Source organism: Limnohabitans sp. JirII-29 (genome assembly GCF_003063395.1).
GTDB lineage: Bacteria > Pseudomonadota > Gammaproteobacteria > Burkholderiales > Burkholderiaceae_C > Limnohabitans.
This window is the reverse complement of the sequence record NZ_NESB01000013.1, coordinates 1-93,092: the sequence shown is the minus strand read 5'-3', so window position 1 is coordinate 93,092 and position 93,092 is coordinate 1. Positions and strand designations below refer to the sequence as shown.

At 58.4% G+C, this 93,092-nt stretch carries 98 protein-coding genes, 1 tRNA gene and 2 pseudogenes; 33 read left to right on the top strand and 68 right to left on the bottom strand.

Annotated features, from left to right (window positions below; genetic code table 11):
• Positions 1-332 precede the first annotated feature (332 nt).
• From B9Z39_RS16195 to B9Z39_RS16125, 15 genes are all read right to left on the bottom strand, one after another.
• The gene (locus B9Z39_RS16195) at positions 333-755 is read right to left on the bottom strand and encodes a hypothetical protein (RefSeq protein ID WP_108302602.1); all 423 of its coding nucleotides are present in this window, start codon (positions 753-755) and stop codon (positions 333-335) included.
• Positions 742-1,245 carry a helix-turn-helix domain-containing protein gene (locus B9Z39_RS16190; RefSeq protein ID WP_158236185.1) on the bottom strand — a complete coding sequence of 168 codons (504 nt, stop codon included), beginning with the start codon at positions 1,243-1,245 and terminating at the stop codon, positions 742-744. Before B9Z39_RS16190 ends, B9Z39_RS16195 begins: the two co-directional genes overlap by 14 nt.
• Complete coding sequence (locus B9Z39_RS17030) at positions 1,202-1,612, bottom strand: hypothetical protein (RefSeq protein ID WP_158236184.1); 411 nt, start codon at positions 1,610-1,612, stop codon at positions 1,202-1,204. Before B9Z39_RS17030 ends, B9Z39_RS16190 begins: the two co-directional genes overlap by 44 nt.
• A 605-nt stretch (positions 1,613-2,217) precedes the next feature.
• Positions 2,218-3,450: a type II toxin-antitoxin system HipA family toxin gene (locus B9Z39_RS16180; RefSeq protein ID WP_100147650.1), complete on the bottom strand. Its 1,233-nt coding sequence runs from the start codon at positions 3,448-3,450 to the stop codon at positions 2,218-2,220.
• Complete coding sequence (locus tag B9Z39_RS16175; protein ID WP_108302600.1) at positions 3,440-3,712, bottom strand: helix-turn-helix domain-containing protein; 273 nt, start codon at positions 3,710-3,712, stop codon at positions 3,440-3,442. Before B9Z39_RS16175 ends, B9Z39_RS16180 begins: the two co-directional genes overlap by 11 nt.
• Positions 3,713-3,954: 242 nt before the next feature.
• Positions 3,955-4,830 (bottom strand): AEC family transporter, encoded by an 876-nt coding sequence (locus tag B9Z39_RS16170; RefSeq protein WP_108302598.1) that lies wholly within the window; start codon positions 4,828-4,830, stop codon positions 3,955-3,957.
• Positions 4,831-4,839: 9 nt separating this feature from the next.
• Positions 4,840-5,715, bottom strand: coding sequence for a 2-hydroxy-3-oxopropionate reductase (locus B9Z39_RS16165; protein ID WP_108302596.1), 876 nt, complete (start codon positions 5,713-5,715; stop codon positions 4,840-4,842).
• 38 nt (positions 5,716-5,753) lie between these two features.
• A complete protein-coding gene (gudD, locus tag B9Z39_RS16160) occupies positions 5,754-7,085 on the bottom strand; it encodes a glucarate dehydratase (RefSeq protein WP_108302594.1) in 1,332 nt (443 codons plus the stop codon).
• 33 nt (positions 7,086-7,118) lie between these two features.
• Positions 7,119-8,087, bottom strand: coding sequence for a Bug family tripartite tricarboxylate transporter substrate binding protein (locus B9Z39_RS16155; RefSeq protein WP_369908147.1), 969 nt, complete (start codon positions 8,085-8,087; stop codon positions 7,119-7,121).
• 19 nt (positions 8,088-8,106) lie between these two features.
• The gene (locus B9Z39_RS16150) at positions 8,107-9,084 is read right to left on the bottom strand and encodes an SMP-30/gluconolactonase/LRE family protein (RefSeq protein ID WP_108302592.1); all 978 of its coding nucleotides are present in this window, start codon (positions 9,082-9,084) and stop codon (positions 8,107-8,109) included.
• 6 nt (positions 9,085-9,090) lie between these two features.
• Positions 9,091-10,374 (bottom strand): TRAP transporter large permease, encoded by a 1,284-nt coding sequence (locus tag B9Z39_RS16145; protein ID WP_108302590.1) that lies wholly within the window; start codon positions 10,372-10,374, stop codon positions 9,091-9,093.
• Positions 10,365-10,859 (bottom strand): TRAP transporter small permease, encoded by a 495-nt coding sequence (locus B9Z39_RS16140; RefSeq protein WP_108302588.1) that lies wholly within the window; start codon positions 10,857-10,859, stop codon positions 10,365-10,367. The genes B9Z39_RS16145 and B9Z39_RS16140 overlap by 10 nt, the downstream gene beginning before the upstream one ends.
• Positions 10,860-11,834, bottom strand: a complete 975-nt coding sequence (locus tag B9Z39_RS16135; protein WP_108302586.1) for a TRAP transporter substrate-binding protein — start codon at positions 11,832-11,834, stop codon at positions 10,860-10,862. It lies immediately after the preceding gene.
• Positions 11,835-11,861: 27 nt separating this feature from the next.
• On the bottom strand, positions 11,862-12,674 hold the full coding sequence (locus B9Z39_RS16130) for an NAD(P)-dependent oxidoreductase (RefSeq protein ID WP_108302584.1): 813 nt from the start codon (positions 12,672-12,674) through the stop codon (positions 11,862-11,864).
• 112 nt (positions 12,675-12,786) lie between these two features.
• Complete coding sequence (locus B9Z39_RS16125) at positions 12,787-13,815, bottom strand: LacI family DNA-binding transcriptional regulator (RefSeq protein WP_108302582.1); 1,029 nt, start codon at positions 13,813-13,815, stop codon at positions 12,787-12,789.
• Positions 13,816-13,899: 84 nt separating this feature from the next.
• Between B9Z39_RS16125 and garD the strand changes: the two genes are divergently transcribed.
• The 5 genes from garD (at position 13,900) to B9Z39_RS16100 (ending at position 17,861) form a co-directional block, all read left to right on the top strand.
• Complete coding sequence (gene garD, locus B9Z39_RS16120) at positions 13,900-15,444, top strand: galactarate dehydratase (protein ID WP_199221234.1); 1,545 nt, start codon at positions 13,900-13,902, stop codon at positions 15,442-15,444.
• A 112-nt stretch (positions 15,445-15,556) separates the two neighbouring features.
• On the top strand, positions 15,557-16,216 hold the full coding sequence (locus B9Z39_RS16115; RefSeq protein ID WP_233249048.1) for an energy transducer TonB: 660 nt from the start codon (positions 15,557-15,559) through the stop codon (positions 16,214-16,216).
• A gap of 72 nt (positions 16,217-16,288) precedes the next feature.
• On the top strand, positions 16,289-16,990 hold the full coding sequence (locus B9Z39_RS16110) for a MotA/TolQ/ExbB proton channel family protein (RefSeq protein WP_233249050.1): 702 nt from the start codon (positions 16,289-16,291) through the stop codon (positions 16,988-16,990).
• A 5-nt stretch (positions 16,991-16,995) separates the two neighbouring features.
• Positions 16,996-17,421, top strand: a complete 426-nt coding sequence (locus tag B9Z39_RS16105) for a biopolymer transporter ExbD (RefSeq protein WP_108302574.1) — start codon at positions 16,996-16,998, stop codon at positions 17,419-17,421.
• Positions 17,418-17,861, top strand: coding sequence for a biopolymer transporter ExbD (locus B9Z39_RS16100; RefSeq protein ID WP_108302572.1), 444 nt, complete (start codon positions 17,418-17,420; stop codon positions 17,859-17,861). Before B9Z39_RS16105 ends, B9Z39_RS16100 begins: the two co-directional genes overlap by 4 nt.
• Before the next feature lie 16 nt (positions 17,862-17,877).
• Here the strand turns inward: B9Z39_RS16100 and B9Z39_RS16095 are convergent, their stop codons facing one another.
• The 6 genes from B9Z39_RS16095 to B9Z39_RS16070 are packed head-to-tail and all read right to left on the bottom strand — an operon-like array spanning position 17,878 to position 22,932.
• A complete protein-coding gene (locus B9Z39_RS16095; RefSeq protein WP_108302570.1) occupies positions 17,878-18,870 on the bottom strand; it encodes a tripartite tricarboxylate transporter substrate binding protein in 993 nt (330 codons plus the stop codon).
• A gap of 53 nt (positions 18,871-18,923) precedes the next feature.
• Entirely contained in the window at positions 18,924-19,283 is a 360-nt protein-coding gene (locus B9Z39_RS16090; RefSeq protein WP_108302568.1) for a cupin domain-containing protein, read from the bottom strand.
• Positions 19,284-19,300: 17 nt separating this feature from the next.
• On the bottom strand, positions 19,301-20,299 hold the full coding sequence (locus B9Z39_RS16085; protein WP_108302566.1) for a zinc-binding alcohol dehydrogenase family protein: 999 nt from the start codon (positions 20,297-20,299) through the stop codon (positions 19,301-19,303).
• An 18-nt stretch (positions 20,300-20,317) separates the two neighbouring features.
• On the bottom strand, positions 20,318-21,202 hold the full coding sequence (locus B9Z39_RS16080; protein ID WP_108302564.1) for a 3-keto-5-aminohexanoate cleavage protein: 885 nt from the start codon (positions 21,200-21,202) through the stop codon (positions 20,318-20,320).
• 14 nt (positions 21,203-21,216) lie between these two features.
• Complete coding sequence (locus B9Z39_RS16075) at positions 21,217-21,984, bottom strand: SDR family NAD(P)-dependent oxidoreductase (protein ID WP_108302562.1); 768 nt, start codon at positions 21,982-21,984, stop codon at positions 21,217-21,219.
• Positions 21,985-22,032: 48 nt separating this feature from the next.
• On the bottom strand, positions 22,033-22,932 hold the full coding sequence (locus B9Z39_RS16070; protein WP_233249047.1) for a dioxygenase: 900 nt from the start codon (positions 22,930-22,932) through the stop codon (positions 22,033-22,035).
• A 120-nt stretch (positions 22,933-23,052) separates the two neighbouring features.
• Between B9Z39_RS16070 and B9Z39_RS16065 the strand changes: the two genes are divergently transcribed.
• Positions 23,053-24,105, top strand: coding sequence for a LacI family DNA-binding transcriptional regulator (locus B9Z39_RS16065; RefSeq protein ID WP_108302560.1), 1,053 nt, complete (start codon positions 23,053-23,055; stop codon positions 24,103-24,105).
• Here the strand turns inward: B9Z39_RS16065 and B9Z39_RS16060 are convergent.
• Entirely contained in the window at positions 24,102-26,570 is a 2,469-nt protein-coding gene (locus B9Z39_RS16060) for an ATP-binding protein (protein ID WP_108302558.1), read from the bottom strand. The genes B9Z39_RS16065 and B9Z39_RS16060 overlap by 4 nt on opposite strands.
• A gap of 36 nt (positions 26,571-26,606) precedes the next feature.
• On the bottom strand, positions 26,607-27,530 hold the full coding sequence (locus B9Z39_RS16055; RefSeq protein ID WP_158269522.1) for a TRAP transporter substrate-binding protein: 924 nt from the start codon (positions 27,528-27,530) through the stop codon (positions 26,607-26,609).
• On the opposite strand from B9Z39_RS16055, the gene B9Z39_RS17025 reads away from it, so the two are divergent.
• Both B9Z39_RS17025 and rpoH read left to right on the top strand, forming a co-directional pair.
• On the top strand, positions 27,508-27,696 hold the full coding sequence (locus B9Z39_RS17025; protein ID WP_158269521.1) for a hypothetical protein: 189 nt from the start codon (positions 27,508-27,510) through the stop codon (positions 27,694-27,696). The genes B9Z39_RS16055 and B9Z39_RS17025 overlap by 23 nt on opposite strands.
• A gap of 234 nt (positions 27,697-27,930) precedes the next feature.
• Complete coding sequence (gene rpoH, locus B9Z39_RS16050) at positions 27,931-28,863, top strand: RNA polymerase sigma factor RpoH (RefSeq protein ID WP_100147626.1); 933 nt, start codon at positions 27,931-27,933, stop codon at positions 28,861-28,863.
• Positions 28,864-28,908: 45 nt separating this feature from the next.
• Here rpoH and B9Z39_RS16045 read toward each other — a convergent pair whose 3' ends face one another.
• From B9Z39_RS16045 to B9Z39_RS16025, 5 genes are read right to left on the bottom strand one after another with little or no spacing between them, the layout of a single operon-like run.
• Positions 28,909-29,505, bottom strand: a complete 597-nt coding sequence (locus tag B9Z39_RS16045) for an SCO family protein (RefSeq protein WP_100147625.1) — start codon at positions 29,503-29,505, stop codon at positions 28,909-28,911.
• On the bottom strand, positions 29,505-30,392 hold the full coding sequence (cyoE, locus tag B9Z39_RS16040) for a heme o synthase (RefSeq protein ID WP_100147624.1): 888 nt from the start codon (positions 30,390-30,392) through the stop codon (positions 29,505-29,507). Before cyoE ends, B9Z39_RS16045 begins: the two co-directional genes overlap by 1 nt.
• Before the next feature lie 19 nt (positions 30,393-30,411).
• Positions 30,412-31,536 carry a heme A synthase gene (locus B9Z39_RS16035; RefSeq protein WP_100147623.1) on the bottom strand — a complete coding sequence of 375 codons (1,125 nt, stop codon included), beginning with the start codon at positions 31,534-31,536 and terminating at the stop codon, positions 30,412-30,414.
• Between the two features lie 2 nt (positions 31,537-31,538).
• Complete coding sequence (locus B9Z39_RS16030; protein ID WP_108302556.1) at positions 31,539-32,231, bottom strand: hypothetical protein; 693 nt, start codon at positions 32,229-32,231, stop codon at positions 31,539-31,541.
• The gene (locus B9Z39_RS16025) at positions 32,209-32,937 is read right to left on the bottom strand and encodes an SURF1 family protein (RefSeq protein WP_233202683.1); all 729 of its coding nucleotides are present in this window, start codon (positions 32,935-32,937) and stop codon (positions 32,209-32,211) included. Before B9Z39_RS16025 ends, B9Z39_RS16030 begins: the two co-directional genes overlap by 23 nt.
• Between B9Z39_RS16025 and B9Z39_RS16020 the strand changes: the two genes are divergently transcribed.
• Entirely contained in the window at positions 32,915-33,193 is a 279-nt protein-coding gene (locus B9Z39_RS16020; protein ID WP_369908146.1) for a twin transmembrane helix small protein, read from the top strand. The genes B9Z39_RS16025 and B9Z39_RS16020 overlap by 23 nt on opposite strands.
• A gap of 56 nt (positions 33,194-33,249) precedes the next feature.
• Here B9Z39_RS16020 and B9Z39_RS16015 read toward each other — a convergent pair whose 3' ends face one another.
• The 7 genes from B9Z39_RS16015 to B9Z39_RS15990 form a co-directional block, all read right to left on the bottom strand.
• Positions 33,250-34,131, bottom strand: a complete 882-nt coding sequence (locus B9Z39_RS16015) for a cytochrome c oxidase subunit 3 (RefSeq protein ID WP_100147671.1) — start codon at positions 34,129-34,131, stop codon at positions 33,250-33,252.
• A gap of 16 nt (positions 34,132-34,147) precedes the next feature.
• A complete protein-coding gene (locus B9Z39_RS16010; protein ID WP_100147619.1) occupies positions 34,148-34,342 on the bottom strand; it encodes a DUF2970 domain-containing protein in 195 nt (64 codons plus the stop codon).
• On the bottom strand, positions 34,339-34,941 hold the full coding sequence (locus tag B9Z39_RS16005) for a cytochrome c oxidase assembly protein (RefSeq protein ID WP_100147618.1): 603 nt from the start codon (positions 34,939-34,941) through the stop codon (positions 34,339-34,341). Before B9Z39_RS16005 ends, B9Z39_RS16010 begins: the two co-directional genes overlap by 4 nt.
• 7 nt (positions 34,942-34,948) lie before the next feature.
• The gene (locus B9Z39_RS17200; RefSeq protein WP_233202682.1) at positions 34,949-35,059 is read right to left on the bottom strand and encodes a cytochrome oxidase small assembly protein; all 111 of its coding nucleotides are present in this window, start codon (positions 35,057-35,059) and stop codon (positions 34,949-34,951) included.
• Positions 35,060-35,062: 3 nt separating this feature from the next.
• Complete coding sequence (gene ctaD, locus B9Z39_RS16000) at positions 35,063-36,694, bottom strand: cytochrome c oxidase subunit I (protein WP_108302554.1); 1,632 nt, start codon at positions 36,692-36,694, stop codon at positions 35,063-35,065.
• A gap of 28 nt (positions 36,695-36,722) precedes the next feature.
• Positions 36,723-37,889 (bottom strand): cytochrome c oxidase subunit II, encoded by a 1,167-nt coding sequence (gene coxB / locus B9Z39_RS15995; protein WP_100147616.1) that lies wholly within the window; start codon positions 37,887-37,889, stop codon positions 36,723-36,725.
• A gap of 119 nt (positions 37,890-38,008) precedes the next feature.
• Positions 38,009-38,914, bottom strand: a complete 906-nt coding sequence (locus B9Z39_RS15990) for a methyltransferase domain-containing protein (protein ID WP_100147615.1) — start codon at positions 38,912-38,914, stop codon at positions 38,009-38,011.
• A gap of 23 nt (positions 38,915-38,937) precedes the next feature.
• Here B9Z39_RS15990 and B9Z39_RS15985 point away from each other — a divergent pair, with 23 nt between their 5' ends.
• Complete coding sequence (locus B9Z39_RS15985; protein WP_100147614.1) at positions 38,938-39,675, top strand: ComF family protein; 738 nt, start codon at positions 38,938-38,940, stop codon at positions 39,673-39,675.
• 37 nt (positions 39,676-39,712) lie between these two features.
• Positions 39,713-40,189 carry a tRNA (uridine(34)/cytosine(34)/5-carboxymethylaminomethyluridine(34)-2'-O)-methyltransferase TrmL gene (gene trmL, locus B9Z39_RS15980; RefSeq protein ID WP_100147613.1) on the top strand — a complete coding sequence of 159 codons (477 nt, stop codon included), beginning with the start codon at positions 39,713-39,715 and terminating at the stop codon, positions 40,187-40,189.
• Here trmL and B9Z39_RS15975 read toward each other — a convergent pair.
• The 3 genes from B9Z39_RS15975 to B9Z39_RS15965 are packed head-to-tail and all read right to left on the bottom strand — an operon-like array spanning position 40,170 to position 41,872.
• Positions 40,170-40,625 (bottom strand): MaoC family dehydratase, encoded by a 456-nt coding sequence (locus tag B9Z39_RS15975; protein WP_100147612.1) that lies wholly within the window; start codon positions 40,623-40,625, stop codon positions 40,170-40,172. The genes trmL and B9Z39_RS15975 overlap by 20 nt on opposite strands.
• A 13-nt stretch (positions 40,626-40,638) precedes the next feature.
• The gene (locus B9Z39_RS15970; RefSeq protein ID WP_369908145.1) at positions 40,639-41,442 is read right to left on the bottom strand and encodes a sulfite exporter TauE/SafE family protein; all 804 of its coding nucleotides are present in this window, start codon (positions 41,440-41,442) and stop codon (positions 40,639-40,641) included.
• Positions 41,399-41,872 carry a MarR family winged helix-turn-helix transcriptional regulator gene (locus B9Z39_RS15965; RefSeq protein ID WP_100147611.1) on the bottom strand — a complete coding sequence of 158 codons (474 nt, stop codon included), beginning with the start codon at positions 41,870-41,872 and terminating at the stop codon, positions 41,399-41,401. Before B9Z39_RS15965 ends, B9Z39_RS15970 begins: the two co-directional genes overlap by 44 nt.
• Positions 41,873-42,047: 175 nt before the next feature.
• Between B9Z39_RS15965 and B9Z39_RS15960 the strand changes: the two genes are divergently transcribed.
• Positions 42,048-42,821 carry a ferredoxin--NADP reductase gene (locus B9Z39_RS15960; protein WP_108302552.1) on the top strand — a complete coding sequence of 258 codons (774 nt, stop codon included), beginning with the start codon at positions 42,048-42,050 and terminating at the stop codon, positions 42,819-42,821.
• Positions 42,822-42,834: 13 nt separating this feature from the next.
• Here the strand turns inward: B9Z39_RS15960 and B9Z39_RS15955 are convergent, their stop codons facing one another.
• The 3 genes from B9Z39_RS15955 to pcaF are packed head-to-tail and all read right to left on the bottom strand — an operon-like array spanning position 42,835 to position 45,427.
• A complete protein-coding gene (locus tag B9Z39_RS15955; protein WP_100147609.1) occupies positions 42,835-43,476 on the bottom strand; it encodes a 3-oxoacid CoA-transferase subunit B in 642 nt (213 codons plus the stop codon).
• 1 nt (position 43,477) lies between these two features.
• A complete protein-coding gene (locus tag B9Z39_RS15950) occupies positions 43,478-44,206 on the bottom strand; it encodes a 3-oxoacid CoA-transferase subunit A (RefSeq protein ID WP_100147608.1) in 729 nt (242 codons plus the stop codon).
• A gap of 18 nt (positions 44,207-44,224) precedes the next feature.
• The gene (gene pcaF / locus B9Z39_RS15945; RefSeq protein ID WP_108302550.1) at positions 44,225-45,427 is read right to left on the bottom strand and encodes a 3-oxoadipyl-CoA thiolase; all 1,203 of its coding nucleotides are present in this window, start codon (positions 45,425-45,427) and stop codon (positions 44,225-44,227) included.
• A 93-nt stretch (positions 45,428-45,520) separates the two neighbouring features.
• Between pcaF and B9Z39_RS15940 the strand changes: the two genes are divergently transcribed.
• Positions 45,521-45,955: a DUF1841 family protein gene (locus B9Z39_RS15940; protein ID WP_108302608.1), complete on the top strand. Its 435-nt coding sequence runs from the start codon at positions 45,521-45,523 to the stop codon at positions 45,953-45,955.
• The gene (locus B9Z39_RS15935; protein ID WP_158269520.1) at positions 45,952-47,130 is read left to right on the top strand and encodes a CaiB/BaiF CoA-transferase family protein; all 1,179 of its coding nucleotides are present in this window, start codon (positions 45,952-45,954) and stop codon (positions 47,128-47,130) included. The genes B9Z39_RS15940 and B9Z39_RS15935 overlap by 4 nt, the downstream gene beginning before the upstream one ends.
• A gap of 68 nt (positions 47,131-47,198) precedes the next feature.
• Here the strand turns inward: B9Z39_RS15935 and B9Z39_RS15930 are convergent, their stop codons facing one another.
• Positions 47,199-47,861, bottom strand: coding sequence for a cytochrome c (locus B9Z39_RS15930; protein ID WP_100147605.1), 663 nt, complete (start codon positions 47,859-47,861; stop codon positions 47,199-47,201).
• A 63-nt stretch (positions 47,862-47,924) separates the two neighbouring features.
• On the opposite strand from B9Z39_RS15930, the gene B9Z39_RS15925 reads away from it, so the two are divergent.
• The 5 genes from B9Z39_RS15925 (at position 47,925) to B9Z39_RS15905 (ending at position 50,841) form a co-directional block, all read left to right on the top strand.
• A complete protein-coding gene (locus B9Z39_RS15925; RefSeq protein WP_100147604.1) occupies positions 47,925-48,779 on the top strand; it encodes a MoxR family ATPase in 855 nt (284 codons plus the stop codon).
• A 12-nt stretch (positions 48,780-48,791) separates the two neighbouring features.
• Positions 48,792-49,007, top strand: coding sequence for a hypothetical protein (locus tag B9Z39_RS15920; RefSeq protein WP_100147603.1), 216 nt, complete (start codon positions 48,792-48,794; stop codon positions 49,005-49,007).
• Positions 49,008-49,012: 5 nt separating this feature from the next.
• Positions 49,013-50,197 carry a VWA domain-containing protein gene (locus B9Z39_RS15915; RefSeq protein WP_108302546.1) on the top strand — a complete coding sequence of 395 codons (1,185 nt, stop codon included), beginning with the start codon at positions 49,013-49,015 and terminating at the stop codon, positions 50,195-50,197.
• Positions 50,198-50,235: 38 nt separating this feature from the next.
• Entirely contained in the window at positions 50,236-50,718 is a 483-nt protein-coding gene (locus tag B9Z39_RS15910) for a DoxX family protein (protein WP_108302544.1), read from the top strand.
• 48 nt (positions 50,719-50,766) lie between these two features.
• A tRNA-Arg gene (locus B9Z39_RS15905) sits at positions 50,767-50,841 on the top strand.
• Here the strand turns inward: B9Z39_RS15905 and B9Z39_RS15900 are convergent.
• The 4 genes and pseudogenes from B9Z39_RS15900 to B9Z39_RS15885 form a co-directional block, all read right to left on the bottom strand.
• Positions 50,801-51,058, bottom strand: a pseudogene (locus B9Z39_RS15900) (type II toxin-antitoxin system Phd/YefM family antitoxin); the annotation flags it as partial. The gene B9Z39_RS15905 and the pseudogene B9Z39_RS15900 sit on opposite strands and share 41 nt — an antisense overlap.
• 105 nt (positions 51,059-51,163) lie before the next feature.
• A complete protein-coding gene (locus B9Z39_RS15895) occupies positions 51,164-51,772 on the bottom strand; it encodes a hypothetical protein (protein ID WP_108302542.1) in 609 nt (202 codons plus the stop codon).
• Positions 51,773-51,851: 79 nt separating this feature from the next.
• Positions 51,852-52,514, bottom strand: a complete 663-nt coding sequence (locus B9Z39_RS15890; protein WP_108302540.1) for a hypothetical protein — start codon at positions 52,512-52,514, stop codon at positions 51,852-51,854.
• 229 nt (positions 52,515-52,743) lie between these two features.
• Positions 52,744-52,980, bottom strand: a pseudogene (locus B9Z39_RS15885) (integrase core domain-containing protein); the annotation flags it as partial.
• 199 nt (positions 52,981-53,179) lie between these two features.
• Here B9Z39_RS15885 and B9Z39_RS17100 point away from each other — a divergent pair.
• Positions 53,180-53,386: a hypothetical protein gene (locus tag B9Z39_RS17100; RefSeq protein WP_199221232.1), complete on the top strand. Its 207-nt coding sequence runs from the start codon at positions 53,180-53,182 to the stop codon at positions 53,384-53,386.
• Between the two features lie 76 nt (positions 53,387-53,462).
• Here the strand turns inward: B9Z39_RS17100 and B9Z39_RS15875 are convergent, their stop codons facing one another.
• Together B9Z39_RS15875 and B9Z39_RS15870 are read right to left on the bottom strand one after the other, a co-directional pair.
• Entirely contained in the window at positions 53,463-54,245 is a 783-nt protein-coding gene (locus B9Z39_RS15875; RefSeq protein ID WP_233249046.1) for an IclR family transcriptional regulator, read from the bottom strand.
• Positions 54,246-54,276: 31 nt separating this feature from the next.
• The gene (locus B9Z39_RS15870; protein ID WP_100147596.1) at positions 54,277-55,257 is read right to left on the bottom strand and encodes a tripartite tricarboxylate transporter substrate binding protein; all 981 of its coding nucleotides are present in this window, start codon (positions 55,255-55,257) and stop codon (positions 54,277-54,279) included.
• Positions 55,258-55,553: 296 nt separating this feature from the next.
• Between B9Z39_RS15870 and B9Z39_RS15865 the strand changes: the two genes are divergently transcribed.
• From B9Z39_RS15865 to B9Z39_RS15855, 3 genes are all read left to right on the top strand, one after another.
• Positions 55,554-56,462, top strand: coding sequence for a polysaccharide deacetylase family protein (locus tag B9Z39_RS15865; RefSeq protein ID WP_100147667.1), 909 nt, complete (start codon positions 55,554-55,556; stop codon positions 56,460-56,462).
• 81 nt (positions 56,463-56,543) lie between these two features.
• The gene (locus B9Z39_RS15860; protein ID WP_108302536.1) at positions 56,544-57,443 is read left to right on the top strand and encodes a polysaccharide deacetylase family protein; all 900 of its coding nucleotides are present in this window, start codon (positions 56,544-56,546) and stop codon (positions 57,441-57,443) included.
• Positions 57,440-58,432: an asparaginase gene (locus tag B9Z39_RS15855; RefSeq protein WP_108302534.1), complete on the top strand. Its 993-nt coding sequence runs from the start codon at positions 57,440-57,442 to the stop codon at positions 58,430-58,432. Before B9Z39_RS15860 ends, B9Z39_RS15855 begins: the two co-directional genes overlap by 4 nt.
• Before the next feature lie 61 nt (positions 58,433-58,493).
• Here B9Z39_RS15855 and fahA read toward each other — a convergent pair whose 3' ends face one another.
• The 7 genes from fahA to B9Z39_RS15820 form a co-directional block, all read right to left on the bottom strand.
• Complete coding sequence (fahA, locus tag B9Z39_RS15850) at positions 58,494-59,813, bottom strand: fumarylacetoacetase (protein WP_108302532.1); 1,320 nt, start codon at positions 59,811-59,813, stop codon at positions 58,494-58,496.
• A 15-nt stretch (positions 59,814-59,828) separates the two neighbouring features.
• A complete protein-coding gene (locus B9Z39_RS15845; protein ID WP_108302530.1) occupies positions 59,829-60,365 on the bottom strand; it encodes a VOC family protein in 537 nt (178 codons plus the stop codon).
• A 17-nt stretch (positions 60,366-60,382) separates the two neighbouring features.
• The gene (locus B9Z39_RS15840; RefSeq protein WP_108302528.1) at positions 60,383-60,577 is read right to left on the bottom strand and encodes a DUF2783 domain-containing protein; all 195 of its coding nucleotides are present in this window, start codon (positions 60,575-60,577) and stop codon (positions 60,383-60,385) included.
• 13 nt (positions 60,578-60,590) lie between these two features.
• Positions 60,591-62,282, bottom strand: a complete 1,692-nt coding sequence (locus tag B9Z39_RS15835) for an FAD-dependent monooxygenase (protein WP_108302526.1) — start codon at positions 62,280-62,282, stop codon at positions 60,591-60,593.
• A gap of 24 nt (positions 62,283-62,306) precedes the next feature.
• Positions 62,307-62,741, bottom strand: coding sequence for a MarR family winged helix-turn-helix transcriptional regulator (locus tag B9Z39_RS15830; protein ID WP_108302524.1), 435 nt, complete (start codon positions 62,739-62,741; stop codon positions 62,307-62,309).
• 10 nt (positions 62,742-62,751) lie between these two features.
• Positions 62,752-63,717 (bottom strand): tripartite tricarboxylate transporter substrate binding protein, encoded by a 966-nt coding sequence (locus tag B9Z39_RS15825; RefSeq protein ID WP_108302522.1) that lies wholly within the window; start codon positions 63,715-63,717, stop codon positions 62,752-62,754.
• 150 nt (positions 63,718-63,867) lie between these two features.
• Positions 63,868-64,902, bottom strand: a complete 1,035-nt coding sequence (locus B9Z39_RS15820; RefSeq protein ID WP_108302520.1) for an alpha/beta fold hydrolase — start codon at positions 64,900-64,902, stop codon at positions 63,868-63,870.
• Between the two features lie 114 nt (positions 64,903-65,016).
• Here B9Z39_RS15820 and B9Z39_RS15815 point away from each other — a divergent pair, with 114 nt between their 5' ends.
• Entirely contained in the window at positions 65,017-65,970 is a 954-nt protein-coding gene (locus B9Z39_RS15815) for a class I SAM-dependent methyltransferase (RefSeq protein WP_108302518.1), read from the top strand.
• Positions 65,971-65,977: 7 nt separating this feature from the next.
• Here the strand turns inward: B9Z39_RS15815 and B9Z39_RS15810 are convergent, their stop codons facing one another.
• The 7 genes from B9Z39_RS15810 to B9Z39_RS15780 all read right to left on the bottom strand — a co-directional run bounded on the left by B9Z39_RS15810 (position 65,978) and on the right by B9Z39_RS15780 (position 72,261).
• Positions 65,978-66,313, bottom strand: a complete 336-nt coding sequence (locus B9Z39_RS15810) for a copper-binding protein (protein ID WP_108302516.1) — start codon at positions 66,311-66,313, stop codon at positions 65,978-65,980.
• 26 nt (positions 66,314-66,339) lie between these two features.
• Positions 66,340-67,752: a multicopper oxidase family protein gene (locus tag B9Z39_RS15805; RefSeq protein ID WP_108302514.1), complete on the bottom strand. Its 1,413-nt coding sequence runs from the start codon at positions 67,750-67,752 to the stop codon at positions 66,340-66,342.
• Between the two features lie 12 nt (positions 67,753-67,764).
• Complete coding sequence (locus B9Z39_RS15800; protein ID WP_108302512.1) at positions 67,765-69,156, bottom strand: TolC family protein; 1,392 nt, start codon at positions 69,154-69,156, stop codon at positions 67,765-67,767.
• A 38-nt stretch (positions 69,157-69,194) separates the two neighbouring features.
• Complete coding sequence (locus B9Z39_RS15795; protein ID WP_108302510.1) at positions 69,195-69,542, bottom strand: hypothetical protein; 348 nt, start codon at positions 69,540-69,542, stop codon at positions 69,195-69,197.
• 88 nt (positions 69,543-69,630) lie between these two features.
• Complete coding sequence (locus tag B9Z39_RS15790) at positions 69,631-70,080, bottom strand: hypothetical protein (RefSeq protein WP_146183350.1); 450 nt, start codon at positions 70,078-70,080, stop codon at positions 69,631-69,633.
• A 55-nt stretch (positions 70,081-70,135) separates the two neighbouring features.
• Positions 70,136-71,050 (bottom strand): hydroxymethylglutaryl-CoA lyase, encoded by a 915-nt coding sequence (locus tag B9Z39_RS15785; protein WP_108302506.1) that lies wholly within the window; start codon positions 71,048-71,050, stop codon positions 70,136-70,138.
• Positions 71,047-72,261: a CaiB/BaiF CoA-transferase family protein gene (locus B9Z39_RS15780; protein ID WP_108302504.1), complete on the bottom strand. Its 1,215-nt coding sequence runs from the start codon at positions 72,259-72,261 to the stop codon at positions 71,047-71,049. The genes B9Z39_RS15785 and B9Z39_RS15780 overlap by 4 nt, the downstream gene beginning before the upstream one ends.
• Positions 72,262-72,428: 167 nt before the next feature.
• On the opposite strand from B9Z39_RS15780, the gene B9Z39_RS15775 reads away from it, so the two are divergent.
• The 7 genes from B9Z39_RS15775 (at position 72,429) to B9Z39_RS15745 (ending at position 81,676) form a co-directional block, all read left to right on the top strand.
• Entirely contained in the window at positions 72,429-73,301 is an 873-nt protein-coding gene (locus tag B9Z39_RS15775) for a dioxygenase (RefSeq protein WP_108302502.1), read from the top strand.
• Between the two features lie 45 nt (positions 73,302-73,346).
• Entirely contained in the window at positions 73,347-74,348 is a 1,002-nt protein-coding gene (locus tag B9Z39_RS15770) for a tripartite tricarboxylate transporter substrate binding protein (RefSeq protein WP_108302500.1), read from the top strand.
• A gap of 31 nt (positions 74,349-74,379) precedes the next feature.
• Positions 74,380-74,808: a hypothetical protein gene (locus B9Z39_RS15765; RefSeq protein WP_108302498.1), complete on the top strand. Its 429-nt coding sequence runs from the start codon at positions 74,380-74,382 to the stop codon at positions 74,806-74,808.
• A gap of 105 nt (positions 74,809-74,913) precedes the next feature.
• Complete coding sequence (locus tag B9Z39_RS15760; protein WP_158269519.1) at positions 74,914-76,032, top strand: efflux RND transporter periplasmic adaptor subunit; 1,119 nt, start codon at positions 74,914-74,916, stop codon at positions 76,030-76,032.
• Positions 76,032-79,169, top strand: a complete 3,138-nt coding sequence (locus B9Z39_RS15755; RefSeq protein WP_108302604.1) for an efflux RND transporter permease subunit — start codon at positions 76,032-76,034, stop codon at positions 79,167-79,169. The genes B9Z39_RS15760 and B9Z39_RS15755 overlap by 1 nt, the downstream gene beginning before the upstream one ends.
• Positions 79,166-80,413: a TolC family protein gene (locus tag B9Z39_RS15750; protein WP_108302494.1), complete on the top strand. Its 1,248-nt coding sequence runs from the start codon at positions 79,166-79,168 to the stop codon at positions 80,411-80,413. The genes B9Z39_RS15755 and B9Z39_RS15750 overlap by 4 nt, the downstream gene beginning before the upstream one ends.
• A gap of 30 nt (positions 80,414-80,443) precedes the next feature.
• Entirely contained in the window at positions 80,444-81,676 is a 1,233-nt protein-coding gene (locus B9Z39_RS15745) for a DUF4010 domain-containing protein (protein WP_108302492.1), read from the top strand.
• 19 nt (positions 81,677-81,695) lie between these two features.
• On the opposite strand, the gene B9Z39_RS15740 is transcribed toward B9Z39_RS15745, so the two are convergent.
• Together B9Z39_RS15740 and B9Z39_RS15735 are read right to left on the bottom strand one after the other, a co-directional pair.
• Entirely contained in the window at positions 81,696-83,039 is a 1,344-nt protein-coding gene (locus B9Z39_RS15740; protein WP_108302490.1) for a carbohydrate porin, read from the bottom strand.
• Positions 83,040-83,060: 21 nt separating this feature from the next.
• Positions 83,061-84,962 (bottom strand): PhoX family phosphatase, encoded by a 1,902-nt coding sequence (locus B9Z39_RS15735; protein ID WP_108302488.1) that lies wholly within the window; start codon positions 84,960-84,962, stop codon positions 83,061-83,063.
• 98 nt (positions 84,963-85,060) lie between these two features.
• On the opposite strand from B9Z39_RS15735, the gene ppx reads away from it, so the two are divergent.
• A complete protein-coding gene (gene ppx, locus B9Z39_RS15730; protein WP_108302486.1) occupies positions 85,061-86,554 on the top strand; it encodes an exopolyphosphatase in 1,494 nt (497 codons plus the stop codon).
• 76 nt (positions 86,555-86,630) lie between these two features.
• On the top strand, positions 86,631-87,056 hold the full coding sequence (locus tag B9Z39_RS15725; protein ID WP_108302484.1) for a hypothetical protein: 426 nt from the start codon (positions 86,631-86,633) through the stop codon (positions 87,054-87,056).
• On the opposite strand, the gene sixA is transcribed toward B9Z39_RS15725, so the two are convergent.
• From sixA to B9Z39_RS17020, 4 genes are all read right to left on the bottom strand, one after another.
• On the bottom strand, positions 87,025-87,525 hold the full coding sequence (gene sixA, locus B9Z39_RS15720; protein ID WP_108302482.1) for a phosphohistidine phosphatase SixA: 501 nt from the start codon (positions 87,523-87,525) through the stop codon (positions 87,025-87,027). The two genes, B9Z39_RS15725 and sixA, sit on opposite strands and share 32 nt — an antisense overlap.
• A gap of 12 nt (positions 87,526-87,537) precedes the next feature.
• Positions 87,538-89,640: a polyphosphate kinase 1 gene (gene ppk1 / locus B9Z39_RS15715; RefSeq protein WP_199221231.1), complete on the bottom strand. Its 2,103-nt coding sequence runs from the start codon at positions 89,638-89,640 to the stop codon at positions 87,538-87,540.
• A 61-nt stretch (positions 89,641-89,701) separates the two neighbouring features.
• Positions 89,702-91,180 carry a ShlB/FhaC/HecB family hemolysin secretion/activation protein gene (locus tag B9Z39_RS15710; protein ID WP_233249044.1) on the bottom strand — a complete coding sequence of 493 codons (1,479 nt, stop codon included), beginning with the start codon at positions 91,178-91,180 and terminating at the stop codon, positions 89,702-89,704.
• 247 nt (positions 91,181-91,427) lie between these two features.
• Positions 91,428-93,092 (bottom strand): YDG domain-containing protein (locus B9Z39_RS17020; protein WP_233249043.1); only part of this gene is annotated, 1,665 nt, incomplete at its 5' end.

The following is a 93,092-nucleotide window of genomic DNA, read 5'->3' as shown; positions in this document are numbered from 1 at the left end:
CTTGAATTCAAGTGAGTGAGTGCGGCGAATGAGAGTTTTGGGATGCATAGGTGTCCACCAAATTTAAGTGGACACCATCGTCTGGCCAAATAGATTTAACTTCAATATGGGATAACTGGACGCTCACTGAAAGTCCGCTGCTCGAAACGGTGAATTCACACTCTCGACCCTAGCCGGTCATTGGCGTATGACGTTCAACTAACAACTTCGCGACCCCGCCAAGCGGAGTCGCTTAGAACTGTACCAAACGACAACGTTTGCGTAGCACCTGAGTAAAGTGAAAATTAACCGTGCATTCTTTGAAATTTACCGGTCGTCTCTTTGCGCGACAGTTAGCGCACAAAGCTTAGCGGATTGCTTTCTAGAGCCTGGCCATCGATGGTGACGCGCATTCGTAACAAAGTTGGCTCTGACACTTGAAGGTTAACGATCTTGAACGCCACTCTCATTTGCCGCCCAAGATTGGATCCCCCCAAGTCACTCGTTACTTGGTCAAGGGACTGCTCAGGAACTGTGACGTTCTGAACAATGTTCTTATTCTGAAGTAACTCCACTTTTATTTCTGAAAATTTCAGATCAAGTGGTGTCGATAAAAGGCCCAACACACACAGCGTCGGCAGCAGTAGGGGTTCCTCAGCTTTCAGTTGAATCGGTTCAACTGGATACCATCCAACAATACTGGTCTTCCCACTCACCTCATCGCGAATATCGTCGCAATAAATGCAAGTTAAGTTGAAATTTTCAAGCGAGTTCATGGGTTTCAACAGTTGTCTTAGGTTGCCGTTGTGCCTTGATTGCAGCAAAGACTTTTATTGGATCAACGCCAAGTGCATTAGCCAATGACTCAATGGACTCGTATCGCATCGTTTCAGGGGAACGCTCCCAGCGTGCAACGCTTGGTTGTTGAGTGTTCATTCGTTTAGCAAGTTCTACTTGCGAAAGACCTGCTTTAAAACGTAACCCTGCCAATCCAACACGCTCTCCATAAGTAGCGTCCAAAGCTTGACCAAGCTTTTGGCGGGCTTTAGCCATGCGAGCTGCACGCTCAGGATCACGCTGACGGCGCGCAAAATACTCACCCGCCTCTGTCCCACCATTCAAGATAGCAGGGTCACTTGATAGTTGATCGATTTCGACCCATTTGTCGTGAACAAATAGCGTGGCGCGCACCATTGCTCGCCCAGTCTGAGCAGAGCCGAGGTCAAGCGACTTTTGGAATTCGATATTGCTCGTATCGAGTAACAAGACTCCCGAAGGATGCGTGACTTGTATCGTAGGAGTAGTCTCGGTCAGTGATGGCGAGTGCATAGTAGATGTCTCTTTGTGCATTGAAACCTAGCAAGATTCGATGATCAGTCAGATAGCCGTTGAGATTCTGGAATTTGAGAATGTAGATGTTGTAGCCAAGTTCGAGAGCTTCAGCAAATTGCTTCACCTCAAAAACTGGCGTGTGCAACGGATGCGTGCTTGGCACATGTAAGCGTTGCAGCAGATCCAAGTTTTCATACAAACTTTCCAGCAATAGCTCTGCAGCATCCACGAGATCGGGCTGAGTTGCATCGAGAAGATCAATTTCATCTTCGATCTCCTTTGTCACCACAAGGCTAGTCATTTTATAACGGAAATGTTATCGACGTGCAAGGTTGCCCCTAAACTTGCACAGATGTAAGCAATAAGGAGTAGTCCAAGCATTTCTATGAGGGCTAGAGAGTAAGTTAAAAAAGTCGGGTGAGCGTTTATCCATGATATCGCACTAGAGCATTTCACCAAGTTCACGCCAAGTTTCAAGCAAAACTTACTGATTATTTACACAGTATTTTGACGTATTGATTAACAAGTATTGTGCGCAATAGAGCCGTCCGATTACGCGACCATCGACCGCCTGATGACCAAGTACTCCTTCTACGAGCACAGCCAGTCGATGGAGGTTCCGGCCTTCATCCCCGATGAAGCGGAGCTCCGGCAGGACATTGAGGAGTTAAAGGTTTGGAGGACCGACTTTGAGGGACGCTGCAAGGCAGCACTTGGTTAGCGAACGAATCCGGTAGTTTCACGCACGTAGCGCCGGATCAGCCTTTAGGCGCAAGCAGCGATTCCAGCCAGTCAGGGACGACTGGAAGCGGGAGGAGACCGGCCATCCTAAGCAATGGCCTCCAATGACCGCTTCCAGCCTGAAGCCCATGACATTCCCAAACAATATGCAACCGCACCCTTAGCCTATCTCGCATACCCATACCCCGCCTCCCAAGCCTGGGCCATCTGCGTCTGCAGTGTCTTGGGCACACGCGGGTCGCCTTTGGCTTTATCCATGGTGCTGTGCATGGCTTGGGCAATGCGCTCTAGGGTGCGGGCTGGCTGGGTGACGCCGCACACGCGGTGGCCAAAATTTTCCAGTTCCTCTTTTGTGGGATAGGCCTTGGTGTGGTGCTTGCCTGCAAACAGCTTGAGTGCCAGGGTTAGGTCCTCCAGCTCGGGGCCTCCTGCGTATTGGGTGTAGGTGTAGATGCTGGTGGTCACCACATCGAACATGGGAGCCAACCAAATCTGTTCTGGTGAACGGTAGAGCAGGCCAAAGTTTTTCAGGTGCGCGTCACCGTTGCGCACCATGATGGAAAACGCCACTTGTTCAAAAAACCGATGCAGGTTGTCGCTGGGCAATTGCAACTGACGCAACAACTCTGCGATGCGCTGGTAGCTGCCTTGGTATTTGCGGTCAGACAAGATGTCGCGCACCCGCAGCCCTGCCAGGGCCGCGATGTCCTCAAACCCCAGGCGCTCGACGCGACCATCGTCATGCACCACCAAATCAAAGCGGTCCAGTACCAGCATTTGTCCATCGTTAGACAGCGCAAACGTAGGGGTGTCGATGCCCGCTTCTTGGGCGGCTGTCAGACAGAGGAACTCGTTGGCTGCCAAGCCTGGATATGCAGGGCTGGCGGCCTTGACGATGAGTGAGGGGATGGGCACGGTCGACCGGTCAGGCACCATGATCTTGGGCTGCATGCCAGCAATGCCTGCGCCTGTGCTCAAGTAAGCGGCTACCAGGTCATTGAATACCTCGGGGGTGTAGGCCGTTTCCAGTAACTCGCTTTTGCTCAGCGTTCGGGGCATGGCTGCGGGTGAGTGGTTTGGCAAGCTGTAGCCCAGCCGTCCAATGCCATTACGCCCCACCAACGCCAGCATGTGCATGGGCGTCATGGGCTGCTTCGGGAAGAGTTCCCGAATCTTCATGAACAATTCGCCTTCGGGCAGGTTCTGGTCCATCGGCGGAAACAGGTCGCCATCCTGCCATGTGAGCTGCTGCGCGGGTGGCATCAGCAAGGCCACAGCGGGTTGTTGGGGGTCGGTCTGCAGATAGCGAAATTCGTAGGTGGACGCTCGGATCAACTGGCCCGCGTTGTCGGTGTCACCAATCGAGACGTTCAGCAGGCGAATTTTTTCAGGGAGCATCGTCGTCCTCATCCCGGAATCTGGCGGCGACTTCGCTGGCCGTTGGCAGGCCTGCGCGTTCGACACGCATCACCAGCCCCAATGCCCCCATGACCGCCAAGAGAGAGGACACGGTGGACTCTTGTCCCGCCTCGAGCCGATAAATGACTTCACGCACTTTGCCTGACTTTTCGGCCAGTACTGACTTGCTCAAGCCCAGCGCTTCACGGCGGGCTTGTAATTGGCGGCCCAATTCATCTGGAAGTCTAATATTGTCAGTCATGGCTTACATATTACCCGTATAAAGTATATTTTGTAAGTCATGACTTGCATTTTTCTCAGACGTCAATGAATAGCTGACCGCCAAATACTCGCGTCAATCACGTGTCTTCCAAGCGAACTTTCAAAGCAAAGCATCACCAACCTATTGGTACGGTTAGAAACCACGCTGAACAAGTTGCCCAACAAGCACTGACGGTTTTCAGACCTGCTTCAGCACGTGGGCTTGTCGCTGACAACCCATCTTCAAAGAAAAGCCAACCAAATCCCAAGCGGCAAAAACGCCAAACTGGTGACGTGTGCCACGATGACCATCGAGGCCACTTGGTTGGGCTGCTGGTTGAAGCGGTCGGCCAGCATGTAGTTGAAGACGGCAGGCGGCAAGGCTGCAAACAGCAGCAAAGCACCTCGCTCCACGCCCTGCAAAGGCACACCCCCCAACACCACAAAGGCGGCCAGTGTGCGCACCCCCATGGTCAACACCGCGCTTTGCACGCCCACCTGAACGTCGGTGATGCGGCTGGTCGACAAACGCGCGCCCAAGGCCAACAACATCATCGGCACCAAGACTTGACCGATCATGCCCAGCGGTGTGGCCAACCACACGGGCACGTTGATGTGCGCTTGCGAGCAAGCAATGCCCAACACCGTTGACCACAGCAAAGGGTTGGCGTAGAGCATGCGCCAATCCACACGGCCACTCATGACACCCACGCCCACGGTGAAATGCAAGAGGTTGGACAACACCAAGGCCACCACGGCAGGGGCCATGCCTGAGGGGCCATAGGCCAACACCAACAAGGGAATGCCAATAGGGCCCACGTTGCCAAACATGGCGCAGGGCACAAAAGACCGGGCCGACACGCCCGCCCAGCCGCTGAGTGGCCAAGCGAGCAGCCCACTGAGCAAGACCAACAACACCACCGCCACAGAAAATTCCAAGGCCGCATGCGGGTTGAAATCTTTGGTGGACAAAGAAGTAAAGATCAACACCGGCAAGGCAATGTCGACCAACAGTTTGTTGACACCTGATAAGTCGGGTTGGGCCGCACGGCTGTAAAAAAAGCCGACCAACACAATCAGAAAAATAGGCAGGGTGATGTCGGCAATTTGGGCAAGCATGCGGGGATGCTACTGGCTGACTTGATGGGCCGCCATCAACTCCAGCGCCTTGACCAAGGCCGAGTGGTCCATCTGCCCCCAGCCGTTGGCTGCACACGCTTGCATGAGCTGTGCGGCAGACGCGGTTTGCGGCAACGACACGCCCATGGTCTTGGCACCGTTGAGGGCCAGGCCCAAATCTTTCTGGTGCAAGGCGATGCGAAAGCCCGGGTCAAAGGTGCGCTTGATCATGCGCTCGCCATGCACTTCCAAAATTCGGCTGGCGGCAAAACCACCCATCAAGGCCGAACGCACTTTGGCGGGGTCTGCCCCTGCTTTGCTGGCAAACAGCAAGGCCTCGCCCACGGCAGCGATGTTCAAAGCCACGATGATTTGGTTGGCCACCTTGGTGGTTTGGCCGTCGCCGTTGCCGCCCACCAAGGTGATGTTTTTACCCATCAACTCGAACAGGGGCTTGACCTTGTCAAAGGTCGCTTGTGCGCCGCCCACCATGATGGTCAGGCTGGCGGCTTTGGCGCCCACTTCACCGCCAGAGACGGGTGCATCCAAGTACTCGCAGCCCAAGGCATTGATCTGTTGTGCAAACTGCTTGGTGTCCATGGGCGAGATAGAGCTCATGTCCACCACGATCTTGCCGGCCGTCAAGCCTTCGCTCACACCCTCTGAGCCAAACAACACACTCTGCACATCGGGCGTGTCGGGCAACATCAAAAAGATGATGTCGGCGGCACGCGCCACGTCGGCGTTGGTGGCACACACGGTGGCGGCGCTCAACACCGCAGGCACTTGGCTGCGGGTGCGCACATACAGGTCGTGCTGGGCATTGAGCAGGTGTTGCGCCATGGGCGTGCCCATGATGCCCAGGCCGATGAATCCAATCTTCATGTGAAGTCCTTTGTGTTTTAAAAATGAGGTTCTAAAAATCAGCGCACCATGCAGGGCCGCTTGTGGTCAAACTTCCAACCAGGCATGAGGTATTGCATGGCCATGGCATCGTCGCGTGCGCCCAAGCCGTGTTGCAAGTACAGCTGGTGCGCGGCTTCGACCTTGGCCATGTCCAACTGCACGCCCAAGCCGGGCTGCGTAGGCACTTGCACATGGCCGCCGATGATTTGCAGGGGTTCTTGCGTCAGGCCCTGGCCGTCTTGCCAAATCCAGTGGGTGTCGATGGCGGTCACCTTGCCCGGCGCCGCTGCCGCCACATGGGTGAACATGGCCAAAGACACGTCGAAGTGGTTGTTGGAGTGCGAGCCCCAGGTCAAGCCCCAGTCACGGCAGGTTTGGGCCACACGCACCGAGCCGGCCATGGTCCAAAAATGCGGGTCGGCCAGCGGAATGTCCACGCTTTGCAGCGAGAGCGAATGGGTCAGCTGTCGCCAGTCGGTGGCCACCATGTTGGTGGCGGTGGGCAAGCCGGTGGCGCGGCGAAACTCGGCCATCACCTCGCGCCCACTGAAGCCCTCTTCGGCCCCGCACGGGTCTTCGGCATAGGCCACCACACCGTGCAGGTCGCGCATCAAGCGCACGGCGTCTTTGAGCAGCCAGCCCCCGTTGGGGTCGAGCGTGACACGTGCCTGTGGAAAGCGTTCGTGCAAGGCACGCACAGCCTCAATTTCGGCCTCGCCCGCCAGCACACCACCTTTGAGCTTGAAGTCGTTGAAGCCATATTTGGCGTGCGCCGCCTCGGCCAAGCGCACCACCGATTCGGGCGTCATGGCCACTTCGTTGCGCAAGCGACACCACGCATCGTCTGAGTCTTGTTCGTTGCGGTAAGGCAAGTCGGTGCGGCTGCGGTCGCCAATGAAAAACAGATACCCCAGCATCTCCACCGAGCTTCGCTGCTGGCCTTCGCCCAACAGGGCCGCCACAGGCACGTTGAGGTGTTGGCCCAACAAATCGAGCAAGGCCGACTCCACCGCGGTGACGGCATGGATGGTGGTGCGCAAGTCAAAGGTTTGCAGGCCGCGCCCGCCTGAGTCGCGGTCAGCGAAGCGGGCGTGCATGCGGTTGAGCACGGCTTGCACATGGCCCAGGCTTTGGCCGACCACCAGCTCAGCAGCGTCTTCCAGGGTGGCGCGAATTTTTTCGCCGCCGGGCACTTCGCCAATGCCGGTGCGTCCCGCGCTGTCGGTGAGGATGAGCAGGTTGCGGGTGAAGAACGCACCGTGCGCGCCCGACAGGTTGAGCAGCATGCTGTCATGCCCGGCCACGGGGATGACGCGCAATTGGGTGATGGTGGGCGTGGTGTGGGTCATGGGTGTGAGGCGCTTTGATTCATGGGCTTTGATTCAGTCCGCTTTGATGTTGCGGGTTTCGATGAGTTTTTTCCAACGGGCAAATTCAGCGGCTTGGTAAGCGCTGAATTGCTCGGGCGTGGTGGCCACAATTTCAAAGCCAAGCTCCAGCAATTTGGGTTTGACCTGCGGGTCGTTCAAGGCTGCCAAGATGGCGGCGTGCAGCTTGGCTTTGAGGTCCGCTGGCAAACCACGTGGGCCTGCAATGGCTTGCCACGAATACACATTGGCGTCTTTGATGCCCAGCTCTTCCAGCGTGGGCACCGCAGGCAACAACGGCGAACGCTTGGCACTGGTGATGGACAGCGCACGCAACTTGCCCGCCAAGATTTGGGGCATGGCAGTGTTGAGGTTCATGAACGAGGCGTCCACTTGCCCGCCCAGCAAATCGGTCATCACCGGGCCGCCCCCTTTGTAGGGCACGTGCACGCCCGTGGTGCCGGTTTGCAACCAGAACAACTCGGCGGTGAGGTGGTCGCTGCTGCCGTTGCCCGAAGAGGCAAACGTCATCTTGTCGGGGTTGGCTTTGGCAAAGGCCAGCACCTGCGCCATGCTTTTGTGCGGCGAGTTGGCGGGCACCACCAACACATTGGGCGCTTGCACGGCCACGCTGATGGGGTCGAGGTCTTTCAGCGCGTCGTAGGGCACTTTGCTGAGCAAATGCGGGGCAATGACAAACGGCCCGAGCGACGACACCAACAACGTGTGACCGTCAGCCGGTGCGCGCGCCACATAGCCTGTGCCAATGGTGCCGGTGGCACCGGCTTTGTTGTCAACGATGAAGGTGCCGCCAAACTTTTCTTGCAGCTTGGGCGCCAAGGTGCGGGCGATCAAATCGGTGGAGCCACCGGGCGGAAATGGCACCACCAAGGTCACGGGTTTGTCAGGCCACGCGTGGGCGGTGCAAGCCAGGCCCAAGGTAGCGGCGGCCAAGAGCCAACGCAGCATGCGTGTGTGTGTCATATCAACTCCTGAAGGGATATCAGTCCGTGGCACCACGGGTGTTGGTGTACAGCGCATACAGCGAATGGCTGCTGGCCATGAACAAGCGGTTGTATTTGGCACCGCCAAAGCACAGGTTGGCGCAACGCTCGGGCAAGTGGATGTGACCGATCGCCGTGCCATCGGGGGTGAAGACGCGCACGCCATCAAGCGCAGCGGCATCGGCCCCCAAAGAGCCATCGCTGCCCCAGCCACACCAGATGTGGCCCGTGGCATCCACCGCAATGCCGTCGAGTGCGCCCGGCCCTTGGGCGTCGATGACCAAGCGTTTGTCACTCAGTGCGCCGTCTTTGCCAACGCGATAGGCCCACACCTGGCGGTGCGGTTGGGCCCGGCTCTCCACCACATACAACAGCGACTCATCGGGCGAAAACGCCAGGCCGTTGGGGCCTTGCAGATCGGTCAACACCTGTTGCAAGACACCGCTGTGCGGGTCGATGCGGTAGACCGCATGGGGCAGCTCTGCGGGGGCGGCATCGCCCTCCCAATCGCCGCCGATGCCAAACGGCGGATCGGTGAACCACACCGCGCCGGTGCGCTGGCACACGATGTCGTTGGGCGAGTTGAGCCGCTTGCCGTCAAAGTGATCGGCCAACACGGTGACGCTGCCGTTGTATTCGGTGCGTGTGACGCGGCGTGTTTGGTGCTCGCAGGTGAGCAAGCGCCCCAAGTGGTCACGGGCCAAACCGTTGGCGTTGTGTGACGGGGCGCGAAACTCACTCACATGGCCCGACGCGTCGTCCCAACGCATGATGCGGTTGTTGGGAATGTCCGACAACAGCAGATAGCGGCCGTCACCAAACCACACCGGCCCTTCGGCCCAACGCAGACCGCTGGCAAGTTGCTCCACGCTGCTGCTGAACAAACGCAATTTCAAAAAGCGTGGGTCGAGCACCTCAATGCTCGGGTCTGGGTAACGCGACTGGGTTTGAAAAGGAATGTGCGGGCCAGTGGTCATAGCGGCTTATTTCAAAATCAAGTTGGGCAGCCACATAGAGAACGCGGGCACATAGGTGACCAACATCAATGCGGCTATGAGGCCGCCATAGAACGGCCAAATGGTTTTCATGACTGTGCCCACCGACACGCCGCCAATGGTGCAACCCACAAACTGGGTGGTGCCCACCGGTGGGGTGTTGAGCCCCAAGGCGCAGTTGATCAACATGACGATGCCAAACTGCTCGGTGCTCATGCCCATTTGTTGGCAGATGGGCAAGAAGATGGGCGTGCAAATCAAAATGGTGGCGGCCATGTCCAAGAAGGTGCCCAGCACAAACAAGATGATGTTCACGCACAAGAAGATGACCCACGGTGTGGTGCTGAAACCCGACAACATATTGCCCGTCAACTCGGCCACGCCGTACAAGCCAATCAGGTAACCGAACATCGAGCTGATGCCAATCAGCAGCAGCACAGCGCCGGTGCTTTTGACAGCTTTGGCCGCGGCCTTGAGCAGTTGCTCACGCGTGAGACGCTTGTAGACCACCGCCGCCAAAAACAAGGCCCAGACCACCGCCACCGAAGCCGACTCGGTGGCCGTGAACGCCCCCGACAAAATGCCCGCAATGATGATGACCACCACCAGCAAACCCGGCAGCGACTGCAAGAACGAATGCCCCACCACCGCCCAACCTGGGAAGGTGCCTGCGGGGTAACCACGTTTCACCGCCACGGCATAGGCGGCCACCAAGTTGCAAATGGTCAACACAATGGCCGGCACGATGCCGGCCAAGATGAGCGCCGCAATGCTGACCTTGCCGCTGGCAGCCAAGGTGAAGATGATGAGGTTGTGGCTGGTCGGCATCAAGGCTCCGACCAAGGACGCATGGGTGGTGACGTTGACCGCGTAGTCGGCGTCATAGCCCTCTTTTTTCATTTGCGGAATCAGCACTGCGCCCATGGCCGACACGTCGGCCACTGGCGATCCACTGACGCCACCAAACAGGGTGCAGGCCAACACATTGCTCATGCCCAGGCCACCACGCACATGGCCTGCGAGTGACTTGGCAAAGTCCACGATCTTGTCGGCAATGCCGCCGTACATCATGATCTCGCCCGCAAAAATGAAAAATGGAATGGCCAAGAATGAAAACGGGTTCATGCCCGAAATCATTTGCTGAAAGCCCACCGCCAAGGGCAAGCCCTCGTACAGCAAAGTGGCCAACGAGGACAAGCCAATCGAAAAAGCCACGGGCACGCCGAGCAACAGCAGCAGCGTGAAGCTCACGCACAGAATCGTCAGTGCCATGAGGGCTCCACTTCTTTACCGCGCAGCAGCGCGATGATGTGCTCCAAAGAGAACAATGCAATCAACACACCCGCCATGGCAGGCGGCGCGTATTTGAAAGCTTCTGACAAGCCCAGGGTAGGGATTTTGTAATCCCACACGCTGTGCGCCAGCAAGCCGCAGTTGTAGGCCATGACCACGCCAAAAACCAACACCAAGGCGTGGATCATGAGTTCCATCTTGAGCCGAATGCCCTCAGGCACCAGTACCAGCAAAGACTCCAGCCCGATGTGCCCCGCGTCGCGCACCCCCACGGCCATGCCCAGCATGGTCACGTAGAGCACCAACAACACCGCGCCACTCTCGGCCCAGGTGGGCGTGTCGTTGAACACGTAGCGCCCAATCACCTGGTACAGCACAGCGGCAATCAGCAGCATCAAACCTGCCACGCCCACTTGCAAACACAGCCGCGCCAGGGCGGCACAAAAACGGGTGTAGGTCGTCATTTACTTGACGGCGTTGATGCGCTTGACCATGTCTTGCAACTTGGGATCTTTCAAGAACTTGTCGTACACAGGTTTCATCGCAGCCTGGAAGCTGGCTTTGTCGACATCCACAATTTCAGCGCCACCGGCTTTGACAATGGCCAAGGATTTGGTTTCACGTTCGTCCCACAGCTTGCGCATGTAGACCACCGACTCTTTGGCAGCGGCACGGATTTGCTTTTGCTCGTCGGCCGACAAGGTGTCCCACACTTTTTTGGAGAACAACAGAATTTCCGGGGCCATGGAGTGCTCGGTCTTGTTGTAGTACTTGGCCACTTCGAAGTGGCGTGAGCTCTCGTAGCTGGGGTAGTTGTTTTCAGCCGCGTCGACCAAACCGGTTTTGAGCGCGGTGTAGACCTCGCCATACGGCATCGGTGTGGCGTTGGCACCCATGGCTTCGAGCAAGGACACCCACAAGTCGCTTTGCTGCACGCGCACTTTCAAACCCTTGGCATCGGCCAAAGTTTTGATGGGTTTTTTCACGGTGTAGATGGAGCGTGCGCCTGAGTCGTAGAAAGCCAAGCCGACGAAACCTTGAGGCTCGCAGTCTTTCAAAATCTCATCCCCAATCGCGCCATCGAGCACCTTGCGCATGTGCTCGGTGGAGCGGAACAAGAACGGCATGGTGGGCACCATGGTGGCGGCACAGATGTTGTTCATGGGTGCCACGTTGACGCGGGTCATGGCCAACGCGCCGAGTTTGGTTTGCTCGATGGTGTCTTTTTCTTGACCCAAAGCAGATTTGGCAAACACCTTGATGCTGTGCTTGCCGTTGGTGGCTTTGCTGAGCTCTTCACCCATGTGGCGCACGGCTTGCACGGTGGGGTAGTCGTCGGGGTGGATGTCTGACGAGCGGAATTCGGTGGCGTGCGCCGTCAGGGCGAACACTGAGGCTGTGGCGACGAAGGTTTTGAGGAAGTTCAAACGTGTAGGCATGGTTGTCTCCTGGCTTGGTTGAGTTGTTTAAAAAGGTCCGGCTTTGACAAAGCCGCCGCCTTGGTAAATCACGGCGGGGTCGGTGAGATCGAGCGTTGGCTGTCGTGCTTCAACAGCAGATCGGAAGGGCTCAGAGCTGTCTTGCGGGCGGTAGCCGATGTGTTTGGCCGAGGTGTTGTCCCACCACACGTGGTGGTTGTCGGACATGCCGTAAATCACGCTGTAGCCAACCACGGGCGAGCTGAGGCTGGCCACCACCAAGCGCTCCAAGTCGTCATAGCTCATCCAGGTGGCGAGCATGCGACGATCTTTGGCTTCGGGAAACGAAGAGCCGATGCGCAAGCACACGGTCTCGATGCCGTAGCGGTCAAAGTAAAAACGGGCCAGGTTTTCGCCAAAGGCTTTGCTCAGGCCGTAATAGCTGTCGGGGCGCACGGGCATGGTGGGGCTGACCACTTCGTCTTGCCTATAAAAACCCGTCACATGGTTGGAGCTGGCAAACACAATGCGTCGCGTGCCGTGGATGCGGGCTGCCTCGTACAGGTTGTAGGCACCCACGATGTTGGCCTGCAAGATGTCGTCAAACGCATGCTCGGTAGAAATGCCACCCAGGTGAACCACCGCGTCCACGCCGTCCAACAGCGCCAGCACGGCGGCGCGGTCTTGCAAAGCCACCTGCTGGACTTCTTCGCCGGGCTGGGCTGCGCCCAAGTCGGCCAGGTCACTCACGCGCAAGACCTCGCAGCGCGCCGTCAAACGTGGCCTCAAGGCCCGTCCCAAGCCTCCCGCAGCACCGGTGAGCAATAGGCGTTTGTACAAAGGTGTGGCAGGTGAGGTCATACAAGCAGACGGGTTGGGTAAAGATCAATTTGGTAGCGCTACCAAATCGGCCAAGGCATGCTAGCGAACACAACTTGGCGCGTCAATGGGTTTGGCCTAGGGTTTACGCCAGTCAGGTGCTGGCACGCTCCACGATGGAAAACCCCACATCCACAATGCGCGGCGCAACGCTGCGGCCTTCGGCGCGGGCCATCAAAAACTGGGCAGCTTGAAGGCCTATGTCGCCCCCGTTGATGCGCACCGTCGTGAGTGCCGGGTCCATGTCGGCCACAAAGGGCACGTCGCCAAAACCGACCACCGCCACGCGCTCAGGAATCGAGACCTGCTGGGCGCGCGCCTCGGTCACCACGCCCAGCGCCAGCAAGTCAGAGCTGCAAAAAATAGCGTCCACCTCGGGGCTGTGCGACAAGATGTGCGCCATGGCATCGCGCCCACTGCGCAAGGAGCGCGAGGCCCCCACATTCACCACCTCAGCAGGCGGTAAACCTTGCTGGGCCAGCACCTCTTGAAAGGCGACGGTGCGTCGGTCTGCGCGCTCATCTTCGGCCCGCACGATGGCAAAGCGGCGACGCCCTTTGCCGATCAAAAAACGGGCCACGGCACGGCCAATGTCCGAGTGAGAAAAGCCAATCAGCATGTCAATCGGCGTAGGGGTCAAGTCCCAGGTTTCGACCACCGGAATGCCCGAGGCCAGCAGGCGGGTGCGGCCTTTGCCGGGGGGCAAGATGCCGGTCAGAAAAATGCCGTCTGGGCGTCGCCCAATGATGGCTTCGAGCAAGGTCTCTTCGCGCGCCGCCGAGTAGCCCGATTGGCCCAACATCAGTTGGTAGCCTGCATCGAACAAGGTGTCGTTCAAGGCCTCAATGGTTTGCATGAACACCGACATCACGGTGCTGGGCACCACAGCGGCAATCAAGCGGCTGCGCGACGACGCCAGGCCGCCGGCCATGCGGTTGGGCACGTAGCCGGTACGCTGCACGGCCTCTTGCACTTTGCGCAGCACGTCGGGCGACACCTGGGCCGGCGTGTTGATGGCACGCGAGGCGGTGATGGGGGCCACACCGGCCAGCATGGCCACATCACGCAAGGTAATGGCCCCGCTGCTGCGGCGTGTGCGTTTGGTGTGGTCCGACTCCGACATGGGCTGGTATGGGTTTGGTTGCAAGCGCGATAATGGTACCGCTATCATTGGCGTAAAGATAGCACACATCCACTGGAGACTTTGATGCGCCCGCTCACCATCCGCATGCATGCCAGCGACAACGTCGCCATCGTGGCCAACCACGGGGGCTTGCCCGCGGGCACGGAGTTGGAACAGGGCTTGACCTTGAAAGACCATGTGCCGCAAGGGCACAAAGTGGCGCTGCACGACTTGCCCGCCCACAGCGCGGTGCTGCGCTATGGCATGGCCATCGGCTACGCCTTGCAAGACATTGCGGCGGGCAGTTGGGTGCATGAGCGCTTGTTGCAAATGCCTGCGGCGCGTGGGCTCGACCACTTGCCCATGGCCACCGTCAAGCCCGAGCCGCTGCCCGCACTGGAGGGCTACACCTTTGAGGGCTACCGCAATGCCGATGGTTCGGTGGGCACACGCAACATCTTGGCCATCACCACCACCGTGCAATGTGTCTCGGGCGTGGTGTCGTTTGCTGTGCAACGCATCAAGGCGGAGTTGCTGCCCCTATTTCCCCACGTCGACGACGTGGTGGGTTTGGAGCACAGCTATGGCTGCGGTGTGGCGATCGATGCCGACGGGGCCGAGATACCCATTCGCACGCTGCGCAACATCAGCCTCAACCCCAACTTTGGTGGCGAAGTGATGGTGGTCAGCCTGGGTTGCGAAAAATTGCAGCCCGAGCGTTTGATGCCACCCGGCGCCATTCCCATCAACGACCAGCGCGGTGAAGCGCTGGACGTGGTGTGCTTGCAAGACGATGCGCATGTGGGCTTCATGTCCATGGTTGAGCACATCATGGCCACAGCCCAACGCCACCTGACGCGACTCAACCAACGGCGCCGTGAAACCGTGCCCGCCAGCGAATTGGTGGTGGGTGTGCAGTGCGGGGGCAGCGATGCGTTCTCCGGCGTCACCGCCAATCCGGCGGTGGGGTTTTGCACCGACTTGCTGGTGCGTACAGGCGCGAGCGTGATGTTCTCCGAGGTGACCGAGGTGCGCGATGGCATTGACCAACTCACCTCGCGCGCCAGCACGCCCGAGGTGGCCCAAGCCATGGTGCGCGAGATGGCTTGGTACGACGCCTACCTGGCACGGGGTCGGGTCGACCGCAGCGCCAACACCACCCCAGGCAACAAGAAAGGTGGGTTGTCCAATATCGTGGAAAAAGCCATGGGCTCGATCGTCAAGTCGGGCAGCGCCCCGATCTCTGGCGTGCTCTCGCCCGGCGAGAAGCTGCATCAAAAAGGTTTGATCTATGCCGCCACGCCCGCCAGCGATTTCATTTGTGGCACCTTGCAATTGGCCGCTGGCATGAACTTGCATGTGTTCACCACCGGACGCGGCACGCCTTATGGTTTGGCTGAGGTGCCGGTGATCAAAGTGGCTACACGCACAGACTTGGCCAGACGTTGGCATGACCTGATGGACATCAACGCCGGCACGATTGCCGATGGCGACAAGACGATTGAAGAGGTGGGCTGGGAGATGTTCCACCTCATGCTCGACGTGGCCAGTGGTCGCCACAAAACCTGGGCCGAGCACTGGAAGCTGCACAACGCACTGGTGCTGTTCAACCCCGCGCCTGTGACCTGAGGCGACAGGCCATCTCACAAAGACCGGGCGTGCGCGACGTGACATGCACGCTTCACATGTTGTTCACAGGAGCGCGCCTAAAATCGCGACAACTTTTCAGCCTCTGCCTACTTTGTCTTTATCCCCGTCTTTCAACACCAGCTACGCCTCTCGCCAACGCACGCCGCGCCGTCACGTGATGGGCATTGCTGGGGTGTTGGTCTTGCATGGCTTGCTGTTGTGGGCCATCCAGTCGGGCTTGGCACGCCAAGTGGTCAAGATCACAGAAAACACGGTGGAGGCCTTGCTGCTGTCAGACAGCCTGCCCAAGCCGCCCCCTCCCCCGCCCGCGCCTAAAACGCCACCGTCGCCTACACCTGCGCCCGCAGCGCCCGCACCTGTGGTGCCTAGCACCACCGCGCCGGTGATCAATGTGCCGGTCGCGCCAGCAACGCCAGCACCCGCCCCCAGCACAGCACCGCCAGCACCACCCGCGCCCACAGCACCCCCTGTGAAAACTGCTGCGGTGATTCAACCCGGTGCCACCTGCGCCAAGCCCGACTATCCGAGCGCCTCACGCCGCCTGGAAGAAGAAGGCACGGTCACGCTGCGCTTTTTGATTGGCACCGATGGCCGCGTGCTGCAAGCCGAGATTGAAAAAACATCGGGCTACCCGCGCTTGGATGACGCCGCGCGCAATGCCCTCGCCAAGTGCCAGTTCCGTCCTGGCACGGTGGATGGCAAGCCCGAGCAAAGCTGGGCCAGCATCCGCTACGCCTGGCGCTTGGAATAACACACCCTACATTTCAGACCGAAGGAAACTTCCATGTTCACACGCAAACTCCCCCACGTCGTCCTCGGGCTGATGGCTTGGCTGCTCAGCGCCAGCGCCTTCGCCGCCGAAGAAATCGTGGACAACCCCTATGGCTTGTCTGCTTTGTGGGCACAAGGCGATTGGGTGGCCAAGGGCACGCTGCTGATCTTGGTGCTCATGAGCATGGGCAGTTGGTATGTGATCTTCACCAAGCTGGCAGAACAAAGCCGCGTGATGAAGTTTGCCCAAGCGGCACAGGCCTCGTTTTGGCAAGCGGGCAGCGTGCGTCAGGGCGCGGATGGGCTGGATGCTGAAAGCCCGTTTCGCTTCATCGCTGAAAAAGGTTTGGAAGGTGCCAGCAAGCACGATGGCTTGTTGGGCCATGTGGACTTGAATACTTGGATCACCATGAGCATCCAACGCGCTATGACCCATGTGCAAAGCCGCATGCAAGACGGTTTGGCTGTGCTGGCCACCGTGGGCTCGACCGCGCCGTTTGTGGGCTTGTTTGGCACCGTCTGGGGCATTTACAACGCACTGGTGAAGATTGGCATGTCAGGCCAAGCCAGCATCGACAAAGTGGCGGGGCCTGTGGGTGAGTCATTGATCATGACGGCCATTGGTCTTGCCGTGGCTGTGCCTGCGGTGCTGGGCTACAACTGGCTGGTGCGCCGCAACAAAGTGGCGATGGAAGAGGTGCAAGCCTTTGGGGCCGACTTGCACGCGGTGTTGTTGGGCTCTGCGCCGAAGTAAACACCATGGCCATGCACCTGGGTCCGAGTGCGTCGGACGACGAGCTGCTCACCACCATCAACACCACGCCCTTGGTGGATGTGATGTTGGTGTTGCTGATCATTTTCTTGATCACCATTCCGGTGGTGACCACCTCGGTCAAGGTGGCCTTGCCACACGAGACACAACAGCCGCGCGAAACCAAACCGGACAACATCGTGCTCTCGATCGACGCGCAGGGCCGCGCATTTTTTTACGATGCGCCGGTGCGCTCGCAGGCCGATTTGACGAAACAGTTGCAAGCCTTGGCCGAGAAAAAACCGCAGCCCGAAGTGCAAATTCGTGGCGACGCACAAGCCGACTTTGAAGCCGTGGGACGCGTGCTGTATGCGGTGCAAAGCGCGGGCTTGACCAAGGTGCGTTTTGTCACCGAACCGCAGGGCACGCCATGAACAGCCCCTTGAACAGCCAACTGCCCTCGTTACACACCGAGCCAGAACCCGAGGTGATGATGGACATCAACACCACGCCGCTGATCGACGTGATGCTGGTGCTCTTGATCATGTTGATCATCACCATCCCGATCCAGTTGCATTCGGTCAACCTGGACATGCCGGTGGGCAGCCCACCGCCGCTGAAAAAACCCAACATCGTGCGCATCGAAGTGGATGCACGCAGCGTGGTGAACTGGAATGGCAAGCCCTTGGCCGATCGCGCGGCGTTGGACGCCTTGCTGCAAGAAGCCAGCACCCAACAACCCCAGCCTGAGCTGCACATCAAAGCCCAAGGCAAAGCCAAGTACGAGGCGGTGGCGGGTGTGTTGGCCAGCGCCCAACGCCAAGGCTTGACCAAGCTCGGCATCGTGGGCACCGAGCAATTCGCGGCGCCTTGACGGCGCAGCCCTGGCCTTACTCCAGACGAATCCCTGCGGCCTTGACCAACTCGCCCGCTGAGCGGGTTTCGTCGTCCAAGAATTTCTCAAACGCGGCTTGTGGCATGGGCATGGCGGCAGCGCCCAGCTTTTCCAAGCGCTCGCGCACATCGGGCAGGGCCAACACCTTGGTCATACCCTCGTGCAAACGGTCCACGATGGCTTTGGGCGTTTTGGCAGTGATGAACGCCCCCACCCAGAAGGTGTAAGCGGCGGAAGCAAAACCTGCCTCGGAGATGGACGGCACATTGGGCAGCAGCGGTGAACGCTGCGCGGTGCTGACGGCCAAGGCCTGCAGGCGACCGCTTTGGATCAGAGGCAAGGCCGAGACCAAGGGCGCAAAGAACCAGTCGATGCGACCCGACGCGGTTTCGGTCAAGGCCTCAGGCGTGCCACGGTAAGGCACATGCTGGGCTTGGATGCCAGCCGCCACGCGAAACTTTTCGGCGTTCATGTGCGTGGCCGAGCCATTGCCAGCGGAGGCGTAGTTGAGCTGACCGGGTTGGGCTTTGGCTTTGGCCACCAAATCGGCCACATCTTTGTAGCCTTTGCTGGGCGAGACCACGATCACGTTGGGCAAGCTGGCCAGCGGGGTGATGCCGTCAAAGTCTTTCAAGGTGTCATAAGGCAGCTTGGGGTAGAGCGCGGGATTGACCACATGGCCCGAGCTGTGAATCAACACGCTGTAGCCGTCTGCCGGAGCCTTGGCCACCAAGGCTGCGCCCACGGTGCCGCCTGCACCGGTTTTGTTGTCGATGACGATTTGCGAGCCCAGGATGGGACCGAGTTTTTCGGCCACAGCACGGGCAATCACGTCGGTGCCGCTGCCTGCGGTGAAGGGCACCACAAACGTGATGGCTTTGGCCTTGGGCCAGTCGCCCACTTGGGCGTGTGCGCCGAGTGCGAGCGAAGACAGACCGGCAGCGGCGAGTTGCAGGGTTTGACGGCGGGTGATGTGGGAAGCGGTCATGGAGGTCTCCTGGTATTTTTTAAAAGCTCAAACAACAGATGCAACAGACAGCATCAAGCAGCGGGCGGGTCAAAAGGCATGGCCAACAAAATACGCGCCACATCTTGGGTGTGGTTGATGATTTGGCGGCTCTCGCCAGGTGCAAAACGGCACGAGTCGAAGCGGTTCAAGATGTGACGGGTTTGCACGCCATCGAGCTCGCTCACCACGGTGAGTGAGCCCTCTAACACCACGTAGTGTTTTTCAATGGGCGAAGGGTCCAACCCGGTTTGTCCTCCGGGTTGCAGGATGGACATGCCCATCCACAGTTGCACCGCAGGCCCGGCCTCGCGGCCTTGCAGGCGCAAGCACTGCATGTTGTCGTGGTTGGGGGCAAAGTATTCGGGCGCTTGGTCAATGCGGGTCAGGTTCATGGCGGGCTCTGGGTGAATCAGGGGTTGAACACAATGCGACGGGTGGCACCCGCCAACACTTCGCGGTAGACAGACAAGGCTTGGTCCAAACCAAAGGTCGCATCGGCTTGAACTTCAAACGGGTGCAAGGTGCCTGCGTCAAAACCGGCGCGCATGCCTTCCATGCGCTCGTTGGTTTGTACGCAATCCAGCGCCAGGGTGTCAATGCCGACATACGTGTGCATGCCACGGTAGAAGGTGAATATGTCAAACGGCACCGGACGCTCGAGCGTAGAGATGAAGATTTGCGTGGCCCCTTTGGCCATGGCTTTGTTGGCGGCTTCGAAATACGGGCTGCCCATGGTGTTGAACACGATGTGCGCACCTTTGCCGTTGCTCAGCTCGCGGATGCGCGCAGCCACGTCTTCGCTGCGTGCGTCGATGCTGTGCACGCCGGGGCCTGAAGGGCCTTCCCAAGGGCCAGCTTGACGGCGCACGGCAATCACTTGGGCACCCGCTTGCGCGGCGAGTTGAACCGCTGCTTGGCCGACCTTGCCGTTGGCGCCCATCACCACCACGGTTTGCCCGGCTTGGGGCATGCCGCTGCGGCGAAAGCCCTCGTAGGCGGTGACAAAGGGCACGCCCACAGAGCCGGCTTGGTCAAAGTTCAAACGGCTGGGTTTTTCGCGCAAGGCGGCCTCGGGCAACACCAACCAGCCGGCATGTGAGCCGTCGCGGGTGATGCCGAGGTCGCCCCCGGAGCCCCACACTTCTTTGCCCACCCAAGCGCTCGGGCCTTCGACCACCACACCGGCGTAGTCGCGACCGGGTGAGCGCGGAAACACGGCCTGCGGCATGATGCCAATGGCCGCTTTCACATCGCTGGGGTTGACGCCCGCACTGCGCACACGCACCAAGGCTTGGCCGGCTTGCAAAGCGGGCGGGGCTTGCACCTCCAGGCTGGTGACCAGGTCGGCAATGGCCGTGACCTTGGTGTTCACGCGCACCGCGTGCAGGGAAGTTTTCTCAATCGTCATCTTGTTTCTTTCAGTCACTCAGGCACGCGCAGGCAGGTTGAGCATGGCACGCGCTTCACGGGGGGTGGCCAATTCGCCCCCCAGGTCTTGCACGATGCGTTTGGCTTTGAGCACCAGCTCGGCATTGCTCTTGGCCAACACGCCTTTCTCCAGGTAAATGTTGTCTTCCATGCCCACCCGCACATGGCCGCCGTTGAGGTAGGCCAGGGCGACATAGGGAAACTCGAAACGGCCAATGCCAAAGGCCGACCAAATGGCACCCGCAGGCAGCAGGCTGCGGGCGTACATCAAGGTCTCGGGCGAGGACGAAAAACCGTACTTCACGCCGGTGACAAAGGTCCACATGCCGGGGCCGTCGAGCGTGCCGTCGGCGATCAGGTCGCGCGCCAGATGGATATCGCCAGAGTCAAAAATTTCCAGCTCGGGTTTGACACCCGCCTCGCGCATGATCTTGGCCATGATGCGCACATTGCGAGGGGTGTTGATCACCACATCAGGACCGGAGTTCATGGTGTTCAAGTCGAGTGAGCAAATGTCGGGGCGCAGCACGCGCACATGCTCGACACGTTTTTCGGGCTGCACCAGGGTGGAGCCCGGCGCGGCCACACGCGGATCGTCGTGGCTGGGAATGAAGCGCCCGCCCGGGCCCGTGGTGAGGTTGATGATGAGTTCTGGGTTACCGCGACGCACCTGGTCCATCACCTCGCGGTAGAGCTCGACCTCCATCGACGGCTTGCCCGTTTGCGGGTCGCGCACATGGATGTGCACAGCAGCTGCCCCCGCTTCGGCGGCAGCCAAACACTCGTTGGCAATTTGCGTGGGCGTGATGGGCAGATGGGGCGTTTGGTCAGGCGTGGTGATGTTGCCGGTGACGGCACAGGTCAACAAAGTTTTAGAAGCCATGGGAGTTCTTTCAATCAAAGATGACGACCACCGTCGACCACCAAGCGGGTGCCGGTGACATAACGCAAGGTGGTGGCGCAGGCTTGCACGGCGGCGGCCACGTCGTCGACGGTGCCAATGCGGCGCAGCGGGATGGTGGCAGCAGCCTTCTCGTTGAAGTCGGCACCGCGACCGGGCACAAAGCTCGAATCGACCACGCCGGGCGAGACCGAGATCACGCGCACATGCGGCGCAAAGGCCTTGGCCAAGGCGTCACCCACCACGTCGATGCTGGCCTTGGCGGCCACATAGGCCAGGTTGCTGCCGGTGCCGGTGAAGCCTGCGATGGAGGAGATGTTGACGATCAAACCGTCTTGCGACTGCTTGAGCAAGGGCATGAACGCACGGATGGTGGCGATGACGCCACGGAAGTTGACCTTCAAGATGTCGTCGATCAGCTCGTCGCTCAAGGCTTCCAAGTCGGCTGCTGGCACGGCTTTGGTGTAACCCGCGCTGTTGACCAAGATGTGCACCGCGCCGCACTGCGCACCCACTTGCTCGGCCACAGCTTTGAGCGAAACGCTGTCGGTGACTTGGGCCTGGAACGCGAGGTGGCCTGTGCCAGGCAGAGAGGCCGCATGGGCCGCTGCCACATCGGGTGCGGCGCTGTTGTAGAGCAACACGCAGCGCGCGCCCAATTTGGCCAGGCGGCGTGCGGTGGCCACGCCAATGCCGCCGGTGCCGCCAGTGATGACAGCGACGCGGCCAGCCAGAGACTCAGTGGGTTCAAAAGTGGTGGTCATAACAAAAATAGTTGAAGTGGGTTGACGTGAACGGTACGTCCAAGTCGATCAAGGAATGGGTGGGTGTGGGAACACCATCTCGCCGGGCACCAAGTGGAAGTCTTGGGTGAGCTGGGCCACGGTCTGGCCGTTGACGGTGTGTTTTTCAAAGTGACCCACCAAGGGGGCGGTGACACCGAACACTGGGTCGCTGGCCAGGTTGACGTCGTCGTCGGCAAACACCTGGGTGATCAACACTTTGTGGCCGGGGCTGGAGATCATGAAGTGCAAATGCGCGGGACGGTTGGGATGGCGCAACTGCGCATCGAGCAACTCGCCGCAAGGCCCATCGGTGGGCACGGGATAGCCAGAAGGACACACGGTGCGCAAGAAGTAGGCGCCCTGTGCATCGGTGGTGAACAGACCGCGCAAATTCATGTCGGCTTGGTTGGGGTCTTGGTTTTCGTACAAGCCCACGGGCGAGGCTTGCCACACATCGACCTTGGCGTTGGGCACGGGCTTGCCCTGCGCGTCGTAGACCACGCCACGCACTTCCATGGTGATGCCGGGTGTGTCAGAGCGCACGATGTTGTCACCCGGTTGGCACACCGGCGCATTGGCACGCCAGAACGGCCCCAACAAGCCTGCTTTGGATGACTCGTCTTCTTTTCCGGGGGGGTTGTTGAGCATGGCCACCAGGGTGGACACACCGAACAAGTCAAACGCCAAGATGACTTCGTTTTTGGTTTCGCCAGTTTCTTGGCCAATGCCGACCAAGAACTTGACCGCGCGTTCAAACTCTTTTTCGTTGACCTGGTTCTCGATCACGAACTGGTGCATGTGGGTGCTGAGCGAACACAGCAGTTCGCGCAGGCGTGGGTCGGGCGTGCGTGCCATGACCTCTAAGACCAATGGCAAAACGGTGTCGGGCGTGGTCGGCAAGACCAGTGAATCAGTGACGTGAGACATGGGAATGAACTCCTATGAAAAATATGCAACCGGTTGCAAAGATAAACCTATTTTCGATGCAAATCCATCGTGGATTTCACTCTTTGTCTCTGAAGCGACCGGTTGCAATAAAATGCCTGAATGACGCGATCCACCGCCCCTACCCTGCAAGACTTGGCGAAGCACTTGGGGGTGCACAAGTCCACGGTGTCACGCGCCATCGACCCAGCCCGACGCCATTTGGTGGCGCCCGATTTGCTGCAACGCATCGAAGCAGCTGCACGTGAGCTGGGCTACCGCCCCAACCATGCCGCCGCAGCGCTGAGCCGTGGCCGCTCGAAAACCATTGGGGTGCTGTTGCCCGACATCACCAACCCGGTGTTCCCACCGATCTTGCGTGGCATTGAAGATGCGCTGGACGAAGCCGGTTACTTTGCCTTGCTGGCCAACACCTCGCGGCCCGAAAACAGCAGCCACACCGCGCAAGTGGCGGTGGAGCGCATGCAAGCGCAACGGGTGGAAGGTTTTTTGGTGGCCACGGCCACGCGTGACGACGCGTGGCTGGAGAGCTTGCGCCAGAGTGGCGCGCAGATTGTGTTGATCAACCGCACCGATGGCCGAGGGCATTTGCCTGCCGTGATCAGCGACGACATGCTGGGCATGCGCTTGGCCGTGGACCACTTGGTGGGCTTGGGCCATCGACAGATAGCCCACTTGGGAGGGCCCGAGAGCCTGTCAACCGGTTTGGCGCGACGCATGGGCTTTGAGCAAGCCATGCGCGAGCACAAACTCAAACCCACGCACATCGTGAGCGCCGAGTCTTACGCCATTGACAGCGGCGATATGGCCATGCAGCAGTTGCTGGCATTGCGCCAGAAAAAACCGTTCACGGCTGTGGTGACTGCCAATGATTTGATCGCACTGGGTGCGCTGCAAGCCTTACAGCGCGCGGGCATCCGCGTGCCACAGGAGGTGTCGATCGTGGGCCATAACGACATGCCTTTGCTGGATCAGGTCAATCCGCCACTGACCTCGGTGCGGATTCAGCACTACGAGATGGGCTTTAGGGCTGCGCGTTTGCTGCTGGACGCCTTGCGTCAAAGACCGGGCAGTCAAGACGCGACCGTGGTGCTGCGGCCCCAGTTGGTAGTGCGTGCATCGACCAGCGGACCACCACACGCAGGCCCGGCCTAAGTGTCTTGTGCGAACAGGGCCTGCGTTGCCTCTGCCTCATCACGGGTTGGTGCTCTTGATTGCCATTGCAACAACTTGGCCTCTAAATCTTGACGGCTGATGGGCTTGCTGCACACCTCATCCATTCCCACGGCGAAGCAGCGCTGCACATCAGAGTCGGTGGTGGCGGCAGTCAAAGCCAAGATCGGTGTACGGCGACGCTGTGGGTCTGACGCCTCCATTTGTCTGATCTCTTGTGTGGCGGTGTAGCCATCGACCTCTGGCATGTGGCAATCCATCAACACCAGATCAAAGGTCTCGACGCACATGGCGTCAATGGCAGCACGGCCATTGAGAACAAACGAGGCATCGCAACCCAGGGAACGCATGAAGGCCTGGAGGATTTTTTGCGTCACCACGTTATCTTCTGCCACCAAAATTTTCATGTGCTGGAGTGGTGCCAGGTTGGACGACTGCACGGGGTCTTTGGACTCAAGGTGTGCCAGTGCGTCTGGACTGCGCCCACGGGTGCGGATGAGTGCGGCGATATCTTTGCGTCGCACAGGCTCGTTCAACACGGTGATATTGAGCGGCCGACCCGTCGGGTGAGCCTGCCCTGCTTTGTCACGGTCGGATAAACCAGTTTCAATCAAGGCACAAGCACTGTGACATTGAAATAATTCAGAGAATTTTTGATACGTTGGGCGATCAAAGATCACCAGCTCGGAGGTGACGTCTTTCCACTGAGCCTCTGCGCAATCTTGCCAAGGCGTGCCCAAATGATCCAAGTGGGTTTGCATGGATTGACGCAATAAATCATCTTGCAGACATAAGAACACCGGTTGCTGTGTGGGGCTGTGCGCCTCGCCCATGTTCTGAGGAGTGCAAGACTGGATGTTTTTAACGGGCAACGACAAGGTGAAGCAACTGCCCTGCCCCAGACGACTGGTGACTGAAATTTGTCCACCCATCAATTCAGCGAGTTCTTTGGAAATCACCAAACCCAAGCCACTGCCGCCAAAACGTCGACTGGCGGTGGTGTCTGCTTGGTAAAAGTGCTGGAACAAATGGGCCAACTGCTCCTGCTCAATGCCAATGCCTGTGTCTGTGACACGAATGTCCAAGATGTCTGCATCGTCAATTTTTTTCAAACTGGCTTTGACCTGCACATGACCTTGGGGCGTGAATTTGACGGCATTGCCAATGAGGTTGGTCAGTATCTGGGTCAGACGAAAAGCGTCGGCGTCGACGCGGGTGGTGTCGGCCAGCTCAATTTGGGCGTACAAGGCCACGCCTTGCAAATGCGCACGTGGCATGAGCATTTGCACCACGTCTTCAATGACGTCGAGCACCAAGGTCGGACGCACATCCAGCGTGATGGCGTAGGCATCGATGCGAGAGATATCCAACACGTCGTTGAGGATGCCCATGAGGTGTTGCCCGGAGCGGCGAATCAGATCGAGAAAGTTTTTTTGCTCTGACGTGGGTTGGGTGTCCATGAGCAAATCGACCGCGCCCAAAACACCCGTCATGGGCGTGCGCAGCTCGTGGCTCATATTGGCCAAGAAGCGGGATTTGATGAGTGCCGATCGGTTCGCGAGTTCTGCCTTGAGCACACTTTCGATGGTCTGCGACACAGCACGTTGCAACCAAATCGCCCCCAGCGTGAGGCAACTGATGGCGAGCAAGACAACCGTGACCAGGAACTCCAGGGCCTGATTCGTTTTTTGGGCCAGCACATCGCGCCTGAGCTGCACTTCTAGAACAGCATCCAAAGACGGGATCGACTGTGTGCGGTGTCCGGGCATCAACACATCGGCCCCTTGCACCAAGGCAGCGCTCTCTGTGCGAAAGTTGCGCGCGATCACCGCATCCGCTTGTTTGATGGTCATGACCAAGTCATCGGGTGCTGCCAGATGGGTCAAGGTGTTCTTGAGCCATGCTGGATCGAGCACGCCCACCACAGCGCCTGCGTAAGTGCCATCGGCAAATCGCAACGGAACTGCACGCACAAAGAAATGCCCTAGAAGGGTGGCGACTGACGCCGCAAACGGTCCGTCATCGGCATGTGTGCCAGCTTCCTCGGCAATTTTTGAAAAATCGGCTTGGAAATCATTGCTGGGCAGCGACAAGATGGCGTCGCCTGCCGTGTTGACGATCAAGATGGCCAGATACGGAACGTCTGCCGAAGAGCTTTTTGATTTGAGCAAAGCATCTTTTTCTGTCAGCCCAGGCCCGTAACGCTCAAACGAATCGCGGGTGTGGACCAGGATATCGTCCACGTGTTGGGTGCGCGCCTGGACACTGAGTGCCACCAGTTTGGCCTCAGCGTCTGCTTCAGCCCACGCGCTGTCTTGGACTTGTTGACGCGCGCTGAAGACATACAGCCCGACCAAAGACAAGAGCATGCACGCCACCACCGCCCAAGTGCCCCAAATCAAAACACTTTTTCGTTGCAGCCACGTGGCCTTTGCCGCACTACGCATGACGACATGCCCCACAAAACATGGTCACCCCGTGCCTCAGATGTAGCGTGCCTGCCAATAGGCCCGGTCTGACAGCTCTGCCCAGCGCAGTTGCTGGCGTAAATAAGCGTAGTAGCTCTCGTACACCGTGCGCGAAAAGGCATCGCCTTCGACCACACTGCGAATCACGTCTGGTGTCTTTTTTCTGTACTCTTTCACGACATCGTTGGGGAAGCGCAAGATCTGGAGTTTTTTGATCGCACGCAATCGATCCAGCGCATGGGCATTTTCCGCATAGAAATGCGCTTGCGTTTCAGTGAACTCACCCCAGCAGTAGCTCTCCATGATGGCGCGGTGCGAGGGCGACAACTTGTTCCACAGCGATTGGTTGATCAGCAACTCCAGGGTGTGCCCGGGCTCGTGGAATCCGGGTGCGTAGTAGTAGTCACACACGTCTTGCAAGCCCATCTCCAGATCACTCCAGGGAGCCACCCACTCGGCACCATCCAGGCGGCCATCCAACAGCGCGGGCTTGATGTCAACGGCGGGCAAGGTCACAGGCTGGGCACCCAAGGCTTTGAAGATCTCACCACCCAGACCAGGGTATCGAATTTTGAGACCTTTCACCGATGCCAAAGAGGTGATGGGTTTGGTCATCCACCCCCCCATTTGGACACCTGTATTGCCGCATGGCATGGGCACTACACCACGCTGTGCACAGAGTTGATGCCACAACGCATAGCCTCCGCCATGTCGCAACCAGCCGTAATGTTCCACGGCCATCATGCCAAAAGGAACCGTGGAAAAGAAATTGAAGGCGGAGGATCGCGAGGTCCAGTAATACGCTGTGGAATGCGCCATGTCGATCTCGCCACTGGCCACCGCATCGAACAATTGCAATGCAGACAGCTTGGTTTGGTTGGCAAACACCACCTCAATCGTCAGCGTGCCACCCGACATGGCTTTGACCTTAGAGGCCATGCGCTTCAAGATATGGGCCGGCCCTGACAAGGTATCTGGCCAAGCGGCAACCAGCCGCAAGTTCACATGGCCCTTCGACACCGATGGCGCTTGGGGCTCAGAAGCCGCAGATGCGGCGCTTGGCAATATCGAGGCCATTGCTGTCGCACCCAGCATGCGACGCTGATGATCGACTTCCTTGTGTATACCAGCCACCATAAATAAACCTTTTTATTTAAAAATAAGTAAAATAATTATATTTGGTACTAACAAGAAAATTGACACTTTTTATTTAATTTTGGTAATGATGTATTTGTCACACGCTGCAAAAGCGGAAGCAATTTAGGGTAAACCCCTGAGAATTAGCACTCCAGATCGAAGAGTGCTAATATTGCATAACTGGTAACCGAAAGGGCTACACATGACAACACTCACACAATCTGCATTGACCGTCACCAACCCATGGGCGATGGTGCCGCCGCTGGGTAACTTGGATGCTTATATTTCAGCAGCCAACCGTTTGCCCATGCTCACGCTTGAACAAGAGCAGGAATTCGCACGCAAATTGCGAGACAACAACGACATTGAAGCGGCCGGAAAGCTGGTGCTCTCACACCTGCGCTTAGTGGTGTCGGTGTCACGCCAGTATTTGGGCTACGGACTGCCGCACGCCGACTTGATTCAAGAAGGCAATGTGGGGCTGATGAAAGCAGTCAAACGCTTCGACCCCGACCAAGGCGTGCGTTTGGTGAGCTACGCCATGCACTGGATCAAAGCCGAGATTCATGAGTACATCCTGAAGAATTGGCGCATGGTCAAGGTGGCCACGACCAAGGCACAACGCAAATTGTTTTTCAACTTGCGCTCCATGAAGCAAGGCTTCAAGGCCGATGCGTCAGCCATGGATGCCGATACCCACCGTGACACCTTGAATCCACTAGAAGTGGAGGCTGTGGCACACAAGCTCAATGTCAAAGCCGAAGAGGTGGTGGAGATGGAAATGCGCATGGCCGGTGGCGATGTGCTGCTGGACCCCACTTCCAGCGACGACAACGAAGATGCGTTTGGTCCAATTGCCTATTTGACCGACGCCAACCACGAACCCACGGCCATGATCGCGGCGCATCAGCGCGATGTGTTGGCGTCTGATGGCATTGCCGCCGCACTGAATGTGCTGGACGAACGCAGCCGCCGGATTGTGGAAGAACGCTGGTTGAAGGTGGAAGACAACGGTTCAGGCGGCATGACGCTGCATGACTTGGCCGCCGAGTACGGCGTGAGTGCTGAGCGCATCCGTCAAATCGAAGTGGCTGCGATGAAGAAGATGAAGACCGCCTTGGCTGAGTACGCTTGAAACAGCATGGCTGACTGACAAAGGCCGCTGTCACAGCGGCCTTTTTTATTTCAGCAAGGTTTTGATATCTTCTGCCAAAGCTTGCGGCCCGCTGCCATAGCGGCTGAACAAACGCAGGTTGCCCTGGGGGTCGTACACATAGCTGCCCGCAGAGTGGTCCATGGTGTAGCTGGTGGGTGTTTTGCCATCGACTTTTTTGTAATACACCTTGTAGTCTTTGGCCACGGCGGCCAACTGCTCAGGCGTGGGGATGAATGCCACAAAGCTGGGGTCAAAGTTGCCCATGTAGGCCTTGAGCAATTCAGCTGTGTCACGCGCGGGATCCACCGTGATGAACACGCCTTGCAGTTTGTCGCCATCAGCGCCAAGCAAACGCTTGACCTCGGCCAACTCGGTCATCGAGGTGGGGCAGACATCCGGGCACTGGGTGTAGCCAAAGAAGACCACCACCACCTTGCCTTTGAAGTCGGACAAGCTGCGCGTTTGGCCGTTGTGGTCGCTCAGCGTGAAGCCACGCGCGTAGTCAGCGCCTGTGATGTCGATGGCTTTGAAGCTGGGTTTGTCGGGACTGCAAGCCACCAAGGTGGCAATGGTGAATGCGCTCCAACAAGACAAAAGTGCGCGTCGTGTAAACATAGGCATCACAGGTAGTGGTCGATCAAGAGTGCCGCGAACAGCAGACTCAAATGGATGAGTGAAAAGCGAAAGGTTTTACGCGCCAGGGCATCCGAGTAGTTGCGCCACAAAGCCCAGCCATAAGCACAAAAGCCCAGACTCAACAGCACGGCACTGACCAAGTAAAGCCAACCGCTCATGCGGTAAATGAAAGGCATCAAACAAGCCGCAAACAAGACCCAGGTGTAGAGGACGATTTGCAAACGGGTGAATTCGTTGCCGTGTGTGACGGGCAGCATGGGCAAACCTGATTTGCGATAGTCCTCCACACGGTAAAGAGCCAGGGCCCAAAAGTGCGGTGGGGTCCACAAGAAGATGATCAAGAACAGAATCAGCGCCTCAGGCCCTACATCGCCTGTCATGGCCGCCCACCCGAGCACGGGCGGCATGGCCCCCGAAGCGCCCCCAATGACGATGTTTTGTGGCGTCAAAGGTTTCAAGATGACGGTATAGACCACGGCATAACCCACAAAAGTGGCAAAGGTCAGCCACATGGTGAGGGGGTTGACCCAGACATACAGAATCCAGGACCCAACCGCACACATCGCGGTTGAGAACAGCAAAGTGTCGCGATCGCTCAACTCACCTTTGGCGGTAGGACGCCAGGCCGTGCGCTTCATGCGCGAGTCGATGCCTTTTTCAACCAGGCAGTTGAACGCCGCGGCAGCACCCGAGACAAACCAAATGCCCAAGCAGGCCAGCGCAGCCAATTTCACCTCTGCCCATGAGGGCACACCCGGCACCGCCAGCACCATGCCAATCAAAGCGCAGAAAACGATGAGTTGGATCACGCGTGGTTTGGTCAGCGCATTGAACTGACGCCAGCGGGATAAAGAAGGATGAACATCGCTCATGACATAGAACTCACAACAATCAATTCACAGCGTCACGCGTGGCACGCGTACCCGCCAACAATCCGACCAGCAACACCAACAAGGCCGCAGCACCCCCAGTGTGCATGACAGCAGCAGCCAAGGGCCAATCCAACACCACGTTGGACAAACCCGTGAGCAACTGCAACAACAACAAGCCCGACAACCAAGTCGCCACCGTGCTTAACGCAGAGAAACGTCGCAACTGCCACGCCAAGGCGCTTAGGTAAGCCAGCACCACATAGGCCATCAAGCGATGGGCATAGTGAATGGCTGTCAGCGCTTCAAAGTGCAAAGGCTCGCCCTGCGTGTTCAACCCCAGAGGACGCCACAAACCAAAGCCTTGTGCAAAGTCCATCAAGGGCCACCAACTCCCTTGACACTGCGGGAAAGTGTTGCAAGCCAACACGGCGTAATTGGTGCTGACCCACCCCCCCAGTAACACTTGCATCAGCAGCAATGCAAGACCTAGGTACACACGTCGGCGCACAGAGACATTCAATGCCACTTCAGTGACCCAATCGGAGGCTTGCCGTTGCTGTTGTACTTGCAAGGTGAGCAACGCCAACAACATCAAAGCGCCGAACAAATGCAAGGTCACGATCAAAGGAAACAGCTTCATGGTGACGGTCAATGCACCAAAGGCACCTTGCAGACAGACCCAGATCAGGGTCAAGGTAGGCCAGGCCACTCGCACACTGCTATCGCCACGCCAACGCCGGGTCCAGGCAAATCCAGCCAACGTGAGAATCAACCCACCCACAGCCATGGCCATGTAGCGGTGAACCATTTCGATCCAGGCCTTGGTGTGCGTCACAGGACCTGTGGGCATCACTTGCTGCGCCTGATCAATGGCGACTTGTGCGCCCACAGGGCTGGCATGACCATAGCAACCGGGCCAATCGGGACAGCCCAACCCCGAGTCAGTCAGGCGCGTGAAGGCACCAAACAGCACCAAATCAAACGTTAAAAACAAAGTAACCAACGTGAGCAAGCGCACACGATGCGCGGTCGACGCACGTGGGTTGCGCAGCCACACCCAGCACAAGGGCACCATGGCCACCAGCGCCCCCATCACCAGCAAATGCAACAGGGGTCCCAGGTTGTAGAGACTGTCGGTGGACATCTTCAGCGCCCTGCCTCGTCCCAGGATGCAGCGGCACGCAACAACCGCTCCATGTCACGCTTGGCTTTAAGCGCACCATCTGTCCCCAGCTTGGCGGGAAAGCGCATCATCCATTGCCCATGCGGGTCAACCAAATACAAATGGTCTGACAGCGCTTGCCCTTTGGCAGGCTCCAGCCATTGGCTCAGGGCTTGGGGCGGCACACGCAGCACCGTGGCCTCCTTGAGGCCTGGCAGCAAAGCAGCGGGGACGGGTTGCTGATCATCAATCAACCACACCCACTCCGTGCGTGGACGGTCTTTGCCCAGCCCTGTCAACAACTGACGTTGCAAATACAAATTGGTTTGGCATGCCTCGTCACACGCACCGCTTGCCACGCTGACCAATAACCACTGCCCTTTCAAGTCTGGCAGCGACACACTCTCGCCGCTCAAGCTCTGCGCGGTGATGGCAGGTAATGCGCGCGTGGGTTCGATCAACTCACCGAAATTACGACGTCCTTCTGGACGCACCACGTAATAGGTGAAGTAGGAAGCCACCACAGGTGCCGCACACACCAACAAGACGATCAACATGCGCAAACGTCCCATGGCCGTACGCTTGGCATCGGCCAAAGCGACGTCGTTGGGTGACGGCAAGTCGTACACCGTGAGGCCCAAGGGGTGATCTGATTCAGGACGTTGAGTTTCGGACATGACGGTAGGGTTTGATCCATTGAAACCAAAGATAGAGCAGCAACTGCAATGCAGCCAGTGCAAACCATTGGAAGGCGTAGGCTTGGTGCTTCTCAACACCTGCGGAGATTTCAGGCCAATCGCGTAACAGGCCATCCGAGGCGGCGTCGGTTTGCAACACCACGGCCACGACATCACCACCAATTTCTGTGGTGTATTGCGCGAGGTCTAGATTTTGCCGAATATTGGATGCCCCTGAGGCAGGTGCAGTCGATGCGGCTGCCGAGCTCAATTGGAGCAAATCGGAAGGGAGCGGCGCAATACGTCCATGCACATGCACCACCTCCACCGGTGTGTCAATTGGCGGCAACAAGGTACGGTCTTGCTGGTGGCGCGGTACCCAACCACGCTGAACCAGCACGCGGGTGTCGGCATCAAGAGCCAACGGGGTGAGTACCCAAAAGCCAGCGCGACCATTCATGGCCCGGTTGTCCAAGTAAATGGTGTGCTCGGGCAACCAAAACCCTTGTAAAGACACACGTCGATGCAGCAACTTAAATTGACCGGGTTGCGCCAGCAGACTGGGCGTGTCCAGTTCAGGCGCGCTCAGCTGCGCAGCAATAGCTGCATGGCGCGCTTGCTTTTCTTGGCCACGAGAGAGTTGCCAAAATCCCAGACGCACCGTCAACGCCACGCCCACGCACATGGCCAAGGTGATCCATGCCAAGTTGCGGGTGCGCGGTAAAGAGATAATGGCTCGTATGAAATTCATTGTTGCAATAGCGTTCTTAGCCATTTTGGGGAGCCTGGTCTCGGCTCTGGTGTTCATGATGCGTGATGGACGCAATGGTCAGGCCAAGTCGAGCAAGATGGTCAAAGCTCTGGCTCTTCGTGTCGGTTTCTCGATTCTTTTATTCATCTGCATTTTGATTGGCTGGAAGTTGGGCTACATCCAACCCACAGGCATCGCACCGGGGCAATAAGCCCCCCAAACAACAAAGGCCGCACATGCGGCCTTTGCTGGTGAGGGCGGATGCCGTTACATCCAGTACACCAAGATGTACAAGCCCAGCCACACCACGTCCACAAAGTGCCAGTACCAAGCAGCACCTTCGAAGCCGAAGTGTTTGTCGGCAGTGAAGTGGCCCTTTTGCAAACGCAAGGTGATGACCAACAGCATCAACATGCCCAAGAACACGTGAAAGCCGTGGAAACCTGTGAGCATGAAGAAGGTTGAACCGTACACGCCCGAGCTGAGCTTGAGGTTCATCTCATGGTAAGCGTGGTAGTACTCGTAGCCTTGCACAAACAAAAACACCACACCCAACAACACCGTCAACCACATGAACTTGATGGTGGTGGCACGGTGGTTCTCACGCAATGCGTGGTGCGCAATCGTCAAAGTCACACCCGAGCTCAGCAACAACGCGGTGTTGATGGTGGGCAACCAAAACGGCGTCATGGTTTGGAACGGCTCGATGATGCCAGCAGGTGATGCGGTCATACCAGCCGCCATGCTAGGCCACACAGCTTTGAAGTCAGGCCACAGCAGTGCATTGTCTAAGCTGCCCAGCGCTGGCACCGAATGCGAACGGGCCCACCACAGAGCAGAGAAGAATGCGCCAAAGAACATCACTTCAGAGAAGATGAACCAGCTCATGCTCCAACGATAAGACAAGTCAATCTTGTGCCCGTACTGGCCGCTTTGGCTTTCCGCAATTGCGTCGCCAAACCATTGGTAAAGCACACCCAACCAGAAGACCAGGCCAAAGAACAAGGAATACTTGCCCCAGTCAGCGCCGTTGATCCACTGGCCTGCACCAAGAATCACAAAAAACAAACCCAAGGCAGCCAACGCGGGATGACGCGAGGCATGGGGCACGTAGTAATAGGGCGTTGCGCCGTGTGAGGTGCTACTCATTTCCACTCCTTCTTCTTTATTTCGCGACGACCAGGTTGACCAAAACGATCAACCCAATCACAAATAACAAACCAGCAACCAGCCCCACGCCCAAGATGTGCAGGGGGCTGATTTTTTCAATGTCTTCTTGGAACTCGCTGCTTTTACGAATTCCCAGAAACGACCACGCCACCGCCACGATGGAGCGCATGAACGACGTTCTTTTGCTCATGCCCCAGCTCCTTTGTGCGTGGTGTCCAAGGCGGCAGTCGGTGCTGCAGGCGTCTTGGAGCCCACTTCAAAAAAGGTGTAAGACAGTGTGATGGTGGTCACGCTTTTTGACAACTTTGGATCAATCACAAACACCACTGGCCATTGCTTTTTCTCGCCTGGAGCCAAGGTGTATTGGTTGAAACAAAAACATTCCAACTTGTTGAAATGCGCAGCAGCTTGACGCGGCGCATAACTGGGAATGGCTTGGGCAGACATGACGCGATCTTGCACGTTTTGAAACTCGTACATGATGGTCGTCATCTCGCCCGGGTGAACTTGCACCGAACTTTGTGCAGGCTTGAACAACCAGGGCCCACGGGCATTGGCGTCAAACTCCACGGTGATCGTGCGTGAGGTGTCAATCTGCGTGTTGCCGACCTTGGCACGTGCACTGCCCGTTCCGGGTATCTCGCGCTCGCCCAAGGCCAAGATGTTAATACCTGTGAACTCACAAATCGCTTTGTACATGGGTACCAGCGCGTAACCAAACGCAAACATGCCCGCGGCTACGATCAGTAGCTTTCTCAGCATGAAGAGGTTGTTGCGCACGTTGGCCATGGTGTTATCAGCGGTTGAGCAAGATCACTTTGATGAAAAACCCGACAAAGAAAACCACCGCCACCGAAGCCAGAATCAGGCCCAGGCGGAGGTTTTTTTTGCGTTGTTCAGGCGTCATCGATCAGCCAATCACGCGGGTTGCCGTGGCATCCAGCTTGGGTGGGGTTTCAAAGGTGTGGAAAGGTGCAGGCGAAGGCACTTCCCATTCCAGACCTTCAGCAGCTTCCCAAGGTTTGGCCACTGCTTTGTCGCCATGACCACGCATCGCGGGCAACACAACGAAGAAGAAGAAATAGACCTGGGCAAAACCAAAGAAGAATGCACCCACAGAAGCCAAGGCATTGAAGTCGGCAAACTGCATCGGGTAATCGGCGTAGCGACGTGGCATGCCCGCCAAGCCCAAGAAGTGCATGGGGAAGAAGGTCACGTTGAACGAGATCAGAGTCCACCAGAAGTGGATCTTGCCGCGTGTTTCGTTGTACATCACGCCGGTCCACTTGGGACACCAGAAGTAGAAACCAGCAAACATGGCAAACAGCGAACCAGCCACCAACACATAGTGGAAGTGGGCGACCACGTAGTAGGTGTCTTGCACTTGGGTATCAATCGGTGCCATCGACAAAATCAGGCCTGTGAAACCGCCCATGGTGAACACGAAGATGAAACCAACGGCAAACAACATGGGCGTCTCGAAGGTCATCGAGCCCTTCCACATGGTGGCAATCCAATTGAACACCTTCACGCCTGTTGGCACAGAGATCAACATCGTGGCGTACATGAAGAACAGCTGACCCGTCACAGGCATACCTGTGGCGTACATGTGGTGTGCCCAGACGATGAATGACAAGATCGCAATCGACGATGTGGCGTACACCATCGAGGCGTAACCGAACAACTTCTTACGTGCAAACGCGGGCACGATGTGGCTGATGATGCCGAAGGCCGGCAAGATCATGATGTACACCTCAGGGTGACCAAAGAACCAGAAGATGTGCTGGTACATGATGGGATCACCACCGCCAGCGGGGTTGAAGAAGGTCGTGCCAAAGTGGCGGTCGGTCAGCGTCATGGTGATCGCGCCAGCCAACACAGGCATCACAGCAATCAGCAGATACGCAGTGATCAACCAAGTCCAAACAAACATCGGCATCTTCATCAGCGTCATGCCAGGGGCGCGCATGTTCAAGATGGTCACGATGATGTTGATCGAGCCCATGATCGACGAAGCACCCAAGATGTGCATGGCAAAAATACCAGCGTCCATTGAGGGACCCATTTGCAGGGTCAACGGTGCGTACAAAGTCCAGCCAGCAGCAGGAGCGCCGCCGGGCATGAAGAACGAGCCAGCCAACGTGGCCGCAGCAGGAATCATCAGCCAGAAGCTGAAGTTGTTCATGCGCGCAAAGGCCATGTCAGAGGCACCAATTTGCAATGGGATCATCCAGTTTGCAAAACCCACGAAGGCCGGCATGATGGCGCCGAACACCATGATCAGGCCGTGCATGGTGGTGAGTTGGTTGAACAACTCGGGGTTCACCAATTGCAAGCCGGGCTGGAACAGCTCAGCACGGATCAGCAGAGCCAAAACGCCCCCGATGATCAACATGGTGAAAGCAAACAACAGGTACAAGGTACCGATGTCTTTGTGGTTGGTGGCAAACACCCAGCGACGCCAGCCGTGTGGGGCACCGTGGTGGTCGTCGTGACTGTGGTCGCCTGCGGCGTGGTCGTGTGGATCGAGTACTGCGCTCATGATGTGTTCCTTCTAAACGCTGGCCGAATTAACGTGCGGCCTTGACATCGGCAGGCTGAACCAGCTGGCCGGTCTTGTTGGACCAATTGTTTTTGGTGTAGCTGATCACAGCTGCAATGTCGGTGTCGCTCAACTGCTTCCAGCTGGGCATGGCCAAATTGTTTTGACCATTGAGCAGCACTTTGATTTGCTTGGTCTTGTCGGCATCCAGCACAACAGCCGCGCCATCCAAAGGCTTGATCGGACCCGCACCCTTGCCATTGGGTTGGTGGCAAGCCGAGCAGTTGGCTGCGTACACTTTTTCACCGCGCTTGGTGATGTCTTCAAGCGTCCAAACCTTGCTTGGATCATCTTGCAAGGCAGCCATCTTCTTTTGCTCGGTGGCCACCCATGCGGCGTAGTCTTCAGCGCTCAGCACCTTGACGTGAATGGGCATGTACGCATGCTCTTTGCCGCACAACTCTTGGCATTGACCGTGGTAGTCACCCACTTGCTCAGCACGGAACCAAGTGTCGCGAACGAAGCCAGGAATGGCGTCTTGCTTCACACCCAACGAAGGCACAGCAAACGCGTGAATCACGTCATTGGCGGTGGTGATGATGCGAATCTTTTTGTTGACTGGAACGACCAAGGGATTGTCCACCTTCAACAAGTAATCGTCGATGTCCACGCCTTTGGCGCCGTTGTTAGACATTTCGCGTTGCGCGTTGTCCAAGGTGGAGATGAAGGCAATGCCCTCACCCTCACCCTTGATGTAGTCATAGCCCCACTTCCACTGATAACCCGTGGCCTTGATGGTCAGGTCAGCATTGGAGGTATCTTTTTGAGCCACCACCGCCTTGGTGGCGGGCAGCGCCATCAAGATCACGATGATGAAAGGAATGACGGTCCACGCAATCTCGACCTTCACCGACTCATGGAAGTTGGCCGACTTGTGACCCACCGATTTGCGGTGCTTCCAGATGGAATAGAACATCACGCCAAACACTGCAATAAAAATCACCGTGCAAATGATCAGCATGAACCAGTGCAACCAGCCTTGCTCTTGCGCAATCTTGGTAGCTCCAGGCTGAAGATTGAGTTGTCGCACGCCCGGGCCGCCCGGTAAGTCGTTCACCGCCCAAGCCGCTGTGCTCGCCCATGCGGCGGCGAACAGCAAACCAGAAGCCAGCTTCTGGAAAAGATTGTTCTTCATCACTTTCGATTGCCTTAATGTTTAGACTTCAGGACCGCAAACCTTGTGAAACACTGCGTTATCTCAATGTGTCAAGCAATGGTTTGCCCTATAAGTAACCAGCGAGCATTCTAGCAAGGCTAATTACCCCTAGAGCGGCCCAGCATGGTTCGCATATCTTGAAGAGAAACCGAACTTTTCTCGCTCATTTTGAGCTTGGGTACGGGCTTGAGGGCATGGCCGTAAATCACCTCCACGGTCAACGTCAAGCGCCCTCCTTGGTCGGGTTTGGCCAGCGCCAGCAAAGCCTGCTCAAGCTGACGGCGCCACGCACGCCCGCGCAAACCCGCAAAGCGCGCGCCATGCAGGTTGCGGCCCAGTTGACGCAGCTCTGACAACAACGCGGCCGCATTGGCATACGTGAGCGTGAGGTGCTCCATGTCCATCACAGGCTCCGCAAAACCAGCCGCCACCAGCATGTCCCCCCAATCGTGCATGTCAGTGAATGCATGGCTAGGTGCTGGCCAACCTTGCTGTTGGTACACCGCATGCAATTCACGCAAAGTGTCCGGTCCAAGACAAGAGAACATCAAAAAGCCGTCCACCGCCAAGGTTTGGTGCCACTCGCGCAACAAAACCTGAGGCTGCGCAGACAGATGCAGCGCCATGTTGGCCCACACCATGTCTGCATCGGCCAAAGGACGTTGCGCGAAAGACAGCGCCCGAGGCTTGAGCCAGCGACGCCACCAAGGTGCTTGCAAGGCGCGCTGCGTGAGCGCCAAGCGCGTCTGATCGGGCTCGACCACATGGCAGCGCGCCTGGGGGTAACGCGCACGCACCAGCGCATGCGTTGCCAAACCACCACTCAATGGCATCCAGTCGATCCAAGCCTGAGGTTGCAAACGAATCCATTCCAACCGGTCTTGCATGCGCCTTGCCACCTCTTCATTCAGCCAGGGCGATTGCGCATGAGGCCACGCATTCCAGCGTGCACTGGCAATTGCGTCAAGGGTGGGGGGGCGCTCAGAAGATGGGATGTCGGACATGAGGCAAGAAGTATATTGAGCCCATGTCACTGATCGCAGATGCAAGGCTTTTCGCGCAACAGCATGGGCTCTTGCCCAAGCGCTGGCCGAGCCTGTGCCGTATTTGCCAGGCATGGCCCAGTCAACCCATTTGCGAAGACTGCGTGCAACGCTTCGCCCAGCCCGTGGCACGTTGCAACACCTGCGCGCAAAGACTGGAGACCCCACTTTGCATGGCCTGCCAACACACGCCACCGCCACTCGACGTTTGCCTGTGCGCAGTGGACTACGCTTACCCATGGGTCAACGCCATCGCACACTTCAAATTCCAAGCCGACCCAGGCTTGGGCCGGCACTTGGCCGACTTGCTACGCCACACCCCTTGGGTCGAACCCGCCCTGGAAACAGCAGACCGCGTGATCCCTATGCCTTTGTCTGCCCAGCGTCTGCGCGAGCGTGGCTTCAACCAAGCCCATGAACTGGCACGCCACCTTGCCCCAAACAAAACCGATGCCCACACCCTGCTGCGACACGAACACAAAAGACATCAAGTGGGGCAAGGTCGGGCAGAGCGACTGGCCAACATCAGCGGCAGTTTTTGGGTACACCCCGAGCACTTGCAAGCCTTGCGTGGTGAACGCGTGCTGGTGGTGGACGATGTCATGACCACTGGCGCCTCTTTGTTTGAAGCTGCACGCGCATTGCGCGCAGCAGGCGCTGCACACATCACGGGCCTGGTGTTTGCCCGTACCCCCGCAAAGCCCACGCAAGAACTGTCCTGATCCCTTGCGCAAAAGGTTCTTGCAGGACAATACGCACATGTTCAATATTGTTCTGGTCCACCCCGAAATTCCCCCCAACACGGGCAACGTCATCCGGCTCGCCGCCAACACAGGCTGCGCCTTGCACCTGATTGAGCCACTGGGGTTTTCGATGGAAGACAAACACATGCGCCGCGCTGGCCTGGACTACCACGAGTACGCCCCCGTGCATCGTCATGCCAGTTGGGCGCAGTTTTTAGATGCCCAACAGCCAGACCCCACACGCATGTTTGCGCTCACCACCAAAGGCTCTGGCGCTGCACATGACGTGTCGTATCAGCCAGGCGACTGGTTTGTCTTTGGCTCAGAAACCAGTGGTCTGCCACCTGATGTGCGCGACAGCTTCGCAGCCGCACAACGACTGCGTCTGCCCATGCGCGAAGGCCAGCGCAGCTTGAACCTGTCCAATGCTGTGGCAGTGCTGGTCTTCGAAGCCTGGCGACAAAACCAGTTTGCTATGCATACCAGCGCGTGAGTGACTCTGCCACACACACCGGTTTGTCCGCGCCCTCGCGCTCAATGGTCGTCACCCATGTGAGCTGCATGCCGTTGCCCTCTAGCGGGTCGCACGACTTGAGCACCAAGCGCGCGCGCAAGCGGCTGTTGACGGGCACTGGCGCCGTGAAGCGCACCTTGTTCAAACCGTAATTCACCCCCAAACGCACACCGCGTATCTGGAACGCCGTGGCGCACAGCTTGGGTAGCAACGAGAGCGTGAGAAACCCATGTGCAATCGTTGCACCAAAGGGGCCTGACTGGGCACGCTCTTCGTCCACATGAATCCACTGCTCATCGCCCGTGGCTTTGGCAAATTGGTTGATTTGTTCTTGGGTCACCGTCAGCCAATCACCGAGCAACTCGCCCTGCCCGACCCAGGCCTGCACCTGCTGCAACGAATCAAATACCTTCATCGCTCACCTTTCTTCAATGCAAAGCGTCCCACATCAGCTTGCTACCGGTCAGCAGCATACCCAGATGCACCATTTGGTAAAACAACTTGGGCTCAATACGCCGGGCAATCCGCACACCAGACCACACGCCCACAGGGACCAAAGGCATCAGCACCAGTGCCGTGCACAAGTTGCGCCAATCGAGCAAGCCCAAGGCCGCGTATGGCACCCACTTGGCAAAATTCATGAAGAAAAAATACACCGACAACGTGGCAGCAAACTTGACCGGGTCCAGACGCATGGGCAACAAATACGCGTTCACGGGTGGCGCGCCCGTGTGCGCAATGAAACTGGTGAAGCCAGACAAGGTGGTCAATATCGCTCCCAGCCAGCGCGGCGGCGCGTGCCCCTGTGCAGCGGGAGGAAACAACACGCGCTGCGCCAAAAACAGCAGGGTGAAAAAGCCCACCAAACCCGCGACCCAGTGGGTCTCCAACAGGCTAAATGACAGATACCCCACCAGCGTGCCCACCAAACCCCAAGGCACTAAAAACTTGAGCAAGGACAGATCAAAGTCACGCCGATACGCCGCAATACCCAGCACATCGATCACAAACAACAGGGGCATCAAAATGGCTGCCGCTTGAGGCACCGTCACCGCCATGGCCATCAAGGGCACAGCCAATGAACCAAACCCTGCGCCAAATCCACTTTTGCTGATGCCCACCAACACCACAGCGGGAGCGGCCACCACATAAAAGAAAGGGTCGGTGATCAGGTAATCGGTCAGCACATCATTCCAAGCTGCGTGGTGCCCGACTGGCCTCGTTGTTGGCATCCACCAACACCTTGAGCATGCGCAAAAACTCATCGCGTTGCGCTTCAGGCAGAGGACTCAGGATGCGTTGTTGCGTTCTGAGCACGGCATCGCTCACATCGGCCAGCAGTTGTTGACCCTCGGGTGTGACACGCAGCAAACGGGCACGGCGGTCTTCAGGTGACACCTGTCTTGCGACCCAGCCACGCGCCTCCAGCCGATCCACCACCCCGCCAATGGTGGAGGTGTCAAACCCAATGCCAGAAGCCAAGGTACGCTGGTCCATGCCCGGTTGAGCCATCACGGCATTCAAAGCGGCAAATTGCACCGGCGTGAGTCCAAACGCCTGGGTTTCGTCCATGAACACGCCCACAGCAATTTGCTGCAAACGACGGATGTAATGACCGGGCAACTCAGACAGAGGTAACGACGAAGGCACAGAAGATGGCATAGCGCGAGAAACAGAGCCTTATCAGCACAGGAACAAGAATTGCCAAAGATGCTATCACCAGGACCAGCGCGCCCTGCATGGCCCATTGACCCTTGCGCCAAGGCATATGGATATAGCCAGACGTTAGAAGGCCTCACCTACACTAGCGCCTTGATTTAAAAAGCTTTTATTTGTCATGAGTGCATTCCACGAAGAAGAAGTGTTGACGGTTCATCACTGGACCGACCGCTTGTTCAGCTTCACCACCACGCGCGACACCGCGCTGCGTTTCTCCAACGGCCACTTCACCATGATCGGCCTGCGCGTCAACAACAAACCCCTGCTGCGCGCCTACAGCATCGTCAGCCCCAACTACGAGGAGCACCTGGAGTTCTTGAGCATCAAGGTGCAAGACGGCCCCCTCACCTCGCGTCTACAACACATCCAGGTGGGCGACAAAATCATCGTCGGACGCAAGCCCACGGGCACGCTGCTGATTGACTATTTGTTGCCCGGTAAAAACTTGTACCTGCTCTCTACCGGCACCGGCATGGCACCGTTCTTGAGCGTCATCCGCGACCCCGACACGTATGAGCGTTTTGACAAAGTGATCTTGGTGCACGGCGTGCGCGAGGTCAAAGAGCTGGCCTACCACGACTACCTCACACAAGAGCTGCCCCAGCACGAGTTCCTGGGCGAGATGGTGCGTGAGAAATTTCTGTACTACCCCACGGTCACGCGTGAGCCATTCAAAAACCAGGGCCGTCTGACCGACGCCATCGAGAGCGGCAAATTGTTCAGCGACCTGGGGCTGCCGGCCTTCAACCCCACGGACGACCGCGTGATGATTTGTGGCAGCCCACAAATGCTCAAGGATTTGAAGCACATACTCGAAGAGCGTGGCTTCAAAGAGGGCAACACCACCAAGCCCGGCGACTTTGTGATCGAGCGCGCGTTCGCCGAGCAGTGAACGCTGCGTGGGCTCAGCCGTGAATCGGCAAGCCCACCAACTGCGCCAGCTCGTCGCGTGACAAACCATCCACCGCATCGATCAGGCGCAGCCCTTGGGGCGTGACTTCGAGCGTGGCCAAATCGGTGTAAATGCGCTTGACGCAAGCCAAGCCCGTGACCGGGTAGCTGCACGCGCGCACCACTTTGCTGGCACCTTGCTTGGTCAACAAATCCATCATCACCCAGGTTTGTTTAGCGCCAATCGCCAAGTCCATGGCCCCACCCACAGCGGGAATGGCACCTGGCTCACCGGTGTGCCAATTGGCCAAATCTCCCTGTTCGCTGACCTGAAAAGCGCCCAGCACACAAATGTCCAAGTGCCCACCACGCATCATCGAAAAACTGTCCGCGTGGTGAAAAAACGCGCCGCCAGGCATCAAGGTCACGGGTTGTTTGCCCGCGTTGATCAAGTCGTAATCTTCTTGACCCGCAGCAGGCGCAGGGCCCATGCCCAAGATGCCGTTCTCGCTGTGCAAAATCACTTCCAAGCCTTGGGGCAAGTGGTTGGCCACTTGGGTGGGCATGCCAATGCCCAAATTCACATAAGCGCCATCGGGAATGTCTTGGGCCACACGGGCCGCCATTTGGTCTTTGGTTTTTCGGGTGTAGGCCATCTCATGCCTCCTTCTTGAAACCACCACCTTGGGTGGCCACACGTGGCACTTGCACCACGTGGCTGACAAAAATACCGGGCGTCACAATGCTCTCGGGGTCTAAGCTGCCGAGTTCCACCACCTCGTGCACCGACGCAATGGTGCACTTGGCAGCAGTGGCCATCACTGGCCCAAAATTGCGTGCAGCCTTGCGGTAGGTCAGGTTGCCCCAACGGTCGCCTCGCTCGGCCTTGATCAAGGCAATGTCGGCATGGATAGGGTGCTCCAGCACATACATGCGGCCATTGATTTCGCGGGTCTCTTTGGGGGAACCATCGCTGTGTTTGGCCAACTCGGTGCCAAAACCTGTGGGCGTGAAGAACGCGCCAATGCCAGCCCCTGCGGCACGAATGCGCTCCGCCAAGTTACCTTGCGGCACCAGCTCCAACGCCAACTTGCCCGAACGGTACAAGCCGTCAAACACATAGCTGTCTGCCTGACGAGGGAAGCTGCAAATCACTTTGCGTACACAGCCAGTTTGCAGCAAAGCGGCCAAACCGCTTTCGCCATTGCCTGCGTTGTTGTTGACCACCGTCAGGCCCTGCACGTGGCGCTCGCGCACCACGGCAATCAAGCCATCGATCAATTCATCGGGAATCCCTGCGGTACCAAACCCACCAATCAACAAGGTTTGGTTGTCTCGCAAACCTTGCAATGCATGGGCCACCGAAGGTGCAATTTTGTTGATCATGCCAATCGCCCTGCTGTTTTAAACACGCTCAACGATCATGGCGATGCCTTGACCCACGCCAATGCACATGGTGCACAAGGCATAACGACCACCGGTGCGGTGCAACTGGTTGATGGCGGTCGTCACCAAGCGCGCGCCACTTGCGCCCAAGGGGTGACCCAAGGCAATCGCCCCGCCGTTGGGGTTCACACGCGGGTCATCGTCTTGCAAGCCCAACTGGCGCAGCACCGCCAAGCCCTGCGCAGCAAACGCTTCGTTGAGCTCAATCACATCCAAATCCGCCAGCGTCAAACCCGTCAATGCCAACACTTTTTGTGTCGCAGGTGCCGGGCCAATGCCCATGATGCGCGGTGGCACACCCGCTGTGGCCATGCCCACCACGCGGGCTTTGGGCGTCAGTCCTTGCTGGGCCGCAGTTTTCTCATCGGCCAACAACACCGCGCACGCGCCGTCATTCACGCCACTGGCGTTGCCGGCTGTCACCGTGCCATCAGGGCGCACCACTGGCTTGAGTTTGGCCAACGACTCTAGGCTGGTCGCACGTGGGTGCTCGTCTTGGCTCACCACCACGGCATCGCCCTTTTTCTGAGGGATGGTGACAGGGCAAATTTCAGCATCAAAGTAGCCTGCCTTTTGCGCAGCCACGGCCTTCATCTGGCTGGCCAGCGCCATGCGGTCTTGGGCTTCACGCTCGATCTTGAAATCGGTGGCCACGTTCTCTGCCGTCTCAGGCATCGAGTCCACGCCATACTTTTCTTTCATCAACTTGTTGATGAAGCGCCAGCCAATCGTGGTGTCGTACACCGCATTGCTGCGGCTGAATGCACTCTCGGCCTTGGGCATCACAAAGGGCGAACGGCTCATGCTCTCCACACCGCCAGCAATCATCAGCGTGGCCTCGCCCGCCTTGATGGCCCGCGCGGCAGTCCCAATGGCGTCCATGCCCGAACCGCACAAACGGTTGATGGTGGCGCCTGGCAATTCCAGGGGCAGCCCCGCCAGCAAACTGGCCATGTGGCCCACGTTGCGGTTGTCCTCACCGGCTTGGTTGACACAGCCATAAATCAAGTCGGTCACAGCCAACCAATCCACGTTGGGATTGCGTGCCATCAAGGCTTTGAGCGGAATAGCGCCCAGGTCGTCGGTGCGCACGGACGACAAAGCGCCACCGTAACGGCCAAAAGGGGTGCGGATGGCATCGCAAATGAAGGCTTGGTTCATGGTCTTCCTCAAATGAAACTTGTGTAACCGGTAAATGTATCAAGCCGCGCACCACCCCACGCCCAACCGGGCACCTGAGTGACAATGCTGGGCATGTTTGAACCCAGTCAAGCCGACGTTCGGCGCTTTTTTTGTTCGGTCTATGCCAAGTGGCGCAACGCACAGCCCATGGACGCGCTAGAAACACTGGCCAGTCAGTGGGTGGCCGAGCACCCCGAATACCATGCCGACTTTGCCGACGAGGCAGCCGCCTTGGAGCGCATGTACGAGGTCAAAGATGGCCAAGTCAACCCCTTCTTGCACCTGTCGATGCATTTGTCAGTGAGCGAGCAATGCTCCATCGACCAACCGCGCGGCATACGCCAAGCCGTCGAGCTCTTGGCCGCGCGCCGCGACTCGCTGCACGATGCACACCATGAAACCATGGAGGCCTTGGGCCAGATGATCTGGGAAAGCCAGCGCAGCGGACGCCCCCCCGATGGCCAGGCCTACATGGATGCCGTCCAACGACGCGCCACCCGCGATTGACCTCCGTCACTGACACCACCCAAAGCCTGCTTGGCGCGCTCGCTGGCCTGCGCGTGGTCGATCTGACCGGCGTGGTGCTGGGCCCCTATGCCACCCAAATCTTGGGCGACTACGGCGCTGACGTGATCAAAATTGAGCCCCCCGGGGGCGACATCATGCGCCAGGCGGGTCCGATGAAACATCTGGGCATGGGCCACATCTTCATCAACACCAACCGCAACAAACGCTCTGTGGTGCTGGACTTGCGCCAAGCCGAACAACGCGAGGCCTTGCTGGCCCTGTGTGACACCGCCGATGTGCTGACCTACAACATCCGCCCCGCCTCTATGGCACGTTTGGGGCTGTCGTTTGAAGCCTTGCATGCACGCAACCCGCGCTTGGTCGTGTGTGGTGCTTACGGGTATAGCGAAGGCGGACCCTATTCAGACTGGCCGGCCTACGACGATTTGATCCAGGGCGCAGCCTGCATTCCGTGGCTCATGACCCAAAGCGGCAGCCACGAGCCGCGCTATGTACCAGCCACCTTTGCCGACCGTGTGACCGGACTCCACATGGTGCATGCGGTGCTGGCAGCAGTCATCGCGCGCTACCGCACAGGCGTGGGACAGCATGTGGAAGTCCCCATGTTCGAATGCCTGCTGCAGTTTGTACTGGGCGAACATTTGGGTGGCGAAACTTGGCAGCCCCCCATCGCCCCCATGGGCCACTCGCGCATGCTCGCCGCCAACCGCAAGCCCTACGCAACCCAAGACGGTCACATCTGCGCCTTGATGTACACCGACAAGCATTGGCAGTCTTTTTTACGCTTGATCGGACAACCTGAGTTGTTCACCACCGACCCGCGCTTTGGCACTCAAAGCCAACGCATTGCCCACATTGATGCGCTGTATGGCTTTGTGGGGGAACACATGCGCACACGCACCAGCGCGCAATGGTTGCAAGACTTGGCGCAACACGACATCCCAGTGATGCCCATGATGAAGCTCGATGACTTGCTGACCGACCCACACCTCACAGCCACCGAGGGATGGCTCGACATCCCGCACCCTCACGAAGGGCTGTTGCGCCAACTGCGCCCACCCGTGCGCATGACAAACACACCCACGGGCGTGTGGCGACCTGCGCCCACCTTGGGACAACACACGCAAGAAGTGCTGCGCGAAATCGGCCGTTGAACGCACCACCACACAGACGCAAAAAAGCCCGCATGCAGCGGGCTCTTTTGGCAGAAGAAACGTTCAGATCAACGGAACTTCGACTGAGGCACAGTTTTCAAATCGCCTTGTTGTGCCGACACATAGTTGGCCAGCTCTTTGAGTTCAGCATTGCTGAACTGCTTGGCCACACCACCCATCACGCCGTTGCCACGGCCCCAGGTCGCCGTACCTTCCACCTTGTAGGACTTCAAAGCCACAAACAAGTAATCGGCGTTTTGGCCAGCCAGCTTGGGGTAGCTCGGGTCAATCGGCTTGGCAAAGTTTTCACCATGGCACGAAGTACAAGCGCCCTTCTTCACCAACTCAGCCACATTGCCTTTGGGCTCAGTGGCTTTTTCAGGCAATACAGCACCTTCCACCACACCGTGGGTTGAGTAGTAAGCAGCCATATCAGCAATGTCTTGGTCGCTCAAGCTGGTTGCAATGCTGCGCATGGTGGGGTGCTTGCGCTCGCCTTTTTTGTAGGCGTTCAAAGCAGAGGTGATGTACTTCACACCTTGGCCTGAAATTTTGGGGACTTTGTACACTTCAGGGAAGCTGGCTTGGTAGCCAATAATCCCGTGACAGCCAATGCACATGGCAATCTTTTTTTCGCCAGCTTTGGCGTCGCCTTTGAGCTCTTGAGCTTGGACTGAAAAGGTCGCAGCGGCGACAACGAAAGCAAACACGATTGAGAGAGACTTGTTCATAGTGCAGATGTCTTCGAGACAGATTGATAAAAGTCAACCGTTCATTATATAGAGCCAACTCACATGAAATTCACCGGCACCGACAACTACGTTGCAACGCAAGACCTGATGCTCGCCGTCAACGCGGCCATCACCCTTCAACGCCCCTTGCTGGTCAAAGGCGAACCCGGCACAGGCAAGACCATGCTGGCTGAAGAGGTCGCACAGGCCTTGGGCATGCCCCTGCTGCAATGGCACATCAAATCCACCACCAAGGCCCAACAAGGCCTCTACGAGTACGACGCAGTCAGTCGACTGCGCGACAGCCAAATGGCTGACCTGGATGGTGGCGCACGCGTCAAAGACATTCAAAACTACATCATCAAAGGCGTGCTCTGGCAGGCTTTCACCGCAGAGCAACCCGTGGCGCTGCTGATTGATGAGATCGACAAAGCCGATATCGAATTCCCCAACGACTTGTTGCGCGAGATCGACCGCATGGAGTTTTATTGCTACGAAACCCGTGAACTGATCAAAGCCAAAAATCGTCCCTTGGTGTTCATCACTTCCAACAATGAGAAAGAACTGCCCGACGCTTTCTTGCGTCGCTGTTTCTTTCATTACATCAAGTTCCCGGATGCCGAGACCATGCGCCACATCGTGGCCGTGCACTTTCCACAGCTCAAACAAGAACTGTTGAGTGTGGCCATGAAAACATTCTTTGACATTCGTAACCTGCCCGGCTTGAAGAAAAAACCATCCACCAGCGAATTGCTCGACTGGCTCAAACTGCTGGTTGCAGAAGACATTCCTCTCGAAGCCTTGCAAACCAAAGATGAGAAAGTGGCCATCCCACCGCTGGTGGGCGCTTTACTCAAAAACGAACAAGACGTCACTCTGTTCGAAAAACTGGTGTTCATGCAAAGCCGCAACCGTTAAAGAGGAGCTGACATGTTTGCCTCATTGATGGAAGGACTCAGCGACGCCGTGGGCTTTGTCGCGGGCGCGTTGCTGGGCTATGGCCTGGGTGTCACCTTGGGCCTGGACTTGTTTGCCGAAGGCTACGGCACAGGCAGCATCGTGGCCATTGTGTTGGTGGGCTTAGGGGGTGGCATGGGCTTGCAAGCCGCCCGTTACTTGCGCGCCCGACAAAACACACAAGACTGAACACCATGCTGATCGACTTCTTCTACACCCTGCGTGCTGCCAAGCTGCCCGTGTCTGTGAAGGAATTTCTCACCTTGCTGGAAGCGCTGCAAAAACAAGTCGTAGGCCCAGGCAGTGAGGCATGCAGCTTGGATGACTTTTATTTCTTGAGTCGTCTCACCCTGGTCAAAGACGAAAAGCATTACGACAAATTCGACCGAGCCTTTGGTGCCTACTTCAAAGGCGTGGACATGCTCACCGACTTCACCAAAAACGTCCCGCTCGACTGGCTTGAGAAAATTCTGCAAAAAGAACTCACGCCCGAGCAAAAAGCCGCCATCGAAAAAATGGGCTGGGACGAGTTGATGGAGACGCTCAAAAAACGTCTGGAAGAACAAAAAGAACGTCACGAAGGTGGCAACAAATGGATTGGCACCGGTGGCACCTCGCCCTTTGGCAACAGTGGCTACAACCCCCAAGGCGTTCGCATCGGCGGCAAAGGTGGCAACAAGAGTGCTGTGAAGGTGTGGGACCAACGCGCCTACCAAGACTACGACGACACCCAAGAACTCGGCACCCGCAACATCAAAGTGGCACTGCGACGCTTGCGCCGTTTTGCCCGCGAAGGCTCGGCCGAAGAACTCGACTTGCCAGACACCATCCGCGCCACGGCGGCCAATGCTGGCTACCTCGACATCAAGATGGTGCCTGAGCGCCACAACAACGTGAAGGTGCTGCTGCTCATGGACGTGGGCGGCACCATGGACGAACACATTGCCCGCGTGGAAGAAATGTTTTCTGCCGCCAAAGCCGAGTTCAAGCACTTGGAGTTTTATTACTTCCACAACTGCGTGTACGACTTCATGTGGCGCAACAACAAACGCCGCTTTGCTGAAAAATTTGCCACCTGGGACATCCTGCGCAAATACAACAAAGACTACAAACTCATCTTCATTGGCGACGCCACCATGAGCCCGTACGAAATTGTTCAACCCGGTGGCAGCGTGGAATACAACAACGAAGAAGCAGGTGCCGAATGGATTCAGCGCCTGACCCACGCCTTCCCCAAATACGCCTGGATCAACCCTGAACCACAAGGCGTGTGGCAATACCGCCAAAGCATCAGCATCATCCAGCAACTGGTGAGCAACCGCATGTACCCCATGACCCTCAAAGGCCTGGAAGACGCCATGCGCATGCTCAGCAAATAGCGCGCTGCCGTTCTTTATAAAACCAACCGAGACACTCCATGAACCATCCACACCTTGACACCACCACGGAAGAAGTGGCCGCCACACAGCCGCAACTGCTGATCCCGCAACTTCAGCCTTTCTACCGCTGGGCCGAACCCTTCACCTGGTTGCTGGTCCGTTTGACCGTGGGCCTGATGCTGTTGCCGCATGGCATCCCCAAACTCCTTGAAGGTGTGGAAGCCACCGCCGCCAAAGCCCTCACACGACGCGGCATCGAAGCCGCTGAGCCTTTGGCCGTGGTGCTCATCCTGCTCGAAACCGTGGGTGGCCTGTGTGTGGCCCTGGGCTTGTTCACCCGCTTCTTTGCGGCTGCCATCACCATTGAAATGGCCGTCATTGCCTACCACCACCTGCCCAAATTTGGCTGGACCGGCCCAGGCTACGAGTACCCACTGATGTGGGGCCTCATCATGCTGGCTGTTGCCTTGCGCGGTGGTGGTCCTTTCTCCATTGATCGCAGAATTGGCAAAGAACTCTGAGCTCTCTAGCAGCGGTGCACCAGCCTCCCTCTAAAATAAGGGTTGGCTGCCGCCGTAGTTCAATGGATAGAACGAGTGCCTCCTAAGCGCTAGATACAGGTTCGATTCCTGTCGGAGGCACCACACATGAGTTTATTTTTTTCCTCACCCGCGCTTTGTGTTGAGCAATAGATGTCGCTAAGTGCGCAGCGTTGGCGGTGCTAGTCAACAGGTAAAGAGTTTCGGCCATGCTTTCGTATTGAGCTTGAGACATGAGAACAACATGCTCGCCACCACGCCGAGCAATCACGGCAATGTCGGCATCGTTGATTACCCCATCTATCAAAGCTTTAAGGCCTTTACGAGCTTCGGTCTAGGTGACGACTTTCATGGTTAGCCTATACACCTTATTAGACTTATTACTTTAGTTAAAACTCGGTTTGCATTTGATCTGCATAAGCAAAAATTATTGCGTCGATTCACTAGCAACCATTTCTGGCGAAGAAATTAGTCTATTTTCAATAGACTGGCGAGCTAAAGCTTCTTCTGCTGCTCGAATTTCGTTTGCTAGTTCGCCCTTATAAAACCAACAAGGACCTAAGGCAGGAATGCCAGCAATTTTCCCAGCACCTCCGCATCTTAAAGTTATGTTTTGCCCATAAATCAACGTAGCAATTTTTGGCTCTTCACTTTTTCGCATGTAGGCGGCAACACCTGGCGCTCCTCCGATGCCGAAAAGAAGCAGAACTGGATCACCATCAATATTTCGGCTTGCAGAGTAAAAAACACCATTTACTCGTAAAGCTTTTTCTTTGTATTTCGAATCAGCAAAAATCTCGTTTTTCTGATATTCAACCTGATACTCCCAAGCATCAACGCGAATAGGTAGTGGCATTTTTAACTGGTAATTCTTCGTTGCATCATTAACCTCTTCTTGCATCACTGACTTCGACAAGGGTAAAATATTAGGCGCATTGGAATTATCTTTCGACTCGGTCGATTTATCAGTGCTTGATTTACCCAAAAAGGTAAAAAATATAAAGGTAAAAAAAGCTACTAAAAGATATCTTGACATGGGTTCACCTTATTTAATAATGAAATATTTCTTGTTACGTCGAAATTTATTTACCAATCTGGATTTTATAAAACTACTCTCAGTGAGCCTTATCTATAGCTCTCTGAACCTCTTCAAAGTTTGCATCTATGACGTCTATGTGCGTATAAACGTTTTTCACTAAAACACCAATATATCTGTCTCTAAGTAATTTACGTTGTATTGAGCGCTCAATCGGCGGCAAATCATCTAAATCATTCCTAGTCCCCTCAAACTCGGGGTTGCCAGTTGGTCCCTTTATCAAAGCATCGATAGAGTTAGGCAAAAATTCATCGAATTGCACTTGCATGCTTAAAAGTGCTTGTACTACATCAGACGTCCCAACTTCATGAAAAGGTATATCTGCTAATGCGCGGGCAAAAGAACGAGTGACGTCACGATGGTAAATGTCATGGATGGCAGAATTGAAGCGATCATTCTGTTGGTCAAACGCAATTGACCCTCGAATTTTTTTAGCATATTCATGTGCAGCTTTTGCAACAGCAAACACGCGTTGACTTCTCTCCTGTTGCTCGGATTTTCGGTTCGCATCAGCAATCCAAAACGACGCAATGATTGCAAGTACAGAGCCCCCTGCCTGAATCCATGCGGGCACATCACCCTTAGGGCATGGGAGATACCAGTAAACCAACACTAGAGATAGCGCAGCACTTAAAAACAACCGCATGTAACGATTTGAAAAGCAATCGATGAACTTAGTCATAGGGTTGTGCCTTTGTTGCTTTCAATAAGAAGCCTGCTAAATATCAAAGTTCTTCCTCTTTTCAAAAACATCAGTATGCCTAAAACACAATCCTATAAATTCGGCAAAATAAGTGGCTCGGTTAGTTTGAACAGTTAAACCCCTATAGATAAGTGGAGAGGGGCGGGTTTGAAGAGATGCAGAGTTGTCCACGCAAGCAGTCAACTCGGGGCGCATCGAAGGATTCACTTTACGCAACCTCTTGAAGTTCTGGCAGCCCTGCCAGCAAAACCTCATCTGGTGTTTTCCCGTCATGGCTAGAGTGGCAGCGCTCAGCGTTGTACCAATCGATGTAGCGTGCAATGTCTGAGCGGGCTTGGCTGACCGATTCGTAAGCTTTGAGGTACACGCACTCGTACTTCACCGAGCGCCAAACGCGCTCTACAAACACGTTGTCTCGCCAAGCCCCACGCCCTTGCATCGACAGCTTGGCCCCTTGCGTCGAGCGCGGTACTTGAAGCAGCACCAGACGGAGTATTACCGTCTGCTGTCGGCCATTCGAAAGGAAGGCGACTGGGAGTCTTGGGTCCAGTTCTTTCTGGAGGGGGTGCAGGTGGCCGCCACCCAAGCGGAAGAGAACATCGTGAAGATCGCCTCGCTCGTGGCTTCCGACCGTAGAAAACTGCTTGAATCGCCAAAGGGTGGAGCTGCTGCCAATGATGCCGCGCTTTACCGTGGAGCGGGTGAAGACGGCGCTGGGAACCACCTTCCCTACAGCCAATGCAGCAGTCAAAGCCCTAGAAGAATTGGGCTTGATCACCGAGACAACAGGCAACAAGAAAAACCGGAGTTTCAGCTACGCCCGATACATCCAACTGCTGTCGTCTGCCTGAGGAACCACTGTCAAGTTCATCTGACTTGCCCCTCTTGGGCGTTAGATACTGGTTCGATTCCGGTCTCGGGCACCATTCACTGATGCAACAACCGCGTCACCTCAGCCGCCGCTGTTTTGAGCATTGGCAACAAAGTGGCAATGCGTCGTGCATCCATGCGCGACTGGGTGGCCGCCACCGTGATGGCGGCAATCGGTGTGTTGGATCGGTCAAAAATCGGCAAACCAATGGCCCGTACCCCGGGCACAGCATGGTTGCCTGTCGAGGCGTAGCCCGCACGCTTGGCCGAGGCACACAGGTCTCGTAATTTGTCGGCATCCAAATCGCCATACGCCGCCAAGCGGGGTTCCACCGCACCAATCACCGTGGCCATTTCTTCGGCTAGCAACGCACTCAACAACGCCAAACCTCCGGCACTCACACCCAAGGGCTGTCGACTCCCCACGGGCACTGAGGGTGTCTGGATGGGGTAGGTGCCTTGAATGCGCGCAATGCACACCGCATCAAAGCCGCTGCGCAAAAACAAAAATGCAGTGTCGCCCGTTTGTTCGGCCAAGGCGGCACACACCGGCTGGCAAATGTCTTTCAGGTTGAACTGGTGGGTGGCTGAAATACCCAGCTCAAACAACTGCGGCCCCAGGCTGTAGCGACGCGTGCCCGCCTGTTGCACCAGCATGCCTTCTCGCACCAAGGCCTTGAGCAAGCGATGCGCCGTGGGTCGCTCAAGACCGAGCTGGTGCGACAAGTCAACCAGCCGAATGCCATGCGGCGCTTGCGCGGCCACCAAGCGCAGGGCCCGAAAAGCCCTGCTGATGGTTTGTGTTCCGGCAACTTCTAACGGTTCAGAAGAAATAAACAAGCCCCTTGCATTGGTGTGGGCCGTGAGGATATCAGTCCAGCACCACGCCAGCGAGCTGCACGGCCTTGGCCATCTTCTCAGCCTCAACCTTCATCAAGGCGGCAAACTCGGCGGGTGTGCTGTGCAGGTCTTCCGCCCCCGCGTTGGCCAATGTCAACTTCATCTCAGGACTGGCCAAGGCTTTTTTCACCTCGGCGCCCAAGCGCTCCACGATGGCGGGCGACATGCCTTTGGGTCCCATCAATCCGCTGTAGAGCAGCACCTCCAGTGGCACCCCAGCTTCTTTGAGTGTGGGCACATCAGGCGCAGCACTGACGCGCTTGCCCGAGGTAACCGCCAGACCATAAATTTTTCCGGCCTTGCTTTGGCTCACCGCAGGCGGCATGGTGGAGAACGTGTACATCACCTCACCCGCCATGATGGCTTGCGTTGCAGGTGAACTGCCCTTGTAAGGCGCATGCAAAGCCTTGGTGTCGGTGAGTTGTTTGAACGACTCGCCCACCAAATGCGTGATGGCCCCATTGCCCGACGAGGCATACACCACTTGATCAGGCTTGGCCTTGGCGAGTGCAACCAAGCTCTTCACATCCTTGGCGCCAGAAGACAAGCTAGAGACCAACATCAACGGTGTGGAGGCCACCAAGCTGACCATGGTGAAGTCGTTCCACGAGTCGTATTTCAGCTTCTTGTAGGTCGAAGCGCTGATGGCATGTGTGGTCATGTCTTGAAAATACAGCGTGTAACCATCGGGCGCTGCATTCGCCACAAACGCAGAGGCGATGGTGGTGCCCGCACCGGCCTTGTTTTCCACAATCACGCTCTGCCCCATTTGCGTCGACAACCGTGCAGCCAACGCGCGTGACAGCACATCCGAAATACCGCCCGGCGTGAACCCCACCACCAAGGTGATGGGCTTGCTGGGATAAGCAGCAGGTTGTGCCCAAGCCGTTGCGGCGCAGCACACCGAACACAGCGCGGCGATCCAAAAAGAGAGGTGGTTTGGCTTCTTCATGCGTGGGTCCTTTTGGGTTGAATGTGAAAGCAAAAATTCATCCTAGGTGGCGCAAAGTTGAGGTGTCAAGGCGATCTTTGAATGTTTCACTATTTGGACTCATAGTCAATTTCAGGCATGCACGCAAATAGAACAGCAGCAAAAAATAACGCATCCTTATAGTGCAAATCGCAACTCAAGCCACCAATACCGTGCGCCCTGATATTCCAATATATGGACTAATTCATTCGTGCATTGACAGTATTTTTCGGCCACAGGTAGGATGAAATTTGATGTTCCTCATGAAAGACCAGCCCATGCCCCGTCCTCTTTTGCCACGCCACAACCGCTACGACTACGTGCCCTTGAATGAGCGCAAAGACTACGACTGGCCGGGCGGTGCCAGATTGGCTTTTGTGATCACCACCAACATCGAGTGTTTTGCGTTTGGTGCAGGCAACGGCCACGACCCTGCCAAAACCGGCGAGCCACAAACCCACCGCAACTACTCATGGCGCGACTACGGCAACCGCATCGGCATCTGGCGTCTGTTTGAACTGTTTGATGAACTGCACATCCCCGCAGGGCACAACGTCAACAGCTTGGTGTACGACTACGCGCCGCAAATCATGGATGAAATTCGCCGCCGTGGCGACGAGATCGTGGGCCACGGTCGCACCAATGCCGAGAACCACCGCGGCATGTGGGAAGCCGACGAAGAGCGCATCATCCAAGACGTGATTGACAAGTTTGTGGCCCACGAAGGCAAGGCCCCCACCGGCTGGATGGGCTCGGGCGCTTACGAAACCGCGCACACCCCCGACCTGTTGAAAGAAGCGGGCTTCAAGTACCTGATGGACTGGCCCATGGACGACCAGCCGATTTGGATGCGCACCCGCAGCGGCCCGATTCTGTCGGTGCCCTACCCCGTAGAGCTCAACGACTCGCAAATCATCACCCACCGCCGCCAAGACTCCAGCGACTTTTGCGACATGATCGTCAACCAGTTTGACGAAATGATCGAACAGTCTGCCCGCCACCCCTTGGTGATGAACGTCTCGGTGCACCCCAACATCTTTGGCCAGCCCTTCCGCCTGCGGCAGCTGCGTCAAGCGCTCAAGCACTGCGTGCAAAGCCCGCACCAAGACAAGGTATGGCTGGCACGTCCCGGCGAAATTGCCGACTACTGCTACAGCCTGCCGCCTGGCGTGATTCCTGGCGGCTAACACGCCACACACTGCACCACGTATCTTTCACATCCACGCACGCCGCACCACGGCCACTTCACCACAACATCTGGAGCCCCCATGAGCAACCCTATTGGCCACAGCGTTCGCGCACGCGCCCCCTACCAATCCATCGTCAACCGCCCACCCCTCAAACTGCCAGGCAATGCACGCGTGGTGTTGTGGAACATCGTCAACGTCGAAGTGTGGGAGCCCACCGGTGCCATGCCGCGCGCGGTGTTGCCCCCGCCCATGGGCAACCCCATGCTGCCCGATGTGCCCAACTGGTCGTGGCACGAATACGGCATGCGCGTGGGCTTTTGGCGCCTGCTTGAAGCCTTGAGCGACCGCAAGATGAAAGCCACCTTCGCACTCAACGGCACCACCTGCCGCATGTACGAAGAGGTGTGCACGGCCGCACTGAAGGCTGGCTGGGAATTCATGGGACACGGCTTGGTGCAACGCCCCATGCACAAAGTGGAAGACCAACTGGCCGCCATCCGCGAAACCATGGACGAAATCCGCAAGTTCACCGGCAAGGCACCCCGCGGCTGGGAAAGCCCAGGCCTGACTGAAACCGACGACACCCTCGACCACTTGGCCGAGTGCGGCATCGACTACGTGGCCAACTGGGTGCTCGACGACCAACCCGTGTCGCTGCACTCGCCCAAAGGCCCCATCACCGCCGTGCCCTACACCGTGGAGTTGAACGACGTGGTGATCTCTGCCGTGCAACAACAACCGTCTGACGAAATGCTCAAGCGCGGCAAAGCCCACTTTGACCGCCTCTACAAAGATGGTGCCAAAACACCGCGCATCATGGCCATCTCGGTGCACCCCTACCTCAGCGGCGTGCCGCACCGCATTGGCTACCTCGAACAGCTGTACGACTATGTGCTGAGCCACGAAGACGTGCTGGTGTGGACCGGCGAAGAAATCCTCGACTGGTTCTTGGCCCAACAACGCGACCACGCCAAATGAGCGCACCACGCATCTTGATCGTGTCGCTCGGCGGCACCATCACCATGACCCGCTCGGACGCTGGGGGCATCACCCCCACCCTCACCGCCGACAAGCTGATTGACAGCGTGCCGCAACTGGCTGGGGTGGCCACACTCGAAGCCATCACCCAATTCAGCATGCCCGGTGCTTCGCTGAGCATTCGCAATTTGGCCGAGGTGGCCCAGCTGCTCAACGAACGCTTGCAGGCAGACATCGACGGCGCGGTGGTGGTGCAAGGCACCGACACCATCGAAGACACCGCCTTTGTGCTCGACCTGTTGGTGCGCAGCCCGCGTCCGGTGGTGGTCACCGGTGCCATGCGTGGACCCCAAGCCGCCGGGGCAGACGGCCCGGCCAACATTTTGTCGGCGGTCACCGTGGCAGCCGATGCGCGCATGTCGGGCCTGGGTGTGGTGGTGGTGCTCAACGACGAAATTCACAGCGCACGTTGGGCTCAAAAATCGCACACCGCCTTGACCAGCGCCTTCACCTCACCCGGTACAGGGTGCATGGGCTTTGTGGCCGAAGGTCGGGTGGAACTGATGATGACACCCCAACGCCGCATCGCCCCCATTCAAGGCCCGCTCGCGCACGAGCACGCGGTGGCGCAAGTCTCGTTAGGGCTGGGTGAGGACGCACGTCTGCTGCCCACCCTCCAAGGCCTGGGCTACAGCGGCGCGGTGATTGAAGGCATGGGTGCAGGCCATGTGCCCGCTGCCAGCGTGGGCGCTATGGTCGAGCTGATGCACCAGATGCCCGTGGTGTTGTGCACACGCGTGCGCGGTGGCCGCGTGTTCACCCAGACCTATGGCTTTGCCGGCTCAGAGATGGACCTGATTGCCAAAGGCGTCATTCCTTGTGGTCACTTGAGCGCCTCCAAAGCACGGCTGCTGTTGAGCCTGCTGCTGGCCACGGGCACCTCGCCAGACGGCATATGCCAAGCCTTCGCACACACCACGTCGGCATAAAGGCCAAGGTGATGGCCATGGCCGCTTCGGGCAATTCAGCCTGAGCGGCCACGCGGGTTGTTCAGGCCTTGGCGGGCAGCACCGTGCCCCAGCAAGCGCCAAAGCCAATGCGCGCCGCGCCTGGCTTTTCGCACCAGCCGCGCAGCACCACCGAGTCACCGTCTTCCAGAAACACGCGGGTTTCGCCATTGGGCAAGGGCAGCGGGTTCTTGCCGCCCGTGGTGAGTTCGATCAACGCACCGGCTTGGTCCAGCGTGGGGCCCGACAAGGTGCCACTGCCCAACAAATCACCGGGCTGCAAATTGCAACCATTCACGGTGTGGTGGGTCACCATTTGCGCCACTGTCCAATACGCGTGGCGGTAGCTGGTGCGGCAAATCGACGCGTCGCCCAGCCCGGCCTGGCGCATCTTCGGCGTCAGCAAGCCCACTTGCAGTTGAATGTCAAACGCACCCTGCGTGCGGTTGGCAGCGCTGTCTAAATACGGCAGCGGCTGTGGGTCTTGGGCAGGCCGCACAAAGGGCACACGGTAGGGTGCCAAGGCCTCCAGCGTCACCACCCAGGGGGAGAGGGTGGTGGCAAAGTTTTTCGACAAAAACGGCCCCAACGGTTGGTACTCCCAGCCCTGGATGTCGCGTGCCGACCAGTCGTTGAGCAAGCACATGCCAAACACATGGTCTTCGGCCAAGGTCATGGGCACCGCGTCGCCGCTGGCGTTGCCTTGGCCCACAAAAATACCCAGCTCCAACTCAATGTCCACCCGCTTGCTCGGTGCCAGCACCGGCACCTCGGCGTCAGGCGCTTTGATCTGTCCCTTGGGCCGCGCAAACGATTGGCCCGACACGCCAATGCTCGACGCCCGACCGTGGTAGCCAATGGGCACCCATTTGTAGTTGGACAGCAAAGGGTTGTCGGGACGAAACTGTTTGCCAATGTTGGTGGCGTGGTGCACCGAGGTGTAAAAGTCGGTGTAGTCGCCAATGCGCGCCGGCACATCAAACGCCACGTCAGACTGCGGCACCAAACACGCTTGCAGTGTTACTTGCTCGGGGGCACCGTCACGCAAGGCGCGCGACAAGGCCAAGCGCAACGCAGACCACGCCTCGGGCCCCAAGGCCATCAAGGCATTGAGTTTGTCTTGCGCGCCCGCTTGGGCGGCGGCACCGGCCAGACCACTGAAGACGCCTGCATGGGCCAGCGCTGCCAAGTCGAGCACTTGGTCGCCAATGGCGACACCACCGCGAAAAGCTTCAGCAGAAGCGGCACGGCGAAATACCGCCAAGGGCAGGTTTTGAATCGGGAAATCACACCCTGCCACATTGGCAGAGGGCACCCAGCTGCGCAACGCTGGTGCGTGGGTTTCGTTCAATGAAGTGGTCATGGTGGGCGTGTCCGTTCAGTGGGTGAGTTCTTTGTTGTGCATCCACGCTGCGTGCTTGGGCGCGCGTTTGGTTTGGCTCCATTCTTCCAGCATGGCCCACTTCACCTCGTCGAGGTTTTGGTACATCTCGGGCGTACCCACATCGCACGCCAGCTCCAAACGGTGGCCATTGGGGTCAAAGAAATAAATGCTCTTGAAGATGGTGTGGTCCGTCACCCCCACCACCTCAATGCCAGCCGCTTGCAAGCGGGCTTTGGCGTCTTCCAGGGCTTGCACGCTGTCGACCTTGAAGGCGATGTGCTGCACCCAGTCGGGCGTGTGGGTGTCACGCCCCATGGCGGGTGAGTTGGGCAACTCAAAGAAAGCCAGCACGTTGCCATGACCCGCATCCAAAAACACATGCATGTAGGGATCGGGGGCATGGGTGCTGGGCACCAAATCTTCGGCAATTGCCAGCACAAAGTTCATGTTCAAGTGCTTGACGTACCACTCCACGGTTTGTTTGGCGTCTTTGCAGCGGTAAGCGACGTGGTGGATGCGATCGATGGTCATGGGAGCCTTTGAATTTTTTAAAGATCTTGCAGTGCCACTTGCACTTGCTGTTGAAACAAAGCCGCATCGCCCAAGGCGTTGGCGTTGAGCAGGGCCAGCTTGACCAAAAAGAGCTGCGCCTTGTCGGTGCCCGCTTGGTCAATGGCAATGGCCAGCGTGTCATAGACCGTTTCCAAATCAGGAATGGTGAGGGCGGTGTGTGAGGGGGTCATGTGCAGGTTCTCCTTACTGTGGCAATGCGGCGCTCAAGGCGTCTTGCAGGCGTGTGGCGTCCAGCGTCAACCAGCGCGCGCACACATGTTGGTCGGGGCGCAGCAAATAGCCAGCGCCACTGGCTTGCACGCCATAGCGTTGACGGAAATGGCCCTCGGTATCAGCCAGGGTGGCATCGGCACCAGCCACGGCGTGACCAGACCCTACCGCTGTGACACGGATCGGCACACCTTTGGCACGTGCGGCCTGCACCACCGCTTGCAGTGACTCAGGAATCGCCTGCGCCTCGGTGAAATACAACAAGTCAAAGCCACCGCCTACGTGGTCCAGCAAAAAGTCGTCGGGTGCCAAACGGATGTTTTGTGGTGGCGCGCCATGGCTTGGGCCGCAGGTGAACAAGGCGTCGTCATCGCCTGCGCTGTTGAGCATCGACTGCGTGTACGCGTGCGGGCGCGAGGTACGCCAGTGGTAGAGCGGACGCACAAATTCTTGCGTCAGCGAGAGCGACAGCACCGCATCACGCAGCAGCTGAAAACCACCCGCAGGCGGTGCCATGAAGCGTGTGCTCTTGCCCGACTCTTCAATGATTTCGCGTGCGGCCCCCACGCGCTCGGCGCTGTGGTTGGCCAGCAGTTGAGGGCTGCTCAAGCCCTTGACCACAAAGGCCAATTGCCAACCCAAAGACTGCGCATCCTGGAACCCGGTGTTGGCACCACGTACCCCAAAGATGGGCAACAAATGTGCCGCGTCGCCCGTGAAGATCACGTTGCCATGCACATAGTCGGGCAAGGTCAAGGTGCGTGCGGAATACACCGACGACCAGTCCATCTCCCAAGGCGTGCCCGCATAGCCAATCATGGCCAGTTGCGCATCAATGCGTGCTTTCAACGACTCGGGCCGCAGTGCTTCTTCGGGTGTTTCGCCTTCGGGCAGCTGGTAGTCCACACGCCAAATGCCGTGGGGTTCACGGTGCATCAAAATGGTGTTGCCACGGTTCCAGTCTGGGTCAAAGTAAGCCAGGCGCTCGGTGGGCAGTGGCAAATCAATCTTGATGTCGGCAATCACAAAAAAGCCTTCGTAGGACGCGCCTTCCATCTGCAAGTCCATGGCGGTACGAATGCCAGAGCGTCCCCCATCGGCAGCCACCAACCAATCGGTCTCCAAGGTGTAGGGGCCTTCAGGCGTGTCGATCTGCACCTTGGCAAAGCCATCCATCTGCTCAACTTGCGTCACCTTGTTGCCCCAACGGAAATCAATCAACGGGTTGGCGCTGCAAGCCTCCAGCAGGTATTCCTCCATGTACTGCTGCTGGATGTTGATCATTGGAAAGAAACGGTCATCTGCGTCGTGCGGCGCCTCCAAACGAAACACGCGCTGGTTGCGGTAGTACGAATTGCCAAAACGCCAAGGCAAGCCGTTCTCGGTCATGCGATCGGCCACGCCCACTTGCTGCAAGATCTCCATCGAGCGACGCGTGAACACAATGGCACGACTGCCTTGCGACACCTGCAACTCCGACGTCACCACCACGCAGGGCACACCATAGCGTGCCAACTCCAGGGCCGTCACCATGCCTGCGGGGCCAGAACCTGCGATGACCACCCGTTTGCGTTCTTGCTTGGCGTGTTGCGACGCCAGCCAGGGCTGATGCACTTGGTAGTGGTAATAAATCGAAGGACGTGCTTCGGTGGTGGGGGTATGCATTTTTCTAAATCCTCTGTGGCGTCATCATTCGCCGATGTTGTGTTGCAGCAAGCGGTCCAGCAACTGGCTCAAAGTGGCCTGCTCGTCTTTGTTCAGGCAAGACACGATGTGTCGGTTGCGTGCATCGATCAGGGCCATGGTTTTGTCCCACAGCTTTTTGCCTGCGGCGGTCAAACCCAAGGTCACGCCACGTCCGTCGGAGGGGTGTTCCTTTTTACGGATCAGCCCCTTGTCCACCAAAATTTGCGCGGCACGGCTGGCTTGGCCCTTGTTCAAGTTGCCTTTGTCCGCCAGGTCCATCACCGACATGGGTTCAAACGTGCCCACCGTGGCCAAACAGCGTGCTTCGCTCAGGGACAGCCCTATCTCGTCGAGATACGACTTGTGACTTTCATAGTCCGACACCTTGGCCAGCAAATGCAGGCGGTAGGTGAACGAACGGTCCAGTTGAATTGCCATGGTGCTGCCCTCAATCGGCCTTGATGCCTGTCGACTTGATGAGTGGGCCCCACTTGGCGCGCTCCTTGGCGGCATAGTCGGCCATAGCTTTGGGGCTGCTGGGCGTGGCCTCCAGGCCCAACACCTGCAACTTGGCTTTGATCTCGGTGCTGTTCATCGCATTCAGCAGCGCCTTGTTGAGGGTGTTGATCACCTCGTCTGGCGTGCCCGCAGGTGCCACCAAACCTTGCCAGGCATAGGCTTCAAAATTCTTCAGCCCTTGCTCGCTGAGCGTTGGAATTTGCTCAAAGTTTTTCACCCGCTTCGCGCTGGCAATGCCAATGGCGCGCAGCTTGCCTGTGGTGATGAACTGATAGCCACTGGCGGTGTCCACAAACATCATGGGCACTTGACCACCCACCACATCTTGCACGGCAGGTGCAGCGCCACGGTAGGGAATGTGGGTGAGCTGGGTCTTGCTGACCTCGCGAAACAGCTCGGTCGTCAAATGGTGCGGGCTGCCTGCACCGGGTGTGGCATAGCTCACGCTGGCTTGGGTTTGAATCCAGGCCAACAACTCTTTGAGGTTGTTGGCAGGCACGCTGGGGTTGACCACCAAGATCATCGGAAAGCGCACCGTCAAACCAATGGGCGCAAAGTCTTTCTCCACATTGAAGGGCAGCTTGCTGTACAGAAAGGGGTTGGCAGCCAGTGTGGCCGTGTCGGCGGACATGATCACGTAGCCATCGTTCTTGGCACGTGCCACATATTCGGCACCAATGTTGGTGGCAGCACCGGGCTTGTTGTTGATGACCAGCGTTTGGCCCAGAGACTCACCCATGGTTTGTGCCAGGGCGCGCGCCACCGTGTCGGTGCCGCCACCGGGTGGGTAAGGCACCACCCACTCGATCACCTTGTTCGGGTACTTCTGCGCGATGGCGGCCGTGCCCAGCACCAGCAAACCAACCGCAGCCACAGCCTTGAGTTTTTGAACCATTGAAGTCATCGTGTCTCCTTGAAAAGATGTCTGCGCGTGTCAGAACGCAGCATCTTAAACAAATGTAGTTGCGGGCGCAACTAGGTAGAAACACGTATGGTTGTGTGCGCAACCAATTCAGGTCGGCATCGCAACGCCGACCTCAGAGATTCAGGGCTTGTCTTGTAAGAACTGCAACAGGGCGGCATGAAAGCGCTCGGGCACCTCCAAATGGGGCACGTGGCCCACGCCCTCAAACTCCACCAGCTTGGCACCCGGAATCAGGGCTTGGGTCGTCTTGCCCAATTGCGCAAAGTTGCCCAAAGGACGCACCACCTCAGGCGGCGCAAAGCGGCGGCCAAACACGGTGCGGTCCAGCTGCCCGATGGCCAACAGGGTGGGCACGTTCAACCGTGGCAGCTCAGCCGTGATGGGCGCGTCGTAAATCATCTGATAGGTGAGCGCCGACACCTTGGCAAAACGTGGGTACTCCGCACTCAGTTGCACGCGGGCGAATTGTTCGACAAAGCGCTCGAACTCAGGCTGCCACACTGGAAAGTAGCTGCGCACAAAGTTGCGATAGGTGGCGGGAGTTTGGGCCATTTCCAGCTTGACCAAGTTGTCGGTGGCTTGTGGCGGAATGTGCAGCGTGTAGTCCTCCAGACCCAGCGGGTTTTCCAACACCAAGGCGCTGACACGTTGCGGATACATCCGTGCAAAGTGCACACCCAACATACCGCCCATGCTGTTGGCCACCACCGCCACGCGGCTCAAGCCCAAATGGGCCAATAGGCGATCGGTGTTGCGGGCCAGATCAGCAAAGTGGTAGCGAATCTCAGGCTTGGACGATTTACCAAAGCCAATTTGATCGGGCGCAATCACCCGGTAGCCTTGTGCGCTGAGGGTGCGCAAGGTGCCCGCCCAATAGTCAGAGCCAAAGTTTTTGCCGTGCATCAACAACACCGTGCGGCCATTGGGCGTGCCCGTGGGTGCCACGTCCATGTACATCATGCGCACCAGTTGGCCTTGCATTTCAAACTGCATGCTCTGCACAGGAAACGGATAGGCCCAGCCCTCCATCGCAGTGCCCAGGGGCTCAGACTGTGCATACGTTGGCGCGGCAGGTGTAGCGCTGCCTTGGGCCAAACATACCGAGGCACTGAAACACACAGCTGCCATAGCCATCGTCCACGTGTTGCTTTTCATACCTTCTCCTTGAGTTCTTGAAACACCGACAATCCCCGCCTGGGCGCCTCGCGCCACGGGGTGCGCCGACATCCTGCCACAGCCTCAACGCCCATCACTTAGAACGTGTCACCCATGCAAGCCTTGCTCAACGCCATCGCCACGATGCCTCTCCCCCAAGATGCACAACGCATCTTTCATGGCCGTGGCGGTCTGTATCCAGGGTGTGAGCAATGGGCGCTGGATGCCTTTCCCCCGGTGTGGGTGTTGACCAGTTTTCAACCCGTGTCTGAGGATGACCTCGCCACCCTGCACCACGCGCTGTCAACACGCTGGCAACAGTTGTCACCCGATCAACCGCTGAACTGGGTGTTCCAGTGCCGTCACGCCAGCCAAACCGAAACCCGGCTGATGGCAGGCAGCGTGCCCGAGCCGCATGTGGTGAACGAAGACGGTGCCCGCTATCGGGTGCATGTGTTGAAGGGACAAAACCATGGCTTGTTCCTTGACATGGCCGAGGGCCGACGCTGGGTGCGTGCCCATGTGCAAGCGCGCGCGCGCCTGAAAGTGCTCAACCTGTTTGCCTACACCTGTGCGTTTTCGGTGGTGGCCATGCAGGCGGGGGCAAGGCATGTGGTGAACGTGGACATGAGCCAGGGCGCCATGACCATTGGCCAACAAAACCACCAGCTCAATGGCGTGATGGCAGGTGCCAGCTTTTTGGTGCATGACATCTTCAAAACCTGGGGCAAGATCACGCGCAGCGGGCCCTATGACCTGATCATCGTCGACCCGCCCAGCTACCAAAAAGGCAGCTTCATCGCCACCAAAGACTACGCCAAGCTGATGCGCCGCCTGCCCGAACTACTGGCGCCCGAGGGTCAAGCCTTGCTGTGCCTGAACGCGCCCGAGTTGGATGTCGCGTTCTTGCATGAACAGATGCAAACCTTGGCCCCCGAGCTGGTGCTGCAAGAGCGCGTGGCCAACCCCGCGGTGTTTGCCGACGTGTCGCCCGAGCGTGCGCTGAAAGTTCTGGTATATCATGGCCCGGGCCTGCCAAAACCCGACGGGCATTTGCCCAACCCCTGATGGGCACTCACTTGACCAGCTCGGTGATCACCAGCTTGCCGTTCTCCGACACCACCACAAAACGCACCTGATCGCCAGCAACCACCCCCTGGAGCAAGGACTTGTCTTTGACCGTGAAGACCATGGTCATGGGCGGCATGTCCAGGCTCTTGATCTCGCCGTGTCGCAGCGTCACCTTACCGGTAGACAGGTCGACCTTCTTCACCTCTGCTTCGGTGAAAGCCGCTGCACTTGAACGCGTCTGCGGGGTCTGTGGCGCAGTTTGTGCCATGCCAGTCATGCCGCACGACAAGCCGCCGCACAGCACGAGCACGGACAGCGTAGGTTTTAAAAACTTCATCATCGAAGATCTCCTATTCCAAAAAAATATCAATGCTCACCATGCGCATGGGGTTTGCGAATTTGCACTTCAACTTCAGAGGCGGGTTTGTCCACACGCGGCATGCTCTGACCGCCCACGCCATGCTGACGCTTCGGGGGTACCACCGCGCCTGCGTATGGCTGCGCCACCGTGCCTGGGGGATGCTGAAACCAACCCGGGTTGCTGTAGTCGCCGTTTTTTTGTGTCTTTCTGACCTTCAAGACACTGAACATGCCGCCCATCTCAACCGAGCCAAACGGACCCTCGCCGGTCATCATGGGCACGGTGTTGTCTGGCAAGGGCATCTCCATCTCCGCCATGTCGGCCATGCCGCGCTCACCCATCACCATGTAATCGGGAATCAAGCGGTTGATTTTTTTGCCAATGTCGCGGTGGTCCACGCCAATCAGGGTGGGCACGTTGTGGCCCATGGCGTTCATGGTGTGGTGGCTCTTGTGGCAATGCAAGGCCCAGTCACCCTCCTCGTCGGCCACAAACTCGATCTGGCGCATTTGGCCCACCGCCACATCGGTGGTCACTTCGGGCCAGCGTGCGGTGTGGGGTATGGCCCCACCATCGGTGCCGGTCACGGTGAACTCGTGGCCGTGCAGATGGATGGGGTGGTTGGTCATCGTCAAGTTGCCCACCCGGATGCGCACCTTGTCGTTGAGCTTCACGTTCAACGAGTCAATGCCCGGAAACACGCGGCTGTTCCAGGCCCACAGGTTGAAGTCCAGCATGGTCATGGTCTTGGGGGTGTAACTGCCAGGGTCAATGTCAAAGGCATTGAGCAGAAAACAGAAATCCCGCTGCACGGTGTCGATGAGCGGATGTTTGTCTTTGGGATGGGTGATCCACAGACCCATCATGCCCATGGCCATTTGCGTCATCTCATCGGCATGCGGGTGGTACATGAAGCTGCCAGGTCGGCGCGCCACAAACTCATAGACAAAGGTTTGTCCAGGCTGAATGGCCCGCTGGGTCAGACCCGACACGCCGTCCATGCCATTGGGCACGCGCTGTCCATGCCAGTGCACGCTGGTGTGCTCAGGCAGTTTGTTGGTGACAAACACTCGCACCCGGTCGCCCTCGACCACTTCGATGGTGGGCCCCGGGCTTTGCCCGTTGTAACCCCACAAATGGGCTTTGAAGCCGGGTGCCATTTCGCGCACCACCGGCTCGGCCACCAGGTGAAACTCTTTCACACCCTGGTTCATGCGCCATGGCAAGGTCCAGCCGTTGAGTGTGACCACCGGGTTGTAGGGCCGCCCGGTGTTGGGCACCAAGGCAGGCATGGTGTCGGGCTGGGTTTGAATGACGGCCTCAGGCACACCCGCCAAGGCATACCGCCCCACCGCAGCCGCCGATGCAGCGCCACCGGCAATGCCAGCGAACTTGAAAAATTCTCGTCGTGATGTCATGACTATCCCTTGTCAGTGGCCCGCAGGACTGTTGGCCGTGGTGCTGTTGGACGCGACCCACGCGATGGTGGTGGGGCGTCCCATCAGCGTGGCTTGCAACGCCGCGTCGGCCAGCCAGAACTGCTGTTCAGCGGCGATGGCAGAAACCACGGCAGAAATTTGATCGCGTGAATCGGCCAACAGCTCAAACACGCCAATCAACATGCCGTTGTAGCGCAGCACGTTTTCATCGGCGATGACCTTGCGCAAAGGCAGCACCTCTTCTTTGTAATGTCGGGTCACGTCGTGCGCCGTGCGGTAGGCCGCGTAGCTCTCACGCAAGCTCGAACCGGCCAAGCGCAACGTGGACTCCAGCCGATGGGCCGCAGCCAGCGTTTGCGCCGACATGGCCTCGCGTTGCATGCCACCCCAGTCAAAGACCGGCAGCTTCACACCCACTTCATAGCCACGCCGTGACGCCGAGGTGGCCGCGCTGCTGTCGGACACACGGCCACGTCGCACCGACAACTCGATGTCGGTGAAGCTCGTGACTTGGTTGAGCCCTTGCGCTTTGGCCGCCACGTTGAGTGCGGCCCGGGCTTGTTGTATGTCCAAGCGCTCATACGTGGCTTGCTGCGCCACGTCCTGGGGCAACAACGGCTGCTTGGGCACATCGGGCAACCGCTCAGGCAGCACCAGTTGCTGGGCCTGGTCGTCGTCCAAGCCCAACCAGCGCACCAGCTCTTCTTTGCGTGACAAGGCCGCTTGCGTGGCCGTGGCCAGTTGGGCTGCTGCATCTGCATAAAACGCCTGGTGCCGGGCCCGGGTGAGTTTGTTGAAGTTGCCCACCGCCTCCATGCGGCGCGCCAACTCGGCACTGGCTTGGGCGCTGGCCACCACCTGCTCGGCGTAGTGGGCCATCTGTTGCGCCGCCACGGCACGCACCCAGGCTTGGCGCACTTGGGTGACTTGGTCCACCACCTCCGAGGCCGCCTGAACCTGCGCTTGTTCCATGCGCACATCCGCCATCGCTGCGCGTTGCGGCAGCGTCAACAGGTCTAACAAACCGAAGGTGAGAAACCGGTTGAGCTCCAACTCGCTGCCGGTGACCACGCGCTCGAAAGCAAAACTCGGGTTGGCAATGCGCCCGCTTTGCGCGGCACGGGCCCCCAACTCCCCCTGCTGCGCCAGCAAGGCCTGAAACGCGGGACTGTTGTTGAGCAGCAATTGCACCGCCTCTTTGGGCCCCACCGGAGCGGCCAAGAGCTGACGACTGATTGCCCGGCGCTGGTCGCGCTGGGCTTGGGTGCGCGCCAGGTTCAACCCGCCTTGCGAGAAGTTGCGGGTGGTGCGGCTGGTCTGGTCCATGCCTTGTTGCATGTCATAGCTGCTGCATCCCGCCAAACCCAACACAAGCCACACCATGGCACGGACTGGCAAGGGCCGCCGTTTGTCGAGAAAAGTCATGGCTGGCCTCCATGCACATGGGGTGGTGGCGGTGTTGAAGTCGCGCTTGGCACCGCGCTGGGTGTCGGTGCAAGTTCTTTGGCATAGGCACGCCACCCACCCACTTGTTGCACCGTGTCATTGGCCTGTGGCCATGACTGAACAGGTGACGCGACATAACGTTGGTAGCTGTCAAACGTCGAGCGGTAGCGCAAGTCCACAGAGGGCTTGGCTGTGGCAAGTGCATCCACCTGTGCCCACGCGCTGCCCGCCAGCGCACAGCCTAAACAGGCACTGAGCAGGGCGCACCCGGGCCACCACCTCGCAACAAGCAGCGAGCACGGCATTGGTTTTTTGAAAGACATAGATTCCTCGTTGACCATGGATCAAACATCTCAGGATGGCGCGCCACCCAGAGGTCCGTGCACTGACAACCAAGAGGTTGCAGCGCGATCAGGCGAGGAAGGTGCGGGGCGGTCGCTCTAAGTGGTTGGGTGACCACTCACCCAACAGCACAGCAGGAGCCGCCACCAGCGTGTGAGCTGGCTGCCCCAATGCCAACACCACAGGTGCAGGCAGCAACGCCATGCCCACACAGCACTGCGCGCAGGTGCTGCATGTATGGTGGGGTGTGGCGCTTGCGTTGGTGTTGGCGTTGGCGTTGGCTTGGGCTGACGACGCGTCATGCGACGTTGGCACATGCTGTGCCACGGCATGCGCGTCATGGCCGTGGTGCCCGTGGTGGGCGTCCAGGTGCACTTGTGCGGGTGGCGTCTGCATCACGACATGAGCAACCACCACAGCCGCTTGGCCGTGGCAAAACATTTGACTGACCGCAGCCATGCCTTGCAGTGGCACTGCAAGGACCAGCAAACACATCAACCAAAGTTTGAGGGTTTTCACGCGATCGATGTTAGCAGGGGTGCACAGGCCCTTAACGGCATCGCACCCAACACCATCACTGGGCTTGCGGGGCGGGGTGCAGGTCGGTGATCAAACCCGCCTTGGCCACTTGGCCAGGCACGTCGTGACCCACGATGTAGGGCAAACCACGCGCCACCGACAGCAAACGCGGCAAGTCCATGCCGGTGTCGTAGCCCATGGCGTGCAGCATGTGCACCGCGTCTTCGCTGCAAATATTGCCACTCGCCCCTGGCGCATACGGGCAACCGCCCAAGCCACCGAGTGAGCCGTCAAATCGCACAATGCCGCCTTGCACGGCGGCCAGCACATTGGCCAGGCCCATGCCACGCGTGTTGTGGAAATGCAGCGTCAGCTGCACGCCCGTCAGCCGCTGCTGCAAGGTCTCGACCATGTGGGTCACTTGGGCCGGGTGTGCCATGCCCGTGGTGTCGCAAATGGTCAAGCCGCGCACGCCCAAGCCTGCAAAGCGCTCGGCGAACTGCACCACCTCGGCCTCGGGCACATCGCCTTCCATCGGGCAACCAAACGCGGTGGACAGCGACACATTGATGGGTGTGCGTCCATCCACATGGCGCACCACCTCGGCCAGTGCGGCAAAGCTTTGCTCACGGCCCATGCGCAAGTTGGCGCGGTTGTGGGTCTCCGACGTGGACATCACCAAGTTCAGCTCATCGGCTTTGGATTCCAAGGCCCGCTCCGCCCCGCGTAGGTTGGGCACCAGCACGGTGTACTCCACACCGGGTACACGGCTGATGCGGCCCATCACCTCTTCGGCGTCGCGCAGCATCGGAATGGCTTTGGGCGAGACAAACGAGGTGGCTTCGATCTTGGCGTAACCGCACAAACTCAGCGCGTCGATCAACGCCACTTTGGCGTCGGTGGCGATGAACTCAGGCTCGATCTGAAAGCCATCACGGGTCACCACTTCGTTGAAATAAATACGTGTCATGCGACGATGCCTTGGTCTTTGAGGGTTTGAATTTGTTCGGGGGTGAGGCCCATGTTGCTGAGCACCGCATCGGTGTCTTGGCCCAGTGCGGGTGCGTTGCGGCGATGCCCGCCCGGCGTGCGCGACAGCTTGGGCACGATGCCCGGCACGGCCATGGACGTGCCGTCGTTCATCTGCACCTGCTGAATCATGCCGCGCGCTTGGTAGTGCGGATCGGCGGCAATGTCGGCCACGGTGTAAATGCGCCCGGCAGGCACCGAGGCTGCGTCCAACACCGCCAGCACCTCGTCCACCGTGCGCTCTGCCGCCCAGGCACCCAGGGCGTCATCGATCTCGTCCACCCGTTGGACGCGGCCTGCGTTGTCGGCCAACGCGGGGTCTTGCCCCAAATCGTCACGACCCACGGCATGCATCAAGCGCTTGTAAATGCTGTCGCCGTTGCCCGCGATCAAGGCATAGCCCCCATCACGGCAGCGGTACGCATTGGTTGGTGCAATGCCGGGCAAGGCGCTGCCTGCGGGCCCACGCACAGCGCCAAACGCGCTGTACTCGGGCAGCAAACTCTCCATGCAGTTGAAGACCGCTTCGTACAAGGCCACATCAATCACTTGGCCCTGGCCACTGCGTTGGCGTTCGTGCAGCGCCATCAAGATGCCAATCACGCCATGCAAAGAAGCCAGCGTATCGCCCAAGCTGATGCCCACGCGCACCGGCACACGCCCGGGCTCGGCGGTGAGGTGGCGCAAACCGCTCATGGCCTCGGCCACCACGCCAAAGCCAGGCTTGTCGCGGTAAGGGCCGGTTTGGCCGTAGCCGCTGATGCGCAGCATGATCAAGCGCGGGTTGATGGCGTGCAAATCGTCGGGCCCGAGGCCCCAGCCTTCCATGGCACCGGGACGGAAGTTTTCAATCAGCACATCGGCATCGCGCACCAACTGGCGCACGATGTCTTGCGCTTGGGGCTGTTTCAAGTCCAGCGCCACCGAACGCTTGTTGCGCGACTGCACCTGCCACCACACCGAGGTGCCGTCTTTGAGCAAACGCCATTTGCGCAACGGGTCGCCGCTGCCAGGGGTTTCAATCTTGATCACCTCGGCACCAAAGTCGGCCAAGGTTTTGGCGGCGAAAGGGCCGGCGATGAGCTGGCCGAGTTCGATCACGCGCAAGCCGCTGAGGGGGCCGGTAGAAGCAGAAAAAGTGTCGTTTGGCATAGGGCGAAGAGTGTGCCTGAAACCGATGCAGTCAGCAGACCCTGATGTGCCAAACGTGACGCTGATTGGCGCAGAATTGTCAGAGTTTTTTTATCGACAAATAAGATAGATATCGAATATTATCGATAAAACAACACCCAACCTTGCCCCTCGATTCAGGACACACGATGACGACCAGTTCCCCCCAAGACGCGCTTTCTCTCTCTGTCACCGAAGCCGCCATGCGCAGCTTTGCCACCGCCAGCAACCCCCGCCTGGGCGAGGTCATGGCGCTGTTGGTCAAGCACCTTCATGCCTTTGTGCAAGAGTCGCACCTGACCAAAGCCGAGTGGTTGCAAGGGCTGGAATTTTTGACGGCCAGCGCCGCCATCACCGATGGTGAACGCAACGAGTTCAGCCTGATCTCCGACATCATGGGCATCTCATCGATGGTCGACGTGGTGTCGCAGCCCGTGGGCGGCACCCCCAGCAGCGTGTTGGGCCCTTTCCACAACCACGACTCCAAAGTCAAGCCCAATGGCAGCGACCTGACCGATGGCCAACCCGGCGAGCGCACCTGGTTCAAAGGCCGCGTGGTGGGGGTGGACGGCCAGCCCATACCCAACGCAGAACTCGACTTTTGGCAAAACGCAGACAACGGCCTGTACCCCGCGCAAGACCCTGAGCAAGACCCACACAACCTGCGTTGCAAAATCAAGTGCGAGGCCGACGGCAGCTTCAACCTCCTCACCATCCGCCCCCACCCCTACACCGTGCCCACCGACGGCCCCGTGGGCGCGCTGCTGCGTGCCAGCAACCGTGGCATTTGGCGTCCAGCCCACTACCACGTCATCGTGAGCGCACCGGGCCATGTGGGCTTGGTGACCGAGCTGTTCCCCGAGGGCTCGGATTACATCGACAACGACACCGTGTTTGGCGTACGCCCCGGTTTGGTGGTGCCCTTTGTGCCTTGTCACGACAAGGCAGTGGCCGAGCGCTTTGGCATCGAAACGCCTTTCTTGGAAGTCAACTTCGAGTTCTGCCTGGTCAAAGCCAGCTGACACGCGACGCGCCTTCACCGATACACACACAACGAGGAGACAGACATGGCCCAACTCACGCACCGCTTGCACACCCTGGCACGCACCACCACCCTGGCGGGCATCGGCTTGGGGGCTGTGTGCAGCTTGTTCAGCACCCACGCGTCGGCACAAGCCGAGTGGCCCAAAGCCAAACCGGTCACCTTGCTGGTGGCGTTTGCGCCGGGTGCGTCCACCGACATCGTGGCGCGCTCGCTGACGCAAAAGTTGTCCGAGATCACGGGCGGCAACTTCATTGTCGAAAACAAAGGCGGTGCAGGCGGCAACATTGCCACGGGCCAAGTCAAACGCGCCGCGCCCGATGGCTATACCGTGCTGGTGCACAGCGTGGCCTTTGCGGTCAACCCCTCGCTGTATGCCGACGCTGGCTACGACGCGCTGAAAGACTTTGTGCCCTTGGCGCTGGGCCCCAAGACGCCCAACATCTTCACGGTCAACCCCAGCGTGTCGGCCAAAACCCTGCCCGAGTTGGTGGAAGAAGCCAAGAAGACGCCCATGAGTTACGCCTCATCAGGCATTGGCACCACCACCCATTTGTCGATGGAGCGCTTAAAAACTGCCGCCAAGGTGGACATCACCCATGTGCCCTACCAACCCGCAGCAGCCATCAACGCCGTGGTGGCCGGCCACACGCCCATGGCCAGCACCTCCATGCCGCCAGCGGTGCCGATGATCAAGGCGGGCAAGCTGCGCGCCTTGGCTGTGACCAGCGCCACCCGCTCGCCACTGTTGCCCGAGGTGCCCTCGATCACCGAGTTTGGCTACAAAGAGTTTGACGACTACACCTGGTTTGGTTTCTTCTTGCCTGCGGGCACACCGCAGGCCATCGTGGACAAACTCAACGCCGCGCTCAACCGCGCCATGGAGTCGCAAGACGTGGTGGACAAATTTGCCCAGCTCGGCATGTCCAGCAGCCGCAACAGCGCTGCCGAATTTGGCAGCTTCTTGCGCGCCGAAGTGCCCAAGTGGGCGGCGGTGGTGAAGAGCTCTGGGGCGAAGGCCGACTGACGGCTTGACAAAGCAAACCTAGAATGAGGGTGTGACGTCTCCCACCCTGCTCCACCGCTGTCGGCTCGCGCTGCTGCACACCCTTTGGGTGTTGTTGGCACTCGGGCCGTTTTTGCATGCGCATTACGGCAGCAGCAGTCGCACCGGGTTTCACATGGACGAGGTCAGCCAAGCGGTGTCGCATTTGCCGCATCTGGGACACACCACCGAGCTAAGTCAGGCAGACGCGCCTGAATCACCCGCGCTGGGGGTGGCCACCTCGCACACACGCGAGGTCAGCGACCCAGACCACAACCCCCTCAGCAGCGCCCCCAGTCACCCCGTACACCCAGACCCAGCGGCCCCAGCACCCCTGCTGGCCAACGCCTGGCAGCACCCGCCGCGGACGCCATCTGCACCCTACCGTGCAGGCCTGCCGCCACCGGCACTGGCACCTCCCCTCTCATTCCTCCACGCTTAAACGCCTGCGTCACATCGGTGCGGTCTGATGACCCCATCACGATGCGCGAGGCTGTCGCAGACTGCGACCTTGTTTTTTTCATGGTTTGTTTGGAAGGAGTTGGGTATGTCCAATTCAATCGGTTCAAAGATTCTTTCGGGTCTGACGCTGTGCTGCGCACTGGGGACGGGCTTCGGCCACGCACAAACACCAGCCACCGCACCCAAACTGCTGGCGCTGGACGCCAAGCAACAAGCGGCACTCGGCGTGCAAGTGGCCACGCCGCTTGCAGCCAACACCGCCCAGTTGCTGGCCAGCGCCACGGTGAACACGCTGCCGGGCAAAGACGTGACGGTGTCGGCCCCTTACCCAGGCCAGTTGTCGCGCCTGTGGGTGGGCGTGGGGGACCGGGTCAAGGCCGGGGCAGCACTGGCGCAGTTCACCAGCCCGATGCTGGGTGAGGCGCGCCGTCAATGGCAAGAGGCGCAACTGGAATTGAAGAACGCCAACAGCGCATTGCAACGCGACCAAGCCATGCTGGACGAAGGCATCATCCCCGCCGTGCGGGTGCAGATCACACGCAACAAGCAAGAGGCCGCACAAGCGCTGGTGCAAGCCCGCGAGGCCGAGCTGCGCGCAGCAGGCATCGGCGCCAACGCAGACCACGACAAAGCGACCATGGGCTATGCCAGCGGCACCTTGACCGCGCCCATTGCGGGCGTGGTGACCCAGGCGTTTGCGGCCGTGGGCCAACGGGTGGAGCCCGGTGCGGTGCTGTTCAAGCTGGCCGACGACAGCAGCTTGCAACTCGACATCCAACTCGCCAGCGACAAAGCCGCGCAGTTGCAAGTGGGCGACGCAGTGCTGGTGCCCAGCCGCGAAGCACAGGCCAAGATCGTGGGCGTGAGCCGCGCGGTGGACGCCAGCCAACTGGCCAAAGCCCGGGCCGTGGTGACTCAGCCCGGCCGCTTGCAAGTGGGCGAGGTGGTGGCCATCACCGTGCAAGCCAAAGCCCCGACGGCGACAAGCGTCGCGCGTTGGCTGTTGCCTGCGCGGGCACTGACGCCTTGGAACAACCAGTCGCTGGTGTTTGTGCGTCAAAGCACAGGCTTTACCGCGCAAGCGGTGCGCGTGCTGTCGTCCAACGATGACATGGCCTTGGTCGAAGCCAACTGGCCCGCCAACTCTCAGGTGGCTATCAGCGGCATTGCAGCCTTGCGCGCCTTGCTGCAAAAGGACGAATGATGTTTGAACACCTGATTCGCCTGAGCCTGCGTTACCGCAACCTCACGCTCGGCTTGGGGGTGGCTTTGTTGCTGGGCGGCTTGCAAGCGTGGCTGACTTTGCCGATTGATGCCTTTCCCGACATTTCGCCCACCCAGGCCAAATTGATTTTGAAAATTCCGGGCATGACGCCGGAAGAAATTGAGCAACGCGTGGTCAAACCCGTGGAGCAAGAGCTGCTGAGCATTCCCAACAAACGGGTGGTGCGCTCGGTCTCGAAGTACGGCATTGCCGACATCACGATTGACTTTGACGAAGGCATCGACATTTACTGGGCGCGCCAGCAAGTGTCTGAACGCCTCAACAACGTGATGCGCGACTTGCCTGCCAGCGTGAGCGGCGGCTTGGCCCCCATCACCACACCCTTGAGCGAGATGTTCATGTTCACGCTCGAAGGTGACGGCTTCAGCCTGGCCGAGAAACGCCGCGTGCTGGACTGGGTGATTCGCCCCGAGCTGCGCACCGTCACCGGCGTGGCCGAAGTCAACTCGCTGGGCGGCGAAGTGCAAACCCTGGAAGTGGTGCCTAACCCCGAGCGCATGGCCGCCCTGGGCGTGAGCATGGGTGACTTGCGCCAGGGCCTGCTGGCCAACAACAGCAACGACGGCGCGGGCCGCTTGACGCTGGGCGACGAGTCGCTGGTGGTGCGGGTGGTGGGTGCGGTGCGCTCGCTTGACGACTTGCGCACCGTGCGTTTGGCCACCGTCAACCCCAACCTCAAGGTGTATGTGGACGACGTGGCCACGGTGCGCTTGGGCGCCCTCACGCGCTACGGCGCAGTGACCGAGAACGGCCAAGGCGAAGCGGTGCAAGGCCTGGTGCTGGGCATGCGTGGCGTGAACGCGCGCGACTTGGTGACACAGGTCAGCGCCAAGCTCGACGACATTCAACCCCGCCTGCCCTCTGGCATGCGGGTGCAGGTGTTTTACAACCGGGGCGAGTTGGTGTCGCGTGCGGCGGGCACGGTGATCAAGGCTTTGCTGGAAGCGTCGGTGCTGGTATGCGTGACGCTGTATGTGTTCTTGGGCGGCTTGCGCGCCGCGCTGGTGGTGGCGGTGTCGCTGCCCTTGGCCTTGCTGTGCACCTTCATGCTCATGCATGCGTTTGGGCTGACCGCCAACCTGATGAGCCTGGGCGGCTTGGCGATTGCACTGGGCATGCTGGTGGATGCGTCGGTGGTGGTGGTGGAGAACATCGAAACCGCGTTTGCGGCGCACAGCACGCACCACGGCTTGTCGCGGGCCGAGGTGCTGATGGGCGCGGTGCGCCAAGTGGTCAAACCGGTGGTGGCGGGCGTGTTGATCATCTGCGTGGTGTTTTTGCCGCTGCTGAGTTTGCAGGGGCTGGAAGGCAAGTTGTTCTCGCCCGTGGCGGTGACCATCATCTTGGCCCTGGCCGCGTCGCTGCTGATTGCCTTCACCGTGGTGGTGGCCTTGGCCTCTTGGCTGCTCAAAGAACAAGGTGCGCATGAGCCGCGTTTGATGCAGTGGATTCACGCTGGCTATGTGCGTGTGCGCGACACGGTCTGGCGTCACCCCAAGTGGTTGTACGGCACCTCGCTGGCGTCGCTGGTGTTGGCCGCAGGCTTGTACACCGTGATTGGCAAAACCTTCATGCCCACGATGGACGAGGGCGACATCATCGTGCAGCTGCAAAAGCTGCCGTCGATCTCGCTGGAGGCCTCGCTGGAAATGGACACCCGGGTTCAGCAAGCCATTTTGGCCAGCGTGCCCGAAGTCAAAGCGGTGGTGGCACGCACCGGGTCCGACGAGTTGGGGCTGGACCCGATGGGCTTGTACGAGACCGACACGTTTTTGGTGCTCAAGCCCAAGGGCGAATGGCGCGGCAACAAAGAAGACATCGTGGCCGAATTGCGCACGGTGCTCGAAGGGTTTCCGGGGCTGGTGTACGGCTTCACGCAACCGATTGAAATGCGGGTGTCCGAAATGCTGACCGGCACGCGCGGCGATGTGGCCATCAAGATCTTTGGCACCGACTTGGCCCAGTTGCAAGAAGCCGCACAACGCGTGGCCGAAGCCATGCGCACCATTCCCGGTGCGGGCGAAGTGATTGCCCCCAAGGGCGATGGCTTGCAGTACCTGTCGGTCGAGGTCAACCGCACGCTGGCAGGTCAGGCAGGCCTGAGTGTGGAGGCGGTGCAGCAAGCCTTGAAGAACCAAGTCGAGGGCGAAGCCCTGGGCTACGTGCTGCAAGACGGTGTGCGTGCGCCGCTCACGCTCAAAGGCAATGAGGCCGTGCGCCACAGCCCCGAAGCCTTCAAAAACCTGCGCTTGGTTGCCCCCAACGGCAGCAGCTGGACCGCAGGCAGCTTGGCCACCATCGCGGTGGTGGATGGCCCGATTCGGGTGGACCACGAGCAAAGCGCGCGCTTCACCACGGTGCAGGTGTCGGTGGACGGGCGCGACCTAGGCGGCTATGTGCAAGACGCACAAGCGGCTGTGGCTGCGCTGAACCTGCCCAAGCAATTGCGCGTGGTGTGGGGCGGTCAGTTTGAAAACCAGCAACGCGCTGCGGCACGTTTGGCTCTGGTGATACCGGCTGCGCTGGGTTTGATTTTTGCCATCTTGGTGTTCACCTTTGGCTCGGTGGTGCAGGCGGGCATTATTTTTGTGAACATCCCCTTTGCCTTGGTGGGCGGGGTGGTGGCGCTGGCTGTGTCGGGCGAATATTTGTCGGTGCCTGCCTCGGTGGGCTTCATTGCACTGCTGGGCATTGCGGTGCTCAACGGCGTGGTGATGGTGACGCACTTCAACGAGCGTTTGCTGGAAGGCGAAGACCTGGCCACCGTGGTGCGTCTGGGCTCTGAGCGGCGCTTGCGCCCGGTGTTGATGACGGCAGTGATCACAGCGCTGGGGATGATTCCGCTGCTGTTTGCCACTGGGCCCGGTTCTGAAATTCAACGGCCTTTGGCGGTGGTGGTGACGGGCGGTTTGCTGACCTCCACACTGCTGACCTTGCTGTTGTTGCCCAAAATTTTTGAGCGCTTTGGCGCTGCCGACAGCGTGGCCGAAGCCTGGCACGCGGTGGTTCACCGCTCGGCCCTGTTGTCGCGTTTGTTCACGAGGAAACAGCCATGAAACATCAGCTTTGGTTGACCCTGTTGCTGAGCACAGCCTTGCATGCCAGCCCGGAGCTGGCCGCGTATTTGCCTGCGGAGGCGGCGGCAAAAGAGGCGCTCATCCAATCGCCCCTGTTGCAACAAGCACGCGCTCGCAAGCAGGCACTGGGGCTGCACGCGCAAGCCATTGACGCGGGCACGGCAGAGTTCAGCGTGCGTGTCTTGCAACAGCGGCGCAGCCTGCGCGCAACGGGCGAACGCTATGGCGAGTCGAGCATCAGCTTGGAACGGCCAGTCCGCATGTGGGGCAAGCGCGGCATCGACGCTGAGCTGGCACAACAAACCCAGGCCTTGGCCGACATTGAATACGCCGACGCGGTGCACGAAGCCAGCCGCGAATTGCTGAGGCATTGGTTTGCCTACCTGCGCGCCAGCACCACACACGCCAACGCCAGCACCCACTTGGAACTGGCCCAAGCCACCTTGCGCTTGGCCAGCGTGCGTTTGAAGTACGGTGAAATTTCGCAACTCGACGCGCAATTGGCACAGGCCGAGTTGCAGCGCACCCAGGCGGCGTGGCAACTCAGCCAGGCCGAATTGAGCAGTGCCGCAGCTGCCTTGCAGCGCCGCTACCCCAGCCTGCCGTTGCCCAACACGTCGTTCAAGCGCATGGCGCAAGACCAGGGCGGGCCTGCGCCGCTGGACAACACGACCGCCTTGCGCGACGCGTTTTTGCAAACCAACCATGAGCTCAACATGCTGCGCATCGACGCACAGCGCTTGCGCTTGCACGCCCAACGCGTGAACCGCGACCGCTTGCCTGACCCCACCGTGGGCCTCTTCACCGCGCGTGAATTTGCAGGCGCTGAACAGGTGACTGGCCTGAGTGTGGCCATTGCTTTTCCGGGCAACGCACGCAGCTACCAAGGCCAGGCCGCCATGGCCGAAGCACAAGCCGCCGAAGACAAGGTGGCCACCTTGCAGCGCACGCTAAGCGCTGCCTTTGACGCCACCTTGGCGCAGTACCAGCACAAGCGTTTGGCCGCTGAGCAACTGCAACTGGCCGCACAAGCGCAAACGCTGGCCGCCGACAAATCACGCACCGCCTTCACCTTGGGCGAGCACAGCATGTCCGACATGCTGACCATTGCCCGCGTGGCCAACGACAACCGTTTGGCCGCCGAGTTGATGCGGGTGGACGTGGTGGAGTTGCTCACCAGCGTGCGGCTGGACTTGCATGAAATTTGGGACTTCGACGAGTAAGCCCCGCTTGCACGATCGAACAAGACCCCCATGCCATGGAATGAATCGCTGCTTGGTCTGCTCACTGCACTGGGCATTGGCTTGCTGATCGGCACAGTGCGAGAGCGCCTGCACAAACCGGGCGTCATGAAAGCAGGTGTGCGCACGCATGCCATCGTGGCACTGCTGGGTGCCATCACCTTCTTGCTGGGCATGTATGCCTTTGTGGCGGCCTTGCTCATGGTGGGCGTGATGGTGGCGCTGGGTTACCGCCAGTCTGCCCCCAACGACCCGGGCATGACCGGTGAGTTCGCACTGCTGTTGACCGCCGTGTTGTCGGGGTTGGCCATCCAGAACGCGCCGTTGGCAGCAGCCACAGGGGTGGTGGTGGCGGGCTTGCTGTTTGTCAAAAAGCCGCTGCGCCATTTCAGCCAGGAAGTGCTGAGCGAAAAAGAGCTGGAAGACGCCTTCATGCTGTGCGCTGCCGCGTTGGTGGTGCTCCCGCTGTTGCCCACCGAAGCGGTGGACCCATGGCACGTGCTCAAGCCCTATGCCATGTGGAAGATTGTGGTGTTGATCATGGGCATCGGCATGGTGGGCCACATTGCGATGCGCGCCACCGGTGCGCGGTGGGGGCTGCCGTTGGCCGGATTTTTCTCTGGCTTCATCTCCTCTACCGCCGCTGTGGCTGAGTTTGGACGCAAGGCGACTGACAAACCCGAACTCACCTCAGCGGCAAGTGCGGCTGCGCTGTTTTCCACGCTGTCTTCGCTGACGCTTTTTTGCTTGGTGCTGGGTGCCACGTCACAGGCTTTGTTGCGCTCAGTGGCTTGGCCATTGGCTGCGGCGGCGCTTGCCTTGGTGTGTGTGGCTGTTTTTCATGCTCGCAAACTGGCACCTGACAGCGAGTTTCAAATCACAGCCAGTGAACATGCGTTCAAAGTGACGCATGCCTTGCTGATGGCTGCGACCATCAGTGGCGTCACCCTGCTGGCAGCTGCGTTGCGACACATGTTTGGTGACTCGGGTGTGTTGACCACTGCCGTGTTGGTGGCGCTGGTTGAACTGCACTCAGCAGTGGTCAGCGTGGCACAGCTGGGTGTGCCTGACGGTGTACAACCCGTCTTCGCACGCTGGGGCGTGATGGCCGTGCTGGCGTCGAGTGTGGTGTCCAAAATTGGCTTGGCCTACCTGAGTGGCGGCAAAGCTTACGGTCACCGAGTGACATCGGGATTGGTGGCACTCTTGGCAGCGGCATTGGTCACCATGAACCTGGGGGCATGACAGGCCTCTGGGCCTGCCCTCAAAACTCCGCGTGAAAGCGGGCGGCGTAGACGTTGATCGGCCCACGGTCTGCGTTGTAGGCCGGGTTTTGCACCCGTTGGTAGTCGGCGGTCAGCCAAGTGCCCCGGGTCATGGCAAAGCTGTAGAAGGCTTCCAGAATCATCTCGGGGCGGTAATGGGTCAACGCGGCGCCGTCGCCAATGAAGAACGAGGTACCACCCGCTGCCAAGAAGGCACGTCGGTCATTGGACAAGGTGTTGCGCATCCAGGCCACACCCACCGCATCGTCGGCGCGTCCCCACAAACCACCTTTGAACACCAAGCCCGTGGACAAAGAACCGTCGACTTCGGTGAAGGCTTGGGTTTCGGTGCGGCCATCGGCTTTCATCACGCGCAAGAAGTAACCCACGCCAGGTTGGACGATTTGCTCGACGTTGAAGCCCAAACCGTATTTGGTTTTTTCTTCTTTGCGCGTCTGCACCAAGGCCGTGGGGTCGTTGTAGGTGCCGGGGTTTTGCAACTGCCATTGGGTGGCATCGTTGAAGCTGGCCAGCACGCCACGGTTGCGCCATGCCAGCACACGCCATTTGCCGGGCTGCCCCCACAAGGTGTGGGCGCGCTCCAATTCGACTTGGTCGCCATAGTGGCGCGCGAGCGCAAAGTCCACAGGCTGTCCATTGGGCGTGGTGGGTGCCGTCATGCGACCAAAGCGCAGCACCCAGTCGTCTTGGTACCACTCACCGGCAAAGCCCCACCCAAAACCTCGGGCGTCTGCCGCATAGTCATACGCGGCGTAGGTCCAGTTGCCCCAGTTCATGAATTGGGTACGCGGGTCTTTGGCGTAGGCGTTGTCGTCAAACACATCCAAGGTGGAGAAGTTGCCAACGGTCAGCACAAATCGGTTTTTATCGACCGTGCCAGCCATTTGGTTGAAGTCGGCCTCGACCGCTTCTTGCCCGCCCCCATGGCCCCAGGTTTGGCGCACAAACAAGCGCTGTCTGTAGACCTTGGGGTTGCTGCCGCCAGCACGGGTGATTTCACCGTTGGTGAAGCCGCCCATACCGACCAAGTTGCCAGAGAACGGCACGCCCTGTGTGATCTCGGGGTTGAAATACAGCTCGCCGTCTTGCCATGGACGAAACCCCCAGTGCGCGGTGGCACTGAAGGTGTACATCTTTTCAGCTGACGGCTGAATGCTGTTGGCACCGCTGTGGCTGGCATTGAAGGCACCGTGGTGCTGCCAGTTGTAGGTCAGCTGGTAACGGGCGGTTTGGTCCTCGGTGTCTAGCGTGTCAGCCCAGCAGGCGCCCACAGTGGCCACACCTGCAAGGCAAGCAGCAAAGTACAGATAAGAAAAACGCATCAGGCCATTGTATGAAGGGGGTCAGGTGCCAACCACGCCACCGTCTTTGCGACGGATGGCAATGATGGAAGAACGTGGCACGGCTTGGCCACCTTGCGGAAAGTGCGAAGGCTTGCGCGCCTCGCCTGGATGTTGAATGCCCACAAACATCGTGGCGTTGTCTGGGGCAAAGCAGATGCCCGTGATTTCGCAAGCCACCGGCCCCACCAAAAAGCGCTTGATCTCACCCGTGACTGGGTTGGCACACAGCATTTGGTTGTTGCCCATGCCCGCAAAAGCATTGGCGTTGCTGTAATCGCCATCGGTTTGAATCCACAAGCGTCCGTCTTTGTCAAAGCTCAAACCATCGGGGCTGTTGAACATGTTGTCGGCGTTGACGTTGGGCGTGCCCGCCATCAGGTCGCGGTGCAAGGTGGGATTGCCGGCCAGCACAAAGATGTCCCATTGAAAGGTCGGCGCGGTGTGCAGCCCTTGGTCTGGGGTCCAACGCACGATTTGCCCGTACACGTTTTTGGCACGGGGGTTGGGGCCATTGAGCGCTTGGTTGGGTTTGACGCCACGGTCGGTGTTGTTGGTCAAGGTCACATACACCTCGGCCCTGCTGGGGTGAGCGGCAATCCACTCGGGGCGGTCCATGGTGGTGGCACCCACCACGGTAGCGGCCAAGCGTGCGTGGATGAGCACTTCGGCTTGGTCTTTGAAACCGTTCTCGGGCGTCAACCCGTTCTTGCCGTGGGTCAATTCCAACCACTCACCTTGGCCTGAGAGCTTGCCCTCCGCTGCGGTGAAACGCGCCACATACAGGGTGCCTTCGTCGAGCAGTTGGCGGTTGGCGGCGGCGTTTTGAGGATCGAAAGTCTTGGCTGAGACAAATTTGTAAATGTGTTCGCCACGTTCGTCGTCACCCATGTAGACCACCACTCGGCCATCTGCACTGAGCACGACTTCGGCGTTCTCGTGTTTGAAACGACCCAGGGCCGTGCGCTTGGTGGGCGTGCTGTGGGGGTTCATGGGGTCGATCTCGACCACCCAACCAAAGCGGTTGGGCTCGTTGGGGTTTTGGCCCAGGTCAAAACGACCATCGAAGGGGTGCCAGTTGTAGCCCGCATCTTTGGCGGCAATGCCATAGCGTTTGAAAGCGACGTTGTCAGGCAGTTTGTCGGCACTGCCGAAGTAACCGTTGAAGTTTTCTTCGCAGGTCAGATAGGTGCCCCAGGGGGTGCGGCCATTGGCGCAGTTGTTGAAAGTGCCCAGGGCCACGGTACCGGTGGGGTCAGCAGAAGTTTTGAGCCAAGGATGGCCCGCGGCTGGGCCACTCAGGCGCATCTCGGTGTTGGCCGTGATGCGACGGTTCAAAGGGGCGTTGGGCACTGGCTGCCAGGTGCCCGCTTGGCGACGCACTTCAAACACGGTCACGCCATGCGCGGCTTGCGCTTTGCGCGCGTCGTCAATGCTGGCACAGCGCCCGTGAGGAAACAGGTGCTCGTAGTTGGTGTATTCGTTGTTGACGGCAATCACGCCATGGTCTTTGCCGAGGCTGAAAAAGCTCATGCCATCGTTGTTGTCCCCCATGGCCAGGCTCTGGCTCAAGGCGCTGCCACGGGTGGCGTGGTCAAAGCTGGTGCCACTAGGCAACAAGGGGTCGCCCCAAGATGTGAGCACGCGCCATTGGTAACCCTCTGGCACGGTCACGGTGTCTGCCGAGTTGGCCGCGATGGGTTTGAAGCCAATGCGTGGGCCTTGGGCTGTCTGTGTGGCCGTACCCTGAGCGTGTGCCGCGCCTGCCAAAAACGCACCCAAGCCCAAGCCCGCCGAAGCACCTAAGAACTGTCGGCGTGCCATGAGTGAGTCGGTCAACTTGGCGAAGTCACTGTCTGTTGCACGGGGATGGTTGGCTTGATCGTTCAGGTCAAAGATGTTCATGGCTGTTTTTTTCTGGAGGAGAATTCGCCAATGTAGGGTTGCGATATGACAGTCCCATGACATGAATGTGTCACATAAATTACCTAGGATCGTTCTTCATGAACCACGGCACCCTTCTTGCAGCCATTGACTTGGGCTCGAACAGTTTTCGACTTGAGATTGGACGCTACGACCACGGTCAAATCGACCGCATTGAATACCTCAAAGAAACCGTGCGCCAGGGCAATGGCCTGGACGAAGAACGCAACTTGACGCAAGAAGCCATGCAAAGAGGCTGGGACTGCTTGGCCCGCTTCGCCGAGCGCTTGTCGGGTTTCAAAAAATCCCAAGTCCGTGCTGTGGCCACGCAAACGCTGCGTGAGGCCAAGAACCGCGATGTGTTCCTCAAACGGGGCTGCGAGATTTTGGGTTTTCCGATTGAGGTGATTGCCGGCACCGAAGAGGCGCGCTTGATTTACCAGGGCGTGTCGCACTTGCTGCCACACAGCCAGGAGCGACGCCTGGTGGTGGACATTGGGGGGCGCTCGACCGAAATTATTTTGGGTGCAGGCACACAAGCCACCGAAACCGCGTCGTTTCATGTGGGCAGTGTGGCTTGGTCGATGGCGTATTTCCCGAACGGCGAGTTCACAGAACAAACGTTCTACCGTGCCGAAATTGCAGCACAAGCTGTGCTGGAAGAAGCCCTGAACCAATACCCGCGCAACCAATGGGACACCGCCTATGGCGCTTCAGGCACCGTGGGCGCTGTGGCAGATATTTTGCGAATTGCCGGCTGGCCTGACGGGCAAATCAGCAGGGAAGGCTTGAACTGGTTGGTCAAGTGTTTGCTGCGTGCGGGCCAAGTCGACCGCGTGCGTCTGGAAGGCCTGAAAGAAGACCGCCGCGCCGTGATTGGTGGCGGTGTGAGTGTGCTGCGGGCCTTGATGGAGTTACTCAAGATCAGCACCCTGCATGTGGCGCAGGGTGCCTTGCGGCATGGTGTGTTGTTTGACATGGTGGAGCGTGAAGACGAAACGTCTGATGCACGCGATGTGTCTGTGCAACGCCTGGCGCAGAAGTTTGTGGTGGATGCAGCGCAAGGCCAACGGGTGAGGCAGGTATCGGCCCACCTGTTTCGCAAGATCGACCCCGTGGCAGGCTCTCTGCCGTCGCCCGCGCTGCGCAAATTGAGCTGGGCCGCCACGTTGCATGAAGTGGGTATCGCCATCTCGCACAGCGACTACCACAAGCATGGCGCTTACATTTTGGACAATGCCGACATGTTGGGCTTTAGCATGCCAGAGCTTCACCGCTTAGGACTGTTGGTGCTGGGGCAACGCGGCAAGTTGAAAAAACTCGATATCGAAATTGAGTCACCCGAGTTCTCGAAACTGCTGTTGGTGTTACGGCTGGCCATCATCTTGTGCCACGCCCGCAAAGACCCTGAGCTGCAAGGTCTGGCCTTGAGCTGCCATGAGGGCAAGCGAAACTTCAGCCTACATGCCAGTGCTGCTTGGGCAGTGCAGCACCCGCAATCGGCACATCTGTTGCGACAAGAGTCTGCCGCTTGGCAAAAAACATCTTGGTCATTTGATTTCGTGACAACTTGACGACGGTTTGATGACAGACATAAAGATATAAACGATTTATACTGTTTACATCTTTAACTCAGCAAAGACTCTGAACATGGCAACGACTCAAAAAACCGCAACAAAAACTGCACGCACAGCCGTCAAAAAAGTGGCTCTGAAAAAAGCAGCAGTCACACCAGCGCCTCAAGCGGCACCCCGCAAAGCCGCCAAGCCTGTGACGGCTAAGAAACCCGTCGTGACCCAACAAGCGGCTGTGGCACCTCAAGCGGTCAAGCCCGTCAAACCTGCCAAAGTGAAAAAGCCAAAAATGGTGCGTGACAGCTTCACCATGCCCAAAGACGAATACGTGGTAATCGACAGCTTGAAAGTGCGCAGCGGCAAGCTGGGTCAATCGGTCAAAAAAAGCGAGTTGCTGCGTGCTGGCATCAAGGCACTGGCTGCCATGAGTGACATTCAGTTCAAAGCGGCGCTGAGCAATGTGCCGACCATCAAGACCGGTCGTCCCACGCACGCGAAATAAGGTCAGGACTGGCCATGGTCATCAGCACCGTTTGCAGCTGCTCCTCGCGCATGCGAGCGCGCAACCACCAGACGGCGCCCTTGCGCACAGGACAAACGGCCTCGTTCATGCCTAGCAAACGAGACACAATCTGTCCCAAGTAGGGCTGATGGCCCACCACCAACACCGAGCCTTTGCCCTGCGGGCCTGTGTCGGGGTGCCACTTCACCAAGTCCAACACGTCTTCCGGTGTGCTCTCTGGCACCAACTCGTCACGTAACTTGTACTTACGGCCCAGGGCTTGCGCTGTTTGCTCGGTGCGTCTGGCTGGGCTGACCAACACACGCGTGCCCTCAGGCAAATGGCGGTCTAACCACACCGCCATGCGTGTGGCCTGACGCTCGCCTTTGGGGGTGAGTTGACGCGACAGATCGTCGCCTCCCTCAGCAGCCACTTCGGCTTCTGCATGACGCCACAAAATCAAATCCATCGCGGACTCTCCTTAGGGTTTGGCTGAGTACAGATCCATCAATGCCGCCTGTGCACCATGCAAGGGTTTGGGTTTGGCTGCCCGCGACTTGGGCGCGACCACTCGGGTGTAGTGACCATCGGCATTGAGCGTCCAGGCATCGACGTTGTCTTGCAAGTAGGCCACCAAGCACTCATCCACAATGCGTTGGCGCAATGCGGGGTCTTCCACGGGCCAGGCCAGCTCGACACGGCGCAGCATGTTGCGGTTCATCCAGTCAGCACTGGACAAATACAAGGACTCCACCTCGCCGCTGCGGAAATAAAACACACGCGAATGCTCCAAGAAACGGCCAATGATGGAGCGCACACGGATGTTCTCGCTCACGCCAGGGCGCTGTGCAGGCAGCATGCAAGCGCCACGCACGATCAGGTCAATGTCGACACCGGCCAGTCCCGCACGCAGCAAAGACTCCATAAGTTTTTCGTCGGTGAGGGTGTTCATCTTCAGCACAATGCGGCATGGCAAACCACCCGCTGCCGCTTGTGCAGTTTTGTCCACCATGTCGATGAGGTTGCGCTGCAAATAAAACGGTGCCAGCCAAAGTTTGTTCAAGCGCGGAATTTTGCTTTGGTTGGCCAACAAGTTGAAGACGTTTTCGATGTCTTGGGTCAGCTTGGGGTCGCAGGTCAAATGGCTCAAGTCGGTGTAGAGCTTAGCCGTTCTGGGGTTGTAGTTGCCAGTGGACAAATGCGCGTAGCGGCGGATGCTGCGTGCCTCGCGGCGAGACACCAACAGCATCTTGGCGTGGGTTTTCAGCCCCACCACACCGTACACGACTTGCGCCCCGATGTATTCGAGCTTCTCGGCCCAGTTGATGTTGGCCTCTTCGTCAAAACGTGCTTTGAGTTCCACCACCACCGTCACCTCTTTGCCGCGTTGCACGGCTTCACGCAGCAACTCCATCAAGGCAGAGTCGGCACCGGTTCGGTAGATGGTTTGTTTGATGGCCAGCACATCGGGGTCGCGCACGGCCTCACGCAGAAAAGCCAACACACCGTCAAAACTCTCATACGGTTGATGAATCAACACATCGCCTGCTTGAAGCTGGTCAAAAATTGAGGTGGTGGTCGACAGTTGGTGGGGGTAACTGGCGTGATAGGCGGGAAACAGCAAAGCGGGGTTGTCCACCAGATCGATCAGCTGGTTCAGACGCACGAGATTCACCGGGCCATGCACGCGATACAGCGCAGAGGGCGGCAATTCGAACTGATGCAACAAGAAGTCTGACAAATACTCGGAACAACCAGCCGACACTTCCAAGCGCACCGCTTGGCCGTAGTTGCGGTGTACCAAGCCTTGGCGCAGAGCGGTACGCAGGTTCTTCACATCCTCTTCGTCCACCGCCAAGTCAGAGTGACGGGTGACCCGAAACTGCGAAAACTGCCCAACCTCTCGACCAGGGAACAAGTCTTTCAGGTGCGCGCGGATGACGCTGGAGATCGAGACAAACAGCATGCGTTTGCCAGACAACTTGTCTGGCAAACGAATCAACCGCGGCAGACTGCGTGGCACTTTGACAATGGCAATTTCGTTGTCACGACCAAAGGCATCACTGCCCGACAAACGCACAATGAAGTTGAGCGATTTGTTGGCCACTTGAGGAAATGGGTGCGCGGGATCTAAACCCACGGGCAGCAACAAAGGCCGCACTTCGCGTTCAAAAAAGGTTTTGACCCAACGGTGCTGTGCCAAGGTGCGCTCGCCCTGCGACAAGATGCGTACCCCTTCTTTGGCAAAGGCAGGCATCAATACATCGTTGTAGAGCGCGTACTGCTCGTCCACCAACTCGTGGGCCAACTTGCTCAACGAATGCATCGCATACGCCCCTGCCGCATCGGGCGCGGCTTTGGGGTTTGCCACGCTGTGGTGCAAGGCAGCACGCACTTCGAAAAACTCATCGAGGTTGGAAGACACGATGCATAAGTAACGCAAGCGCTCCAACAACGGTACCTCGGGACGCTTGGCCCAATCCAAGACGCGGGCATTGAAGGCCAAGAGACTCAAGTCACGGTCTAGCCAGTGAGAAGCAGTGAGGTGATCTGTCAATTGTGCGAGAAGCTTAGGAGAAGACATACCCAGGTGTTCATTTAACAACCTGTAGTGTTTCAGCCTCATGTGACAGGACCGTGACACATCAGATCAGGTAGCCTAGGCTTAACCAAACCCTTGGATTGGGGTCAGAGCTGGTGTCGGCTTGTGGTGGTCCTCCACGCGTGCGCCATGCCAGGCTGCCATCCAGGCGCCAAGGCCCAGCGTTGTAGCGCACACCAAAACCAGCACCTGCACGTCTTTGATCGGGCGAAGAATTCGCCAAGCCATTGGAGCGCGCGTCGACTTTTAAATAACCAGCATCATGAAAAACATATGGGCTGTAAAACCCTGCGCTATAGCGCAGCTCCAACTGGACCAACCAGCCTTCGTCACCCGAGGCCTCGCCTGTGGGATAAGCGCGCACTCCGTTTGCACCCCCTAAACTGAATCCTTCAGAGGAGTCGAGATTTTTGTTAGCACGCTGTCCGGCAAAACGCCCATACAGACTCAGAGGTGCCCACAGATTTTGCACGCGTGCCAAATCAAAATTGAGCTTTTGAAAACTGCCCCGTGTTTGACCAGTATCTGCACTGAGCAGATTGGCATCCAAATCCAACTGCCCCAGCGTCCAGCTCATCACACCATAGCTCAAGCCACCGCCCCCCCAGCCATCACGCACATCAAATTGCAAGTTCACAGGCAAACTGTTGCTGCTCTTGTGATTGCGCGTGATGGTGCTGTCGGTGTTGTCGTTGAGTAGCTTGTGTTGGTAAACCGTACTCAGGCTCAAGTTGGCCTCTTGCGAACGCACCACGGGGTAACTCAAACCGACACTGCTAACCTTGGCTGTGCCATACGACTGCAAACTAGCAAACTCCCTACCCAGTTGGTAACTGGTCTGCGCATAGCCCACTTGCGCGGTAAAACCACTCCCCCCAACAGGCAAGCTATAGCCCACATTGGCAAACCACAACTTTTCTTGTGTGTACAGCGCCGACACCTTGATCTGGTCGCCCAGCATGAAAGGACTGTTGATATTGATGTTGGCACGGCTGCGAATTTCTCCGGTATAGCGGTTGCCGTAGTTGTCCAAACCCACATCACCGGTCACAGCAGGATCACGCAAAAGCGTGATGTCCAAATCAGCTGTTTGGGCCTTTTGTCCTGGTCGAATGATGGGATTCACACGCACGCCAGGCAAGTCATCTAAGATCAGCGTGGCACGCTCCAACACGCTGCTCTCGATCACTTGGCCAGGTTCCAAATCACGCAAAAAAACCTCCGCTTGCTCCGCCCATTGCGGCTCATCACTCAAGGCTTGCACTTGTCCGTAGCGGCCTTCCACCACATCCATCTGAACAACCCCATCCACTACGCGCTGGGCTGGCACAAACACGCTGGCGAAGGGGTAACCAAACGCACGGTAAAAGCTACTGACCTGATTGGCCAGCACATTCAAGCCTGCCAAATCAAAGCTTTTCCCCTTGTACGGTCCCAACACTTCTTCGAGCACGGCACTGTCGAACACCGTATTGCCCGTGAAGCGCACCTCCACCAATTGCACCACGGCACCACCGGGCATGATATTAGCTGCATTGGGTGGCGGTCTTAGCTCAATAGGCATGGAGGAGGTCGCAGGCAACTCCAAACGTTGAGGTAGAACCTGTTGGAGTGTTTGACCGGCATCTGGTCGGGTTTGGGCCTGCGTCTGTTGAGAAAATCCCAAGCACACAAGCAAAACAGCCAGACTTGAAGACTTGTAGGGAAACGTGTACACATTGATCATGAGATATCCACTGTGTTGAATGGCACAAGGCACATGGTTGGGGTCAGTTAGAGGGAGAGTTGTCTTGATTATTGGAGGTCGACGGGCCACGCAGACCACCACCGACCACCTGGACACGCATGAAGCCCGCTGCATCAACACCTACGGCGCTGTTACTGGATGCCGCAGTGCTGAAAGACGCGACTTCGACGCTGGGTTTACCTGTGACAAAAGTCAAACCGCCCACCGTGAATGAGTTGTCAACCACACTGTTTGAAACAGTCGTTGTCGTAACGACCGGGGCCACAACCAAAGCCGCTATTTTTGGTTGCACAACAGTTGGTGCGACTGTCAGCACTTGCACTGCATCTACCGCACTTTGTAGCGCTCCAGAAGCCGCGACACCTGTGATGGTGGCGGTGTGTGTGCCCCCTAGCAAGCTGTAATTGCTTGCCAAGGTGCTCTCGTTCCCACTGCCCAAAGTTAGACTGCCCAAACTCACTACTTGAGCATCCGTTGAAGGAAGACTACTGGCAACAGACCCCGTACCAGTTAAGCTCAATGCATCACCCGACAACACATTGCCTAAACTAAAGATGCTGCCAGACATCAAGGTACTGCCGTCGTATGCACGGCTACCGGTCAAATTGATGGCTCGTTGAACAACTGCCAAACTGCCCGCCGTGTAGGTGATGGCGTAGTTGGCGTTGTTGACGTTGGTCAAGCTGCCTTGCGTAATGGCGTAATTGCCCACATTGCTCTTGGTCGTTGCGCTTGTGGTCAAACTGCCGCTCAGACTCTCACCATCCACCAGACCCCGACTGGTGCCTATCCCGTCGCGTGCCACGCTGTAGCTCAGGGTCGAATTGGCATCACCATAGGTTCGGGTTTGGTTGTTGGCACTCACGCTGATAGCACGTGCGCTGATGGTCGCCGTGTTGGTCGTGAAGTTGCCCACCGACAGGCTGTTGTAGTTGTTGACATCGTACGTGTCACTGCTGACTGTGGCGCTCACGCTGTTGAACTTGCTCGAGCCTGCGTTCTTGCTCGCTGTCGTGGCCGAGAGATCGCTGAGTGCGAAGGTCTCCGTGACCCCATTCACCGTCACACCTTGCACGCTAGCGCTCAATACAGCGCTGCCAAAGGCGATGGTACCGTCGTAGGTCTTGCTGCCCGTGATGCTGCCGCTGTAGCTGGCTTTGCTGATGTCAGCACTGCTGGCACTGTAGGTGATGGTGTAGTTGTCGGTGACGTCTGCCTCACTGCTGTCTTTGATGGTCAGGCCACTGGCCGTGACGCTCTTGCCTGTGCCCACGTTCTTGTTCGCAAAGGCCAGGCTGGCCGTTTGGTTCACGCTCTCGCCTGCACCGGCTCCTGCCAAGGAGCCCACGATGATGGTCCCGCTGGCAGCGGTGGTGCCGTCGTAGGTCTTGTTGTTGGTGGTGGCGTTCACGCTCAAGCTGGCTTTGCTGATGTCAGCACTGCTGGCACTGTAGGTGATGGTGTAGTTGTCGGTGACGTCTGCCTCACTGCTGTCTTTGATGGTCAGGCCACTGGCCGTGACGCTCTTGCCTGTGCCCACGTTCTTGTTCGCAAAGGCCAGGCTGGCCGTTTGGTTCACGCTCTCGCCTGCACCGGCTCCTGCCAAGGAGCCCACGATGATGGTCCCGCTGGCAGCGGTGGTGCCGTCGTAGGTCTTGTTGTTGGTGGTGGCGTTCACGCTCAAGCT

Bases quoted from the DNA above. Each gene is read 5' to 3' on its own strand.
- B9Z39_RS16155 (WP_369908147.1), bottom strand. From the start codon at position 8,087: ATGACACACACACGCATGCTGCGTTGGCTCTTGGCCGCCGCTACCTTG.
- B9Z39_RS16020 (WP_369908146.1), top strand. From the start codon at position 32,915: ATGGCCAAGGTGATCCATGCCAAGTTGCGGGTGCGCGGTAAAGAGATA.
- B9Z39_RS15940 (WP_108302608.1), top strand. From the start codon at position 45,521: ATGTTTGAACCCAGTCAAGCCGACGTTCGGCGCTTTTTTTGTTCGGTC.
- garD (WP_199221234.1), top strand. From the start codon at position 13,900: ATGCGCCCGCTCACCATCCGCATGCATGCCAGCGACAACGTCGCCATC.
- B9Z39_RS16105 (WP_108302574.1), top strand. From the start codon at position 16,996: ATGGCCATGCACCTGGGTCCGAGTGCGTCGGACGACGAGCTGCTCACC.
- B9Z39_RS15755 (WP_108302604.1), top strand. From the start codon at position 76,032: ATGTTTGAACACCTGATTCGCCTGAGCCTGCGTTACCGCAACCTCACG.
- B9Z39_RS15870 (WP_100147596.1), bottom strand. From the start codon at position 55,257: ATGAAGAAGCCAAACCACCTCTCTTTTTGGATCGCCGCGCTGTGTTCG.
- B9Z39_RS15725 (WP_108302484.1), top strand. From the start codon at position 86,631: ATGGCAACGACTCAAAAAACCGCAACAAAAACTGCACGCACAGCCGTC.
- B9Z39_RS15745 (WP_108302492.1), top strand. From the start codon at position 80,444: ATGCCATGGAATGAATCGCTGCTTGGTCTGCTCACTGCACTGGGCATT.
- B9Z39_RS15970 (WP_369908145.1), bottom strand. From the start codon at position 41,442: ATGCCAACAACGAGGCCAGTCGGGCACCACGCAGCTTGGAATGATGTG.
- fahA (WP_108302532.1), bottom strand. From the start codon at position 59,813: ATGACCACTTCATTGAACGAAACCCACGCACCAGCGTTGCGCAGCTGG.
- coxB (WP_100147616.1), bottom strand. From the start codon at position 37,889: ATGAAGAACAATCTTTTCCAGAAGCTGGCTTCTGGTTTGCTGTTCGCC.
- B9Z39_RS15805 (WP_108302514.1), bottom strand. From the start codon at position 67,752: ATGACATCACGACGAGAATTTTTCAAGTTCGCTGGCATTGCCGGTGGC.
- B9Z39_RS15925 (WP_100147604.1), top strand. From the start codon at position 47,925: ATGAAATTCACCGGCACCGACAACTACGTTGCAACGCAAGACCTGATG.
- B9Z39_RS15740 (WP_108302490.1), bottom strand. From the start codon at position 83,039: ATGCGTTTTTCTTATCTGTACTTTGCTGCTTGCCTTGCAGGTGTGGCC.
- B9Z39_RS15950 (WP_100147608.1), bottom strand. From the start codon at position 44,206: ATGATCAACAAAATTGCACCTTCGGTGGCCCATGCATTGCAAGGTTTG.
- B9Z39_RS17200 (WP_233202682.1), bottom strand. From the start codon at position 35,059: ATGACGCCTGAACAACGCAAAAAAAACCTCCGCCTGGGCCTGATTCTG.
- B9Z39_RS16195 (WP_108302602.1), bottom strand. From the start codon at position 755: ATGAACTCGCTTGAAAATTTCAACTTAACTTGCATTTATTGCGACGAT.
- B9Z39_RS15830 (WP_108302524.1), bottom strand. From the start codon at position 62,741: ATGGCAATTCAACTGGACCGTTCGTTCACCTACCGCCTGCATTTGCTG.
- B9Z39_RS15775 (WP_108302502.1), top strand. From the start codon at position 72,429: ATGACGACCAGTTCCCCCCAAGACGCGCTTTCTCTCTCTGTCACCGAA.
- B9Z39_RS15760 (WP_158269519.1), top strand. From the start codon at position 74,914: ATGTCCAATTCAATCGGTTCAAAGATTCTTTCGGGTCTGACGCTGTGC.
- B9Z39_RS15910 (WP_108302544.1), top strand. From the start codon at position 50,236: ATGAACCATCCACACCTTGACACCACCACGGAAGAAGTGGCCGCCACA.
- B9Z39_RS16125 (WP_108302582.1), bottom strand. From the start codon at position 13,815: ATGTCGGAGTCGGACCACACCAAACGCACACGCCGCAGCAGCGGGGCC.
- B9Z39_RS16080 (WP_108302564.1), bottom strand. From the start codon at position 21,202: ATGGCTTCTAAAACTTTGTTGACCTGTGCCGTCACCGGCAACATCACC.
- B9Z39_RS16140 (WP_108302588.1), bottom strand. From the start codon at position 10,859: ATGACGACCTACACCCGTTTTTGTGCCGCCCTGGCGCGGCTGTGTTTG.
- B9Z39_RS16135 (WP_108302586.1), bottom strand. From the start codon at position 11,834: ATGCCTACACGTTTGAACTTCCTCAAAACCTTCGTCGCCACAGCCTCA.
- B9Z39_RS16060 (WP_108302558.1), bottom strand. From the start codon at position 26,570: ATGCGTAGTGCGGCAAAGGCCACGTGGCTGCAACGAAAAAGTGTTTTG.
- B9Z39_RS16165 (WP_108302596.1), bottom strand. From the start codon at position 5,715: ATGAAGATTGGATTCATCGGCCTGGGCATCATGGGCACGCCCATGGCG.
- B9Z39_RS15855 (WP_108302534.1), top strand. From the start codon at position 57,440: ATGAGCGCACCACGCATCTTGATCGTGTCGCTCGGCGGCACCATCACC.
- B9Z39_RS16110 (WP_233249050.1), top strand. From the start codon at position 16,289: ATGGCTTGGCTGCTCAGCGCCAGCGCCTTCGCCGCCGAAGAAATCGTG.
- B9Z39_RS15820 (WP_108302520.1), bottom strand. From the start codon at position 64,902: ATGAAAAGCAACACGTGGACGATGGCTATGGCAGCTGTGTGTTTCAGT.
- B9Z39_RS15915 (WP_108302546.1), top strand. From the start codon at position 49,013: ATGCTGATCGACTTCTTCTACACCCTGCGTGCTGCCAAGCTGCCCGTG.
- ctaD (WP_108302554.1), bottom strand. From the start codon at position 36,694: ATGAGCGCAGTACTCGATCCACACGACCACGCCGCAGGCGACCACAGT.
- B9Z39_RS16030 (WP_108302556.1), bottom strand. From the start codon at position 32,231: ATGTCCGAAACTCAACGTCCTGAATCAGATCACCCCTTGGGCCTCACG.
- ppx (WP_108302486.1), top strand. From the start codon at position 85,061: ATGAACCACGGCACCCTTCTTGCAGCCATTGACTTGGGCTCGAACAGT.
- B9Z39_RS16070 (WP_233249047.1), bottom strand. From the start codon at position 22,932: ATGTCTCACGTCACTGATTCACTGGTCTTGCCGACCACGCCCGACACC.
- B9Z39_RS17025 (WP_158269521.1), top strand. From the start codon at position 27,508: ATGGCTTTGACCTTAGAGGCCATGCGCTTCAAGATATGGGCCGGCCCT.
- B9Z39_RS16180 (WP_100147650.1), bottom strand. From the start codon at position 3,450: ATGCTCCCTGAAAAAATTCGCCTGCTGAACGTCTCGATTGGTGACACC.
- B9Z39_RS15735 (WP_108302488.1), bottom strand. From the start codon at position 84,962: ATGAACATCTTTGACCTGAACGATCAAGCCAACCATCCCCGTGCAACA.
- B9Z39_RS16095 (WP_108302570.1), bottom strand. From the start codon at position 18,870: ATGACCGCTTCCCACATCACCCGCCGTCAAACCCTGCAACTCGCCGCT.
- B9Z39_RS15920 (WP_100147603.1), top strand. From the start codon at position 48,792: ATGTTTGCCTCATTGATGGAAGGACTCAGCGACGCCGTGGGCTTTGTC.
- B9Z39_RS16035 (WP_100147623.1), bottom strand. From the start codon at position 31,536: ATGTCCACCGACAGTCTCTACAACCTGGGACCCCTGTTGCATTTGCTG.
- B9Z39_RS15780 (WP_108302504.1), bottom strand. From the start codon at position 72,261: ATGCCAAACGACACTTTTTCTGCTTCTACCGGCCCCCTCAGCGGCTTG.
- B9Z39_RS16075 (WP_108302562.1), bottom strand. From the start codon at position 21,984: ATGACCACCACTTTTGAACCCACTGAGTCTCTGGCTGGCCGCGTCGCT.
- B9Z39_RS15825 (WP_108302522.1), bottom strand. From the start codon at position 63,717: ATGGTTCAAAAACTCAAGGCTGTGGCTGCGGTTGGTTTGCTGGTGCTG.
- B9Z39_RS15895 (WP_108302542.1), bottom strand. From the start codon at position 51,772: ATGTCAAGATATCTTTTAGTAGCTTTTTTTACCTTTATATTTTTTACC.
- B9Z39_RS15975 (WP_100147612.1), bottom strand. From the start codon at position 40,625: ATGAAGGTATTTGATTCGTTGCAGCAGGTGCAGGCCTGGGTCGGGCAG.
- B9Z39_RS15835 (WP_108302526.1), bottom strand. From the start codon at position 62,282: ATGCATACCCCCACCACCGAAGCACGTCCTTCGATTTATTACCACTAC.
- B9Z39_RS15770 (WP_108302500.1), top strand. From the start codon at position 73,347: ATGGCCCAACTCACGCACCGCTTGCACACCCTGGCACGCACCACCACC.
- B9Z39_RS15810 (WP_108302516.1), bottom strand. From the start codon at position 66,313: ATGATGAAGTTTTTAAAACCTACGCTGTCCGTGCTCGTGCTGTGCGGC.
- B9Z39_RS15955 (WP_100147609.1), bottom strand. From the start codon at position 43,476: ATGGCCTACACCCGAAAAACCAAAGACCAAATGGCGGCCCGTGTGGCC.
- B9Z39_RS16170 (WP_108302598.1), bottom strand. From the start codon at position 4,830: ATGCTTGCCCAAATTGCCGACATCACCCTGCCTATTTTTCTGATTGTG.
- B9Z39_RS16015 (WP_100147671.1), bottom strand. From the start codon at position 34,131: ATGAGTAGCACCTCACACGGCGCAACGCCCTATTACTACGTGCCCCAT.
- B9Z39_RS15795 (WP_108302510.1), bottom strand. From the start codon at position 69,542: ATGTCTTTCAAAAAACCAATGCCGTGCTCGCTGCTTGTTGCGAGGTGG.
- B9Z39_RS16100 (WP_108302572.1), top strand. From the start codon at position 17,418: ATGAACAGCCCCTTGAACAGCCAACTGCCCTCGTTACACACCGAGCCA.
- B9Z39_RS15865 (WP_100147667.1), top strand. From the start codon at position 55,554: ATGCCCCGTCCTCTTTTGCCACGCCACAACCGCTACGACTACGTGCCC.
- B9Z39_RS16130 (WP_108302584.1), bottom strand. From the start codon at position 12,674: ATGACCTCACCTGCCACACCTTTGTACAAACGCCTATTGCTCACCGGT.
- cyoE (WP_100147624.1), bottom strand. From the start codon at position 30,392: ATGAGCGATGTTCATCCTTCTTTATCCCGCTGGCGTCAGTTCAATGCG.
- ppk1 (WP_199221231.1), bottom strand. From the start codon at position 89,640: ATGTCTTCTCCTAAGCTTCTCGCACAATTGACAGATCACCTCACTGCT.
- B9Z39_RS15800 (WP_108302512.1), bottom strand. From the start codon at position 69,156: ATGGTGTGGCTTGTGTTGGGTTTGGCGGGATGCAGCAGCTATGACATG.
- rpoH (WP_100147626.1), top strand. From the start codon at position 27,931: ATGACAACACTCACACAATCTGCATTGACCGTCACCAACCCATGGGCG.
- B9Z39_RS16005 (WP_100147618.1), bottom strand. From the start codon at position 34,941: ATGGCCAACGTGCGCAACAACCTCTTCATGCTGAGAAAGCTACTGATC.
- pcaF (WP_108302550.1), bottom strand. From the start codon at position 45,427: ATGAACCAAGCCTTCATTTGCGATGCCATCCGCACCCCTTTTGGCCGT.
- B9Z39_RS15750 (WP_108302494.1), top strand. From the start codon at position 79,166: ATGAAACATCAGCTTTGGTTGACCCTGTTGCTGAGCACAGCCTTGCAT.
- gudD (WP_108302594.1), bottom strand. From the start codon at position 7,085: ATGACCCACACCACGCCCACCATCACCCAATTGCGCGTCATCCCCGTG.
- B9Z39_RS16055 (WP_158269522.1), bottom strand. From the start codon at position 27,530: ATGGCCTCTAAGGTCAAAGCCATGTCGGGTGGCACGCTGACGATTGAG.
- B9Z39_RS15990 (WP_100147615.1), bottom strand. From the start codon at position 38,914: ATGTCCGACATCCCATCTTCTGAGCGCCCCCCCACCCTTGACGCAATT.
- B9Z39_RS15890 (WP_108302540.1), bottom strand. From the start codon at position 52,514: ATGACTAAGTTCATCGATTGCTTTTCAAATCGTTACATGCGGTTGTTT.
- B9Z39_RS15930 (WP_100147605.1), bottom strand. From the start codon at position 47,861: ATGAACAAGTCTCTCTCAATCGTGTTTGCTTTCGTTGTCGCCGCTGCG.
- B9Z39_RS16175 (WP_108302600.1), bottom strand. From the start codon at position 3,712: ATGACTGACAATATTAGACTTCCAGATGAATTGGGCCGCCAATTACAA.
- B9Z39_RS15965 (WP_100147611.1), bottom strand. From the start codon at position 41,872: ATGCCATCTTCTGTGCCTTCGTCGTTACCTCTGTCTGAGTTGCCCGGT.
- B9Z39_RS16065 (WP_108302560.1), top strand. From the start codon at position 23,053: ATGACGCGATCCACCGCCCCTACCCTGCAAGACTTGGCGAAGCACTTG.
- B9Z39_RS16085 (WP_108302566.1), bottom strand. From the start codon at position 20,299: ATGACGATTGAGAAAACTTCCCTGCACGCGGTGCGCGTGAACACCAAG.
- B9Z39_RS16145 (WP_108302590.1), bottom strand. From the start codon at position 10,374: ATGGCACTGACGATTCTGTGCGTGAGCTTCACGCTGCTGCTGTTGCTC.
- B9Z39_RS17030 (WP_158236184.1), bottom strand. From the start codon at position 1,612: ATGACTAGCCTTGTGGTGACAAAGGAGATCGAAGATGAAATTGATCTT.
- sixA (WP_108302482.1), bottom strand. From the start codon at position 87,525: ATGGATTTGATTTTGTGGCGTCATGCAGAAGCCGAAGTGGCTGCTGAG.
- B9Z39_RS16045 (WP_100147625.1), bottom strand. From the start codon at position 29,505: ATGCCTATGTTTACACGACGCGCACTTTTGTCTTGTTGGAGCGCATTC.
- B9Z39_RS15985 (WP_100147614.1), top strand. From the start codon at position 38,938: ATGTCACTGATCGCAGATGCAAGGCTTTTCGCGCAACAGCATGGGCTC.
- B9Z39_RS15785 (WP_108302506.1), bottom strand. From the start codon at position 71,050: ATGACACGTATTTATTTCAACGAAGTGGTGACCCGTGATGGCTTTCAG.
- B9Z39_RS16150 (WP_108302592.1), bottom strand. From the start codon at position 9,084: ATGACCACTGGCCCGCACATTCCTTTTCAAACCCAGTCGCGTTACCCA.
- B9Z39_RS15860 (WP_108302536.1), top strand. From the start codon at position 56,544: ATGAGCAACCCTATTGGCCACAGCGTTCGCGCACGCGCCCCCTACCAA.
- B9Z39_RS15845 (WP_108302530.1), bottom strand. From the start codon at position 60,365: ATGACCATCGATCGCATCCACCACGTCGCTTACCGCTGCAAAGACGCC.
- B9Z39_RS16090 (WP_108302568.1), bottom strand. From the start codon at position 19,283: ATGAACCTGACCCGCATTGACCAAGCGCCCGAATACTTTGCCCCCAAC.
- B9Z39_RS16010 (WP_100147619.1), bottom strand. From the start codon at position 34,342: ATGAGCAAAAGAACGTCGTTCATGCGCTCCATCGTGGCGGTGGCGTGG.
- B9Z39_RS15815 (WP_108302518.1), top strand. From the start codon at position 65,017: ATGCAAGCCTTGCTCAACGCCATCGCCACGATGCCTCTCCCCCAAGAT.
- trmL (WP_100147613.1), top strand. From the start codon at position 39,713: ATGTTCAATATTGTTCTGGTCCACCCCGAAATTCCCCCCAACACGGGC.
- B9Z39_RS15840 (WP_108302528.1), bottom strand. From the start codon at position 60,577: ATGACCCCCTCACACACCGCCCTCACCATTCCTGATTTGGAAACGGTC.
- B9Z39_RS15960 (WP_108302552.1), top strand. From the start codon at position 42,048: ATGAGTGCATTCCACGAAGAAGAAGTGTTGACGGTTCATCACTGGACC.
- B9Z39_RS15710 (WP_233249044.1), bottom strand. From the start codon at position 91,180: ATGCCCGGTGGTGCCGTGGTGCAATTGGTGGAGGTGCGCTTCACGGGC.